The organism is Pseudomonas sp. Pmew2 (genome assembly GCF_058129885.1).
This window is the reverse complement of record NZ_CM176702.1, coordinates 6,091,138-6,180,822: the sequence shown is the minus strand read 5'-3', so window position 1 is coordinate 6,180,822 and position 89,685 is coordinate 6,091,138. Positions and strand designations below refer to the sequence as shown.

General features: G+C 59.0%; 84 protein-coding genes and 3 pseudogenes (1 of these 87 only partly in view). 46 read left to right on the top strand and 41 right to left on the bottom strand.

The annotated features are described in order from the left end of the window. Positions 1-583: 583 nt before the first annotated feature. From rpmH to glmS, 21 genes are all read left to right on the top strand, one after another. A complete protein-coding gene (rpmH, locus tag AC4ANK_RS28550; RefSeq protein ID WP_002551315.1) occupies positions 584-718 on the top strand; it encodes a 50S ribosomal protein L34 in 135 nt (44 codons plus the stop codon). Positions 719-734: 16 nt separating this feature from the next. Then, on the top strand, positions 735-1,136 hold the full coding sequence (gene rnpA, locus AC4ANK_RS28545) for a ribonuclease P protein component (protein WP_002551314.1): 402 nt from the start codon (positions 735-737) through the stop codon (positions 1,134-1,136). Then, positions 1,129-1,374 carry a membrane protein insertion efficiency factor YidD gene (gene yidD / locus AC4ANK_RS28540; RefSeq protein WP_002551313.1) on the top strand — a complete coding sequence of 82 codons (246 nt, stop codon included), beginning with the start codon at positions 1,129-1,131 and terminating at the stop codon, positions 1,372-1,374. The genes rnpA and yidD overlap by 8 nt, the downstream gene beginning before the upstream one ends. 2 nt (positions 1,375-1,376) lie before the next feature. After that, complete coding sequence (gene yidC / locus AC4ANK_RS28535; protein ID WP_031596756.1) at positions 1,377-3,068, top strand: membrane protein insertase YidC; 1,692 nt, start codon at positions 1,377-1,379, stop codon at positions 3,066-3,068. A 78-nt stretch (positions 3,069-3,146) separates the two neighbouring features. After that, positions 3,147-4,517 carry a tRNA uridine-5-carboxymethylaminomethyl(34) synthesis GTPase MnmE gene (gene mnmE / locus AC4ANK_RS28530; RefSeq protein ID WP_460383875.1) on the top strand — a complete coding sequence of 457 codons (1,371 nt, stop codon included), beginning with the start codon at positions 3,147-3,149 and terminating at the stop codon, positions 4,515-4,517. A gap of 587 nt (positions 4,518-5,104) precedes the next feature. After that, the gene (mnmG, locus tag AC4ANK_RS28525; protein ID WP_002555993.1) at positions 5,105-6,997 is read left to right on the top strand and encodes a tRNA uridine-5-carboxymethylaminomethyl(34) synthesis enzyme MnmG; all 1,893 of its coding nucleotides are present in this window, start codon (positions 5,105-5,107) and stop codon (positions 6,995-6,997) included. Continuing rightward, positions 6,994-7,638, top strand: a complete 645-nt coding sequence (gene rsmG / locus AC4ANK_RS28520) for a 16S rRNA (guanine(527)-N(7))-methyltransferase RsmG (protein WP_002555992.1) — start codon at positions 6,994-6,996, stop codon at positions 7,636-7,638. Before mnmG ends, rsmG begins: the two co-directional genes overlap by 4 nt. Positions 7,639-7,656: 18 nt before the next feature. Beyond that, on the top strand, positions 7,657-8,448 hold the full coding sequence (locus AC4ANK_RS28515; protein WP_002555991.1) for a ParA family protein: 792 nt from the start codon (positions 7,657-7,659) through the stop codon (positions 8,446-8,448). Positions 8,449-8,457: 9 nt separating this feature from the next. Continuing rightward, positions 8,458-9,330 carry a ParB/RepB/Spo0J family partition protein gene (locus AC4ANK_RS28510; RefSeq protein WP_002555990.1) on the top strand — a complete coding sequence of 291 codons (873 nt, stop codon included), beginning with the start codon at positions 8,458-8,460 and terminating at the stop codon, positions 9,328-9,330. Between the two features lie 146 nt (positions 9,331-9,476). Next, positions 9,477-9,884, top strand: a complete 408-nt coding sequence (locus tag AC4ANK_RS28505) for a F0F1 ATP synthase subunit I (RefSeq protein WP_002555989.1) — start codon at positions 9,477-9,479, stop codon at positions 9,882-9,884. 16 nt (positions 9,885-9,900) lie between these two features. After that, complete coding sequence (gene atpB, locus AC4ANK_RS28500) at positions 9,901-10,770, top strand: F0F1 ATP synthase subunit A (RefSeq protein WP_002555988.1); 870 nt, start codon at positions 9,901-9,903, stop codon at positions 10,768-10,770. A gap of 138 nt (positions 10,771-10,908) precedes the next feature. Next, positions 10,909-11,166 (top strand): F0F1 ATP synthase subunit C, encoded by a 258-nt coding sequence (gene atpE, locus AC4ANK_RS28495; RefSeq protein WP_002555987.1) that lies wholly within the window; start codon positions 10,909-10,911, stop codon positions 11,164-11,166. Between the two features lie 57 nt (positions 11,167-11,223). Beyond that, the gene (locus AC4ANK_RS28490) at positions 11,224-11,694 is read left to right on the top strand and encodes a F0F1 ATP synthase subunit B (protein ID WP_002555986.1); all 471 of its coding nucleotides are present in this window, start codon (positions 11,224-11,226) and stop codon (positions 11,692-11,694) included. Between the two features lie 12 nt (positions 11,695-11,706). Continuing rightward, positions 11,707-12,243 carry a F0F1 ATP synthase subunit delta gene (locus tag AC4ANK_RS28485; RefSeq protein ID WP_002555985.1) on the top strand — a complete coding sequence of 179 codons (537 nt, stop codon included), beginning with the start codon at positions 11,707-11,709 and terminating at the stop codon, positions 12,241-12,243. Between the two features lie 21 nt (positions 12,244-12,264). After that, positions 12,265-13,809 (top strand): F0F1 ATP synthase subunit alpha, encoded by a 1,545-nt coding sequence (gene atpA, locus AC4ANK_RS28480; RefSeq protein ID WP_002555984.1) that lies wholly within the window; start codon positions 12,265-12,267, stop codon positions 13,807-13,809. A gap of 50 nt (positions 13,810-13,859) precedes the next feature. Then, positions 13,860-14,720 carry a F0F1 ATP synthase subunit gamma gene (gene atpG, locus AC4ANK_RS28475; protein ID WP_002555983.1) on the top strand — a complete coding sequence of 287 codons (861 nt, stop codon included), beginning with the start codon at positions 13,860-13,862 and terminating at the stop codon, positions 14,718-14,720. A 27-nt stretch (positions 14,721-14,747) separates the two neighbouring features. Continuing rightward, positions 14,748-16,127 carry a F0F1 ATP synthase subunit beta gene (gene atpD, locus AC4ANK_RS28470; protein WP_002555982.1) on the top strand — a complete coding sequence of 460 codons (1,380 nt, stop codon included), beginning with the start codon at positions 14,748-14,750 and terminating at the stop codon, positions 16,125-16,127. 44 nt (positions 16,128-16,171) lie between these two features. Beyond that, complete coding sequence (locus tag AC4ANK_RS28465) at positions 16,172-16,597, top strand: F0F1 ATP synthase subunit epsilon (RefSeq protein WP_002555981.1); 426 nt, start codon at positions 16,172-16,174, stop codon at positions 16,595-16,597. 125 nt (positions 16,598-16,722) lie between these two features. Next, positions 16,723-18,090 carry a bifunctional UDP-N-acetylglucosamine diphosphorylase/glucosamine-1-phosphate N-acetyltransferase GlmU gene (gene glmU, locus AC4ANK_RS28460; RefSeq protein ID WP_002555980.1) on the top strand — a complete coding sequence of 456 codons (1,368 nt, stop codon included), beginning with the start codon at positions 16,723-16,725 and terminating at the stop codon, positions 18,088-18,090. 301 nt (positions 18,091-18,391) lie between these two features. Then, entirely contained in the window at positions 18,392-19,159 is a 768-nt protein-coding gene (locus AC4ANK_RS28455) for a DeoR/GlpR family DNA-binding transcription regulator (protein WP_002555979.1), read from the top strand. Between the two features lie 9 nt (positions 19,160-19,168). After that, entirely contained in the window at positions 19,169-21,004 is a 1,836-nt protein-coding gene (gene glmS / locus AC4ANK_RS28450; protein WP_002555978.1) for a glutamine--fructose-6-phosphate transaminase (isomerizing), read from the top strand. 471 nt (positions 21,005-21,475) lie between these two features. Here glmS and AC4ANK_RS28445 read toward each other — a convergent pair whose 3' ends face one another. The 8 genes from AC4ANK_RS28445 to def all read right to left on the bottom strand — a co-directional run bounded on the left by AC4ANK_RS28445 (position 21,476) and on the right by def (position 29,323). Beyond that, positions 21,476-22,705, bottom strand: coding sequence for an IS91 family transposase (locus AC4ANK_RS28445; RefSeq protein ID WP_460383867.1), 1,230 nt, complete (start codon positions 22,703-22,705; stop codon positions 21,476-21,478). A 49-nt stretch (positions 22,706-22,754) separates the two neighbouring features. After that, entirely contained in the window at positions 22,755-22,967 is a 213-nt protein-coding gene (locus AC4ANK_RS28440; protein WP_460382897.1) for a hypothetical protein, read from the bottom strand. Positions 22,968-23,240: 273 nt separating this feature from the next. Then, positions 23,241-24,470: an IS91 family transposase gene (locus AC4ANK_RS28435; RefSeq protein WP_460383865.1), complete on the bottom strand. Its 1,230-nt coding sequence runs from the start codon at positions 24,468-24,470 to the stop codon at positions 23,241-23,243. 87 nt (positions 24,471-24,557) lie between these two features. Next, positions 24,558-24,965, bottom strand: a complete 408-nt coding sequence (locus AC4ANK_RS28430) for a hypothetical protein (protein WP_237901246.1) — start codon at positions 24,963-24,965, stop codon at positions 24,558-24,560. Between the two features lie 152 nt (positions 24,966-25,117). Continuing rightward, on the bottom strand, positions 25,118-26,491 hold the full coding sequence (gene trkA / locus AC4ANK_RS28425) for a Trk system potassium transporter TrkA (protein ID WP_005732751.1): 1,374 nt from the start codon (positions 26,489-26,491) through the stop codon (positions 25,118-25,120). A gap of 4 nt (positions 26,492-26,495) precedes the next feature. Next, positions 26,496-27,821, bottom strand: coding sequence for a 16S rRNA (cytosine(967)-C(5))-methyltransferase RsmB (gene rsmB, locus AC4ANK_RS28420; RefSeq protein WP_002551331.1), 1,326 nt, complete (start codon positions 27,819-27,821; stop codon positions 26,496-26,498). Continuing rightward, positions 27,818-28,762, bottom strand: coding sequence for a methionyl-tRNA formyltransferase (gene fmt, locus AC4ANK_RS28415; protein ID WP_002551332.1), 945 nt, complete (start codon positions 28,760-28,762; stop codon positions 27,818-27,820). Before fmt ends, rsmB begins: the two co-directional genes overlap by 4 nt. 54 nt (positions 28,763-28,816) lie before the next feature. After that, positions 28,817-29,323: a peptide deformylase gene (gene def / locus AC4ANK_RS28410; protein WP_002551333.1), complete on the bottom strand. Its 507-nt coding sequence runs from the start codon at positions 29,321-29,323 to the stop codon at positions 28,817-28,819. A gap of 125 nt (positions 29,324-29,448) precedes the next feature. Here def and AC4ANK_RS28405 point away from each other — a divergent pair, with 125 nt between their 5' ends. From AC4ANK_RS28405 to tsaC, 3 genes are all read left to right on the top strand, one after another. Then, the gene (locus AC4ANK_RS28405) at positions 29,449-30,474 is read left to right on the top strand and encodes a LysM peptidoglycan-binding domain-containing protein (protein WP_002551334.1); all 1,026 of its coding nucleotides are present in this window, start codon (positions 29,449-29,451) and stop codon (positions 30,472-30,474) included. A gap of 123 nt (positions 30,475-30,597) precedes the next feature. Continuing rightward, positions 30,598-31,716, top strand: coding sequence for a DNA-processing protein DprA (gene dprA / locus AC4ANK_RS28400; RefSeq protein WP_002551335.1), 1,119 nt, complete (start codon positions 30,598-30,600; stop codon positions 31,714-31,716). A 38-nt stretch (positions 31,717-31,754) separates the two neighbouring features. Further along, positions 31,755-32,312 carry an L-threonylcarbamoyladenylate synthase type 1 TsaC gene (gene tsaC / locus AC4ANK_RS28395; protein ID WP_002551336.1) on the top strand — a complete coding sequence of 186 codons (558 nt, stop codon included), beginning with the start codon at positions 31,755-31,757 and terminating at the stop codon, positions 32,310-32,312. Between the two features lie 19 nt (positions 32,313-32,331). Here the strand turns inward: tsaC and AC4ANK_RS28390 are convergent, their stop codons facing one another. Continuing rightward, positions 32,332-33,309 (bottom strand): NADPH:quinone reductase, encoded by a 978-nt coding sequence (locus AC4ANK_RS28390; RefSeq protein WP_002551337.1) that lies wholly within the window; start codon positions 33,307-33,309, stop codon positions 32,332-32,334. Between the two features lie 93 nt (positions 33,310-33,402). Beyond that, positions 33,403-33,714 carry a DUF3630 family protein gene (locus AC4ANK_RS28385; protein ID WP_031597698.1) on the bottom strand — a complete coding sequence of 104 codons (312 nt, stop codon included), beginning with the start codon at positions 33,712-33,714 and terminating at the stop codon, positions 33,403-33,405. A 219-nt stretch (positions 33,715-33,933) separates the two neighbouring features. On the opposite strand from AC4ANK_RS28385, the gene hemF reads away from it, so the two are divergent. Both hemF and aroE read left to right on the top strand, forming a co-directional pair. Continuing rightward, the gene (hemF, locus tag AC4ANK_RS28380; RefSeq protein ID WP_002551339.1) at positions 33,934-34,848 is read left to right on the top strand and encodes an oxygen-dependent coproporphyrinogen oxidase; all 915 of its coding nucleotides are present in this window, start codon (positions 33,934-33,936) and stop codon (positions 34,846-34,848) included. After that, positions 34,848-35,672, top strand: coding sequence for a shikimate dehydrogenase (gene aroE, locus AC4ANK_RS28375; protein ID WP_002551340.1), 825 nt, complete (start codon positions 34,848-34,850; stop codon positions 35,670-35,672). Before hemF ends, aroE begins: the two co-directional genes overlap by 1 nt. 96 nt (positions 35,673-35,768) lie before the next feature. Here aroE and AC4ANK_RS28370 read toward each other — a convergent pair whose 3' ends face one another. The 3 genes from AC4ANK_RS28370 to betC form a co-directional block, all read right to left on the bottom strand. Beyond that, a complete protein-coding gene (locus tag AC4ANK_RS28370; protein WP_031597697.1) occupies positions 35,769-37,337 on the bottom strand; it encodes a SulP family inorganic anion transporter in 1,569 nt (522 codons plus the stop codon). Positions 37,338-37,513: 176 nt separating this feature from the next. Next, complete coding sequence (locus AC4ANK_RS28365) at positions 37,514-38,440, bottom strand: choline ABC transporter substrate-binding protein (RefSeq protein WP_031597696.1); 927 nt, start codon at positions 38,438-38,440, stop codon at positions 37,514-37,516. Positions 38,441-38,477: 37 nt separating this feature from the next. Then, positions 38,478-39,983: a choline-sulfatase gene (betC, locus tag AC4ANK_RS28360; protein ID WP_011167293.1), complete on the bottom strand. Its 1,506-nt coding sequence runs from the start codon at positions 39,981-39,983 to the stop codon at positions 38,478-38,480. A gap of 114 nt (positions 39,984-40,097) precedes the next feature. Between betC and AC4ANK_RS28355 the strand changes: the two genes are divergently transcribed. The 3 genes from AC4ANK_RS28355 (at position 40,098) to AC4ANK_RS28345 (ending at position 42,455) form a co-directional block, all read left to right on the top strand. Further along, entirely contained in the window at positions 40,098-41,048 is a 951-nt protein-coding gene (locus AC4ANK_RS28355) for a choline sulfate utilization transcriptional regulator (protein WP_002551343.1), read from the top strand. Between the two features lie 36 nt (positions 41,049-41,084). Further along, positions 41,085-41,417, top strand: a complete 333-nt coding sequence (locus tag AC4ANK_RS28350; RefSeq protein ID WP_002551344.1) for a DOPA 4,5-dioxygenase family protein — start codon at positions 41,085-41,087, stop codon at positions 41,415-41,417. Positions 41,418-41,630: 213 nt separating this feature from the next. After that, positions 41,631-42,455: an alpha/beta fold hydrolase gene (locus tag AC4ANK_RS28345; RefSeq protein ID WP_002551345.1), complete on the top strand. Its 825-nt coding sequence runs from the start codon at positions 41,631-41,633 to the stop codon at positions 42,453-42,455. Positions 42,456-42,640: 185 nt separating this feature from the next. On the opposite strand, the gene AC4ANK_RS28340 is transcribed toward AC4ANK_RS28345, so the two are convergent. The 3 genes from AC4ANK_RS28340 to trpB all read right to left on the bottom strand — a co-directional run bounded on the left by AC4ANK_RS28340 (position 42,641) and on the right by trpB (position 45,335). Further along, positions 42,641-43,171 (bottom strand): anti-virulence regulator CigR family protein, encoded by a 531-nt coding sequence (locus AC4ANK_RS28340; protein ID WP_002551346.1) that lies wholly within the window; start codon positions 43,169-43,171, stop codon positions 42,641-42,643. A 125-nt stretch (positions 43,172-43,296) separates the two neighbouring features. Next, positions 43,297-44,109: a tryptophan synthase subunit alpha gene (gene trpA, locus AC4ANK_RS28335; RefSeq protein ID WP_005732766.1), complete on the bottom strand. Its 813-nt coding sequence runs from the start codon at positions 44,107-44,109 to the stop codon at positions 43,297-43,299. Next, positions 44,106-45,335: a tryptophan synthase subunit beta gene (gene trpB / locus AC4ANK_RS28330; RefSeq protein ID WP_002551347.1), complete on the bottom strand. Its 1,230-nt coding sequence runs from the start codon at positions 45,333-45,335 to the stop codon at positions 44,106-44,108. The genes trpA and trpB overlap by 4 nt, the downstream gene beginning before the upstream one ends. 79 nt (positions 45,336-45,414) lie before the next feature. Here trpB and AC4ANK_RS28325 point away from each other — a divergent pair, with 79 nt between their 5' ends. Beyond that, positions 45,415-46,371: a LysR family transcriptional regulator gene (locus AC4ANK_RS28325; protein WP_031597695.1), complete on the top strand. Its 957-nt coding sequence runs from the start codon at positions 45,415-45,417 to the stop codon at positions 46,369-46,371. On the opposite strand, the gene AC4ANK_RS28320 is transcribed toward AC4ANK_RS28325, so the two are convergent. After that, positions 46,372-46,698 (bottom strand): ElaB/YgaM/YqjD family protein, encoded by a 327-nt coding sequence (locus AC4ANK_RS28320; RefSeq protein WP_002551349.1) that lies wholly within the window; start codon positions 46,696-46,698, stop codon positions 46,372-46,374. A 166-nt stretch (positions 46,699-46,864) separates the two neighbouring features. Between AC4ANK_RS28320 and AC4ANK_RS28315 the strand changes: the two genes are divergently transcribed. After that, entirely contained in the window at positions 46,865-47,080 is a 216-nt protein-coding gene (locus AC4ANK_RS28315; RefSeq protein ID WP_002551350.1) for a dodecin, read from the top strand. Between the two features lie 148 nt (positions 47,081-47,228). Continuing rightward, positions 47,229-47,453: a DUF1161 domain-containing protein gene (locus tag AC4ANK_RS28310; protein WP_002551351.1), complete on the top strand. Its 225-nt coding sequence runs from the start codon at positions 47,229-47,231 to the stop codon at positions 47,451-47,453. A 139-nt stretch (positions 47,454-47,592) separates the two neighbouring features. Here AC4ANK_RS28310 and AC4ANK_RS28305 read toward each other — a convergent pair whose 3' ends face one another. Further along, the gene (locus tag AC4ANK_RS28305; RefSeq protein ID WP_002551352.1) at positions 47,593-48,594 is read right to left on the bottom strand and encodes an LLM class flavin-dependent oxidoreductase; all 1,002 of its coding nucleotides are present in this window, start codon (positions 48,592-48,594) and stop codon (positions 47,593-47,595) included. Positions 48,595-48,806: 212 nt separating this feature from the next. Between AC4ANK_RS28305 and AC4ANK_RS28300 the strand changes: the two genes are divergently transcribed. Next, positions 48,807-49,238: an OsmC family protein gene (locus AC4ANK_RS28300; protein WP_002551353.1), complete on the top strand. Its 432-nt coding sequence runs from the start codon at positions 48,807-48,809 to the stop codon at positions 49,236-49,238. 118 nt (positions 49,239-49,356) lie between these two features. Beyond that, positions 49,357-49,590, top strand: a complete 234-nt coding sequence (locus AC4ANK_RS28295; RefSeq protein ID WP_011167298.1) for a DUF1161 domain-containing protein — start codon at positions 49,357-49,359, stop codon at positions 49,588-49,590. Here AC4ANK_RS28295 and AC4ANK_RS28290 read toward each other — a convergent pair whose 3' ends face one another. Next, positions 49,591-50,019, bottom strand: coding sequence for a PA0061/PA0062 family lipoprotein (locus AC4ANK_RS28290; RefSeq protein ID WP_002551354.1), 429 nt, complete (start codon positions 50,017-50,019; stop codon positions 49,591-49,593). It lies immediately after the preceding gene. A gap of 398 nt (positions 50,020-50,417) precedes the next feature. Here AC4ANK_RS28290 and AC4ANK_RS28285 point away from each other — a divergent pair, with 398 nt between their 5' ends. Together AC4ANK_RS28285 and AC4ANK_RS28280 are read left to right on the top strand one after the other, a co-directional pair. Continuing rightward, positions 50,418-51,896: a hypothetical protein gene (locus tag AC4ANK_RS28285; RefSeq protein WP_031597693.1), complete on the top strand. Its 1,479-nt coding sequence runs from the start codon at positions 50,418-50,420 to the stop codon at positions 51,894-51,896. A 281-nt stretch (positions 51,897-52,177) separates the two neighbouring features. Next, a complete protein-coding gene (locus tag AC4ANK_RS28280) occupies positions 52,178-53,233 on the top strand; it encodes an aminopeptidase (protein WP_057425004.1) in 1,056 nt (351 codons plus the stop codon). A gap of 140 nt (positions 53,234-53,373) precedes the next feature. On the opposite strand, the gene AC4ANK_RS28275 is transcribed toward AC4ANK_RS28280, so the two are convergent. Then, positions 53,374-53,919 (bottom strand): gamma carbonic anhydrase family protein, encoded by a 546-nt coding sequence (locus AC4ANK_RS28275; protein WP_002551357.1) that lies wholly within the window; start codon positions 53,917-53,919, stop codon positions 53,374-53,376. 111 nt (positions 53,920-54,030) lie between these two features. Here AC4ANK_RS28275 and prlC point away from each other — a divergent pair, with 111 nt between their 5' ends. Together prlC and AC4ANK_RS28265 are read left to right on the top strand one after the other, a co-directional pair. Next, complete coding sequence (gene prlC, locus AC4ANK_RS28270; protein WP_002551358.1) at positions 54,031-56,082, top strand: oligopeptidase A; 2,052 nt, start codon at positions 54,031-54,033, stop codon at positions 56,080-56,082. Then, positions 56,079-56,366 (top strand): YheV family putative zinc ribbon protein, encoded by a 288-nt coding sequence (locus AC4ANK_RS28265; RefSeq protein ID WP_005732774.1) that lies wholly within the window; start codon positions 56,079-56,081, stop codon positions 56,364-56,366. Before prlC ends, AC4ANK_RS28265 begins: the two co-directional genes overlap by 4 nt. 87 nt (positions 56,367-56,453) lie before the next feature. On the opposite strand, the gene AC4ANK_RS28260 is transcribed toward AC4ANK_RS28265, so the two are convergent. From AC4ANK_RS28260 to abc-f, 5 genes are all read right to left on the bottom strand, one after another. Beyond that, positions 56,454-56,681 carry a hypothetical protein gene (locus tag AC4ANK_RS28260; protein ID WP_002551360.1) on the bottom strand — a complete coding sequence of 76 codons (228 nt, stop codon included), beginning with the start codon at positions 56,679-56,681 and terminating at the stop codon, positions 56,454-56,456. 214 nt (positions 56,682-56,895) lie between these two features. Then, positions 56,896-58,785 carry an FTR1 family protein gene (locus tag AC4ANK_RS28255; RefSeq protein WP_460383851.1) on the bottom strand — a complete coding sequence of 630 codons (1,890 nt, stop codon included), beginning with the start codon at positions 58,783-58,785 and terminating at the stop codon, positions 56,896-56,898. Positions 58,786-58,946: 161 nt separating this feature from the next. Further along, positions 58,947-59,579 carry a LysE family transporter gene (locus tag AC4ANK_RS28250; RefSeq protein ID WP_002551362.1) on the bottom strand — a complete coding sequence of 211 codons (633 nt, stop codon included), beginning with the start codon at positions 59,577-59,579 and terminating at the stop codon, positions 58,947-58,949. A 67-nt stretch (positions 59,580-59,646) separates the two neighbouring features. Next, entirely contained in the window at positions 59,647-60,240 is a 594-nt protein-coding gene (locus AC4ANK_RS28245) for a mechanosensitive ion channel domain-containing protein (protein WP_460383849.1), read from the bottom strand. Positions 60,241-60,256: 16 nt separating this feature from the next. Beyond that, entirely contained in the window at positions 60,257-62,167 is a 1,911-nt protein-coding gene (gene abc-f, locus AC4ANK_RS28240) for a ribosomal protection-like ABC-F family protein (RefSeq protein ID WP_460383847.1), read from the bottom strand. A 46-nt stretch (positions 62,168-62,213) separates the two neighbouring features. Here abc-f and AC4ANK_RS28235 point away from each other — a divergent pair, with 46 nt between their 5' ends. Then, complete coding sequence (locus tag AC4ANK_RS28235) at positions 62,214-62,690, top strand: TIGR02444 family protein (protein ID WP_002551365.1); 477 nt, start codon at positions 62,214-62,216, stop codon at positions 62,688-62,690. Here AC4ANK_RS28235 and AC4ANK_RS28230 read toward each other — a convergent pair. Further along, complete coding sequence (locus tag AC4ANK_RS28230) at positions 62,687-63,712, bottom strand: AlgP family protein (protein ID WP_031597442.1); 1,026 nt, start codon at positions 63,710-63,712, stop codon at positions 62,687-62,689. The two genes, AC4ANK_RS28235 and AC4ANK_RS28230, sit on opposite strands and share 4 nt — an antisense overlap. A 216-nt stretch (positions 63,713-63,928) precedes the next feature. Here AC4ANK_RS28230 and AC4ANK_RS28225 point away from each other — a divergent pair, with 216 nt between their 5' ends. After that, positions 63,929-64,609, top strand: coding sequence for an FKBP-type peptidyl-prolyl cis-trans isomerase (locus AC4ANK_RS28225; RefSeq protein ID WP_002551367.1), 681 nt, complete (start codon positions 63,929-63,931; stop codon positions 64,607-64,609). 79 nt (positions 64,610-64,688) lie between these two features. On the opposite strand, the gene AC4ANK_RS28220 is transcribed toward AC4ANK_RS28225, so the two are convergent. The 8 genes from AC4ANK_RS28220 to AC4ANK_RS28185 form a co-directional block, all read right to left on the bottom strand. Next, a complete protein-coding gene (locus tag AC4ANK_RS28220; RefSeq protein WP_002551368.1) occupies positions 64,689-65,162 on the bottom strand; it encodes an Rsd/AlgQ family anti-sigma factor in 474 nt (157 codons plus the stop codon). Positions 65,163-65,336: 174 nt separating this feature from the next. Next, positions 65,337-65,864 carry a disulfide bond formation protein B gene (locus AC4ANK_RS28215; RefSeq protein ID WP_460383844.1) on the bottom strand — a complete coding sequence of 176 codons (528 nt, stop codon included), beginning with the start codon at positions 65,862-65,864 and terminating at the stop codon, positions 65,337-65,339. Positions 65,865-66,080: 216 nt separating this feature from the next. After that, positions 66,081-67,325, bottom strand: a complete 1,245-nt coding sequence (locus AC4ANK_RS28210; protein ID WP_002551370.1) for a heme biosynthesis protein HemY — start codon at positions 67,323-67,325, stop codon at positions 66,081-66,083. After that, entirely contained in the window at positions 67,322-68,443 is a 1,122-nt protein-coding gene (locus tag AC4ANK_RS28205; protein ID WP_002551371.1) for a uroporphyrinogen-III C-methyltransferase, read from the bottom strand. Before AC4ANK_RS28205 ends, AC4ANK_RS28210 begins: the two co-directional genes overlap by 4 nt. Before the next feature lie 53 nt (positions 68,444-68,496). Then, complete coding sequence (locus tag AC4ANK_RS28200; protein WP_002551372.1) at positions 68,497-69,270, bottom strand: uroporphyrinogen-III synthase; 774 nt, start codon at positions 69,268-69,270, stop codon at positions 68,497-68,499. Next, positions 69,267-70,208: a hydroxymethylbilane synthase gene (gene hemC, locus AC4ANK_RS28195; protein WP_460383841.1), complete on the bottom strand. Its 942-nt coding sequence runs from the start codon at positions 70,206-70,208 to the stop codon at positions 69,267-69,269. The genes AC4ANK_RS28200 and hemC overlap by 4 nt, the downstream gene beginning before the upstream one ends. A gap of 232 nt (positions 70,209-70,440) precedes the next feature. Beyond that, complete coding sequence (locus AC4ANK_RS28190) at positions 70,441-71,187, bottom strand: LytR/AlgR family response regulator transcription factor (RefSeq protein ID WP_002551374.1); 747 nt, start codon at positions 71,185-71,187, stop codon at positions 70,441-70,443. Beyond that, positions 71,184-72,266 carry a sensor histidine kinase gene (locus AC4ANK_RS28185; protein ID WP_002551375.1) on the bottom strand — a complete coding sequence of 361 codons (1,083 nt, stop codon included), beginning with the start codon at positions 72,264-72,266 and terminating at the stop codon, positions 71,184-71,186. The genes AC4ANK_RS28190 and AC4ANK_RS28185 overlap by 4 nt, the downstream gene beginning before the upstream one ends. 133 nt (positions 72,267-72,399) lie before the next feature. Between AC4ANK_RS28185 and argH the strand changes: the two genes are divergently transcribed. Both argH and AC4ANK_RS28175 read left to right on the top strand, forming a co-directional pair. Beyond that, complete coding sequence (gene argH / locus AC4ANK_RS28180; protein WP_002551376.1) at positions 72,400-73,794, top strand: argininosuccinate lyase; 1,395 nt, start codon at positions 72,400-72,402, stop codon at positions 73,792-73,794. 733 nt (positions 73,795-74,527) lie between these two features. After that, positions 74,528-75,769 (top strand): nucleoside recognition domain-containing protein, encoded by a 1,242-nt coding sequence (locus AC4ANK_RS28175; RefSeq protein ID WP_002551377.1) that lies wholly within the window; start codon positions 74,528-74,530, stop codon positions 75,767-75,769. 4 nt (positions 75,770-75,773) lie between these two features. On the opposite strand, the gene AC4ANK_RS28170 is transcribed toward AC4ANK_RS28175, so the two are convergent. From AC4ANK_RS28170 to AC4ANK_RS28155, 4 genes and pseudogenes are all read right to left on the bottom strand, one after another. After that, complete coding sequence (locus AC4ANK_RS28170) at positions 75,774-76,967, bottom strand: DUF5924 family protein (protein WP_002551378.1); 1,194 nt, start codon at positions 76,965-76,967, stop codon at positions 75,774-75,776. A gap of 96 nt (positions 76,968-77,063) precedes the next feature. Continuing rightward, a complete protein-coding gene (locus AC4ANK_RS28165) occupies positions 77,064-78,440 on the bottom strand; it encodes a M16 family metallopeptidase (RefSeq protein ID WP_002551379.1) in 1,377 nt (458 codons plus the stop codon). Positions 78,441-78,497: 57 nt separating this feature from the next. Next, positions 78,498-80,151 (bottom strand): annotated as a pseudogene (locus AC4ANK_RS28160) (Na/Pi cotransporter family protein). A gap of 441 nt (positions 80,152-80,592) precedes the next feature. After that, a pseudogene (locus AC4ANK_RS28155) lies at positions 80,593-81,198 on the bottom strand (methyl-accepting chemotaxis protein); the annotation flags it as partial. Positions 81,199-81,291: 93 nt separating this feature from the next. On the opposite strand from AC4ANK_RS28155, the gene AC4ANK_RS28150 reads away from it, so the two are divergent. Continuing rightward, on the top strand, positions 81,292-81,573 hold the full coding sequence (locus AC4ANK_RS28150; protein ID WP_104720438.1) for a hypothetical protein: 282 nt from the start codon (positions 81,292-81,294) through the stop codon (positions 81,571-81,573). Further along, a complete protein-coding gene (locus AC4ANK_RS28145) occupies positions 81,554-82,783 on the top strand; it encodes an IS91 family transposase (protein WP_460382827.1) in 1,230 nt (409 codons plus the stop codon). The genes AC4ANK_RS28150 and AC4ANK_RS28145 overlap by 20 nt, the downstream gene beginning before the upstream one ends. Before the next feature lie 180 nt (positions 82,784-82,963). Here AC4ANK_RS28145 and AC4ANK_RS28140 read toward each other — a convergent pair. Both AC4ANK_RS28140 and AC4ANK_RS28135 read right to left on the bottom strand, forming a co-directional pair. Then, positions 82,964-84,241 (bottom strand): annotated as a pseudogene (locus AC4ANK_RS28140) (Cache 3/Cache 2 fusion domain-containing protein); the annotation flags it as partial. A 184-nt stretch (positions 84,242-84,425) separates the two neighbouring features. Continuing rightward, on the bottom strand, positions 84,426-85,346 hold the full coding sequence (locus AC4ANK_RS28135; protein ID WP_002551384.1) for a LysR substrate-binding domain-containing protein: 921 nt from the start codon (positions 85,344-85,346) through the stop codon (positions 84,426-84,428). Between the two features lie 155 nt (positions 85,347-85,501). Here AC4ANK_RS28135 and AC4ANK_RS28130 point away from each other — a divergent pair, with 155 nt between their 5' ends. Then, the gene (locus tag AC4ANK_RS28130; protein WP_002551385.1) at positions 85,502-86,881 is read left to right on the top strand and encodes a NorM family multidrug efflux MATE transporter; all 1,380 of its coding nucleotides are present in this window, start codon (positions 85,502-85,504) and stop codon (positions 86,879-86,881) included. 12 nt (positions 86,882-86,893) lie between these two features. Here the strand turns inward: AC4ANK_RS28130 and AC4ANK_RS28125 are convergent, their stop codons facing one another. Continuing rightward, complete coding sequence (locus AC4ANK_RS28125) at positions 86,894-88,558, bottom strand: putative bifunctional diguanylate cyclase/phosphodiesterase (protein ID WP_460383836.1); 1,665 nt, start codon at positions 88,556-88,558, stop codon at positions 86,894-86,896. A 205-nt stretch (positions 88,559-88,763) separates the two neighbouring features. On the opposite strand from AC4ANK_RS28125, the gene rep reads away from it, so the two are divergent. Further along, on the top strand, positions 88,764-89,685 hold the start of the coding sequence (rep, locus tag AC4ANK_RS28120; protein WP_004660029.1) for a DNA helicase Rep. Its footprint extends 1,088 nt past the window's final position; 922 of the gene's 2,010 nt are visible here — the first part of the coding sequence; the start codon lies at positions 88,764-88,766; its stop codon lies off the right edge, out of view.

The following is an 89,685-nucleotide window of genomic DNA, read 5'->3' as shown; positions in this document are numbered from 1 at the left end:
GGATATCCCCTGAGTTGAAAGCCGGTGAGGCAAAAACAGCCGCCATTGTAACGATCCGCAGACGACTTATCCACATGTAGGTTGCTCACAGGCAGCTATAAATCAACGATTTATGCAGTGGTCACACGACAAACGGTCAAATCGTGAGCTCTGTGGATAACCCATCTTCAGCCCATTGCATAAGTCAGGGCTAAACTCTGTGCATAACTCGCCTGTGGATAAAATCGCATTCCATGCACAGCTTTTCCGAACGTGTGGCACAGGCAAAGCACCGCTTCTGGACAACCTTTCTTTTCGCTGTACACATTGAATTAAAAGGGCTATAGGATGTTATCCACAGAAAACGACTACGTAAGAGCTATAAACTTTATAAAGAAGCTTTAAATACTCTCTTCTTTTTATTTCTATAACTGATACGAGCCCGACTGCTCCAAATCGAGTGCCAGCGGGAAATTACCTATAAAAGACGCGTATGAAGAAAAGCTGGTTGGAAATTGACCTGCGGGCCTGCTTTCTCTAGAATCCCCGGTCTCTTAAAACGGGGGCCATTCCGGCCCGTAGTGGACGAACCAGGTAACACGCCATGAAACGTACTTTCCAACCCAGCACTATCAAGCGCGCCCGCACCCACGGTTTCCGTGCACGCATGGCCACCAAAAACGGCCGCGCAGTCCTTTCGCGTCGTCGTGCCAAAGGCCGTAAGCGTCTGGCAGTTTGATAAATCGGCACAGGAGGTGAGTCGAGACTTCAGTCGGGAAAAGCGTTTGCTGACTCCCCGGCATTTCAAGGCAGTCTTTGACTCCCCTACCGGCAAGGTTCCGGGGAAAAATCTCCTGCTCCTTGCGCGCAACAACGACCTTGATCATCCCCGCCTGGGGCTGGTGATAGGTAAAAAGAGCGTCAAGCTCTCCGTCGAGCGCAATCGCTTGAAACGCCTGATGCGCGAATCATTTCGCCAACACCAAGACAGTTTGGTCGGTTGGGATATCGTTATCGTCGCGCGTAAAGGTTTGGGTGACGTAGAAAACCCTGAACTGATTCAGCATTTCGGCAAGCTCTGGAAACGTCTGGCGCGTAGCCGACCCATTCCGGAAGAAAAATCCGAACCTGCAGGGGTAGACAGTCCAGATGCGTAAACTGGCACTCGTTCCGATCCAGTTTTATCGCTATGCCATTAGCCCGCTGATGGCCAGTCACTGTCGTTTCTACCCCAGTTGCTCCTGCTACGCGTATGAAGCCATCGAAAATCATGGCCTTTTGCGCGGTGGCTGGCTGTCAATTCGTCGCCTGGGTCGCTGTCACCCATGGAATCCCGGTGGTTATGACCCGGTTCCAGCTGTCCCCACCTCCCGTTCTTCTTCGATGGCCGAGTAATCATGGATATTAAACGCACGATCCTGATCGTCGCCCTGGCAATCGTGACCTACGTCGGGGTTCTGAAATGGAACCAAGACTATGGCCAGGCTGCCATGCCGACCCAGAATGTTGCAGCCAGCACCACCGCACCGGGTATTCCGGATACGGCTGCTGGTACTAATGGTTCTGCAAGTGCCGATGTTCCAAGCGCAAGCGCTACGGCCAATACGGCTGCAGCACCTCTTGAAACTCCGGCCGTAGCCAGCAAAGACCTTATCCACGTCAAGACCGATGTGCTCGATCTGGCGATCGATCCGGTGGGTGGCGACGTCGTTCAGCTTCGTTTGCCCCTGTACCCGCGTCGTCAGGATCGTCCTGACGTTCCGTTTCAGTTGTTCGACAACGGCGGCGAGCGTACTTTTCTGGCACAAAGCGGCCTGACCGGGACCAATGGTCCTGATGCACGCGCTGCCGGTCGTCCGGTTTACACCTCCACACAAAAGACTTATCAACTGGCTGACGGCCAGGACACGATGGTCGTGGATCTGAAGTTCTCGGAAAACGGCGTCAACTACATCAAGCGCTTCACCTTCAAGCGCGGTCTGTACGATCTGGTCATGACCTACGTTGTGGATAACCAGAGCGCACAACCCTGGGCCGGTAATCTGTTCGCGCAATTGAAGCGTGATGCCAGCTCCGATCCTTCTTCGACGACTGCTACCGGTACAGCCACCTATCTGGGTGCTGCCCTGTGGACTGCGGCCGAGCCATACAAGAAAGTGTCGATGAAAGATATCGACAAGGGTCAGGTCAAGGAAACTGTCCAGGGCGGTTGGGTGGCATGGCTGCAGCACTACTTCGTGACTGCGTGGATTCCGGATCACAACGCCACCAACGCTGTTCAGACCCGCAAAGACAGCCAGGGCAACTACATCATCGGCTTCACCAGCCCGACTCTGTCGGTTGCACCCGGTGCACAAGGTGAAACCAGCGCTACCCTGTACGCAGGTCCAAAAAGCCAGGCGGTACTCAAAGAGTTATCCCCAGGTCTGGAGCTGACCGTCGATTATGGTTTCCTGTGGTTCATTGCCCAGCCTATCTTCTGGCTGCTGCAACATATCCACGCCATTCTCGGTAACTGGGGCTGGTCGATCATTGTTCTGACCATGCTGATCAAAGGCCTGTTCTTCCCGTTGTCCGCAGCCAGCTACAAGTCGATGGCACGCATGCGCGCCGTGGCTCCCAAGCTTACACTGCTGAAGGAACAACATGGCGATGATCGCCAGAAGATGTCCCAGGCAATGATGGAGCTGTACAAGAAAGAAAAGATCAACCCGCTGGGTGGATGCTTGCCGATTCTTGTCCAGATGCCGGTTTTCCTTTCGCTGTACTGGGTACTCCTGGAAAGTGTGGAAATGCGTCAGGCTCCCTGGATCCTGTGGATAACCGACCTGTCGATCAAGGACCCGTTCTTCATCCTGCCGATCATCATGGGCGCGACGATGTTCATCCAGCAGCGTCTGAACCCGACTCCGCCGGACCCAATGCAGGCCAAGGTCATGAAAATGATGCCAATCATTTTCACGTTCTTCTTCCTGTGGTTCCCTGCCGGTCTGGTTCTGTACTGGGTTGTAAACAACACCCTGTCGATCGCTCAGCAGGCTTACATCACTCGCAAGATCGAAGCGGCTACCAAGAAAGCAGCTGCCTGATCTAACCTGTGAATAAGTTCTACAAGACGCCCCCTCGTGGGGCGTTTTGCTATCCGTCATTTGTCCGGGAGCCGGAGCATGAACGTTCCTCGTGAAACCATTGCCGCCATCGCCACAGCCCAAGGGCGTGGTGGTGTCGGTATCGTCCGGGTGTCAGGTCCTTTGGCCAGCAAGGCTGCTGAAGCCATTATTGGCCGGACGCCAAAGCCACGGTTTGCCCATTACGGGCCTTTTGTCGACGAAGCCGGACAGACCCTCGATGAAGGGATCGCGCTGTATTTTCCGGGGCCCAACTCATTCACCGGCGAAGACGTACTTGAGCTTCAGGGCCACGGCGGCCCCATCGTTCTGGACATGCTGCTGCAGCGCTGTCTGCAATTGGGTAGCCGCCTGGCACGGCCGGGAGAATTCAGTGAGCGTGCGTTCCTCAATGACAAACTCGATCTTGCCCAGGCAGAAGCCATCGCTGACTTGATTGAGGCAAGTTCTGCACAGGCAGCGCGCAATGCACTGCGCTCGTTGCAGGGCGCTTTTTCGCGGCGTGTGGATAACTTGACCGAGAAGTTGATCAGTTTGCGCATCTATGTGGAAGCTGCAATCGACTTCCCCGAGGAGGAAATCGACTTCCTTGCCGATGGCCATGTCCTGAAAATGCTCGATGACGTACGTGCCGAGTTATCCACAGTGCTGCGTGAAGCGGGGCAGGGTGCCTTGTTACGCGACGGGATGACCGTTGTGATTGCCGGGCGTCCCAATGCGGGCAAATCCAGCTTGCTGAATGCCTTGGCGGGCAGAGAAGCGGCCATCGTCACCGAGATTGCCGGCACTACGCGCGATGTGTTGCGTGAACATATCCACATCGATGGAATGCCGTTGCACGTCGTCGACACAGCAGGTCTGCGTGATACCCAGGATCAGGTGGAAATGATCGGCGTGCAGCGCGCACTCAAGGCCATCGGTGAAGCTGACCGGATTCTGCTGGTTGTGGATGCAACGGCACCCGAGGCTGCCGACCCGTTTGCTCTGTGGCCGGAGTTCCTTGAGCAACGTCCGGATCCGGCGAAAGTCACGCTGATCCGCAACAAGGCAGATTTGAGTGGAGACCCCATCGATCTGCAAACCAGCGTAGATGGCCACGTCACTATCAGCCTGAGCGCCAGGTCAGGGGGCGCGGGGCTTGAACTGCTGCGTGAGCACCTCAAGGCCTGCATGGGCTATGAGCAAACCTCGGAGAGCAGCTTTAGCGCACGTCGACGCCACCTTGAGGCACTGCGCCATGCCAGTGACTCGCTGGAGCACGGCAGGGCTCAACTCACCCTGGCAGGTGCTGGAGAGCTACTGGCCGAAGACCTCCGTCAGGCACAACAAGCGCTTGGCGAGATTACCGGCGCATTCAGCTCCGACGACTTGCTTGGCAGAATCTTCTCCAGCTTCTGCATTGGCAAGTGACTACCGCTGAATGAAGTCAGGCGTGACCCGCACCGGGGTCATGCCTTTTCAGGCATCACAAGACGCTTTTTAGCCGCGTCATTATCCACACGGTCTGCCATTTCCCCACTACCGTTCCCCACATGCTGAATTTGCCGAACAAAAATCCTCGGCGAAGCGATTTTCTGCGCCTGATTTTTGCTGACTGGGCGTTTTTATGCGGATTAAGCCCTGTGAATAACTGCCCTTCAGCTCGGTGGGTAAGCAGGGTGCAAACCTGAAGATAAACTGCCCTGTGGACAAGTGGCTATCTTATCAACAGGCTCAAGTCGGTTATCCAAACCCCTCATCCCTACATGAACACAGACTTTTGATTCTCTGTACACATTGAATATAAAGGCTTGTAGAGATCTATCCACAGAAATCATGCTCAGTAAGAATAAACATAAAAACAAGGCTTTATAAACTTTCTTTCCTTTTTATTTTCTTTATTCGTGAGTTTCCCACAGCTGGTTAAATTTTGTCCAACGGGTTTCATTCAGGTGGGGTAAGTCCCTATACTTGTCAGCTATCCCAATTTCTCATCGACAACAGGCACGAGGTGCGTGGTGGATTTCCCTTCCCGTTTTGAAGTGATCGTCATCGGTGGCGGTCATGCCGGTACCGAGGCCGCACTGGCGTCGGCGCGCATGGGTGTCAAAACCCTGCTGCTGACGCACAACGTGGAAACGCTCGGCCAGATGAGCTGCAACCCGGCCATCGGTGGCATTGGCAAAAGTCACCTGGTCAAGGAAATCGACGCCCTTGGCGGTGCGATGGCCATGGCTACTGACAAGGGTGGCATCCAGTTCCGTGTGCTGAACAGTCGCAAGGGCCCGGCTGTACGGGCTACTCGTGCTCAGGCAGATCGCGTGCTGTACAAGGCAGCCATCCGCGAAACGCTGGAAAATCAGCCGAACCTGTGGATATTTCAGCAAGCCTGTGATGACCTGATCGTCGAACAGGACCAGGTGCGCGGTGTAGTGACCCAAATGGGGATGCGCATATTTGCCGATTCGGTTGTATTGACCACCGGTACATTCCTGGGTGGACTTATCCACATCGGCATGCAGAACTACTCTGGCGGACGCGCAGGCGACCCTCCATCGATCGCACTGGCTCACCGCTTACGTGAACTGCCACTGCGGGTAGGTCGCTTGAAAACCGGGACGCCGCCACGCATTGATGGCCGCTCGGTCGATTTCTCGGTAATGACCGAGCAACCGGGTGATACGCCGATTCCGGTGATGTCGTTCCTGGGCTCCAAAGAACAACATCCGCCGCAGGTCAGTTGCTGGATTACCCACACCAACGCCCGGACTCACGAAATCATTGCGTCCAACCTTGATCGATCGCCAATGTATTCCGGCGTGATCGAGGGGATTGGCCCGCGCTACTGCCCTTCGATCGAGGACAAGATTCATCGGTTTGCCGACAAGGAAAGCCATCAGGTCTTCATCGAACCAGAAGGGTTGACCACGCGCGAGCTTTATCCGAACGGTATCTCCACGTCGTTGCCATTTGACGTGCAACTGCAGATCGTCCAGTCGATTCGCGGCATGGAGAATGCACACATCGTTCGTCCTGGTTACGCCATCGAATACGATTATTTCGACCCGCGTGATCTGAAATACAGCCTGGAAACCAAGGTCATCGGTGGTTTGTTCTTTGCCGGTCAGATCAACGGCACAACCGGTTACGAAGAGGCCGGTGCCCAGGGTTTGCTGGCCGGGACCAATGCTGCACTGCGCGCTCAAGGTCGCGACAGCTGGTGCCCGCGTCGGGATGAAGCGTATATCGGGGTTCTGGTCGATGACCTGATCACGCTCGGTACGCAAGAGCCTTACCGGATGTTCACGTCCAGGGCCGAATACCGGTTGATCCTGCGTGAAGACAACGCGGACCTGCGACTCACCGAAAAAGGCCGCGAACTGGGTCTGGTCGACGATGCCCGCTGGGCTGCGTTCTGCACCAAACGCGAAAGCATCGAGCTGGAAGAACAGCGCTTGAAAAGTACTTGGGTGCGCCCGGGTACCGCGCAGGGCGATGCGATTGCAGAGCACTTTGGCACGCCGCTGACCCACGAATACAATCTGCTCAACCTGCTGACCCGTCCGGAAATCGACTATGCCAGTCTGATTGCCCTTACCGGGCAGGGCTGCACTGACCCTCAGGTAGCCGAGCAGGTCGAGATCAAGACAAAATACGCCGGTTACATTGACCGCCAGCAGGACGAAATCGCCCGTCTGCGCGCCAGTGAAGACACGCGTCTGCCGGAAGACATCGATTACGCCGCGATATCCGGCCTGTCGAAAGAAATCCAGAGCAAGCTGGGGATAACTCGGCCAGAAACACTCGGACAGGCTTCGCGCATTCCTGGCGTTACGCCGGCGGCTATTTCGCTGTTGATGATTCATTTGAAAAAACGCGGCGCGGGCCGTCAGTTGGAGCAAAGCGCTTGAGTTCTATGGTCACCCCGCAACACGCCCAAGAGTTATCCACCGGTGCCCGGGAATTGGGAATCGACCTCAGTCCGGCGCAGCACGAGCAATTGCTGGCGTATCTGGCGTTGTTGATCAAGTGGAACAAGGCCTACAACCTGACTGCGGTCCGTAACCCGGACGAAATGGTATCGAGGCATCTGCTTGACAGTCTCAGTGTGGTGCCCTTCATCGAAGGTACACGCTGGATCGACGTCGGCAGCGGCGGTGGGATGCCTGGCATTCCCATGGCCATCCTGTTTCCGGAGCGCAAAGTGGCGCTGCTGGACAGCAACGGCAAGAAGACCCGGTTTCAGACACAGGTCAAACTGGAGCTGAAACTGGATAATCTTGAAGTTATCCACAGCCGTGCAGAAAACTATCAGCCTGATGCGCCGTTCGACGGGATCATTTCCCGGGCATTCAGCAGCCTTGAAGACTTCACGGGCTGGACTCGCCATATGGGCGACGTGAATACACGCTGGCTGGCAATGAAAGGGCTGCATCCTGACGATGAGCTGGTAGCATTGCCCTCGGATTTTCACCTCGATAGCGCACAAGCCTTGACCGTTCCGGGTTGCCAAGGCCAACGCCATCTGCTGATACTGCGCCGCACGGCATGACGGGGAACACAAGCAAGAATGGCTAAGGTATTCGCGATAGCGAACCAGAAAGGTGGGGTCGGCAAGACCACCACATGCATCAACCTCGCTGCGTCGCTGGTCGCGACCAAACGCCGTGTGCTGTTGATCGATCTCGATCCCCAGGGCAATGCGACCATGGGCAGCGGTGTGGATAAACATAATCTGGAAAATTCGGTCTATGACCTGTTGATCGGCGAATGCGATCTGGGCGAGGCCATGCAGTTTTCCGAACACGGCGGGTATCAACTGCTTCCGGCCAACCGTGACCTGACGGCGGGTGAAGTGGTTCTGCTGGAAATGCAGATGAAAGAGAGTCGTCTGCGCAATGCGCTGGCGCCGATCCGCGAAAATTACGATTACATTCTGATCGACTGCCCACCTTCGTTGTCGATGCTGACCCTGAACGCGCTGGTTGCGGCAGACGGGGTAATTATCCCCATGCAGTGCGAGTATTTCGCGCTCGAGGGTCTCAGCGACCTTGTGGATAACATCAAGCGCATCGCTGAACTGCTCAATCCGCAGCTGAAAATCGAAGGTTTGCTGCGCACCATGTATGACCCGCGTCTGAGCCTGATCAACGATGTTTCGGCACAGCTCAAGGAACACTTTGGCGAGCAGTTGTACGACACGGTGATCCCGAGGAATATCAGGCTGGCCGAGGCGCCGAGTTTCGGCATGCCGGTGCTGGCGTATGATAAATCGTCTCGCGGTGCGCTGGCCTATCTGGCCTTGGCAAGTGAACTGGTTCGTCGTCAACGTCGCGGCGCAAAAACCGCTCAGCCAACCTAAGGAATTCCCATGGCCGTCAAGAAACGAGGTCTCGGACGTGGGTTGGACGCGCTTCTGAGCAGTCCAACCGTCAGTTCGCTGGAAGAGCAGGCCGTCAAGGCTCCGCCAAGTGAGTTGCAGCATGTGCCGCTGGACCTTATCCAGCGCGGCAAGTATCAGCCGCGCCGCGACATGGATCCTCAGGCGCTCGAAGAACTTGCGCAGTCGATCAAGTCACAGGGTGTGATGCAGCCGATCGTGATTCGGCCTATCGGCGACAACCGCTTTGAAATCATCGCCGGTGAACGCCGTTGGCGTGCCAGCCAGCAGGCAGGTGTCGAGACAATCCCGGCGATGGTCCGTGATGTTCCGGACGAGACCGCGATTGCGATGGCGTTGATCGAGAACATTCAGCGCGAAGACCTCAACCCTATCGAGGAGGCCATGGCGCTACAGCGCCTGCAGCAGGAGTTTCAACTGACCCAGCAGCAGGTGGCGGATGCCGTCGGCAAGTCACGTGTCAGTGTGGCCAACCTGTTGCGCCTGATTGCCTTGCCTGAAGCCATCAAGACCATGCTGTCCCACGGCGACCTGGAAATGGGGCATGCACGCGCCTTGCTCGGTCTGAGCGAAGATCGGCAGGTTGAAGGTGCGCGACATGTTGTCGCACGCGGGCTTACCGTGCGCCAGACTGAAGCACTGGTCAGGCAGTGGCTGAGCGGTAAGCCGGAGGCTGCCGAACCAGTCAAGGCCGACCCTGATATCAGCCGCCTCGAACAGCGTCTGGCCGAGCGTTTAGGCTCTGCGGTGCAGATTCGCCACGGACAGAAGGGCAAAGGCCAATTGGTCATCCGATACAACTCGCTGGATGAGCTGCAAGGAGTGCTCGCTCACATCCGCTGAAACAATTGCTCTGTAGCGTATAGTCGGAAATCACTACCCGACTGTTGAATAGGGGCTTAACCGGCCCTATACTCTGCGCGCATTTTGTCGGCACAAATTATGCCAAGTTATTGATTATGGCGACCGACATCAAAGGAGCAGTTGCGATGGAATCCCGCATGCCAGACCGCTTGCCGTTCTATCGCCTGGCGGTTTTTCCGCTATTGCTGGCTCAATTGATAGTGCTGCTCATGGCCGCATTGGTGCTGTGGCAGTGGCAAGGAGTCGTTGCAGGATATTCGGGACTCTGTGGAGGCCTGATAGCCTGGCTACCCAATTTATACTTTGCTCACAAGGCATTCCGGTTTTCCGGGGCCAGAGCAGCGCAAGCCATCGTGCGGTCGTTCTACGCCGGCGAGGCAGGCAAACTGATTTTCACGGCAGTGCTTTTTGCATTGACGTTCGCAGGTGTGAAGCCACTGGCACCGCTGGCGGTATTCGGTGTGTTCATGTTGATCCAGGTGGTCAACTGGTTCGCTCCCCTGCTTACGAGAACAAGACTTTCGAGACCTTAGGGCGTTTGAGGCAACCATGGCAGAGCAAACAGCTTCGGGCTATATCCAGCACCACTTGCAGAACCTTACATTCGGGCACCTGCCCAATGGCGAATGGGGCTTTGCCCACACCGCAGCAGAAGCCAAGGAAATGGGGTTCTGGGCCTTCCACGTCGATACCCTCGGCTGGTCGGTTGCGTTGGGTCTGATTTTCGTTCTGATCTTCCGCATGGCGGCCAAGAAGGCAACTTCCGGTCAGCCTGGCGCACTGCAGAACTTCGTCGAAGTTCTGGTCGATTTCGTCGACGGCAGCGTGAAAGACAGCTTCCACGGCCGCAGCGCGGTTATCGCGCCACTGGCCCTGACCATTTTCGTCTGGGTTTTCCTGATGAACGCGGTCGACCTGGTACCGGTGGACTGGATTCCGCAGCTGGCTATGCTGATTTCGGGCGACGAGCACATTCCGTTCCGTGCCGTTCCGACTACTGACCCGAACGCCACGCTGGGCATGGCCCTGTCTGTGTTCGCACTGATCATTTTCTACAGCATCAAGGTCAAGGGCATCGGCGGTTTCATCGGCGAACTGACCCTTCACCCGTTCGGCAGCAAGAACCTGTTCGTTCAGGCGCTGTTGATCCCGGTCAACTTCCTGCTGGAATTCGTGACGCTGATCGCCAAGCCTATTTCTCTGGCTCTGCGTCTGTTCGGCAACATGTATGCTGGCGAGCTGGTCTTCATTCTGATCGCCGTGATGTTCGGCAGCGGTCTGTTGTGGCTCAGCGGTCTGGGTGTAGTGCTGCAGTGGGCGTGGGCTGTGTTCCACATCCTGATCATCACCCTGCAAGCGTTCATCTTCATGATGCTGACCATCGTCTACCTGTCGATGGCTCACGAAGATAACCATTGAGATTAGTCTCAGGACGTGTCTGATGACCGTCTCGCCATCGGCGGGGCGGTGCCCGCAAGGGCTGATGTAGAAACGATTTTGTTTTACCGCTTCAATTAAAAAAACCTAACCAATACGACGTAAAAGTCGGGAGGAAAGATGGAAACTGTAGTTGGTCTAACCGCTATCGCTGTTGCACTGTTGATCGGCCTGGGCGCACTGGGTACTGCAATCGGTTTCGGCCTGTTGGGCGGCAAATTCCTGGAAGGCGCTGCGCGTCAGCCGGAAATGGTTCCAATGCTGCAAGTTAAAATGTTCATCGTTGCGGGCCTGCTCGACGCCGTGACCATGATCGGTGTTGGTATCGCTCTGTTCTTCACCTTCGCGAACCCCTTCGTTGGTCAACTCGCTGGCTGATCACTCGAATTTTCGAGTTGATTGGTGTGATGGACAACGAACGAGCGAGGTGTTGGCGTGAACATTAATGCAACCCTGATTGGCCAGTCCGTTGCGTTCTTCATTTTTGTGATTTTCTGCATGAAGTTCGTGTGGCCTCCGGTCATCGCGGCTTTGCACGAACGTCAGAAGAAGATCGCGGATGGACTGGACGCTGCTTCCCGAGCAGCTCGCGACCTGGAGCTGGCCCAAGAGAAAGCGGGTCAACAACTGCGCGAAGCTAAGGCTCAAGCAGCTGAAATCATTGAGCAAGCCAAGAAACGCGGTACTCAGATCGTCGACGAAGCCCGTGAAACGGCACGCGTTGAAGCTGACCGTGTGAAGGCCCAGGCTCAGGCCGAGATCGAGCAGGAACTGAACGGTGTCAAAGACGCCTTGCGCGCCCAGTTGGGCAGCCTGGCAGTCAATGGCGCAGAGAAGATCCTGGGTGCCACAATCGATCAAAACGCGCACGCGGAGCTGGTTAACAAACTGGCTGCTGAAATTTAAGCGAGGGCGATCATGGCAGAACTGACCACGTTGGCCCGACCTTACGCGAAGGCGGCCTTCGAGCACGCGCAGGCCCACCAGCAGCTGGCCAATTGGTCAGCCATGCTCGGCCTGGCTGCTGCGGTGTCGCAAGACGGCACCATGCAGCGCATGCTCAAGGCCCCGCGACTGACGAGCGCACAAAAGGCCACCACTTTTATTGAAGTGTGTGGCGAAAAGTTCGATGCCAAGGCACAGAATTTCATTCACGTCGTTGCTGAAAACGACCGCCTCCCGCTTCTGCCGGAGATCGCCGAACTGTTCGACCTGTACAAGGCCGAGCAGGAAAAATCGGTCGATGTGGATGTCACCAGTGCTTTCGCATTGAACCAAGAACAGCAAGACAAACTCGCCAAGGTTCTCAGTGCACGGCTCGGCCGGGAAGTGCGCCTGCATGCTGCGGAGGATGCCTCTCTCATAGGGGGTGTCGTAATCCGCGCCGGCGACCTGGTTATCGATGGCTCAGTTCGTGGCAAGATCGCGAAACTAGCCGAAGCATTGAAATCTTGAGTTTGAAGGGGCAGCAGAGCAATGCAGCAACTCAATCCTTCCGAAATAAGTGAAATCATCAAGGGTCGCATCGACAAGCTCGATGTAACCTCCCAAGCCCGTAACGAAGGCACAGTCGTCAGCGTGTCTGACGGTATCGTGCGGATTCACGGTCTGGCCGACGTAATGTACGGCGAGATGATCGAGTTTCCGGGCGGCGTCTACGGTATGGCGCTGAACCTTGAGCAAGACTCCGTGGGTGCCGTTGTACTGGGCGCTTACACGACTCTGGCTGAAGGCATGAGCGCCAAGTGCACTGGCCGCATCCTCGAAGTTCCGGTTGGTAAGGAACTGCTGGGTCGCGTTGTCGATGCACTGGGTAACCCAGTTGACGGCAAAGGTCCGCTGAACAACACCGAGACCGATGCGGTCGAGAAAGTTGCTCCAGGCGTGATCTGGCGTAAGTCGGTAGACCAGCCTGTACAGACTGGCTACAAGGCTGTCGATGCCATGATTCCTGTCGGCCGTGGCCAGCGTGAGCTGATCATCGGTGACCGTCAGATCGGTAAAACCGCTCTGGCCATCGACGCAATCATCAACCAGAAGAACAGCGGCATCTTCTGCGTCTACGTAGCAATCGGTCAGAAGCAATCGACCATCGCCAACGTTGTTCGCAAGCTCGAAGAAAACGGCGCACTGGCTAACACCATCGTCGTGGCTGCAAGTGCTTCCGAATCCGCTGCGCTGCAATTCCTTGCACCGTACTCGGGTTGCACCATGGGCGAGTTTTTCCGCGACCGCGGTGAAGATGCGCTGATCGTTTATGACGATCTGTCCAAGCAAGCAGTGGCTTACCGCCAGATTTCCCTGCTGCTGCGCCGTCCACCAGGCCGTGAAGCTTACCCAGGCGACGTGTTCTATCTCCACTCCCGTCTGCTGGAGCGCGCATCGCGTGTTTCCGAAGAGTACGTAGAGAAGTTCACCAACGGCGCAGTGACCGGCAAAACCGGCTCGCTGACTGCACTGCCGATCATCGAAACCCAGGCTGGCGACGTTTCCGCGTTCGTTCCGACCAACGTGATTTCCATCACCGACGGTCAGATCTTCCTGGAATCGGCCATGTTCAACTCCGGCATCCGTCCGGCTGTGAACGCCGGTGTTTCGGTATCCCGTGTGGGTGGTGCCGCTCAGACCAAGATCATCAAGAAGCTTTCCGGTGGTATCCGTACCGCTCTGGCTCAGTACCGTGAACTGGCGGCATTCGCCCAGTTTGCTTCTGACCTGGACGAGGCGACCCGCAAGCAACTTGAGCATGGTCAGCGCGTTACCGAGCTGATGAAGCAGAAGCAATACGCACCAATGTCGATCGCTGACATGGCGCTGTCGCTGTATGCCGCTGAGCGTGGGTTCCTGACTGACGTCGAAATCGCCAAGATTGGCAGCTTTGAACAAGCGCTGATTGCTTACTTCAACCGCGATCACGCCGATTTGATGGCGAAGATCAACGTGAAGGGTGACTTCAATGACGAAATCGATTCTGGCATGAAAGCCGGCATCGAGAAGTTCAAGGCCACCCAAACCTGGTAAGCCGCAGCGGGGGCCGCAAGGCTCCCGCTTGCTAACCTGATAGGTGTTACATGGCAGGCGCAAAAGAGATTCGCAGCAAGATTGCGAGCATCAAAAGCACGCAAAAGATCACCAGCGCCATGGAAAAAGTGGCGGTCAGCAAAATGCGCAAGGCTCAAATGCGCATGGCTGCTAGCCGTCCTTACGCGGAGCGCATTCGTCAGGTGATTGGTCATCTGGCAAACGCCAACCCGGAGTACCGCCACCCGTTCATGATCGAGCGCCCTGTGAAGCGCGTCGGTTATGTTGTAGTGAGCAGTGACCGTGGTCTGTGTGGTGGATTGAATACCAACCTGTTCAAGACTCTGGTCAAGGACATGGCGGTGAACCGTGAAAACAGTGTAGAGATCGATCTGTGCGTGGTCGGCAGCAAAGGTGCGGCATTTTTCCGCAACTTCGGCGGTAACGTCGTCGCTGCGATCAGCCACCTGGGCGAAGAGCCGTCGATCAACGACTTGATCGGCAGCGTCAAGGTGATGCTGGATGCCTACCTGGATGGCCGTATTGATCGCCTGTCCGTGGTATCCAACAAGTTCATCAACACCATGACCCAGCAACCAACAGTGGAGCAATTGATTCCGCTGGTGGCAACCCCGGATCAAGGGCTCAAGCACCACTGGGACTATCTCTACGAACCCGATGCCAAAGAGCTGCTAGACGGCCTTATGGTTCGCTACGTGGAATCGCAGGTGTACCAGGCGGTGGTCGAGAACAACGCAGCTGAACAAGCAGCGCGGATGATCGCGATGAAGAACGCCACAGACAACGCCGGTGATTTGATCAGCGATTTGCAGTTGATCTACAACAAGGCGCGTCAGGCAGCGATCACCCAAGAGATCTCGGAAATCGTCGGCGGCGCTGCCGCGGTTTAACGGTTCAAATATTAGAGGAACCAGCTAATGAGTAGCGGACGTATCGTTCAAATCATCGGCGCCGTGATCGACGTGGAATTCCCACGCGATAGCGTACCGAGTATCTACAACGCGCTGGAAGTTCAAAGCGCGGCAGGAACCACCCTGGAAGTTCAGCAGCAGCTGGGCGACGGTGTGGTTCGTACCATTGCGATGGGCTCCACCGAGGGCTTGAAGCGTGGTCTGGAAGTAACAGACTCTGGCGCAGCCATCTCCGTACCGGTCGGTAAAGCGACTCTGGGCCGGATCATGGACGTGCTGGGCAACCCGATCGACGAAGCAGGCCCGATTGCCACCGAAGAGCGCTGGGGCATTCACCGTCCTGCACCGTCCTTCGCTGAGCAGGCTGGCGGCAACGACCTTCTGGAAACCGGCATCAAGGTTATCGACCTGGTTTGCCCGTTCGCCAAAGGCGGTAAAGTCGGTCTGTTCGGTGGTGCCGGTGTCGGCAAGACCGTAAACATGATGGAACTGATCCGTAACATCGCCATCGAGCACAGCGGTTATTCCGTGTTCGCCGGTGTGGGTGAGCGTACTCGTGAGGGTAACGACTTCTACCACGAGATGAAGGACTCCAACGTTCTGGACAAAGTGGCACTGGTTTACGGTCAGATGAACGAGCCGCCGGGTAACCGTCTGCGCGTAGCACTGACCGGCCTGACCATGGCCGAGAAGTTCCGTGACGAAGGTAACGACGTTCTGCTGTTCGTCGACAACATCTATCGTTACACCCTGGCCGGTACCGAAGTATCCGCACTGCTGGGCCGTATGCCTTCCGCAGTAGGTTACCAGCCGACTCTGGCTGAAGAGATGGGCACTCTGCAAGAGCGCATCACTTCCACCAAGAATGGTTCGATCACCTCGATCCAGGCCGTATACGTACCAGCGGACGACTTGACTGACCCGTCGCCTGCGACCACGTTTGCCCACTTGGACGCCACCGTCGTACTGTCCCGTGACATCGCTTCCCTGGGTATCTACCCTGCGGTAGACCCACTGGACTCGACTTCGCGTCAGCTGGACCCGAACGTCATTGGCCAGGAACACTACGACACCGCTCGCGGCGTTCAGTATGTGTTGCAGCGTTACAAAGAGCTGAAAGACATCATTGCGATTCTGGGTATGGACGAGCTGTCGGAGACCGACAAACAGTTGGTTAACCGTGCTCGTAAGATCCAGCGCTTCCTGTCCCAGCCTTTCTTCGTGGCAGAAGTCTTCACCGGTGCTTCGGGTAAATACGTTTCCCTGAAAGACACCATTGCTGGCTTCAAAGGCATCCTCAACGGTGACTACGACCACCTGCCAGAACAAGCGTTCTACATGGTCGGCGGCATCGAAGAAGCGATCGAGAAAGCCAAGAAACTGTAATCCCGGCGCCCGGAAACGGGCGCTAATTAGGTTGAGGCAAGCAAATGGCTATGACAGTCCATTGCGACATCGTCAGCGCGGAAGGGGAAATCTTCTCCGGTCTGGTCGAGATGGTGATTGCGCACGGCAACCTGGGTGATCTCGGTATCGCTCCAGGCCACGCGCCGCTGATCACTGATCTGAAGCCGGGCCCGATCCGCTTGATCAAGCAGGGTGGGGAAGCCGAGGTGTTTTACATCTCCGGTGGTTTCCTTGAGGTTCAGCCGAACATGGTCAAGGTGCTTGCCGATACTGTGCAACGTGCTGCCGACCTGGATGAAGCTTCTGCTCAGGCTGCCGTACTGGCTGCCGAGAAGGCCCTGAACGAGAAAGGCGCAGATTTCGACTACGGCTCTGCAACTGCTCGTCTGGCCGAGGCTGCAGCTCAGCTGCGCACCGTTCAGCAAATTCGCAAGAAGTTCGGCGGCTAACCCCGCTGCATTCGATGCGCGATTGAGAAAAAGGGTAGCCTCGGCTACCCTTTTTCTTTTTTCAGATTTCCTCTTTCAAGTCAGCCCGCCTTCGGCCCGGTTGCCGCTCAGTTGGTAGTCCTATCATGTCTCTCGATATCGTTATTCTCGCTGCTGGCCAAGGTACCCGTATGCGTTCCGCCTTGCCCAAGGTTCTGCATCCCGTGGCTGGCAACTCCATGCTTGGTCATGTTATCCACAGCGCACGTCAGCTATCCCCAAGTGGAATACACGTCGTGATCGGACACGGCGCTGATGCTGTTCGTGAACAGCTGGCAGCCGATGACTTGAATTTCGTGATGCAGGACAAGCAACTGGGCACAGGACACGCCGTTGCTCAGGCGCTGCCTGCACTTACAGCTGAGACCGTGTTGATTCTTTATGGCGATGTGCCGTTGATCGAAGTGGAGACGCTCACGCGCCTGCTCAAACTCGTCAATCCGCAGCAACTGGGCCTGTTGACTGTCACCCTGGACGATCCTACCGGCTACGGCCGCATCGTTCGCGACCAGCAGAATCGTGTCTGCGCGATTGTCGAGCACAAGGATGCGAACGATGTACAGAAGGCAATCACTGAAGGCAACACTGGCATTCTCGCGGTGCCTGCCAAGCGTCTCGCTGACTGGCTGGGGCGGCTGTCCAACAACAACGCCCAAGGCGAGTATTACCTCACAGACGTAATTGCCATGGCCGTCAATGACGGGCTGATTGTTGCTACAGAGCAGCCTTACGACGCAATGGAAGTGCAGGGTGCCAATGATCGCAAACAGCTCTCCGAGCTGGAGCGCCATTACCAGTTGCGCGAAGCCCGCCGGTTGATGGCGGGTGGTGTGACCCTGCGTGACCCTGCGCGATTCGATGTACGCGGTGAAGTCAGCGTCGGCCGCGACGTGCTGATCGACATCAACGTGATCCTCGAAGGGAAGGTAGTCATCGAGGACAACGTGGTCATCGGCCCTAACTGCGTGATCAAGGACAGCACCCTGCGCAAGGGTGTCATCGTCAAGGCCAACAGCCACATCGAAGGCGCAATTCTGGGCGAGGGCAGCGATGCCGGCCCGTTTGCACGCCTTCGCCCTGGCAGTGTGCTGGGCGCCAAAGCGCATGTGGGTAACTTTGTCGAACTCAAGAATGCGAACCTGGGCGAGGGTGCCAAGGTTGGCCACCTGACCTATATGGGCGATGCCGAGGTCGGCGCACGTACCAACATAGGTGCCGGGACGATTACCTGCAATTACGATGGGGCCAACAAGCACAAGACCACGTTGGGTGCAGACGTGTTCATTGGTTCTAACAACTCACTGGTTGCGCCTGTGGATATCTTTGATGGTGCGACGACCGCAGCCGGTTCGACCATCACGCAGAACGTGCCCGCTGAACAACTCGGCGTGGCTCGCGCCCGCCAACGCAACATCGAAGGCTGGAAGCGTCCGGTAAAAACCAGGAAAGACTGAGTTATCCACAGCCCGGAAAAATGATGTTCTGTGGGAGCGGACTCGTCCGCGAAAGCCATCCTCCGTCCTGGAATCTTTGTAACAGTTTTCGCGGACGAGTCCGCTCCCACGAAATGCATTCCGGGTTGGTCCAGCTGGCCTATGCATACTTCTGAGAGCGGAGCACTGGAGCGAGAGTTACAGGAATCTCGTTCCTCAAGCTCCATTGAAAATGCCCTGCCAAACCCTCTGGCCTTGACCAAGCCCAAAAAATAGGTTTTGATTGCCTTTGTTATCTTTCGAAACGAAACTTAAGGCTGTCATGTCGAAGCGCAATACACCACAACGTCGCCACAACATTCTTGCCCTGCTCAATGAGCTGGGTGAAGTTAGCGTCGACGATTTGGCCAAACGCTTTGAAACTTCTGAAGTTACGATTCGAAAGGATCTGGCAGCCCTCGAAACCAATGGTTTGCTGTTGCGCCGTTACGGGGGCGCAGTGCCGCTTCCTCACGAGCTGATCAGCGAAAGCAGCCAGCCGGTTTCCCGTTACAAACAGGCCATTGCCCGCGCTGCGGTTTCCCGAATTCGCGAGCACGCCAGAATTATTGTCGACAGTGGCAGCACCACGGCTGCGTTGATCCCTGAACTGGGCCAGCAACCTGGTCTGGTGGTCATGACCAACTCACTGCATGTGGCGCGAGCCCTTACTGAGCTGGAACACGAACCGGTCCTGTTGATGACTGGCGGAACATGGGATCCGCACTCGGAGTCTTTTCAGGGGCAGGTCGCTGAACAGGTACTGCGCTCCTACGATTTCGATCAGTTGTTCATCGGTGCCGACGGCATCGATCTGACTCGTGGCACCACCACGTTTAATGAGCTTCTGGGTTTGAGCCGGGTCATGGCGGAAGTCGCCCGGGAAGTCGTTGTCATGGTCGAGGCCGACAAGGTCGGTCGCAAGATCCCCAATCTGGAGCTGCCCTGGAGCAGTATCCACACCCTTATTACTGATGATCGCCTGCCCAGCGAGGCTCGCGATCAGATACAGGCCCGCGGCATCAATCTGATTTGTGCTGCTGTCAGCTAGGAGATAACCATGTGTGGAATCGTCGGCGCCGTTGCTGAACGTAATATCACGGCCATTTTGCTCGAAGGCCTCAAGCGTCTTGAGTACCGCGGTTACGACAGCGCGGGCGTGGCTGTTTTCACCAACGAAGGCACCCTTGAGCGCCGACGTCGCTCGGGCAAGGTCAGTGAGCTGGAACAGGCACTGGCAGGCGAGCCGCTGACCGGCCGTCTGGGTATCGCCCACACACGTTGGGCGACGCACGGCGCTCCGTGTGAACGTAACGCTCATCCACACTTCTCGGCCGATAAACTGGCAGTTGTCCACAACGGCATCATCGAGAACCACGAAGCTCTGCGTGAACAGCTGAGAAGCCTGGGGTACGTCTTCGCATCCGATACCGACACTGAAGTCATCGTCCATCTGCTGCACCACAAGCTCAAGGACACCGCCGATCTGGCGGTTGCCCTGAAGGCTGCGGTGAAAGAACTTCACGGTGCTTATGGGCTTGCGGTCATCAATGCCGCGCAGCCGGATCGCCTGCTGGCCGCCCGCAGTGGCAGCCCGCTGGTGATCGGCATGGGCCTGGGTGAAAACTTCCTGGCCTCTGACCAACTGGCGCTGCGTCAGGTGACCGACCGTTTCATGTACCTGGAAGAAGGCGATATTGCCGAGATCCGTCGTGACAGCGTGCAGATCTGGAATGTCGACGGTGTGTCGGTCGAGCGTGAAGTGGTGCAATACCATGAAGGCGCCGAAGCCGCTGACAAGGGCGAATACCGTCACTTCATGCTCAAGGAAATCCACGAGCAACCCAAGGTCGTGCAGCGCACCCTCGAAGGTCGCCTGGGGCAACAGCAAGTGCTGGTCCACGCATTTGGTCCACAGGCTGCCGAATTGTTCGCCAAAGTACGCAATGTTCAGATCGTGGCGTGTGGCACCAGCTACCACGCAGGCATGGTCGCGCGTTACTGGCTTGAAGGTCTGGCCGGCATCCCTTGCCAGGTCGAAGTGGCCAGCGAGTTCCGCTACCGCAAGGTCGTGGTTCAGCCGGACACCTTGTTCGTTTCGATCTCGCAATCCGGTGAAACCGCCGACACACTGGCAGCGCTGCGCAACGCCAAGGAACTGGGCTTTCTGGCCAGCCTGGCGATCTGCAACGTCGGCATCAGCTCGCTGGTACGTGAATCCGACCTGACCCTGCTAACCCAAGCCGGCCCGGAAATCGGCGTGGCATCGACCAAAGCCTTCACCACCCAACTGGTCGCCTTGCTACTGCTGACCCTGTCACTCGGCCAGGTCAAAGGCTCGTTGGAAGAGGGCGTTGAAGCACAGCTGGTCGAAGAACTGCGCCGTCTGCCAACCCGTTTGGGCGAAGCCCTGGCAATGGACGGCACCATCGAGAAAGTCGCCGAGCTGTTCGCCGAGAAGCACCACACCCTGTTCCTCGGCCGCGGTGCGCAATTCCCTGTAGCAATGGAAGGCGCACTCAAGCTCAAAGAAATTTCCTACATCCACGCCGAAGCCTATCCGGCTGGCGAGCTGAAACACGGCCCGCTGGCGCTGGTCGATGCCGACATGCCGGTCGTCACCGTCGCGCCGAACAACGAGCTGCTGGAGAAACTCAAATCCAACCTGCAGGAAGTACGCGCCCGCGGCGGCGAACTGATCGTGTTCGCGGATGAGCTGGCTGGGCTCAAGAACGGCGAAGGCACTCACGTCATCGCCATGCCGCACATCATCGACGCCTTGGCACCGATTCTGTACACCATTCCGTTGCAGCTGCTTTCGTATTATGTGGCTGTGTTGAAAGGGACGGATGTTGACCAGCCGAGGAACCTGGCGAAGTCGGTGACGGTGGAGTGAGTTATCCACAGGGGGGAAGCGGTGAAGCTACGAAATAAAGTCTGTCGGAAATAAATAAAGTCTGTCGCTGGCGCCTTCGAACCCCCCGATTGAGGAGCCGGTGACGATTTTCCGGGCCACCGTGCTCGGAACGCACTTCAAGGTTTTGACGAGCAAATGATCTTAGCTATTCAGCCTGAGGAGACGGTGCGTTCCTTTGTGGCGAGAACTCTTCTAATTAAAGGAAAAAATTCCTCCGAAGATGTATTTCGGAAGTTTCCCAGAAACAGCCTCTTTGGCGCGGATATCTTGATGCATAGGAATTTCAAAATGCCTATGCATGAACCTGACGCTGTGAAGGAGGCGTCATGCCTTCATAGCGATGCGTAGGAAGACGCTGATGCGTTACTTATGCAGTGAAAATCCCTATCAATCCGAATTTGTGCAGGTTATTTTACCGCTGAGCCTAGGTGCGGACGCACCTTCCCCCTGTCAGGGCTTCACGTACCTCATCTGCGCGATTGCCTGAGCGTTGAGGACCAGTCCCTGCACCGTCAGCCCGCTGATTGCCGCCGTGTAGACCATCCGCGCGCCACACAGCACGCAGCGGAACGGATCGACGTTTAGAAAGGCTTTGGCCATCTGCACAAAATACAGCTTCGGTGTCGGTCCTGGCGTCGCCATCTTCAATGCTTCATAGACCTTCGGCAGGTATTTCCCACACACCCGATTGGCCAGAAAACCAAAATACCGGATCATCCGGAAATGCTTTTCCGGGATGTGCTGGACCACCCGGCGCAGCATGTCGGCCTGGCTCAGCGTTTCCTGCTGATAGGTCTGCGTGCGGTGATCCAGGTAGGTAAAGCTCAACGTGGCCCCGCAGGTGTAATGCGCCAGACGACTGCCCGAGATCGGCGGTTTTTTCAGGTAGCGGCCCAGGTAATTGACGGTCTTTCGGCCGTTTTCCGTCTTCTTCGACAAGTGGATGTGCCAGTGCTGGCCACCAGCGGTCAGTATCAAACGGCGCCAGTCGCTTTCACAGTGGATGTGGGCCAGCTGCGGCGGCATCGTCAGTTGCGAAAGCGGCTGTCCCAGCAGGTAATCGCGCACCAGCCACATCCAGCGCCGCCGCAGGGCCTCTTTGTGGAACGACAGATTTTTCCAGACGCCCTGCTCATCCAGGCCGCCCGCGGTCACCGACAGGTGGACGTGGGGATGCCAGTTGAGCCGCCGGCCATAGGTGTGCAGCGCACCGAAAATCCCGACGCGCAAACCGCGCCGCTTGGCGGTGTAGATCAGGTTATCGGCCGCCAGACGAAACAGCGCATCGAGCAGCCAGCGGTTGTAGAAGAACAGGGACCACAGCGTGTCGGGCAGCGTGAACACCAGATGCTGCCAGGGGCAGTCGGGCAGACGGTTGTTTTGCACGGCGATCCACTGGTCGGTGGCCTTTTTGCCGCAGGAAGGACAGGCCCGGCAATGGCAGGTGTTGCACAGGTATTTGACGTGTGGGCAATGCTCATTGCCACAGGTGTAGTGTTTGACGCCCAGTATCGAGGTGCCGCAGGCGAGCATTTTGCTGATCGACTCCACTTCGATTTGGCGCAGACCGCCGGCTTCCAGCAAATCTGCCCAGCAGCCGTTGGCCGTGAAGAGGTTTTTGAGCGGTCGAGGTTTGTAAGCAGGCGGTGCAGAGGCCACGTCAGCAGGGCGGCTCCTCATCGTGGTGAATGACGGCGGTGATGGCGAATCCGCCTGGCCCTTCTCTCATCTAAACGCTTACGCAAGAAGCGTCGGGAAACATGTCGTTCAGATACGTTGTCTGGCAGCAACTACAAAGATCGACATCACCGAAAGGATCGATATCGAAGGAAAAGTCGGTATCGGGCACGAAGGTAGTATGCCCGGCGCGTTGGAGACGGGTCTGCTTTGCCTTGGCTTTTGCCCGGCTCGCCCGTTTACGTTTTTTGGTCTCTGACGCCATGTGTAAGCCTGTGCTGAGGAGGGATCGACTCGATTTCGGCTATGATAACCGATTTCAAAATCCCACAATTTGCAGCCGCAGGCTGCCCAGTTCATGCATAGGAATTTCAAAATGCCTATGCATCAAGCTGACGCTATGAAGGAGGCGTCATGCCTTCATAGCGATGCGTAGTAAGACGCAGATGCGTTACTTATGCAGTGAAAATCCCTATCAAAAAGCGTTAATACAGGTTATTTCACCGCGAAGCCTAGGTGCGGACGCACCTTCCCCCTGTCAGGGCTTCACGTACCTCATCTGCGCGATCGCCTGAGCGTTGAGGACCAGTCCCTGCACCGTCAGCCCGCTGATTGCCGCCGTGTATACCATCCGTGCGCCACACAGCACGCAACGGAACGGATCGACGTTTAGAAAGGCTTTGGCCATCTGCGCAAAATACAGCTTTGGTACCGGTCCTGGCGTCGCCATCTTCAGTGCTTCATAGACCTTCGGCAGGTATTTCCCACACACCCGATTGGCCAGAAAACCAAAATACCGGATCATCCGGAAATGCTTTTCCGGGATGTGCTGCACCACCCGGCGCAGCATGTCGGCCTGGCTCAGCGTTTCCTGCTGATAGGTCTGCGTGCGGTGATCCAGGTAGGTAAAGCTCAACGTGGCTCCGGAGGTGTAATGCGCCAGACGACTGCCCGAGATGGGCGGTTTTTTCAGGTAGCGGCCCAGGTAATTGACGGTCTTTCGGCCGTTTTCCGTCTTCTTCGACAAGTGGATGTGCCAGTGCTGGCCGCCAGCGGTCAGTATCAGACGGCGCCAGTCGCTTTCACAGAGGATGTGGGCCAGCGGCGGCGGCATCGTCAGTTGCGAAAGCGGCTGTCCCAGCAGGTAATCGCGCACCAGCCACATCCAGCGCCGCCGCAGGGCCTCTTTGTGGAACGACAGATTTTTCCAGACGTCCTGCTCATCCAGGCCGCCCGCGGTCACCGACAGGTGGACGTGGGGATGCCAGTTGAGCCGCCGGCCATAGGTGTGCAGCGCCCCGAAAATCCCGACGCGCAAACCGCGCCGTTTGGCGGTGTAGATCAGGTTATCGGCCGCCAGCCGAAACAGCGCATCGAGCAGCCAGCGGTTGTAGAAGAACAGGGGCCACAGCGTGTCGGGCAGCGTGAACACCAGATGCTGCCAGGGGCAGTCGGGCAGACGGTTGTTTTGCACGGCGATCCACTGGTCGGTGGCCTTTTTGCCGCAGGAGGGACAGGCCCGGCAATGGCAGGTGTTGCACAGGTATTTGACGTGCGGGCAATGCTCATTGGCACAGGTGTAGTGTTTGACGCCCAGTATCGAGGTGCCGCAGGCGAGCATTTTGCTGATCGACTCCACTTCGATGTGGCGCAGACCGCCGGCTTCCAGCAAATCTGCCCAGCAGCCGTTGGCCGTGAAGAGGTTTTTGAGCGGTCGAGGTTTGTAAGCAGGCGGTGCAGAGGCCACGTCAGCAGGATGGCTCCTCATCGTGGTGAATGACGGCGGTGATGGCCAATCCGCCTGGCCCTTCTCTCATCGAAACGTTTACGCAAGAAGCGTCGGGAAACCTGTCGTTCAGATACGTTGTCTGGCAGCAACTACAAAGATCGACATCACCGAAAGGATCGATATCGAAGGAAAAGTCGGTATCGGGCACGAAGGTAGTATGCCCGGCGCGTTGGAGACGGGTCTGCTTTGCCTTGGCTTTTGCCCGGCTCGCCCGTTTACGTTTTTTGGTCTCTGACGCCATGTGTAAGCCTGTGCTGAGGAGGGATCGACTCGATTTCGGCTATGATAACCGATTTCAAAATCCCACAATTTGCAGCCGCAGGCTGCCCAGTTCATGGACAGCAGCGTGCGGTTGCCCTTGATCAGCACATGCTGGTGCAACAGGTGCTTGTTGACCGCACTGAGCGCAGGCCAGCCGCCCGCAGGTGTGCCGTCGGTTTGTGAGCCTTGAAGGGGGACTTTGGATTCAGGCATTGCTTATGTTCTCTCTGGTAACGCCCGTCAAAGGCATAGCGCGCGTATGTGTGATACGCGCGCTTAGAGAGAATTCGTCCGAGTCGACGAGCGTTGCCGACCAGACAGGTCGGCAAGAGGTTCAGTCAGGGAGCAGGCTGTTCAGGGCCTGTTCAGAAAAAGCTCAACCCCACCTGAAACAGCCGCTCCACTTCACGGATGCACTTTTTATCCACAAGGAACATGATCACATGGTCACCGGATTCGATAACGGTGATGTCGTGGGCGATGAGCACTTGTTCGTCGCGGATGATCGCACCGATTGCCGTACCGGTCGGCAGGTTGATGTCCTTGATGGCGCGGCCCACCACCTTGCTGGATTTCGGGTCGCCGTGCGCCACGATCTCGATGGCTTCGGCTGCACCGCGCCGTAACGAGTGCACGCTGACGATATCGCCCCGTCGCACATGAGCCAGCAGCGTGCCGATGGTTGCCAGTTGCGGGCTGACCGCCACATCAATCTCACCGCCCTGGACCAGATCGACGTAGGCCGGGTTATTGATCAGGGTCATTACCTTGCGTGCGCCCAGCCGTTTGGCCAGCAGCGACGACATGATGTTGGCTTCATCGTCGTTGGTCAGCGCCAGGAACAGGTCGGTATTGTTGATGTTTTCTTCCATCAGCAAATCACGGTCCGATGAGCTGCCCTGTAGCACCACCGTACTGTCCAGATGCTCCGACAGATAGCGGCAGCGCGCCGGGTTCACTTCGATGATCTTTACCTGATAGCGGCTTTCAATGGCTTCAGCCAGACGCTCGCCGATGTTGCCACCGCCTGCGATGACGATGCGCTTGTAGTTCTCGTCCAGACGCCTCAGCTCACCCATCACCGCACGAATATCGGCCTTGGCGGCGATGAAGAACACCTCGTCGTCGGCTTCGATGACCGTATCGCCGTGGGGCAGGATCGCCCGGTCGCGCCGATAGATCGCCGCGATACGGGTGTCGACATTGGGCATGTGCGCACGTAACTGGCGCAGCTGCTGGCCCACCAAGGCACCGCCGTAATAGGCTTTGACCGCGACCAGTTGTGCCTTGCCTTCAGCGAAATCGATGACCTGTAGCGCGCCGGGGTACTCGATCAGACGCTTGATGTAATTGGTAACCACCTGTTCCGGGCTGATCAACACGTCGACCGGGATCGCGTTTTTATCGAACAGGCCCGCGCGTGTCAGGTACGCCGCTTCGCGGATGCGCGCGATCTTGGTCGGCGTGTGGAACAGCGTGTGGGCCACCTGGCAGGCGATCATATTGGCTTCGTCGCTGCTGGTCACCGCGACCAGCATGTCGGCGTCGTCTGCGCCCGCCTGGCGCAGGACTGCGGGATAGGAGCCCTTGCCCTGCACGGTACGGATGTCCAGGCGGTCGCCCAGATCGCGTAACCGGTCGCCATCGGTGTCGACCACGGTAATGTCGTTGGCTTCGCCCGCCAGATGCTCGGCCAGCGTACCGCCTACCTGACCTGCACCCAGAATGATGATTTTCACGCGCTTACTCCCGCGCCGCCGCGATCTTGATCAGTTTGGCGTAGTAGAAACCATCGTGGCCGCCTTGCTGGGCCAGCAGCTGGCGACCATGGGCTTGCTTGATACCTGCGGGCGGCTGTCCTGCCTGCCCGGCGATGTCCAGCTCTCTGGCCCCGGAGGTGCGGGCCAGAAACGCCTCGATGACTTCGGTATTTTCGGTCGGCAGTGTCGAGCAGGTCGCGTACACCAGCATGCCGCCTACCTGCAGCGTAGGCCACAACGCATCGAGCAGCTCGCCCTGCAAGGCCGCCAGCGCGACGATGTCGTCTGCCTGACGAGTCAGTTTGATGTCCGGATGACGACGAATCACGCCGGTCGCCGAGCACGGCGCGTCGAGCAGGATGCGCTGGAACGGCTTGCCGTCCCACCACTGCGCCGTTTCGCGGGCGTCGGCAGCGATCAGCTCGGCGTCCAGCCCCAGACGATCAAGGTTTTCACGCACGCGGACCAAGCGCTTGGCTTCGAGGTCCACCGCCACTACGCCGCTCAATTGCGGCTGCACTTCCAGCAAATGGCAGGTCTTGCCACCTGGCGCGCAGCACGCGTCGAGTACGCGTTGCCCGGGTGCGAGCTCCAGCAGATCGGCGGCCAGTTGCGCGGCTTCGTCCTGAACGCTGATCCAGCCTTCGGCAAAACCGGGCAGTGAGCGCACATCGCACGGCTCGGCGAGCACGATGCCGTCCTGACTGAATGTGCACGCACTGGCTTGCAGGCCGGCAGTGTTGAGCAGTTCGAGGTATTGATCGCGACGGTGATGGCGTCGGTTGACGCGCAAAATCATCGGCGGGTGCGCATTGTTGGCCGCGCAGATGGCTTCCCAATGTTCCGGCCAGGCGGCTTTCAGGGCTTTCTGCAGCCAGCGCGGGTGGGCTGTACGCACCACCGGGTCGTGTTCCAGCTCGATCAGCAGCGCTTCGCCATCGCGTTGCGCGTTGCGTAGTACGGCGTTGAGCAAGCCTTTGGCCCACGGTTTTTTCAGCTTTTCAGCGCAGCCAACGGTTTCACCAATGGCCGCATGCGCAGGAATTCGGCTGTAAAACAGCTGGTAAAGACCCACCAGCAGCAACGCCTCGACGTCGGCATCGGCGGCCTTGAAGGGTTTTTGCAACAGTTTGGCCGCCATTGCCGACAGGCGTGGCTGCCAGCGTGCGGTGCCGAACGCCAGATCCTGAGTCAGGCCGCGATCACGCACCTCGACCTTGTCCAGTTGCGTGGGCAGCGAACTATTCAGCGATGCCTTGCCGCTGAGCACGGCAGCCAGTGCCTTGGCGGCGGCCAGACGCGGGTTCATTGACCCAGTACCGTGCCGATGGCGAATTTCTCGCGACGGCTGTTGAACAGATCAGCAAAATTCAGCGGCTTGCCACCCGGCAGTTGCAGACGGGTCAGGCGCAGGGCGTTCTGGCCGCAGGCGACGATCAGGCCGTCCTTGCTTGCGCTGAGGACAGTTCCCGGTACACCCTGCCCTTCGGCCAGATCGGCAGCCAGCACTTTCAGGGTTTCTTCGTTCAACGTGCTGTGGCAGATCGGCCACGGGTTGAAGGCGCGGATCAGACGTTCCAGCTCATCGGCCGGACGTGTCCAGTCGAGACGCGCCTCATCCTTGTTCAATTTATGAGCGTAATTGGCCAGGCTGTCGTCCTGAACCTCGCCGACCAGCGAACCATCCGCCAGCCCTGCAATGGCCTGCAACACCGCTGGTGGGCCGAGTTCGGCAAGACGGTCATGCAGCGTGCCACCGGTGTCCTGTGCGGTGATCGGGGTGACAGCCTTGAGCAGCATCGGCCCGGTGTCCAGACCAGCTTCCATTTGCATCACGGTCACGCCGCTTTCGGCGTCGCCGGCCTGCACCGCGCGCTGAATCGGCGCAGCTCCGCGCCAGCGTGGCAGCAGTGAGGCATGGCTGTTGATGCAGCCCAGACGCGGAATATCCAGCACCACTTGCGGCAGGATCAAGCCGTAGGCGACCACCACCATCAAATCAGGCTTGAGCGCGGCCAGTTCGGCCTGCGCGTCAGGGGCGCGTAGCGTGGGCGGCTGCATGACCGGGATGTCATGCTGCAGTGCCAATTGCTTGACCGGGCTGGGCATCAGCTTTTGTCCACGACCGGCCGGGCGATCAGGCTGGGTGTACACGGCGACGATCTGGTAAGGGCTGTCTAGCAGGGCCTTGAGGTGTTCGGCGGCAAATTCCGGGGTGCCGGCGAAGACGATGCGCAGTGGCTCAGTCATGGAGTTCTCATTATAAAAAAAAAGCCTGTTCAGGCCTTTTGGGGTAACGACGGATCAGGCGTTGAGCTTGTGCTGCTTTTCGAGCTTCTTCTTGATCCGGTCACGCTTGAGGTTGGAAAGGTAATCGACGAACAGCTTGCCGTTCAGGTGATCGCATTCATGCTGGATACAGATGGCGAGCAGGCCCTCGGCAACCAGTTCGTAAGGCTTGCCGTCACGGTCCAGCGCCTTGACGCGAACCTTTTGCGGGCGGTCGACGTTTTCGTAGAAACCGGGAACCGACAGGCAGCCTTCCTGATACTGATCCATTTCGTCGGTCAGCTTTTCGATTTCAGGATTGATGAAGACCCTCGGTTCGCTGCGGTCTTCGCTCAGGTCCATGACGACCACGCGCTTGTGGACGTTGACCTGAGTCGCGGCCAGGCCAATACCTGGCGCTTCGTACATGGTTTCAAACATGTCGTCGACCAACTGGCGAATGCCTTCGTCTACCATCGCCACAGGTTTGGCGATAGTGCGCAGGCGCGAATCGGGAAATTCGAGGATGTTTAGAATGGCCATATACGTAAGAGCTGCACTGTTAAGGTAAAGTCAATGTTGGGTGCCGGGCCCGGGAGTTCAAGGCAGGCAGCCCAGGACAGGACTCTAGGGTTCGCGTGAGGCAACATGATAAAGGGATTCACCGCATGAGGAAATCACTACTCGCCCTGCTGCTGTTGACCGCCAGCGGTCTTGCTCAGGCGCAAGTGCAACTCAGGGAAGGCTATCCGCAGAGTTACACCGTTGTCGCCGGGGACACACTCTGGGACATTTCCGGCAAGTTTTTGCGTGAACCATGGAAATGGCGCGAGATATGGCGGGCCAATCCGCAAGTCCATGATCCTGACCTGATCTACCCCGGTGACACCCTTGCGCTGACCTGGGTCGATGGTCAGCCGCGCGTGACGCTCAATCGGGGCGAGTCGCGCGGGACCATCAAATTGTCACCGCGTGTGCGCAGTACGCCGATGGTCGAGGCCATTCCGAGCATTCCGCTGGGGGCGATCAACGCATTCCTGATCAGCAATCGCATCGTCGACAATGCCGAGCAGTTCGAAAAGGCCCCCTACATCGTTGCGGGCAATGCCGAGCGCGTGCTCAGCGGTAGCGGTGACCGGGCCTATGCACGGGGCACGCTGGACCCGGCGCACACCGTCTACGGCATTTTCCGACAGGGCAAGACCTACACCGACCCACAGACCAAGGAAGTGCTGGGGATCAACGCGGATGACATCGGCAGCGCTGAGGTGGTTGCCTCCGAGGGCGACGTCTCGACCCTGGTTTTGCAGCGCTCTACCCAGGAAGTGCGCCTGGGCGACCGATTGTTCAGCAGCGAGGAGCGAGCGATCAACTCGACTTTCCTGCCCAGCGCCCCGCAAACGCCGATAGAAGGTTTGATTCTGGATGTGCCACGCGGCGTAACCCAGGTCAGCGTGCTGGATGTGGTCACTCTCAACAAAGGCAAACGTGACGGCCTGGCCGAGGGCAACGTGCTGGCGATATACAAAACCAGCGAGACAGTGCGTGACCGAATCACCGGTGAACAGGTGAAAATCCCTGACGAACGGTCTGGCCTGCTCATGGTTTTCCGTACGTACGACAAGCTTAGTTACGCCTTGGTCCTGCAAGCCAACCGATCTTTGGCCATCATGGACAAGGTTCGAAATCCTTAAAGGTATGTTTCAGTTCTGCTACGGATTTGTGTGACGAGCCAGACACTTATCAAATTGTTGTCAACAGAGTTATCCACAGGTTTGTGCATCGTCTGAGATGCACAATGGATCAGGGACGATCTCATGCCACTGTTCGAAAATGCCCTCTCTTCGCCAGCAGAGCTGGAAGCCCGTCTGCGCATGCATCGCTTGCCCGAGATCGGACCGAAACGCTTTTCCAGGCTGATCGAAGCCTTCGGTTCTGCGTCGTCTGCGCTGAGCGCACCGGCCAGTGCATGGCGTGCGCTGGGTATTCCAGGTGCCTGCGCCGAGGCGCGTCGAGCCCCTTCCGTCAGGGACGGTGCCAGTGCTGCATTGACCTGGCTGGAGCGTCCGGCCCAGCATTTGCTGATGTGGGACGACCCTTGCTACCCCGCACTGCTGGCCGAAATCGCCGACCCTCCGCCGCTGATCTTCATTGCCGGCGACCCTTCAATCCTCGAGCGTCCGCAGTTGGGAATGGTCGGCAGTCGTCGCGCTTCCAGACCCGGGCTGGACACCGCCAGAGCTTTTGCGCGCAGCCTGGCGGGTGCCGGTTTTGTGATCACCAGCGGTCTGGCGCGTGGCATTGACGGAGCCGCGCATCAGGGCGCACTGGATGTCGGTGGGCATACAATCGGTGTGCTGGGCACCGGGCTTGAAAAACTTTATCCACAGCAGCATCGTGCGCTCGCCGCGCAGATGGCGGCGCAAGGTGGCGCGGTGATTTCCGAGTTCCCGCTGGACGCTGAACCACAGCCCAGCAACTTCCCGCGGCGCAACCGAATCATCAGCGGCCTGTCGCTCGGCGTGCTGGTGGTCGAGGCCAGTGTTGCCAGCGGCTCGTTGATTACCGCGCGACTGGCCGCCGAGCATGGGCGAGAGGTGTATGCGATACCGGGTTCGATTCACCACCCGGGTGCCAAGGGCTGCCACCAGTTGATACGCGACGGCGCAACGCTGGTCGAGACCGTTGAGCACATTCTTGAAGGCTTGCAGCACTGGAGGAGCGTTGCGCCCGGTGCCCCGCCCGAGACACCTGCCAAACCTGTGCCTTGCGACCATCCACTTCTGGCGCTGTTGCACGCTGCGCCGCATACCAGCGAGGGGTTATCGGTCTCCAGCGGCTGGCCGTTGCCCAAGGTACTGGCGGGCCTGACCGAGCTGGAACTGGACGGCAGAATAAGCTGTGAAGCGGGACGATGGTTCGCCAGAGCGCCCTGAGGTTAAACTGCCGTCAGGATTTAGCGGAGAGACAAACAATGGCCAGCAGTTGGCGTGTGCAACAAGCCGCTCAGGATATTCGAGCCGGTGCGGTGATTGCTTACCCGACCGAGGCAGTCTGGGGCCTGGGGTGTGATCCATGGGATGAAGAAGCGGTTTATCGTTTGCTGGCGATCAAGTCACGGCCAGTGGAAAAAGGCCTGATCCTGATCGCCGACAACATTCGCCAGTTCGACTTTCTGTTCGAAGACTTCCCCCAATTGTGGCTCGACCGAATGGCCAGCACCTGGCCGGGGCCCAATACCTGGCTGGTGCCGCATCAGAACCTGCTGCCCGAGTGGATCACCGGCATTCATGAAACCGTGGCGCTGCGCGTCACCGACCACCCTACGGTGCGCGAACTGTGCGCGTTGGTCGGCCCGTTGATTTCCACATCGGCCAACCCGGCAGGTCGCCCGGCTGCCCGTTCGCGGCTGCGCGTCGAGCAGTACTTCCGGGGTCAGATCGACGGTGTGCTGGGCGGCAGCCTGGGCGGCCGCCGAAACCCCAGCGTGATCCGTGATATCGCGACCGGCCAGGTCATGCGCGCTGGCTGACGCTGGCGGGAGTGCTGGCTCAGGGAATCAGAATGGTCGAGCCAGTGGTGCGCCGAGCGGACAGCTCGGTTTGCGCCTTGGCGGCGTCCTTCAAGGCGTACTGCTGAATGTTGTCGACCTTGAGTTTGCCGCTGGCGAGCATGTCGAACAGCTCGTCAGCCATGGCTTGCAGGTTCTGCGCATTGTTTGCGTAGGTGCCCAGCGTCGGGCGGGTGACATACACCGAGCCTTTTTGCGCCAGAATCCCCAGATTCACACCTGAGACCGGTCCGGACGCATTGCCGAAGCTCACCACCAGCCCACGCGGTGCCACGCTGTCGAGCGATGTCAGCCAAGTGTCCTGCCCCACGCCGTCGTAGACCACCGGGCACTTCTTGCCGTCGGTGAGTTCCAGCACACGTTTGGCGACGTCTTCGTGGCTGTAGTCGATGGTTTCCCAGGCACCCAGCGCCTTGGCGTGAGCGGCCTTCTCCGGTGAGCTGACCGTGCCGATCAGCTTCGCGCCCAATGCCTTGGCCCACTGACAGGCCAACGAGCCGACACCACCCGCCGCCGCATGAAACAGAATGATCTCGCCCGGCTTCACCTGATAGGTCTGGCGCAGCAGGTATTGCACGGTCAGGCCCTTGAGCATCAACGCAGCGGCCTGCTCGAAACTGACCGAGTCCGCCAGCTTCACCAGATTCGCCTCAGGCAGCACATGCACGTCGCTGTACGCACCCAGAGGCCCGGTGCCATAGGCGACACGATCACCGACCTTGAAGCGCGTCACCTCATCACCCACCGCCTCGACCACACCCGCCCCTTCAGCACCGAGCCCTGAAGGCAACTCAGGCGCTGGATACAGCCCGCTACGGTAATAGGTATCAATGAAATTCAGGCCAATGGCCTTGTTGCGCACAACCACCGCCTGCGGCCCCGGAGCCTCTGGCTCGAAATCGACATATTCAAGAACCTCGGGTCCTCCGACAGTGCTGAACTGGATACGCTTTGCCATGTGCTCTCTCCTTGATGGTGACTAATATCTTATGCATCAGGCAGACAAAGGTAGCACGCTGCGCAGTCGCAAAAATGAAGCCCTATCTGGTTTTCATCTCTGGGAAAGGACAAGCAGAAAGCCTTCGATCAGCGCATCACCGTTGGTGCTTTTTGATTCCAGGCTCACCATCGACGGAAAGTCCTCATAGGACAGGAAAAAGGCTTCGCCTTTTATCTGCACGTCCCAGACGCGTACATCCACAGCGTAGGACTTTGACGTAACGATGCCTCCCAGCAGGCCTAGAACGAAGTCAGCATAGCGAGGGAAATCCTCCCAATCGACTTCCGCTGAAAGATTGAGGCATGAATTGCCGGAGCGCATTTTTTCGATAGCCAGCTCTTCGACATTGCAGACGGCCTTCACGTCAGGTTCTCCTCGCGTAAGTAGGAGTTCGATTAATCAGGCAGTTTTCCAAGTAATACAAACTGCGAAAGCACCTATCGGACTCCTTCCCCCGGCCTTCGTCAACTGCCAGCCCGCGCTGCCGATGGTATGCTACGCGCCAATTTGCCTGCGCCTCTTTTGCTGCGCCTCTTTTGCTGCGGAGGCTCAGCCGTTTGACGTCAGCCGTAAGGGATCCTCATGAGTACCCGTACCGAGGCCGTAAAAGCCTACCTGCTCGACCTGCAAGACCGGATCTGCACCGCGCTCGAGCAGGAAGATGGCAACGCACACTTTGTGGAAGATGCCTGGACGCGTCCGGCGGGCGGCGGTGGTCGCACGCGGGTGATCGAGAATGGCGCGGTCATCGAGAAAGGTGGTGTCAATTTTTCCCACGTGTTCGGCAGCAACCTGCCTCCGTCGGCCAGTGCCCACCGGCCTGAGCTGGCCGGGCGTGGTTTCGAGGCGCTGGGCGTGTCGCTGGTGATTCACCCGCACAACCCGCATGTGCCGACGTCTCACGCCAATGTGCGGTTCTTCATTGCCGAGAAAGAAGGCGAGGAGCCGGTCTGGTGGTTTGGTGGTGGTTTCGATTTGACGCCCTACTATGGCGTCGAGGAAGACTGCGTACACTGGCACCGGGTGGCCGAACGCGCCTGTGCGCCGTTCGGCGACGATGTCTACCCGCGCTACAAGGCGTGGTGCGACAGTTACTTCCACCTCAAGCATCGTGATGAGCCACGCGGTATCGGTGGTCTGTTTTTCGATGACGTGAACCAGTGGGATTTCGATACCAGCTTTGCCTTCATCCGCGCCATCGGTGATGCGTTTATCAATGCCTACCTGCCGATCGTGCGTCGTCGTAAGGCTGCGGCCTACACGGTGCAGCAGCGCGAATTTCAGGAATTCCGTCGGGGGCGCTACGTCGAGTTCAACCTGGTGTACGACCGCGGCACGCTGTTCGGTCTTCAATCGGGTGGCCGTACCGAATCGATCCTCATGTCGCTGCCGCCGCAAGTGCGCTGGGGTTATGACTGGAAAGCCGCTCCGGGCAGTGAAGAGGCGCGTCTGACCGAATACTTCCTGACTGATCGCGACTGGCTGGCGGACAACTGATGGACCGTTACGTCGTCTTCGGTAACCCCATTGGCCACAGCAAGTCGCCGTTGATTCATCGCCTGTTCGCCGAGCAAACCGGGCAGACGCTGGATTACCAGACGTCGCTGGCACCTTTGGATGATTTCACCGCATTTGCCCAGGCGTTTTTCCAGACCGGACGTGGTGCCAACGTGACTGTGCCGTTCAAGGAAGAAGCCTATCGCCTCGCTGATAGCCTGACCGAGCGCGGGCAGCGTGCGGGAGCCGTGAACACCTTGAGCAAGCTCGATGACTGTACGCTGCTGGGTGACAACACCGACGGTGCCGGGCTGGTGCGCGACCTGACAGTCAATTGCGGGCGCAGCCTGCGTGGTCAGCGCATTCTGTTGCTGGGTGCGGGTGGTGCTGTTCGTGGCGCGCTGGAGCCGTTGCTGGCGGAGCAACCCGCAGTGCTGGTGATTGCCAATCGCACCGTTGAAAAAGCCGAACGACTGGCTCAGGAATTTGCGGATCTTGGCCCTGTGTTTGCCAGCAGCTTCGATTGGCTTGAAGAACCGGTGGATGTGATCATCAATGCCACCTCTGCCAGTCTGGCCGGAGAGCTGCCACCGATTTCCCCGAGCCTTATCCAGCCCGGTGCGACCTTCTGCTACGACATGATGTACAGCAAAGAGCCCACCGCCTTTTGCCGCTGGGCCACTGAACAGGGTGCGGCACAGTCGGTTGATGGCTTGGGTATGCTGGTGGAGCAGGCGGCAGAAGCTTTCCTGCTATGGCGCGGCGTGCGGCCGGACTCGGCTCCGGTACTGGCCGAGTTGCGCAGGCTGCTGGCGGCTGGTTGACTGAGAGACTATCGTGCCAATGCTCCGCGTTGGCATGCCGTTCTGGACGCTCCGCGTCCTCTTGCGACGCGGAGCGTCAGGACGATGAGTTATGGCTCAATCCTCAAACAGAATCGGGCAGTTCTGCGGCCCTTCCAGCTTGTTCAATTCCTCGATCACTTGCGACCTGGCATTGCGCAGGATCAGTAATCGCCCCTGACGGCCCAGACGTCTCGCTTCCTGATGAAGCATTTCCACGCCTGAGTAATCGATGAAGTTGATCTGCTGCGCATCGATTACCACACGCAGCCCTTCAGTGCGTTGCAGGCGGGTTTGCAGGTAGTGGCTGGCACCGAAAAAGATTGAGCCGCCGACCCGCAGCACATCCTCATCGCCTTCGCGCCATTGCTGCACGCGCGGTTGTGAGGTGCGTTTGAGGTAGAAGAACAGCGAGGCCAGCACACCGGCATAAATCGCGGTTTGCAGCTCCAGCAGCAGGGTGGCCAGACAGGTCAGCGCCATCACGAAAAACTCGGCGCGGCTGACACGGAACAGTGCGCGAATGCCACGACGATCCACCAGGCCCCAGCAGATCAGCAGGATCGAGGCGGCCATGGCCGGGATTGGAATGTGCGAGATCAACGAGGCTCCGGCGACCGCGAACAATGCCACCCATAATGCCGAAAAAACGCCCGCCAACGGCGAACGCGCACCCGCCTCGTAACTCAGCGCCGCACGGGTGAACGATCCCGCTGACAGGTAGCCGGAAAACAGCGAGCCGACCATATTCGACAGACCTTGCGCACGGACTTCCTGATTGGCGTTGAGCATCTGCTGCGAACGTGCCGACAGCGAGCGGGCAATCGACAGGCTGTTGACCAGCCCCAGCATGCCCACCGCCACTGCTGTCGGCAGCAGCTTGAGGATCAGCTCAAGGTCCAGCGGTAGCGGGCTGAAAGGCGGTAGATGGCCAACGAAGGCACTGACCACACGGACATGGCCGAACATCGCCGGCCACAGCCACACCAACAGGCTGCTCGATACCAATGCAATCAATAAGGTTGGCCAGCGGGGCACCAGGAGTTTGAGCCCGATGCCCAGCGCCAGGGTCAACAGACCCAGTGTCAGTGAAGGTAGATCGACCTCTCCACGATGTTCTAACACGGCGGTCAGACTTCTAAGGGCGGTGGTCTGACTCGGCAGGTCAATGCCCAGCAGATTGGGCATCTGCCCGAGTGCAATGACTATTGCAGCGCCCAGTGTGAAACCGAGCACCACCGAGTGCGAAACGAAATTCACCAGCGCACCGAAGCGCATCATCCCAAGCAATAGCTGGAATACACCGGCGATGAACGTCAGCAGCAGGATCAACATTATGTAGTCCTGACTGGCCGGAACGGCGAGCGGACTGACACTGGCATACAGCACGATGGAAATAGCCGCGGTCGGCCCACAGATGAGGTGCCAGGACGAGCCCCACAGACAGGCGATCAGAACGGGAACAATGGCGGCGTACAGACCGTACTCCGGAGGCAGCCCGGCGATCAGTGCGTAAGCGATGGACTGCGGCAGGGCCAGAATGGCACCGCTCAAGCCCACCAGCGCATCACGCCCGACGCTGGCGCGACTCTGCTGCGGCAGCCAGGCTAGAAACGGTAGAATTTTATGGCGATTGAGCCAGCGCATCGGTCCCTCGAGTGAATTGAACGTAGAGGACGCAGAGCGTCCAAAACGGCATACCCACGCGGAGCATGGGCACGATAGTTGGACACCTATCGTTCCTCACGCTCCAGCGTGGGGATGCCTTGGGTGACGCCCCGCGTCACAGATCTGCGCCACGCCGCGTGCTCAAGACCTTACGCCTACAACCTGGCTTTCACCGCCGCCAGCCCATCCTTGCCATCAATCGTCTTCACGCCCTCCAGCCACGTGTCCAGTACTGCGGGATTGGCCTTGATCCAGGCCCTTGCCGCTGCGCTGTTGCTGACCTTGTTGTTCGCCACTTCGGCCATGATGCTGTTTTCCATGTCCAGGGTGAAGCTCAGATTGGTCAGCAGCTTGCCGACGTTTGGACAGGCTTGCGCATAACCCTTGCGAGTCAGGGTGAAGACCGAACCGGTATCGCCAAAGTATTTCTCGCCGCCCTTGAGGTAATGCATACCTTTGATCTGCACGTTCATCGGATGCGGGGTCCAGCCGAGGAAGACCACAAACGCCTTGCGCTTCACGTTGCGATTGACCTCGGCGAGCATCGCCGTCTCGCTCGACTCGACCAGCTTCCATTTGCCCAGATCGAATTCGTTCTTCTTGATGATCTCCTGCAGCGACAGGTTGGCAGGTGCGCCAGAGCCAATGCCATAGATCTTCTGGTCGAACTTGTCAGCGAATTTATTCAGGTCGGCAAAATCATGCACGCCGGCGTCCCACACATAGTCCGGCACGGCCAGAGTGAACTCGGTGCCTTCAAGGTTCCTGGCCAATTGCGTTACATCGCCGGTCGCCACGAACTTGTCGTAAAAGCCCTGCTGCGCCGGCATCCAGTTACCCAGAAAAACATCCAGCTTGCCGTCTTTCAGGCCGCCATAGGCAATCGGCACGGCCAGGGTGTCGACCTTGGCCTTGTAGCCCAGACCTTCAAGCGCCACGCTGGCGATAGCATTGGTGGCCCCAATGTCACTCCAGCCCGGATCGGCCATTTTCACGGTGCTGCAACTTGCGTCCTCTGCCTGCGCCGCAAGGCTGCCGAACGTCATGACCGCGACCGCAACGGCTGTGGATAACTTCTTCATTGATGTACCCCTTTTGATTTTTTTGGTGTGGGCAGGGTCAAGGTTGCGGAAAACGTGCCTTACGCTCCAGATCGTCCAGATCAATGTGGTTGCGCATGTACTGCTGACTGGCGTCGACCAGTGGCTGGTGATCCCAACTCTTCAGCTTGCCGGTTGCCAGCGATTTGGCGACGAAGCGCCTTCTGCGCTGGCTGGCGAGCACCTGTTGGTGTATCGCCGGGATATCCCACTTGGCTCGAGCTTCAGCCAGGAAGTCATTGAACAGCTTTTCATGGGCGGGTGACTGGCTCAGATCCTTCTGCTCTTTCGGGTCCTTCTTCACATCGAAGAGCAGGCACGGGTCCTGCTCCGAATAGATGAATTTGTAAGCGCCGCGACGGATCATCATCAACGGGCTGGTCGTGCCTTCGGCCATGTACTCGCCGAACACCTCATCGTGCCCGCCCTTGCGTTTCAGGTGCGGCATCAGCGAGCGTCCATCCAGTGGCAACCCGGCGTCCAGTTTGCCGTTGGCCATTTCGACGAAGGTCGGCAGCAAGTCGGCAGTCGACACCGACGCACTGACCCGCCCTGGCTTGAACTGGCCCGGCGAATACACCACCAACGGCACGCGGGCGGCCATTTCGAACCAGTGCATTTTGTACCAGAGGCCCTTCTCGCCCAGCATGTCGCCGTGATCGCCGGAGAACACCACGATGGTGTCTTCCGCCAGCCCGACTTCATCCAGCGTCTGCATCAGCTTGCCGACGTTGAGGTCGATGTAGCTGCACGCGCCAAAGTAGGCGCGGCGCGCATCACGAATCTTGTCGGTCGGCATGGGCTTGTCCCACAGGTCATAGACCTTGAGCAGCCGTTGCGAATGCGGGTCCAGCGCGGCCTGATTGGCGTGCGGCGGCGGCATCGGGATCTCTTCGTCGGCGTACAGGTCCCAGAACGGCTTGGGAATGGTGTACGGATCATGAGGATGAGTCATGGAAACGGTCAGGCAGAAAGGCGCATCACCGTCCTGGCGTACGTAGTCGTACAGATACTGCTGGGACTTGAACAGCACTTCTTCATCGAAATCCAGCTGGTTGGTACGAATGCACGGGCCGGCCTGCAACACTGAGGACATGTTGTGATACCAGCTCGGACGCACGTCCGGCTCGTCCCAGTTGACCGACCAGCCATAGTCGGCCGGGTAAATGTCACTGGTCAGGCGCTCTTCGTAACCATGCAGTTGATCCGGCCCACAGAAATGCATCTTGCCTGCCAGAGCGGTCTTGTAGCCCAGCGCACGCAGATAGTGAGCGTAGGTTGGAATATCAGCGGGGAAATCGGCTGCGTTGTCGTACGCGCCGATCTTGCTTGGCAGCTGACCGCTGACCAGTGTGAAACGCGATGGTGCGCACAGAGGGCTGTTGCAATACGCTGAATCGAACACCACGCCGTCGGCAGCAAGGCGGCTCAGATTCGGCATCAGGATTGGAGACCGGGAGTAAAACGGCAACATTGGCGCGGCCATTTGATCGGCCATGATGAACAGAATATTTTTGCGCTTCATGTAATCGCTGCATCTCATTGTGAAAATTTATGCGAAAGTGCCGGGTACGAGGATGAAGTCGTCGTGTTTGATGGTAAAGCCCATGCGCAGCAATGCCTAGGATAAGCACCGCTTATGTTTGAAGCTTTTGGCGACATGTCCCTTGATCTGCTGCGTGCCTTTGAAGTCGCGGCTCGCTTGCGCAGCTTCACTGCGGCGGCTATCGAACTGGGCACTACTCAGCCTGCCGTCAGCCAGCAGATCAAGCGCCTTGAAGAACAGCTGGCCACCCGTCTGTTTGACCGGATCTATCGCGGCATCGAGCTTACTGAAGCCGGCGAAATATTGTTCAGCCATGTGCAGGCTGGCCTGCAATCCATCGACAGCGGACTGATAGCGATCACCGAACAGCACCAGCACGAAGTGCTTCAAGTGGCGACCGACTTTGCCTTCGCCGCCTACTGGCTGATGCCGCGTCTGCACCGTTTCCACAAGGTCAACCCGGACGTGGATGTCAGCCTGGTCACCAGCGAGCGTACCCACAGCATGTTACGCGCAGATATCGACGTTGCCGTACTGTTCGGCGACGGACGCTTCAAGCAAGGCGAAAGCCATTGGCTGTTCAGCGAAGAAGTCTTTCCAGTGTGCAGCCCGCAACTGATCACGGGTCGCCAGACGCCGCTGCCCAACGAGGCACTGCGCGACTTTCCGCTCTTGCACCTGCGCGGCGAAAGCAGCAACAACTGGTTCGACTGGGCAGGCGTATTCCGCGCCCTCGACATCCCCCAGGCCCCTACCCCCGGCCAGCTGCGTTTCGACAACTACACCCTGCTCATCCAGGCTGCGATTGGCGGACAAGGCATCGCCATCGGTTGGAAACACCTGGTCGACGACCTCCTCGATCAAGGCCTGCTCTGCCGCCCCATCGCCGGAGCCGCCATTTCCGGCCAAGGCTATTACGTGGTTTTGCCCCAGCGCAAACGGCGCGTGCAGATCGTCCAGCAGTTCATGGACTGGCTGGCGAGTGAGCAGGCGTTGAGCGGGGTTTCGCTGGCGGGCAGGCCGTTGCCGTCGATTGCGGTGTAAGCAGGCGTTCATTTTTTGGTCAGGAAGGACTCATACATGCAAGACACCCACGGCTACCACGCCCATATCTATTTCAACGCCCAAACCCTGAACCAGGCCCGAGCCCTGTGCGAAGCCGCGACCGAGAAATTTGCGCTGCAGATGGGCCGCGTTCACCAAAAGCTGGTTGGGCCGCATCCGGACTGGAGTTGCCAGTTGGCGTTCGGGCATGAGCAGTTGGCTGACGTCACTTTATGGCTCGCGTTGAATCGCGATGGGCTGGTCGTGTTTCTGCATCCGTTGACGGGCGATGAGCTGCGCGACCATACCGACCATGCCATCTGGATGGGCGCGGTTCGGCCTTTGAATCTGGGCGCTCTGGGTGGCTGATAGCCGGCTTCTCGGCCGTTTTCCTTCAGTGGTTACAAGCGCATTCCTCGTCGAAAAGATCGGTGTAAGATAGCTCCGCTGAAAAATGACCAATCGGTCCGTTGCAGCGCAAATTTCAACAAAATGGTCATGCATACGCGTCAACATCGATAAGCCGCCTTTCACGGGCTGCCTGAAATGAATGCTGAAAGACCAGACAGAGGATCATCAGAAATGCCGGATCTACTCATCGACGGTAAGACCCTTCACTACGCTGACCAAGGCACCGGGCCGGTTGTCTTGCTCGGTCACAGTTACCTTTGGGACAAGGCGATGTGGAGTGCGCAGATCGACACGCTGGCCAGCCGGTATCGGGTGATTGTGCCGGACCTTTGGGGGCATGGGGATTCCAGCGGTTTTCCGGAAGGCACCCGCAATCTCGATGATCTCGCCCGCCATGCGCTGGCGCTGCTGGATCATTTGAATATCGAGCGTTGCAGCATCGTCGGGCTGTCGGTGGGCGGCATGTGGGGTGCGATTGCTGCGCTGCTCGCGCCAGAGCGCATTACCGGGCTGGTGCTGATGGACACTTATCTGGGCAAAGAGTCGGAAGCCAAGAAAGCCTACTATTTCTCGTTGCTCGACAAGCTGGAAGAGGCCGGTGCCTTTCCTGAGCCGCTGTTGGACATTGTGGTGCCGATCTTCTTCCGGCCTGGCATTGACCCGCAGTCGCCGGTGTATCAGGCGTTCCGCTCCGCATTGGCGGGTATGAATGCAGAGCAGTTGCGCCAGACTGTAGTGCCTCTGGGGCGAATGATCTTTGGTCGTGACGATCGGCTTGGGTTGATAGAGCAACTGAATGCAGACACCACGCTGGTGATGTGTGGCGATGCTGACATCCCGCGTCCGCCTGAAGAAACCCGTGAGATGGCCAGCCTGATTGGCTGCTCTTACGTGCTGGTGCCTGAAGCGGGTCATATCGCCAATCTGGAAAACCCGGATTTTGTGTCAGGGGCGCTGATGACGTTTTTGGCGCGGGTTAATCAGCAGCAGGGTTGAGGCGGGCTGGTTTCTTTGCTGGGACCTCAAGATCGGACGCGGAGCGTCCAGAACGGCATGCGACGCGGAGCGTCGCACGATAGTTGAGATTATCGTTCCGCACGCTCCAGCGTGGGAATGCCGTTCGTGACGCTCCGCGTCACAAGTCTGTGTGTCACCGCGTATTCAAGGGCGTCAGCAGACCATCAATTCAACACACCATCCAGAATCGCATACACAATCCCCGAACCCACGGCGATCAGTACGACGTCGGTGCCCAGGCGTCGCCATTCGTAGCCGTCATAATGTGGCAGGTATTGCAGCGAGCGGCTGTCCAGGCGTTTACCGTAACCAGGTGGCAACGGACGGCCTTTGGCGATGTGTACACCAGGTGGCAGCGGCTGGCCTCGGCCGATGACGTCGCGGTGCTGCTGGAAGGTCTCGCGTACCGGGCCGAAATCCTGCGGTGGGCGGTTGCCGCCACGGTTGTCCTGATGGGCCTGTCTGCCTGGCTGAGTGGACGGGCCCTTGTCTGGACCCCGGCCGTTATCGTTGCCCGGACCACGGTCATTAGCGCGCTCGTTATGGCCGCCGTTGTTCTGCGGTCCCTGCTGCTGGCCGCCGCGGTTGTCGTCCGGGCCATCACCGCGCTGGTCAGGCGGCGCCGCTTGCAGTAGCGGGCTGGCGCTGATCATCAAGATACCCAGCCCGGTGATAAAACGGTTTGGCAGTTTCATGGTGCTTCCTCAGCTTCACTCAATGCAGCAAAAAGGGGTTCATGACATTGGTCATGAACCCCTTGTGTCGTGCTACATAGAACCGCTGATAGCGCTTTGATTCCTTTGTATCAGAAACTTTACCCTCAGCCGATGCGTGCGTTACGTACACCTTCGGCCAATGCGGCGCACAGAGTCAACACGCCATCGATTGCCTTTTCAGGCGACTCGGCAGTGGCGATCTTATCGACGAACGCCGAGCCCACTACAACGCCGTCTGCCAGGCGAGCAATGGCCGCTGCCTGCTCGGGTGTGCGGATACCGAAACCGACGCTGATCGGCAGGCTGGTGTGGCGACGCAGGCGTGCGATGGCTTCAGTAACGTGCTCGGTGGTCGCCGAGCCAGCACCAGTTACACCGGCAACCGACACGTAGTAGACAAACCCGGAGCTGCGCTCCAACACACGCGGCAAGCGCGCATCGTCGGTGGTTGGCGTGGTCAGGCGGATGAAGTCGATACCGGATGCCTGTGCAGGCGTTGCCAGTTCGGCGTCGTGCTCAGGAGGCAGGTCAACGATGATCAGACCGTCGACGCCCGCTTCTTTTGCCTGCGCCACGAAGGCTTCGACGCCAAAGCGGTGGATCGGGTTGTAGTAACCCATCAGCACAATCGGCGTGGTCTGATCGTTCACACGGAATTCGCTGACCATCTGCAGGGTTTTCTGCAGGGTCTGGCCCGCGTCCAGAGCGCGTAGCGTAGCGAGCTGAATCGCCACACCGTCTGCCATCGGATCAGTGAACGGCATGCCCAACTCGATCACGTCAGCACCCGCAGCAGGCAGGCCCTTCAGGACTTGCAGCGAGGTGTCGTAGCCTGGGTCGCCGGCGGTGATGAAAGTGACCAGCGCCGCACGACCTTCGGTTTTCAGCTGGGCGAAACGTTGTTCGAGACGGCTCATACCAGCTTCTCCTGAGTTTTTTCGGCGGCTGCCATATGGTTCATGACGGTTTGCATGTCTTTGTCACCGCGCCCGGAAAGGCACACGACCATCAGGTGGTCGTCGCGCAGGTTGGTTGCCCGCTTCATGGCTTCGGCCAGTGCGTGAGCGGTTTCCAGTGCCGGGATGATGCCTTCGAGCAGGCAGCATTGATGGAAGGCATCCAGCGCTTCGTCATCGGTGATGCTGACGTACTCGACGCGTTTCACTTCGTGCAGGAAGGCGTGCTCAGGGCCGATACCCGGATAGTCCAGGCCAGCAGAGATCGAATGCGCGTCAGTGATCTGCCCGTCGCCATCCTGGAGCAGGTAGGTACGGTTGCCGTGCAGCACGCCCGGTACGCCGCCATTGAGGCTGGCCGCGTGCTTGTCGGTATCCACGCCGTGACCGCCCGCTTCAACGCCGATGATTTCTACGCTGGCGTCATCGAGGAACGGATGGAACAGGCCCATGGCGTTGGAGCCGCCGCCCACGCAGGCGATCAGGCTGTCCGGCAGACGACCTTCCTTCTCCTGCATCTGCTCTTTGGTTTCCTTGCCGATGATGGCCTGGAAATCACGCACCATTGCCGGATACGGATGCGGACCTGCCACAGTGCCGATCAGGTAGAAGGTGTCATCGACGTTGGTCACCCAGTCACGCAGGGCTTCGTTCATCGCATCTTTCAGGGTGCCGGTGCCGGAAGTGACTGGTACGATTTCAGCGCCCAGCAGCTTCATGCGGAACACGTTGGCCTGCTGACGCTCGATGTCGGTCGCGCCCATGTAGATCACGCAAGGCAAGCCAAAGCGCGCCGCGACGGTAGCGGTAGCAACGCCGTGCATGCCCGCGCCGGTTTCCGCAATCAGGCGTTTTTTGCCCATGCGCTTGGCCAGCAATACCTGGCCGATGCAGTTGTTGATCTTGTGCGCGCCGGTGTGGTTCAGCTCTTCGCGCTTGAAGTAGATCTTCGCGCCGCCACAGAATTCGGTCAGGCGCTCGGCGAAGTACAGCGGGTTTGGACGGCCCACGTAATCGCGCTGGAAGTAGGCCATTTCCTTGGCGAACTCCGGGTCGGCCTTGGCGGCTTCGTACTCGCGGTTGAGGTCTAGCACCAGCGGCATCAGGGTTTCAGCCACGTAGCGGCCGCCGAATGAGCCGAACAGGCCGTTGGCGTCGGGGCCGCTGCGGAAGTTGGTCTGGGTCATGAAGTGCTCCAGTTGCAGTATTGGGCGAATGAATTGAGCCGGATCGGCAATGGGTCCACTTTAACCAGCGCACGGCTCGATGAAAACCGATAAGATCGCTGCAACCTGTCAGGAAAACTCACAGATCATGAGCCGCGACCTTCCTCCCCTCAACGCCCTGCGTGCCTTCGAAAGCACCGCCCGACTTGGCAGCGTCAGTCAGGCCGCCGAACAGCTGAACGTGACGCACGGTGCTGTCAGTCGCCAATTGAAAGTGCTTGAAGAGCACTTGGGTGTAAGCCTGTTCAGCAAGGACGGACGAGCCTTGAAACTCACAGATGCAGGCATTCGGTTACGCGATGTGAGTGGCGAAGCATTCGATCGATTGCGCGGCGTATGTGTCGAACTGAGCAAGGGCAGCGCAGACGCGCCATTCGTGTTGGGATGTTCCGGCAGCCTGCTGGCGCGCTGGTTCATACCGCGTTTGAGCCGTCTTAATGCCGAGTTGCCAGACCTGCGCCTGCACCTGTCGGCAGGTGAAGGCGACCTTGATCCGCGCCGGCCCGGCCTGGATGCATTGCTGGTATTCGCCGAGCCGCCGTGGCCTGCAGACATGCAGGTATTCGAACTGGCGAGCGAACGAATAGGGCCGGTCTTGAGCCCACGCTTCGCGCGATTCGAAAGTCTGCGCGATGCACCCGCCGCAGCGCTGCTCAAAGAATCACTGTTGCAAACCACCTCACGTCCGCAAGCCTGGCCGAGCTGGGCGCAGCAGAACGGCATCGATCCGCAGTCATTGCGTTACGGGCAGGGTTTCGAGCATTTGTATTATTTGCTGGAGGCGGCTGTGGCGGGCCTGGGCATTGCGATTGCGCCGGAGCCTTTGGTCATCGATGACCTTAAAGCCGGTCGCCTGGCTGCGCCATGGGGTTTCAGCGAAACCCCGGCGCAGCTGGCGCTTTGGGTACCCAGACGTGCGGCCGATGGACGGGCGCGACAGCTTGCTCAGTGGTTGAAAAATGAGCTGAAGCGGTCTGAGGACCCGATCAGAATCTGATCAGTTACCGCGCTTGAACAGCATGTAGGCAGTGATCAGGCCAATGGCACCTACCGCAACACCAGCGGTGGTCCAAGGGTGCTCCTGAGCATAGTCACGAGTTGCCAGTGCATTTTCGCGGGTTTTCTCTTTAACGTCTTCGTAGACATCGCTGAGCAGGCTGCGCGAATGGCTCAGTGCGCTTTCAGCGTTGGCTTTCAGATTTTTCAGTGTCTTGCGCGACTCGTCGGTAGCGTCGGCTTTCAGGCCCTCGAGGGACTTCAGGAGGCTCTCGATCTCAGCTTCCATACTCTGCAACGAGGCTTTGCGAAGTGACGTAGTAGCCATGGTGTTTCTCCTGCAATGATGAGTGGGCGTGTTGTTTCCGACTCCGGGCTTTTTGGAAAGTGCGATGGGATTTTTGCAAAGCGCTGAACTTTTGCGCGCGTTCTCCTGACAGAAGCAGGGAGCGCGGTCTATATCGCGTCTTTTCCAGACCTTCAGGAGAACTGCCATGACCGATCATCACACGTACAAAAAAGTTGAAATCGTAGGCTCTTCCACTACCACTATCGAAGACGCCATCAACAACGCCCTGGCCGAAGCCAGCAAAAGCCTCGACCTGATGGAATGGTTTGAAGTGACCGAAACCCGCGGCCATATCGAAAACGGCAAAGTCGCGCATTTCCAGGTCACCTTGAAAGTCGGCTTCCGCATTACCAATAGCTGATGCCCTTCTGAACCTTTCGGCTGGCCGATTGCCATAACCTGCGCTACACACTCAGATATGGCCACACGGTTGATGTGTGGGCGTGGGGGTTTTCAATGGGCGCCTGTTCCGATGGCGTCTTCATTTGGCCGGACGAGAGGGATTACCCATGAAGAAGTTTTTGTTGGCTGTAGGCTTGCTGAGCATTGCAGGCACTGCCCTCGCGGCAGGCAAGCCATGTGAAGAGTTGAAAAGTGAAATCGACGCCAGACTCCAGGCGAAGGGCGTAACGTCCTACACGCTGGAAGTGGTCGAGAAAGGCAGCGCGTCCGACAAGCAAGTCGTCGGCACCTGCGAAGGCGGCACCAAGGAAGTCGTTTACCAGCGCGGTTGATTGCCAGCCGGGCCTGACTCAGGTCGGTTCGCCCGGCTAATCCCGTTTGCAGGTTTCACGAACAGCATCGCCCCGGGCTGTCATCCAGTCCGGGGCGATGCTGTTTTTGAAGCCCGCGTTGTGACCCGAAAGGTTGCTATCAGCCTTGTGCGACCTGCGCCAGAATCTCGTAGGACCGCAGCCTGTCCTCGTGCTCATACATGTCGCACGTGAAGATCAGTTCATCGGCATCGGTCTGTTCAAGCAGCACATCCAGTTTGGCGCGGATCTTGTCCGGGCCACCCACCATCGCCAGCCCCAGGAAGCTTGCCACCGCTTCACGCTCGTGCGGCAGCCACAGGCCGTCCATGGACTCGACTGGCGGGCGCTGCATCAGACTGTGCCCGCGCATCAGCGCCAGGATGCGCTGGTAAACAGATGTCGCGAGGTATTCGGCCTGTTCGTCGGTATCGGCTGCCGACAGCGGAACGCCGAGCATCACGTAGGGTTTGTCGAGCACGGCCGATGGCTGGAAGTGATTGCGGTACACGCGAATCGCCTCATGCATGTAACGCGGCGCAAAATGCGACGCGAAGGCATATGGCAAACCGCGCATGCCTGCCAGTTGAGCACTGAACAGGCTCGAGCCCAGTAGCCAGATCGGCACGTTGGTGTCTGAGCCAGGAACAGCGATCACTTTTTGATCAGGCGTACGCGGCCCCAGATATTCCATCAGCTCGGTGACGTCATCCGGAAAATCTTCGGCGCTGCCGGAGCGTTCGCGGCGCAAGGCGCGAGCGGTCATCTGATCGGAACCCGGCGCGCGACCCAGCCCCAGATCAATCCGACCGGGATACAGGCTGGCCAGCGTGCCGAACTGCTCGGCAACCACCAGTGGTGCATGGTTGGGCAGCATGATCCCACCAGCCCCGACACGAATGGTCGACGTGCCGCCTGCCAGGTAGGCGAGCAGCACCGAGGTCGCTGAACTGGCGATGCCGTCCATGTTGTGGTGCTCGGCCACCCAGAAGCGGTTGTAACCCAGCTTTTCAACATGCTGGGCAAGGTTGAGCGAGTTGCGCAGGGAATCGGCGGGCCCTTTGTCGTGGCGCACCGGCACCAGATCAAGGGTGGAAATTTTTACATCTGCCAGACGTTTCATAGGCCGGGGTGGCTCCTCGAATTGTGATGGGCTGGCTGCTAGAGCTGCCCACGATGAAACAGCAGTGCGGGCGCAAGTCTGGCTTTTCAATGGCAGGCGGATAAAAACCTACTTAAACGCTTGGTCTTTCCGACGGTTGAACTTTCCAGAGCCGTCTATCCTCAGAACCTTGTAACAGCATTGATCCAAATTCATCCCAAGAAGGAGCCACCATGAGCATCGTCAAGAAAGCATCCGCCCACTGGGAAGGTGATCTGAAAAACGGTATCGGCAGCATTTCCACGGAAACCGGCGTGTTGAAAGAAGCGCCTTACGGCTTCAAGGCTCGTTTTGAAGGCGGTAAAGGCACCAACCCTGAAGAATTGATCGGCGCGGCCCACGCAGGCTGCTTCTCGATGGCATTGTCCATGATTCTGGGCGGTGCAGGCCTTACTGCTGAGAGCATCGACACTCAGGCTGACGTGACGCTTAACCAGATTGAAGGCGGTTTTGAAATCAGCGCTGTGCATTTGACCCTAAAGGCCAAAGTGCCAGGCGCAACGCAGGAGAAGTTCGACGAACTGACCAAGCAAGCCAAAGAAGGCTGCCCGGTTTCCAAGGTGCTGAACGCCAAGATCACTCTGGATGCTACGTTGTTGAGCTGATCCACAGCGAGCTTTGCGGGAGCGCCTTGTGCGCTCCTTCATCTCCTGTATAAAGCTGACTTGCTTCATCGGTCATGCGTTCATTGGCGCATGGTTTGATTTTGATCAGGAGTCGAGCATGAAACGTTTTATTCTGGCAGTAACCTGCACCCTGCTGGCAACCAGCGCCCTGGCGGCGCCGAAATCCTGTGAAGAACTCAAGGATGAAATCGAAGCCAAGATCCAGGCCAACAACGTCACGTCCTACACGCTGGAAATTGTTAGCAACGAAGAGGCTTCCGATCCCAGCATGATCGTCGGCAGCTGCGACAACGGTACGAAAAAAATCATCTACCAGCTCAACGGTCGCTGATCAGATGCAGTGCACCCCGCCCTCTTCTTCCTCCTCGGCCACCACCTTGCGCTCTGCATCGTAAAGCCAGGCGTCGACACTGTTCGCCAGTGAGCGTACCTCCAGCACATAACGCTGCCCGGCAGCGAAGTGGTCGTAACGAACACTGACGTAACACGTGATCTCGGTGTACTCGTCGCCGATCATCCCCATGCCGCCCGACCGGTACTCATAGTCATAACGCACCTGTAACTCATGGCTGCCCGGCGTCACCTGAAAATAGCGCCCGTCGTAGGTGTTCTCGCCATCCAGCTTGTCGCCCATGATCAACTGGCCGGTGATGGTGCGCATGTCGACCCACGCCATGTCCGGGCTGACCGCAGGCAAGGGACCTGCACATCCGGAGAGAGCTGTCAGGGCTAATGCGGTTATCGGGGCTGTGATGCGCATTTTGGCGGTTCCGGGATGTGTGAGTTGATTTAAGGCGGCAGGCCTGCCCTGCCATAAGCGTGACAGGCATCTTAAGATACTTCGACTGAAAATCAGCGTTCGCGAGCAAGCTCGCACACAAAGATGGCATTTCAAAGTGCGTGTGAATCAGCTTCATGCGTTGGCACCTTTGCGTGCAGCTATATAAGCCCGCTTGAATAGTCAGTCGCGAATTTTGATTTCTACAATCAATTGATAGAATAATTTTATTGAGGCCCTATAAAATTTTCTTGATTCCTGATTGTCGATTGTGCATTTTTATTAAGTGCCTTGTTACCTCAAAGCATGTGTCAAGGAATAGACAGCTTTTGTTGATGGCAGAAACTGTCTCAATCAAAAAAACATTAGGGATGTGAAAAATGTGGAGTAAACGGGGTGAAAAAAGCGAGTCGCTAGTTACCAATCTGGCGGGAACTTTGAATGATCAGCCATGGAATGACTATTCTTTCGGCTTGGGAATCAATGCCGAAAGCGGTGCGTTTGCTGTACAAGCAGTTAGCCCCATTACACCAGAACCTGGTAGGGCTAAAAATACCGTTCAGAAGTACGAAGTGATTGCGACCGCTGACGACTATAGCCGACTTTTCAAAGCGGAAGCTCAGGGCGAATACAATGTAGGTGCTGCCAGTGCATCGGCATCCGCGTCATATTTGTCCAATGTCACGTACTCTGAAACCTCGTTGACGATATTGGCTTTCTATGACGTGACGGACGCGGATTATGCCTCGCTGAGTCCAGCGCCAGCCTTCACCCCTCAGGCCAGTGAGTTGGCAAGCTCGAACCCGGCTGGCTTTCGGGACACGTATGGCGATTACTTCGTTGCCACCGCGAAATTCGGCTCGCGCTTCGTGGCTACTTATACGTGCAGCACAACGACGACTACTGAACTGCAGACTTTCAAAGCAGCCGTTGCCGGTAAGAAAGACATATTAAGCGCGTCCGGGGCTGCGGAATTCGAGTCGCTGGCAAGCTCAAGCGATGTCCATGTGAAGGTGGCGGTCACCATGAACGGGACGTCAGGAAAAGCGCCTCCTGTCGGGGCTGACGCTAACAGCATTCCCACTCTATTGACGTGGTTTACAGAAAACCTGCAGCCTGTTCCGCGTCGTGCCAGGCTGATTCATTATTCCCAGATCGATAACCGCATTCCCAATACGTTACCGCTAAACCCCGATAACTTTGCCAAGGTCAAGACCATCGCGTTTCAGTTGCAGGAACTGGAGTCACTCACGTCGGCCATTCCGGGCTATTACTCCACCCAGCCCTACAGCCTCACCCCGCCCGTTCAAGGCATCAATACTGTAGCGGACACGCAGCAATACTTAACGAATCAGTACAGCGCACGTATCGGAACGTTGCTTTACGAGCCTGACGCGGCAAGTCAGTTAAGTCAGCAAGTCTCTGAGCTGACCAGAAGCCTTCAACCTTCGCTCGCGTTGTTCTCTTTCTATCAGAGCCTGACGCTCTCACCGCCGAATGAGCCAGCGAGCGGTGTCTATTCGACGTCGGCCGGGATCAAATCCACCGAACTTACCAATGTTTCAATTCAGGAGGACAGTCAGCATTACAGCGCTGACTGGACAATCGGCCACCAAAGCCACACCTTCTCGTTCCCGTTCGACCCGTCTGAAGGGGGGGCTATTATTACCGGCTGGTACATTCAAAACGGCTGGAACAGTGAAACCAACGGCGACTGGAAGTCCAGCGGTGCGATGATTGGGAAAACATCAGGGTCCTTCTACGTTGAAAGCAACTATGATCGAGGCTGCAACTGGAGTCTCCACGTTTATTACCTGCCCCGGTCCACATTCCCGTGGCTGGCGAGAACAACGTCCTGATCCGACCATTCACGGATAGCACTCCCCTAACCTGGCAGCCCGGGCGCACTCTCCTGGTGAGCGTGCACCCGGGCTGACGTACTTTCTTCAGGCTCTGCTGTGCCCTCCGGTTCCAGCGTTCGCCGTAAGCGCTTCATAAGCCACACGTGCGACGCCCGGCTATCGGCGCAAGGTTCGATTTTGTCGAATCACTTTTTAATCGGCGAATCTCGACAGTTGCACATCTCCCTGCCCGTCCGGCATAACATCCCCCTGTCCAAATCACCAAAGCCCTCCCGCTCATGTCCACGCTGACCGCCCCACGCCTTTGTCGCGTCCTTTCACTGATGGCCGTTACGCTGCTCGCCGGCTGCTCCAGCGTTTCCTATTACGGCCAGTTGGCTCAAGGGCAGTGGCAATTGCTGCAGGCTCGCGAACCGGTGGCGAAGATCGTCGCAGACCCGAAGCGGGATGCCGGGTTGCGTGAGCGTCTGGCTCGTTCACAGTTGGCACGGACGTTTGCCAGTGAGCATTTGCATCTGCCGGATAACCAGAGCTATCGCCTGTATGCGGATCTGGGACGTCCTTATGTGGTGTGGAATGTGTTCGCCACCGACGAGTTTTCGCTGGAGCCTGTTACGCATTGTTTTCCGATTGCCGGCTGTGTCGCGTATCGCGGTTATTACAGCCCTGGCGGGGCGCGTGGTGAGGCGGCGTTGCAGCGTCAGGCGGGCAAGGATGTGTATTTGAGCGGTGTGGAAGCCTATTCGACACTGGGCTGGTTCAATGACCCGATTCTCAGTTCGATGATGGGCTGGGGAGATGAGCGTTTGGCGACGCTGATTTTTCATGAGTTGGCGCATCAGCGGTTTTATGTGAAAGACGACACCGAGTTCAACGAGTCCTACGCCAGCTTCGTCGAACAGGAAGGTACGCGGCAGTGGCGTGCGGCGCGGGGTTTGCCGCCGGAGAGTGTTTCGCAGTCCGCACGGCGTGACCAGTTTATCCGGTTGGTGCTCGACACTCGGGAGCGGCTCAAGGCGTTGTATCGTCAGCCGTTGTCGGCTGAGGTGATGCGCGCACACAAGGCTGAAGAGTTCGAGCGGTTGCGCAGTGACTACCGCAAGTTACGCGATGAACAATGGGCAGGCGACAAGCGTTTTGATGCCTGGATCAACAGCCCTATGAACAACGCCAAGCTGCTGCCATTTGGTCTTTATGATCAGTGGGTGCCAGCGTTTGCAGCGTTGTTCAGGCAGGTGAATGGCGATTGGGTGGCGTTTTTCAATGCCGTGGAAAAGCTGGGAGGGCTGCCGGTCGAGGCGCGCAAGGCGGCGTTGCAGCGGTTGATGCCCTGAGTACGATCATCGTTACTACGCTCCGCGTGGTAATGCCTTTCTGGACGCTCTGCGTCCGGCCTCGAGTGAGCGGCGCTGTGCAGATTTGTGACGCAGAGCGTCACGGGATGCATTCCTACGCTGGAGCGCAGGAACGATAGTCAGGCCTTATCAAACCCCTCAGCCAGATGCTGATCCTTGAGCTTCACGTAGTTAGTGGCGCTGTACGGAAAAAAGGCGATTTCCTTGTCGGTTAATGCACGTACCTGTTTGACCGGACGACCAACGTACAGAAACCCGCTTTCCAGCACTTTGCCCGGTGGCACCAGGCTGCCTGCGCCGATGATGACCTCGTCTTCGACAACCGCGCCGTCCATGATGGTGGTGCCCATGCCGACCAGGATGCGGTTGCCGATTGTGCAGCCATGCAGCATGGCCTTGTGGCCGATGGTCACTTCGTCGCCGATCAGCAGCGGGAAACCGTCCGGGTTGAAGGGGCCTGCGTGGGTGATGTGCAGCACGCTGCCGTCCTGCACACTGGTGCGGGCACCGATGCGGATGCGGTGCATGTCGCCGCGTATCACCGTCAGCGGCCAGACGGAGCTGTCGGCTCCGATTTCAACATCGCCGATAACCACCGCTGAATGGTCGACAAAGGCCCGTTCGCCGAGGGCTGGGGTGTGGTCCTGAAACTTGCGAATGGCCACGTAGGCTCCTTCTTTGGCAGTGATAGGCGTGCAGAGCGGGTTTGGTTGCTGCGGTCGGCGTCGATTGTAATTAAGATGGCTGGGTGTTTCTTCCAGCCAAGGTGCAAAACCGTGAGCGCGAACAACCCTCTTCTGCAATCGTACGACCTGCCACCCTTTTCGGCGATTCGTGCCGAACATGTCAAACCTGCTATTGAAAAAATCCTGGCGGACAACCGTGCCGCGATTGCCGACATCCTCGCCAAACAGGGGTCGACACCGACCTGGGCCGGGCTGGTCCTGACGATGGACGAATTGAATGACCGCCTGGGCGCTGCCTGGAGCCCGGTCAGCCACCTGAACGCCGTGTGCAACAGCGCCGAGCTGCGCGAAGCGTATGAGTCGTGCCTGCCGGCGTTGAGCGCCTACTCCACCGAGATGGGCCAGAATCGCGCACTGTTTCAGGCCTATGAAGCGCTGGCCAACGGTCCTGAAGCCGCCACCTTCGACGTCGGTCAGAAGACCATTCTGGAGCAATCGCTGCGCGATTTCCGCCTGTCCGGCATCGATCTGCCGCCTGAACAGCAGAAGCGTTACGCTGAAGTGCAGAGCAAACTGTCGGAGCTGGGCAGCCAGTTTTCCAACCAGTTGCTCGATGCCACTCAGGCCTGGACCAAGCTGGTCGCCGATGAGTCCGCCCTCGCCGGCCTGACCGATTCTGCCAAACAGCAGATGGCTGCCGCCGCCAAGGCCAAGGATCTGGAAGGCTACCTGATCACGCTGGAATTCCCGAGCTACTACGCGGTGATGACCTACGCCGAAGACCGCGCACTGCGTGAAGAAGTCTATGCGGCTTACTGCACTCGCGCGTCGGATCAAGGCCCGAATGCGGGCAAGAACGACAATACCCCTGTCATGGAGCAGATCCTCGACCTGCGTCAGGAACTGGCGCAACTGCTTGGCTACGCGAACTTTGCCGAGCTGAGCCTGGCAACCAAGATGGCCGAGTCCAGCGATCAGGTGCTGAGCTTCCTGCGTGACCTGGCCAAGCGCAGCAAGCCGTTCGCGGCCCAGGACCTGGAGCAGCTCAAGGCCTACGCCGCCGAACAGGGTTGCCCGGATCTGCAAAGCTGGGACAGCGGTTTCTACGGCGAGAAGCTGCGCGAACAGCGCTATAGCGTTTCCCAGGAAATCCTGCGTGCCTACTTCCCCATCGATAAAGTGCTCGGCGGTCTGTTCGCTATCGTCCAGCGTCTGTACGGCATCGAGATTGCCGAGCAAAAAGGCTTCGACACCTGGCACCCGGATGTTCGTCTGTTCGAGATCAAGGAAAACGGCCAGCACGTCGGGCGTTTCTTCTTCGATCTGTATGCGCGCGCCAACAAGCGTGGCGGTGCCTGGATGGACGGCGCTCGTGATCGCCGTCGCACGGCTGAAGGCACACTGCAAAGCCCGGTGGCCAATCTGGTGTGCAACTTCACGCCTGCGGTCGCGGGCAAGCCTGCGCTGCTGACCCACGATGAAGTCACCACGCTGTTCCACGAATTCGGTCATGGCCTGCATCATCTGCTGACCCGTATCGATCATGCCGGCGTATCCGGTATCAACGGCGTGGCCTGGGACGCAGTCGAGTTGCCGAGCCAGTTCATGGAAAACTGGTGCTGGGAGCCCGAAGGCCTGGCGCTGATCTCCGGTCATTACGAAACCGGCGAGCCATTGCCGCAGGACCTGCTGGAGAAAATGCTCGCCGCCAAGAACTTCCAGTCCGGCCTGATGATGGTGCGTCAGCTGGAGTTCTCGCTGTTCGACTTTGAATTGCACGCCACCCACGGCGACGGCCGCAGCGTGCTGGAGGTGCTGGAAGGCATTCGTGACGAGGTGTCGGTGATGCGTCCGCCTGCTTACAACCGTTTCCCGAACAGCTTCGCGCACATCTTCGCAGGTGGTTATGCCGCCGGTTATTACAGCTACAAGTGGGCCGAAGTGCTGTCTGCCGATGCGTTCTCGAAATTCGAGGAAGACGGTGTGCTCAACGCCGAAACCGGCCGCGCCTTCCGCGAAGCCATTCTGGCCCGTGGCGGTTCACAGGCACCGATGGTGCTGTTCGTCGACTTCCGCGGACGCGAGCCGTCGATTGACGCACTCTTGCGTCACAGTGGCTTGAGTGAGGACGCGGCAGCATGACCGATACACCGGTAATCATTACCAAGAAACGCTTCATCGCCGGGGCTGTTTGCCCGGCGTGCAGCGAGCCTGACAAGCTCATGATGTGGAGCGAAAACGACGTGCCGCACCGCGAATGCGTGGGTTGCGGCTACAGCGATACGCTCAACGAACAAGGTATTTCGATACCGAAGGAGCTGGGTACACGGGTCAACAAGGTGGTGGTCAAACCGGCAGACCCGAAGGTGCAGGGTGTGCAGTTTTTTCCGAATCCGAAGTTGAAGAAGCCGGTGGATCCTGAGTGACGTGATCGGTCGGGTCAAAATGAAAGGTTCGTTCGTCTGAACGAACCTTTTTTATAGCTCGCCGCCTCAGGTTATCAGCGACAGAAATTACCAATCGGCCAATTCAGCCACCTTCTTCCTGAAGGCTAGCGCCAGAACCGTCAGCACTTCCTCATCCCTGCCCAGCTCGCCGAAAATCTTGTGATTTCCGTGCGGGTGCAGCCTGACCCAGGCTTGTTCTTGCAGGTCGTCGTCCTCATAAAACTGGATGGCTATTACAGGATGGTTATGTTGCTCGATATCTTCAGCCCACAACCGTATCTCATACTTTGCCATCACCCACCTCGTTCTCAGGTAAATGCGCCATTACCCGGCAGCCGAGTTGGTGTTTCCCTACAGTAGGGCGCGACTAAAAATGCGTCTACTGACAGAAATGGCAGGTGGTTGTTTGTACAGGAAGTTAAAACACGCGAGTAACAGGCTGGAACGGTATCGACTCGTTCATGCAGGCAAGCGGCGCGCACCGCTTGCCCATGAAGAAGCCGATGTCTCAGCCTGCTGCCTGAAGCCTGCGTTTCTCTGCCAGACGGCTTCTGCCGTACAGCACCGCAATGGCGATCAGGGCAATGGCCTGTGCGCTCAGCGAGTACAGGTCGGCGTGGATACCCAGCCAGTCGAACTCGAAGAACGGCACGGGCCTGGTACCGAATATGCCCGCTTCCTGTAGCGCCTTGACGCCGTGACCGGCAAACACCACTGACAGCGCGCACAGCAGCGCAGCGTTGATACCGAAGAACAGCGACAGCGGCAGCTTCGCCGAACCGCGCAGGATGACCCATGCCAGGCCCACGAGCAGCACCAGCGCCGTGGCACCACCCGCCAGCACGGCATCGTGCCCGGCGGGTCCTGCCTGCAACCACAGGGTTTCATAGAACAGGATGACTTCGAACAGCTCGCGATACACCGAGAAGAACGCCAGCACCGCGAAGCCGAAACGACCACCGCCGCCGACCAGACTGCTTTTGACATAGTCCTGCCATGCGGCGGCATGACGACGGTCGTGCATCCACACACCAAGCCAGAGCACCATTACGCTGGCAAACAGCGCGGTGGCACCTTCCAGCAATTCACGCTGTGCGCCGCTGACGTCGATGACATACGCCGCCAGCGCCCAGGTGCCCAGCCCGGCCAGCAAAGCCAGACCCCAGCCGATGTTGACGCTGCGCACCGCAGACTGCTGGCCGGTATTGCGCAGAAACGCCAGAATCGCCGCCAGTACCAGAATCGCTTCCAGTCCTTCACGCAGCAGAATCAACAGGCCCGAAACGTAGCTCAGCGACAGGCTCAGACCATCGCTGCCCAACAGCCCCGCCGATTCCTTGAGCTTGCCTTTGGCCGCTTCCAGCTTTTGGGCAACCTGCGCCAGCGGCAGGCTGTCCTGCAAGGACTGTCGGTAAGCCATCAGGCTTTTTTCAGTGTCCTTGCGCACATTGGCGTCTACGTTATCCAGCGAGCTTTCGACCAGTTCGAAACCTTCCAGATACGCTGCCACCGACAAGTCATAGGCCTGCTCGCGATCACCGGCCTTGTAGGCAGCCAGGCTTTTGTCCAGCGTTACACTGGTGTAATCCAGCAGTTGCGCCGGGCCGCGCTGCACCTGTGGCGGCTGCGCGCGCTGGACACGGAAGGTTGCGCTGGCATCCGCACCCTCGGCTGCCTGAACTTCGGCAGGTGTCTGACGAGCCAGGTCAGCGATGTTGAAGGTCTTGGCTGGGTTGGCAACCGGTTGTGCACTGAAACTGGCGATATAGGTCGCGATGTCCCAGCGCTGGCGGTCGTCCAGCTGGTCGGCAAATGCGGGCATATCGGTACCGGCGATGCCCAGCCCGGTCGCGTTGTAGAGATCATAAAGACTCAGGCGATCCAGCCGTGCCGTGTCACGCAGGTTCGAGGGAGGCGGTTCCAGGCCGATGCCTGCCGGGCCATCACCTGCGCCGCTATCGCCATGACAGACCGAGCAATGCTGAGCGTAAAGGGGCGCACCACGGGCCGGGTCCGGAGTAATGGCCGGGGCCTGGCTGACTTCGTAGGCAAGTGCGAGCTTCGCACTTAACTGCCGCGCCTGATGCGCAACCTGTACACCGTCCTGTCGACCCGCTACGGCGCTTTTCAGCTGCGTCACGGCCCGTTCCAGGTCAGCGCGTTGCGGCAGGGCCACGACGAGGCTTTGCAGCGCCGCCAGGTTGTCGACCTGCTGCTGATACTCGGCGCTATTCACGACCTTGCCATCCGCCACAGTGGCCGGATAGTCGGCACCCAGATAATCCAGCAGATGCAACGCCTGGGCTGCGCCCTCGACAGGATCAGCCAGCGTGACGCCGCTGCACAGCGCCAGTAGCGGTATCAGCAGCCAGGCAAGGAAACGAGAACGGAGGGGCATTGCAGAATCTCTACAGGAGTGCGATGCGGTGCATTGTTAACGCCGCAAGAGCACTACTCAAGAGTCGAGGTCTATTTTTGTTACTGAATCTTACATTCGGCTTTCAGATAACCTTTGAACAGGACGTTTGCCCGTTCAAAGGCTTGAAGAGGTTGGCAGATTTACGCCGTACCGCGATGCAGCGTGGCCAGAAACCCCGCGGCCCCTACGAACAGACTGGCAAACGTACGATTCAGGCGACGCTGCTGGCGAGGTGTCTTCAACATGCGCAGCACCTTCGACGCCAGCCCGGTGTAGCCGGCCATCACGATCAGATCGACCACGACCATGGTCGCCGCGATAATGGCGTACTGGATGAGCAGTGGAGCAGCCGGTTCGATGAATTGCGGCAAAATCGCCAGCATGAAGATCAGAGCCTTGGGGTTGCTGATATTGACCAGAAAACCGCGGATCACCAGCGTCATCGGTTTGCCGACAGGGCGCACGGCAGACTCGTCGCCAAGGTCAGCAGGCAATGCGCGCCATTGCTTGATGCCCAGATAGACCAGGTACGCCACGCCGAACCACTTGATCAACGTGAAGGCCATCTCGGAAGCTGCCAATACCGCGCCGAGCCCGGCAGCAACAATCGCGATCTGCGCCACCAACGCAATTTGCAGCCCCAGGGCATTCCAGTAGCCGCGCAGGAAACCGTATTGCAGGCCGCAGGACATGGAGGCGATAGCGCCTGCGCCAGGGGAAAGGCTGATAATCCAGCAGGCTGCAAAGAAGCCCAGCCACGTTTCAAGCGCCATCACACACCTCAAGCAAAGTCGAATGCCCGATAAATTAGTGGTTAACGCTTTGGAAGGCTAACTATTTTTAATCCTGCTCGTCAGGCTGCTTCGCAACCACCATCTGTGGAAACAGATCACTGCCGCGCCAGCGCCGGACCGACTTCTGGAAGAACTGGCTGTTGGGCACCTGAACCAACGCGCCACCGGCTTCCGGGGTCTTGATCAGGGTGGTGAACATCAGATTGATAGCGACCACGCGACCTTTTACCCCGGGCTTGTCCAGCGTATCGACCAGCTCGACCATGTCACCGATGCGGAACGGGCCGATGGTGAAGATCAAAATGGCGCAGAGCAGGTTCGACAGCACGCTCCACATGGCGAAGAACGCCACCGCCGCGACGGCTACAAAGCCGGACAGTGCCGTCCACAGCACCGTGGCCGAAACTCCGAGGCGGCCGAGGACGAGAACAAACGCGCTGCCCATGATCAACCAGCGCAAGCCGCCACGCACCGGCACCAGCAGCTCTGGCGGCAACGGATAACGCTCGCCCAGACCGGTCAGAAAACCGCCCACGATGCGTTGCAATACGTAACCGGCCAACAGGATCAGCAGAATCTGCGCACCCACCAGCAGCGGTTCAAGCCAGTACGCGGATACCGGCAGGCCCAACATGTCCATCACTTCCCTGCCTCGCTCACGACAATGCTTCCAGTTCGGCCTGCATGGACTCCAGCAGTTCCAGCGCTTGCATCCAGGCGTCTTCCAGCTCGGACTCACGCACTTTCAGCTTGGCCTGCTCGGCCAGCAGGTCGCGCAGTTTGTCCTTGTTGGCCGCCTCGTAGTTGGTGCTGTCCGCCAGCGCTTCCTCGACCTTGGCGAGTTTTTCATTCACCAGCCCAAGGTCACGCTCCAGCTTGTCGGCTTCACGCTTGTGTGGCGCCAGTTGCTGACGCAAGGCCGCTGCCTGCTGACGTTGGGCTTTCTTGTCAGTCTTGTCGGCGTTGACTGGCGTGGTGCTGACCGGCGCGTTGCGCAGGCGGTAATCGGCCAGCCAGCGCGTGTAGTCATCCAGATCGCCGTCGAACTCCTGTACGCGGCCGTCAGCCACCAGCAGGAAGTCATCGGTGGTGCTCTTGAGCAAGTGCCGATCGTGAGACACCACCAGTACCGCGCCACCGAACTCCTGCAAGGCCATGGTCAGCGCCAGACGCATCTCCAGATCGAGGTGGTTGGTCGGTTCATCGAGCAGCAACAGGTTGGGCTTTTCCCAGGCGATCAGTGCCAGCGCCAAGCGGGCTTTCTCGCCACCGGAGAAATTCAGCACGGGCTCATCCAGGCGCGCGCCACGGAAATCGAAGCCGCCGAGGAAGTCGCGCAGTGTCTGTTCACGTTCAGTAGGTGCCAGACGCTGCAAGTGCAGCAATGGCGTGGCCTTCGCATCCAGTGAGTCAAGCTGATGCTGGGCGAAGTAGCCGACGGTGAGGTTTTCACCTCGAACCAGTCGACCGCTCTGCGGCTCAAGCTCGCCAGCCAGATTTTTGATCAACGTCGACTTGCCCGCGCCGTTGGGGCCCAGCAGGCCGATGCGCGCGCCCGGCGTGAGTTGCAGCTTGACCTTCTCGAGGATGGTCTTGTCGCCGTAACCCAGACGCGCGTCTGACAGATCCAGCAACGGGCTGGAGATCTTGTCGGACTCGCGGAAAACGAAGTTGAACGGTGAGTCGACGTGCGCGGCCGACAGCTCTTCCATGCGCTCCAGCGCCTTGATCCGGCTTTGTGCCTGACGGGCCTTGGTAGCCTGGGCCTTGAAGCGCGCGATGTACTTTTCCATGCGCGCGCGTTGCGCCTGCTGCTTCTCGTAGGCCTGTTGCTGCTGGGCCAGACGTTCGGCACGAGCGCGCTCGAACGCGCTGTAGCCGCCACGATAGAGGGTGATCTTGCGTTGCTCGACGTGAGCGATGTGATCGACCACAGCGTCCAGAAAATCCCGGTCGTGAGAAATCAGCAGCAAGGTGCCGGGGTAGCTTTTGAGCCAGTCTTCAAGCCATAGAATGGCGTCGAGGTCCAAGTGGTTGGTCGGTTCGTCGAGCAGCAACAGGTCCGACGGGCACATCAGCGCCTGCGCGAGGTTCAGGCGCATACGCCAGCCGCCGGAGAAACTGCCGACCTGACGTTCCATCTGTTCGTTGGTGAAACCCAGCCCGGCCAGCAGCTTGCGCGCCCGCGCGTCTGCGGTATAACCGTCGGCGCTGTCGAGCTCCGAATGCAGACGCGCCTGAGCAGCGCCGTCCTGCGCGGCTTCCGCTTCGGCCAGCAGATGCTGAACCTCGCGCAGGCGCTCGTCGCCGTCGAGCACGTAGTCCACGCCCAGGCGCTCAAGGGTGTCGACCTCCTGACGCATATGCGCGATACGCCAGTCGGCGGGCAGCAGGCAGTCACCGGCGTCGGGCGTCAGCTCGCCACGCAGCAAGGCGAACAGGCTGGATTTACCGGCGCCATTGGCACCGATCAGGCCGGCTTTATGGCCGGCGTGCAGGGTCAGCTCGGCGTCTTCTAGCAGACGTTGCGGACCACGCTGTAAGGTAAGGCTTTGAAGTCGAATCATAATGGCGGCGGAGTCTACCAGCTTCGTCCTGAACAGGTGGATCACTATGCCTTCAGCGCTCTGGAGTTTCACCCTCGATTTCTACGCCCGTCCGGGTGTAGAGCAGGCTTGTCTGACGCTGCAAGCCAACGGGGCCAACGTGTGCATGGTGCTTTGCGGGGTCTGGCTCGGCACGCGCGAAGTGGCGTGCAATGCGCAGCGATTAACGCAAATAAGGCAATTGGCGACCCCCTGGCACGATGAAGTGGTGCGTCCGCTGCGGGATTTGCGTAACCAATGGCGCAATGCAGCGCTTGAGGACGCGGTGCTGATGACGTTGCGAATGAAGGTCAAGACGCTGGAGCTGGAGGCCGAACAGAGTCTGATGCTGAAGCTTGAGGCACTGACGGGAGACTGGCCAGCGGGTGAGGCGAGAAATGCAGAGGAATGGCTGATAGAGCTCGCTGACGGAGAGGCAGAAAAAAACCGCGATGCGCTGCAGGTGCTGCGCATCGCGGTTGATCTTGCCGTCGACCAGACTTAGGAAGCGCTGGTTGGCGTTGCGCCGTTGGCAGGTGTTGCCGGTGCGGCGGCTGGCGCAGCAGGTGCAGGCGTCGTCGGCTTTGCAGCGGCAGCAGGCGCTTGCGTAGCCGGTTTGGCGGCGGTCGGCTTCGCTGCTGGCTTGGCCGCAGGTTTTGCGACAGGCTTGGCTGCTGCTTTCACAGGTGCCTTGACTGGTGCTTTGGTCGCGGCCTTCGCGGGCGCTTTTACCGGGGCTTTGGCCGCTGGTTTGGCTACCGGAGTTTTTGCTGCTGCTGGTTTGGCAGCGCTGCTTGCCGTCGTTTTGGCGACAGGTGCCTTGGCCGCAGCCGCTTTGGCAGCCGGCCGGGTGGCGGCAGGTTTAGCCGTAACTGGCTTGGCGGCGGCTGTTTTTGCCGCGGCGGGCTTGGCTGCTGCCGCTGCCCGGGTGGCAGGTTTGGCGGCAGCTTTGACCGGGGCCTTGGTTGCCGCAGGTTTGGCTGCAGGCTTGGCGACCGACGAAGGTTTGGCTGCAGTTTTGGCGACTGGCTTGGCAGCGGCCGCTTTTACTGCGGTTTTTGCGGGTGCTTTTGCTGTAGCGGCAGTCGCTGCTTTGGCGGCGGCTTTAGGGGCAGCAGGCTTGGCATTGCGAGTGGTGAGGATCTTGCCGACCGCCTCTTTCACGCGACCGATACCCTGGGCCAGCTTCAGGCTCTCTTGGGCATCGCGCTTGAGGTGCAGAATGTAGGTGCGGGTTTCGGTCTGGCGATCCTTGAGAGCATCGAGCAACTCTTCCAGCTCGGAAACGGCGTCTTTGGCCTTGGCCTGTGCCTTGGATTTTCCGGCGGTGGCAGCGTCCTGCAGTTTGATGCGGGAGTTGTGCAGTTTTTCCTGCGCCTTGCCGCGTTGTTTCTCAAGCTTGGCGAGCAGTTTCTCGGCATCAGCCAAGGCTTGGGAACAGGCGTCTTCCAGATGTTCAAGCAAGCTGCCCGATAATTGTTGAAGCAAATGCAACGGAGTATTTACTGGCTTCTTTTTGGCCGACATGACTTACCTCCTGGGTGACGAAATTGCGGCTCATACTAGGCTTCTGCGCGCATCGCCGCTAGCGCATCTTGACAGCATCCAGGGGGCGCTGTTGCATACTGCAAAAAATGATTGCCTGACACGATGCACAGGCATTGTGAAATTCACTTGGCAAGACTCGTCACTACACGCGCTGGCGCTGGCATAATCGCTGCCTTCCCAGGCCGGAGAGCATTAATGTCGCGCTACCTGTTAACGTCGTTGTTCCTCTTGCTACCCCTGGCTCAAGCTGCCGAAGCACCACCTGCGGCGGCCGATGATGGTCATGATCTTGCCTACAGCCTGGGTGCAAGCCTGGGTGAACGCTTGCATCAGGAAGTGCCTGACCTTGATCTCAAGGCACTTGTCGACGGTCTGAAACAGGCTTATCAGGGCAAGCCGCTGGCGCTCAAGCAGGAGCGTATCGACCAGGTCCTGCGTGAGCATGACGCCGCAATCGCGCAGGCCGAGACCGCAGGCACAGACGCGCCTACCGAAGCAGCCCTGAAGGCAGAGCGCACGTTCATGGACAGCGAGAAGGCCAAGCCGGGTGTGAAGGTATTGGCGGACGGGATTCTCATGACCGAGCTGACACCTGGCACGGGCCCCAAACCTGATGCCAATGGCAGGGTTGAAGTGCGCTATGTGGGTCGTTTGCCGGACGGCACGATCTTCGATCAGAGCACCCAGCCGCAATGGTTCCGGCTCGACAGCGTGATCAGCGGCTGGACCAGCGCATTGCAGACGATGCCGACCGGCGCGAAATGGCGACTGGTGATTCCTTCGGATCAAGCCTACGGCGCTGAGGGTGCTGGCGACCTGATCGATCCGTTCACTCCGCTGGTATTTGAAATCGAGCTGATTGCCGTTTCACAGTAAGCGGATGTAAATCCGGAATCCAGAAACGCGAAAGGGTGCAAAAGCACCCTTGCGGTTTGTAGCCTATGCACGCGAGCGGTCACACCTGCGCGGCGATCTCTTCCTTGTGGGAGTTGTGCAGCACTTCAATCAGGCAGTCTTCCAGCTCGAAGCGCTCGTGCAGCAGTTGCCCCAGCTGGTTGAATTCCTTGGCCACCACCGTAGCGTCCGAGCAGTCGCCCTTGTCGCAACGATCATTGAACGTCAACGCAAACTTGGTAATGACGTCCAGGCGCGGGTAGATCGTGTCAGCCAGCTCGAGCCCACGCTCGTCGTTGAACGCACGGGCTTCATCACCCAGCTGTTCATAGACCTCAAAGTGGCCGGCCGAGACGTAATCGACAAGAACTCCACAGAAGTTCTGCAAGCCTTCACGGTCGGCTGCCAGAGCCTGGGGCGTGTCGCCCAGCGCATCGTAGGCTTCGACCAGTTCGAGGCGGCTTTGAAGCCAGCGATCAATCAGCTTATTGACTCCGCCCCAGCGTTCCTGAGCATTCTGACAACTTTCCAGCATGGTCTTCTCTCTTCCCTTCAGGGGCATGCAGTCCTGGGCCGGTCCTGGCGGTTAGCCTGTACCCGGCCTGATAGATGCGCCAGGACAGCATATTTCCAGTGACGCGTGCGGGCCAGATTATGCCCGCTCGACAAGGCCTTCAAGGTACGCAGGAGATAAAGTTCATACAAGCGTTTAATACCTGGCCCGATCTTTGGTCGCCAGCCAGTGGCTGAATTCGCTGAAAAGAGGATACAGGGGTAACAGCGCAAGGCCGGTAAATGCCAGCAGACTCCACTCTGGCAGGCTTATATCGAACAGGGTCCAGGTGATTTCTGCGCAAAACATTGCATCGCTTCGCAGCCGGTCAATGCACATGTCCAGTGAGAGCAGGCTTAACAGATGCTCCAGTCTGGTAATGAAAGGTATCAATTGATCTGCCGAGGCGGTTTGCAGCCATACCTGAGCGCCTGCCGTAACAAGCCCTGTCAGCGCGATCAGCAGAAAGCCCAGGCTGTAGCGCCGCATGCCTGTCGGGCCGGGAGCGTGGCAGGCAGCGCACAATGCCAACACACCACAGGCGATGATTGCCGCGCGTTGTATCAGGCAAAGGACGCAAGGGTCGAGGCCGAAGGTTTGCTGCAGATAAAAGGCGGTGCCAATGATTGATGCACAGGCCAGCGATGCCAGGAAAAACAGGAAGCGTGTGCGAGCCAGATACATGGCAAATCCGTAACAAAGGACGAGGCGATTACGGTAGAGGAAAGGGTGCGGCGCATTCAAGGTGGCGGCGTGCGGATACGTCGCTGTTTACCTGCGAAAACAAACACACTACTACGTGGTTCTTTTACACATCGGCGTAGGAAGATTCTCACGCACTATTTTCTGATGGTCTTCGAGACAGCATGGAGAGCCCTCGCGCGGGGCTCTCCGGCAGCTTTATGCTTTGGTCAACACAGGCACAGGGCGCGACAGGAAGCGTTCGTCAAGCAGGCCCAGGCCTTCCTGAAACAGCGTATTGCTGCGATCCGTCTCACCCAGCTGGGCCAGCAGACGAGCCAGCTCTGCGCAGGTCTCGGGATTGCGTTCCAGACGCAGGCTGCTCTCCAGATAATCCCGCGCCTTGCCCCACAATCGGCCTTGCAGGCAGATACGCCCCAGGCTCAGCAACAGGCTTGGATCGGCAGGATGATGCTTGAGCCAGCCTTCTGCCGTTTGCAGTTGCTTCAGCGGATCGCCGCCGCGCACCAAGCCATACAGACGCGCCAGATGGCTGTTGTATTCGCGCTTGAGGGCGCTACGCAGCACCTCTTCAGCCTGAGCTTCGGCGCCCAGACGACGCAATTGATCGGCATACGCCAGCACCAGTTGCGGCTCCTGACGCTGTGCGGAGCCGAGTCCTTGCCAGGCGCTTTCCAGCGAAGGCAACCCGGTGGGTGAGCCTTCGATACCATCGCGGTAGGCCGCCAGGGTCAGGTTCTCGCCCCAGGCGCGGCGCTCCAGCTCGGCAAGCTCCTTGGCTGGCAGGACCTTGTCCTTGCGCAGTTCCGGCATCAGACGGACAACATCGGACCAGTCGCCACGTTGCTGATAGAGCCGCTGCAACTGGCGAAGCACTTGAGGGTTATGTGGATGACGCTCTTTCATTGCCAGCAGCGTGGTGAGCGCACCTTCGGTGTCGCCACGATCCTGTTGCAGTTGAGCGTGATTCAGGGCAATTGCCAGCTCGGCTTGCGGCTGACGCTCCAGCGCACGCTCCAGCAAGGCATCGCAGTCTTCGTAACGCCCCTGCTCATTGGCCGCGCGGGCGGCGCCAATGTAGTAAAGCAATGGATGGGCATCGGCTTCGGCCGCCCGTTGCAGATGACGTTGTGCACTGGCCCAGCGTCCTTCGGCAAGGTCCATCTGGCCATGCTCGATAGCCAGTTGCACACGGCGACGGCGGTTACGACGCGACCATGGGTTGACCACGCGGCCTGACGTCGTCAGCAGCGTGATGACCAGCCTGAGAAGGGCGATTACCAGCAGAACTGCGACCAGCAATGCCAGCGTTGCCCATAGACTCGATTCATAGCGGAAGTTCTGATAGGCGATCAGCACGTAGCCGGAATGCTCGGCGATGGCGACACCAATCAGCGCCGCAGCGGCGATAGCGATGAACAACAGCACATAAAAGCGCTTCATCGGCTGGTCCCCTGTTGCGCCTCGGCTGGCTGGCCCGCGGCATGACGGCGTTCAAGGTAGGCCTGCACCGAGCTCAGGCTCTGCGCCAGATCAGGGGTCTTGACCGATACGGGCTGTTTGGCCAGCGCCTCAAGCCCTTGGCCGAGCACTTTGCTTTGAGGGTCGTCCTGATCGAAGTTGGCCTTCAGAACGCTCTGCGCTTCGGTAATGGCCTTGGTGTAGACCTGCGGTTCGCCGTTGAGCGCCGCCCATTGCGCTTGCTCCAGCGCCAGGCTCAGGGCAAGGCGCACTTGGGAAAGGCTCTGGCCTGCCAATACCGGGCGTATATCCTTGTCGGCGTTGAAATCGATACGGAAATAGTGGGAAATTTCGTCCCACCACTGCGTCCACCGGCTTTGTTCAGTCTTGTCGGCGGTCAGGCCCAGAAGAGACTCGCCCTTGTCTTCGTATTCAGGTGCCAGCTTGTTGAGTTGCTCAGCCTGTTCGCGTAGGGCGGCCAGTTGCAGGAACAGTCCGGTGCGGTCTGGCTGCTCAACGCTGCGCAAGGCGGCAAGGCTCCTGGCCAGTTGCTCGCGGGCGGCAAAGGAGCCGGGATCGTCCTGCTCACGTAGAATTTCGTCGGCACCCTGAACCAGCGCCTGAGCACTGTTGATGTCCTGCAGCGCTGAAAGACGCAGGCTGGCCAGACGCAGCAAATGCTCGGCCTCGGCCAGGCGCCAGTCCTTGCGGCTCGCGCCCAGCACGGTTTCGAGTCGCTGGCTGAGACGCTGCTGATCGCCTTGCAATTGCGCGACCAGACGTCTGCTGTCTGCCAACTGATCGGCAGGCGGGAATTGCGCAAGGCGTGCGCTCAGCTGCTGATCATTCTGAGCCAGTACCAGCGTCTGCTCGGCGATGTCTTCAACCTGGCCGCGCTGCTGTTGGTGGCCGGCTTGCAGCATGCGCAGTTGCCAGACTCCCCAGCCTGCGACCGCGACACCAGCGATACCGAGCAGCAAGGCCAGGAATACCAAGCCACTGCTGCGGCTGCCGGTGCGCTCGGCACGTACTGGGTCAGGCTTGGGTGCAGGCGTTTTCAACACCGATTCTTCGTCTTTAGGCAAGGCTGTTTCGCTCACGTATCCCATCCTTTGCATTTTGGCGTAATAGCGTAAACGACAAGTGTCGATCATTACGCCTTGACGGCAGGCTGAGGTTGATCCCGCAACGCTGCCAGCAATGCCGTGGCGCTGGCACCACGACAATCAATAACGGTCCGGGCTCCAGCTGCCTGCGCAATGCTGGCCACCCGGGGGCTTGGTACGAACAGTGGCAAATCGGCCAGGTCTGGCCAAGAATCACCCGCCAGCTGAAGCAAATGTTCAAAACCCTGCCCACTGCTGACCACCAGCCCGTTCAAGCGTTCCACCGCAACACGTTGCGGCACGGCGTCGGGGGCATGCTGCGGCAGGTAGCGACGATACAACGGCAGGTAGTCAACTCCCACCCCCAATGCGCGCAATTGCTCGGCCAACAGTTCGCGTCCTTCGTCGCCGCGCATGATCAGCACACGGCTTCCCGGTACGGCAATCGCTTGTTTCAAGCGCGGCAACTCGAGCAAGGCTTCGCTATCATCGCCCTGCTCCGGCCAGCTCGCATCGAGCCCGTAATCAAGCAGTATCTGCCCGGTTGCTGAACCCACACTGAACCAGGGTTGCATGGGTGGCTGTGGCCACACTTCGTCGATCAGCTCGATAGCCAGCCGCGCCGCAGGTTTGCTGACCACGATCACTGCACAATAATTGAGCAGCTCGAAAATGATCGAACGCTGTGCAGGCGTCAAGGGCAATGGCTCGGTCTCGAGCAAAGGCAGGCTGCTGCTGAAGATACCGGCCTCGGCCAGCACTTTTGCCAGCGCTGCCGATTCTTCGGCCGGGCGGGTCAGCAACAGGCGCCAGGTGCTCATTCGTTGTTGGCCTCGCCATACACCGCTTTCAGAATGTCGGCGGCACCCTGCGCCAGCAGTGCTTCGGCCACCTGCACACCCAGCGCCTGGGCGGATGTCTGTGGCGCGCGGGCTTCGGCGTGCAGCAATACACTCCCGGCCGGGTCGCCCACCAGCCCGCGCAACCAGACGTCATCGCCCTCCAGCACGGCGTAACAGGCGATAGGCACCTGGCAGCCGCCGTTGAGGTGCTTGTTCAGCGAGCGTTCGGCAATCACGCGCACGGCGGTGTCTTCGTGATGCAGAGGTGCAAGCAAGGCATGAATTTCGGCATCGACGCTGCGGCATTCGATACCCACCGCGCCCTGCCCGCCCGCAGGCAGGCTGTCGTCGACGCTGATTGCCGAGGTGATACGATTTTCAAAGCCCAGGCGGATCAGGCCCGCAGCGGCAAGAATGATGGCGTCGTACTCGCCGACATCGAGCTTGGCCAGGCGTGTATTGACGTTGCCACGCAGGAAGCGGATCTGCAGATCGGGGCGGCGTGCCAGCAATTGCGCCTGACGGCGCAGGCTGGAGGTGCCGACGATGCTGCCAGCTGGCAGTTCGTCCAGGCTGGCAAAGGTGTTGGACACGAACGCATCGCGTGGGTCTTCGCGCTCGCAGATGCAGAACAGGCCCAGGCCTTGTGGAAAGTCCATCGGCACGTCTTTCATCGAATGCACGGCGATATCGGCGTTGTCTTCCAGAAGCGCTGTTTCCAGCTCCTTGACGAACAGACCTTTGCCGCCGATTTTCGACAGTGGGGAGTCGAGCAGCTTGTCACCACGACTGACCATGGGCACCAGCGTCACGAGCAGGCCGGGATGAGCCTGTTCGAGACGGGCCTTTACGTATTCTGCCTGCCAGAGTGCCAGCGCACTTTTGCGCGTGGCGATGCGGATTTCGCGAGAGGACATTGAACAATCCGTACTGAGTGAATGCGACGGATAATAACAGCTCAATCCCGGTCAGGGCGGCTTCGGCGCTGATTGAAACTTGCGTCAGACACTGAGCCGATCAATCAATCGGCAGTGGCTGAGGGGCGCATGGGAAAGGCTGCGCGTAGGCCAGCCGAAAAGCACATGGAGCCGGAATTCTCTCCCGTTCCATGACTCGGTCTGGGCCCAGAGGCTCCAGAGCGGCGAGGCGCTAGAGCTGCTGCATCATCTTGCGTACACCGGCTACATGGCGGCGACTGACGATCAACGCATCGCCATTAAGCCCTCTGAGAAACAGCTGGAAATGCCCCAGCGGCGTGCGCTGCAACCGTTCTATTCGCTCGCGGGCCACCAGTGCATTGCGGTGAATACGCACGAAACGGTCGCCGAATTCGTCTTCCAGCGCCTTGAGCGGCTCGTCCAGCAGCACTTCGCCACCCTCATGACGCAAGGTCACGTATTTATGATCGGCGATGAAGTAGATCACCTGATCGAGTGGAATCAGTTCGATACCCTTGCGAGTCCGCGCGCTGATATGGCTGCGTGGGCCCGATCCGCTTTCAGCAGCCGGACGCGTCAACGCCGCCAGTTGCACGCGGTTTGGCCGCTCGGCTTTCCTCAATGCTTCGACGAGGTGCTCGGAACGCACAGGCTTGACCAGATAGCCGACTGCACTGACCTGAAAAGCTTCCAGGGCGAATTCATCGTGGGCAGTGCAAAACACCACCGCAGGCGGCGCTTCCCGCTCGCACAGTCGCGCTGCAACCTGCAGGCCATCGAGACCCGGCATGCGGATATCGAGCAGCACCACGTCCGGTTTGTGAGTTTCAATCAGCGCCAAGGCTTCTTCACCATTGGAGGCGCTGGGTTCCAGTACTCGATAACCCTCAATCTCATTGACCATGCGGCTCAATCGCTCGCGGGCCAGGGGTTCGTCATCAACGATCAGGACATTCATATAGCTCTGGCTTCCTGCGTGAGTCTCGCACAAGGATAGCGTAGACAGGTGTAGTGACGACCGTCACGGCGCTCCACGCTCAGACTGGCGTGCGGGCCAAAAAGTGCCGCAATACGTGCGCCTATATTCGTCAGAGCCTGCTGAGTACCGTTGGAAGTCTGCCGATTGGCAACTTCTTCATAGGGATTACTGACGCTCAATATGAACTCTCCCCCTTCATAGTTCGCTTCGACCGTTACAACGCCCCCCTCGACTCGCGGAGCAATGCCATAAATCAAAGCGTTTTCAAGTAATGGCTGCAAGGTTAGCTGGGGAATCGGCAAGTCATCGGGAATTGCACTCACCCTCCAGTCCAACTGTAGACGCTCGCCAAGACGATATTGCTCAATCGATAAATATCGTTTTGCCAATGCCAGCTCTTCGCCCCACGTTACCAGGCTGCCGGGCTTGGCCAGACTGGCGCGAAACAGGTCTGAAAGGTCGAGTACCGCCTGCTCTGCCTTGACCGGGTTGCTGGCAACCAGGCTGGCAATGCTGTTGAGGGTATTGAACAGAAAGTGCGGACGGATTCGCGCCTGCAGCGATTCGATCCTCGCGCGCAGCTCGCCTTGTTGCTGCTTGCGCCACTGACTCTGCAAATAGAAATAGCGCAGCATCAGTGCGGACATGATCAACGCAATTGTCGAGTAGCGCAGGTAGCGCTCGACCATCCCGCCGATTGAAATCCGTCCGGTGAGCTGACAGACATCGGTGACGGCTGTGCACAGCAACGTCAGGCCGACCACCAGCAGGCAACTGAGCATGCCTGCCAGCCCAGGCGTCAGGCGCGCCAGCCATGGCCGCAAACCACACAGCAGCGCTGCAGACAGCAGCACGATCCATTGCACGAACAGCGACATCAGCGCCAGACGTACCCAGTCGAAGCCGGTACGCATCGGTTCTACCAGCACCAGAACCAGCACCAGCAGCTCCGCCAGAACGACAAGCACCAGCAATGCCTGCGGCAGGCACAGTTCCGGGAGGAAAAAGTCTTTGCCGGGCACAGGCCGGGCTTCGTGTTTCACAGGTTCGATTCGCATGCCTCCAGTCTCTGCCCTGGCCTCGTCAGCGGCAAGCTGTCCGGGGATAAAAATGCATCAACCCTGTTATCATCGCAATCGCCCTTGTGCCAGGTAACGGGCACGCCACTTTCTGTTAGCAACGAGCGAATCCATGAGCACCGACAAGACCAATCAGTCCTGGGGCGGCCGCTTCAGTGAACCCGTCGACGCGTTTGTCGCGCGTTTCACTGCCTCCGTCACCTTCGATCAACGTCTGTATCGCCACGACATCATGGGCTCCATCGCCCACGCCACGATGCTGGCCAAGGTGGGCGTTCTGACCGACGCCGAGCGTGACACCATCGTTGACGGCCTGAACACCATCCAGGCCGAGATCGAGGCCGGCAATTTCGAGTGGCGCGTCGATCTGGAAGACGTGCACATGAACATTGAAGCACGCCTGACCGATCGCATTGGTATCACCGGCAAGAAGCTGCACACCGGTCGCAGCCGCAACGATCAGGTCGCCACCGATATCCGTCTGTGGCTGCGCGACGAAATCGACCTGATCCTGAGCGAAATCACGCGTCTGCAGCAAGGCCTGCTGGGCCAGGCCGAGCGCGAAGCTGAAACCATCATGCCCGGTTTCACCCATTTGCAGACTGCCCAGCCCGTTACATTCGGTCATCATATGCTGGCCTGGTTCGAAATGCTCAGCCGCGACTACGAGCGTCTGGTCGACTGCCGCAAGCGTCTCAACCGCATGCCTCTGGGCAGCGCTGCGCTGGCAGGCACCACCTACCCGATCGACCGCGAACTGACCTGCAAACTGCTGGGCTTCGATGTCGTGGGCGGTAATTCGCTGGACGGCGTATCGGATCGCGACTTCGCCATCGAATTCTGCTCGGCCGCGTCCATCGCGATGATGCACTTGTCGCGCTTCTCCGAAGAGCTGGTGCTCTGGACCAGTGCGCAGTTCCAGTTCATTGATCTGCCGGATCGCTTCTGTACTGGCAGCTCGATCATGCCGCAGAAGAAAAACCCTGATGTGCCTGAACTGGTACGCGGCAAGAGCGGCCGTGTGTTCGGTGCCCTGATGGGCCTGCTGACCCTGATGAAAGGCCAGCCTCTGGCCTACAACAAGGACAATCAGGAAGACAAGGAACCGCTGTTCGATGCTGCCGACACTCTGCGCGATTCGCTGCGTGCGTTTGCCGACATGATCCCGGCAATCAAACCCAGGCACGCGATCATGCGTGAAGCCGCGCTGCGCGGGTTCTCGACCGCGACCGATCTGGCCGACTATCTGGTGCGCCGTGGTCTGCCGTTCCGTGACTGCCACGAGATCGTTGGTCATGCCGTGAAATATGGCGTGGAAACCGGCAAGGACCTGGCAGAAATGAGCCTGGAAGAACTGCGTCAGTTCAGTAACCAGATTGAGCAGGACGTGTTTGCCGTGCTGACCCTGGAAGGCTCGGTCAACGCCCGTAACCACATCGGCGGCACCGCACCCGAACAGGTCCGCGCCGCCGTGGTCCGCGGTCAGGAACTGCTGGCCGGGCGCTGAATACAACCAAGGCATTCCTTTAGCCTGAGGAACGACCATTCAACTATCGTGCGACGCTCCGCGTCGAATGTCGTTCTGAACGCTCTGCGTCCGCTCTTGATTGCGCGGCGCAGCGCAGATTTGTGACGCAGAGCGTCACCCACGGCATTCCCACGCTGGAGCGTGAGGAACGACCATTCAACTATCGTGCGACGCTCCGCGTCGCATGCCGTTCTGGACGCTCTGCGTCCGCTCTTGAGTGTGCGGCGCAGCGCAGATTTGTGACGCAGAGCGTCACCCACGGCATTCCCACGCTGGAGCGTGAGGAGCGACCATTCAACTATCGTGCGACGCTCCGCGTCGCATGCCGTTCTGAACGCTCTGCGTCCGCTCTTGAGTGTGCGGCGCAGCGCAGATTTGTGACGCAGAGCGTCACCCACGGCATTCCCACGCTGGAGCGTGAGGAACGACCATTCAACTATCGTGCGACGCTCCGCGTCGCATGCCGTTCTGGACGCTTTGCGTCCGCTCTTGAGTGTGCGGCGCAGCGCAGATTTGTGACGCAGAGCGTCACCCACGGCATTCCCACGCTGGAGCGTGAGGAACGATGACGCCTACTATCGTGCGACGCTCTGCGTCGCATGCCGTTCTGGACGCTCTGCGTCCGCTCTTGATTGCGCCGTACGGCCTCCGCCGATTTCCCTCCAGCGCACCCCGCCGCTATCATCGCCGCATCTTGTGAGGGACTTATCCGATGCTTAATGGCCTGTGGCTTGGTTTTTTTGTCGTGGCGACGATTTCCGCGCTAGTGCAGTGGCTGGTGGGCGGCAACGCCGGCATTTTTGCGGCGATGGTCGAAAGTATATTCGCCATGGCCAAATTGTCGGTCGAGGTCATGGTGCTGCTGTTCGGCACACTGACGCTGTGGCTGGGCTTTTTGCGCATCGCCGAGAAGGCGGGCATCGTCGACTGGCTGGCCAAGGTTCTCGGCCCGCTGTTTCTGCGCCTGATGCCGGAAGTGCCGCCCGGCCACCCGGCACTGGGGCTGATTACCCTCAACTTCGCCGCCAATGCGCTGGGTCTCGACAACGCCGCCACGCCGATTGGCCTGAAAGCCATGCGCTCGCTACAGGAACTCAACCCGAGCAAGACCGCCGCCAGTAATGCGCAGATCCTTTTTCTGGTGCTCAACGCTTCCTCGCTGACACTGCTGCCGGTAACGATCTTCATGTACCGCGCCCAGCAGGGTGCTCCCGACCCCACCCTGGTATTTCTGCCGATTCTGCTGGCCACCAGCGTCTCGACCATCGTTGGCCTGTTGTCGGTGGCGTTCATGCAGCGCCTGCGGCTTTGGGACCCGGTGGTACTCGCTTACCTGATCCCCGGCGCCCTGCTGCTGGGTACTTTCATGGCCTTTCTCGGCACACTGTCGGCAGCTGCGCTGGCGGGACTGTCGTCCATTCTGGGCAACCTCACGCTGTTCGGCCTGATCATGATGTTTCTGATCATCGGCACGCTACGCAAGGTACTGGTCTACGAGGCCTTCGTCGAAGGTGCTAAGGAAGGCTTCGACGTCGCCAAGAGCCTGCTGCCTTATCTGGTCGCCATGCTCTGCGCAGTGGGCGTACTGCGCGCATCCGGCGCGCTGGACTTTGGCCTGGAAGGCATTCGCCATGTGGTGCAGTGGCTGGGGCTGGATACACGCTTCGTCGATGCGTTGCCGACCGCGATGGTCAAACCCTTCTCCGGTAGCGCCGCCCGTGCCCTGTTGATCGAAACCATGCAGACCCAAGGCGTCGACAGCTTCGCGGCATTGGCCGCCGCAACGATTCAGGGCAGCACCGAAACCACGTTCTACGTGCTCGCGGTGTACTTCGGCGCCGTGGGCATTCAGCGCGCTCGCCATGCGGTGGGTTGCGCACTGCTGGCCGAGTTTGCCGGTGTGGTGGCCGCGATCTTCGTCTGCTACTGGTTCTTCGGCACGACCGCTTCCTGATAGCTCACTGCGCCGGAGCCTGAGGTGCAGATTCCGCAGGTGCCGACTCGGCAGGCGCTGCCTCCTGCTTTTCCTGCTTCGGCTGATCGGCGGGTGCAGATTCAGGTGTGGCTTCCTCAGCCGAGTCGCCGCCCGGCTTGAGTTTGATTATCCGGCCTGTAGGTCGTTTCACGGCCGGTTGATCGTTGTCAGTGACCACAAAGCGCAGCACGCCGATCATCTGGCCGTCCTCGGTCAGCACCCTCACCTGCCAGCGCCCTGTCACGTCCTCCGGGAAGTTCTGTTTGCGTGTCCAGGCGCGATAGCCTTCCTTGCGTCCGCCGTGAATGTCCAGCGCGATCCGGTCCATCTCTTCGCCTTCATGCCACCACACATGGTAGATACGCTCGTCCAGACCGCGCGGCGCATTGATAGCGGTATACGCATACAGGCCGCCGTTGCGCAGCTGTTTGGCGCTGATCAGCGAAATACTGTCGCCTGGTGTGCGGTTCTTGTTATCGAAGTCCGGGCTGACCGCCACTTCGGTCAACCAGAGCGTCGCAGGCGGCACCCAGGAGCGCAGCAACCAGCCCGCCGCGCCGATGGCCAGGATGATGCTGATCACGGCCAGTGCGCTGCGCCAGGTGTTGAGCGGGAAGTTCGACATCAGGCTGGGTGCCGACAGCAGCATCGCCACGCCCAGCGCCAGTTTGTAACTCTCGGCGGTGGTCAGGTGCAGGATGATCGGCAGCGCGGTCAGCAGTGCCGCGAACAGTGTCAGAGTGTGCAACGTCATGAACAGCCAGCGTCTGGGCGCCAGCCACTTGTAGTAGAGAGGGTCGATGATCGAGATCAGCCCGGCGGCGCCAAGCACCGTAGTGAATACCGCCTGACCACTGTTCCAGGTGGTGGTGATGAAAAAGAACGGCAACACGAAAAACAGGCTTTCCTGATGGATCATCTGCGTGCCGTAGCGCAGCAAACCCTGCGGAATCTCGCGGCCCAGCGCCTTGTTGAGCAGCCCGACCATGGTGTTTTCGACCATCAGCCACAGCCAGCTGATCAGCATCACCACGGCGATCCAGGTGGCCAGCCCTGCCTGGCGGTCAACCAGGATAAAACTGGCGATACCTGAAACGAAACCAAACGCCGCAATGAGCCCCGGATAGCGCTGCATCAAGTTGAGCACGGGCGTCACATAGCGGTTCACGTCAAACATTCGGGGGTTCACTCGGTTCTGTTCATACAAAAAACCGCGCAGCGTAACAAGCGCGGCGCGCAGCCAACACCACCAATGCAGTTCGGCGTCAGCATTCTATTTATTGCGTACACGCCAGCGCCACACGGCCAACAAGGCTATCAGGCCCAGCACCCCACCAATCAGCCAATACAGGCCGTCATAACTGAACAGAGGCTTTTCAATTCGCATGTAGCCCGGCTGGGCGAGCAGCTGGCGCATGGCCTGACTGGCTGTCTCCAGTTTCACCGCCTTGATGCGTTTGGCCGGGTCTTCGAAGCGCCCGTTTTCGTAATCATTGAGCGCGCTCCAATAATAGTCGGCCAGCGCACTATTGCCTTGTGTGGCCCACGATTGCCGGTCGATGGCGAGCTGTTGCAACCGCGCAAATGTAGCGGGCTGCATGCCGTCTTTTTGCAGGCGCTCGACCAAACTGCGGATGTCCCGCTCGGCTTCATCGGCATCGTCACGTTCGACATCGGCATTCAGGCTCAAAAACCCGACATCGCCGAACACTTCCCGCTCGGCAGAAGGACCGTACGACAAGCTGTGTTTCAGACGCAGCTCAGTGTAGAGCGTCCAGTCAAGATAGGCTTTGACCAGCTCCCAGGTTTCGTCGTGCTGGTCGTCAAGTTGTGGCTCGGGGTAGATCAGGTGCAGCTTGGCACTCTCGCCCAGCCCGCCGCGCTCAAGCTCGCGTCGCGGCTCGGCTGAACCCGTGCTTTGCGCCAGCGGCGGGTGATCGATGGGGTCGGTGGGTGCCAGTTTGCCGTAGGTGCGCTCCAGATAGGCTGGCAGCAGCTTGTCCAGATCACCCACCACAATCAGCGTCATGTTGTTGGGGGCGTACCAGTTGGCGAAGACGTCTTCGATGTGCTCCAGCTGGATGCCGTCCACCTCGGGACGTTCAGCGCATTTGAGGCCCAGCTCCACCGCCAGCTGGCTGCTGGCGCTGCGCCCGGAATCACGCTGGTCAAGCAGGCGCTGCAAGTGCGAAAAATGCCCGCCGTCTTCTCGTTCTACGACTCGTTTGACGCCGTCCAGTCGTGCCTGGCTGAGTTCGGTTCTGGTCATGATCTCCAGCAGCAGGTCGAGCACCTTGCGCTGGTTGCGCGCAGGCGCTTCAATCACGAAGGTGGTATCGGCGTTGCTGGTGAAGGCGTTCCACTCGCCGCCCAGTGCCTGCATGCGCTCCTCCAGCCCCCCCTCACCGCTGTCATCCACGCCGCTGAACAGCAAGTGTTCCAGCAGGTGCGGCAGCTCCTTGTCCTGACAGGGGAAGTCATCGAAACCGATGCCTACCACCAGCCGGATGGCGACGTGACCCTTTTCGGAACCGGGCTTGAGAAGGACTTGCAAACCATTGGGCAGCAGATAGCCCTCGACCTGAAGGCGGTCAAGGGCAAACGAAGGGAGTGAACCGAGGAGCAGACAAGCGAACAGCAGGCAACGCATAAAACAGCTTTCCTGGCGGGCCGGTATGTTTAACAGACTTCACCTCGGCCCTTACGTTCATAGTGATCGTTCGGGCTCGCTCTCGCTCGACAAGGCCCCGGTGTCGGCCGTTTCCAGTACCACATAAGCGCTGCTGCAAAACAGCGAGTTCAGGCGTTTCATGTCGGCAATCAGTTCCAGGTGCAGCGAACTGGTCTCGATACTCTGCACAACCTTCTGCCGCAGGCGGCTGACGTGAGCATGCGCCAGACGGCGTTCCTGGGCTCGAAAACGGCGTTTTTCACGCAGTAATTGACGCGCGCTTTCCTCGTCACCGCTGAGGAACACCGAGAGCCCCAGACGCAGGTTCGACTGCAACTGGATCTGCAGATCGGCGAGTTCTTCCAGGCCGACTTCCGAGAATGAGCGGCGGTGCGAGGTCTTCTGCTGCTGGATCTTGCGCAGCATGCGTTCGATCAGGCCACTGGCCAGTTCCAGATTGATGGTCAGCTCGATGATCTCGGCCCAGCGCCGGTTATCGTGCTCGCCGAGGTCCTCACGCGGCATCTGCGCCAGGTATAGCTTGATCGCGCTGTAGAGCGCTTCCACGTCATCGTTGAGGCGGCGCACTTCCTGAGTGACCGCCGTCTGCGTGCCGCGCAGCACCGCCAGCATCGAGCCCAGCATGCTCTCGATCAAGTCGCCCATGCGCAGGGTTTCGCGCACCGCGTTGGCCAGGGCCAGGCTGGGCGTCGACAATGCGGTCAGGTCCAGATGGCGAGGTTTGGCCAGGCCACCGACCTCGTTCTGCTGCGGCAGCCAAGGCCGCGCACAACCGCGCCATCGGGCCAACGGTAGGCAGCATGATCAGGCAGCGCAACGTGTTGTAGATCAGGTGAAAGCCAATCACCAACTCCTGCGGACGAAAGCCCAGCGTGTCGATCCAGGCAACCAGCGGGTCGAGCACCGGAAAGATCAGCAACAGGCCGAACAGCTTGTACAACAGACTGCCCAGCGCCACCTGCCGACCGGCGACGTTCTGCATGCTGGTACTGAGAAAGGCCAGCAGGCCGCTGCCGATGTTGGCCCCGATCACCAGGCCGATCGCCACCGGCAAGCCAATGACTTCCGTGCCCGCCAAGGTGGCCGTCAGCAGAACTGCCGCGAGGCTGGAATAGGAGATCAGCGCAAACATGGCACCGACCAGCGCATCCAGCAGAAGGTCGCCGGTCAACGAGGCAAACAGCACCTTGACCCCGGCCGCCTGGGTGATCGGTGCAGCCGCTGCGACGATCAATTGCAGCGCCAGCACGATCAGGCCCAGGCCGATACCGACCCGTCCCAGTTGACCGGCACGGGTCTGCTTGCGCGACAGGAAAAACACTACGCCAAGGAAGATCAGCAACGGCGACAGCCATGACAGATCGAACGTCAGCACGCGGGACATCAATGCGGTGCCGACATCGGCGCCAAGCATGATCACCAGCGCAGGCGTCAGCGTCATCAGCCCCTGGCCGACAAACGACGTCACCAGCATGGCGGTGGCGTTGCTGCTCTGCACCATGGCTGTCACCAGAATGCCGGCGATGAACGCCAGTGGTCGCTTGGACATGTTCTGGCTGAGTAAACGACGAAGTTGTGCACCGTAAACACGAAGGATGCCAGTGCGCACGATATGCGTGCCCCAGATCAGCAGGGCGACGGCAGATAGCAAATCGAGCAGGGTCAGCATGCTGAAAGCCCCCTGAGGTTTGCCCGTTCAGGCGATGAATTGAAAGATGTGCATGTAGCGAGCGGGGAAAGGGTGTAACGCTCTACTAAGCTTTTAGTCGGCTATTGGCCTTGGCGCCAGCATCGCACAGGGTGGGATTCATTGAAATAAAAGTGTCATAAATCCGCACCGCAAATGCAAGACCGGACGCGGGAGCGTCGCACGATGGCTGAAGAGCTTCGGCACGACAGTTGGATTATCGTTCCGCACGCTCCAGCATGGGAATGCCTTGGGTGACGCTCTGCGTCACAAGTCTGCGCCGCACCACAAACGCAAGACCGGACGCGGAGCGTCCAGAACGGCATACCCACGCGGAGCATGGATACGATGGTGTTCTTGAGAGCACTTATCGCTCTCCGACGCGGAGCATCGGCACGATAGTCGTGAGGCTTCCAGCAGCCATCAACGGAACCGGTCAACCTCGTTACGAAGTTCTGTCGCCAACCCATTCAGCTCCTGAGCGGTGACCGCCAGGTTGGACATCACCTGGCGCTGTTCGCTGTTGGCCATGGCGATGCTTTGCAGGTTGCTGCTGAGCATGGTGGCGGTGCTGCTTTGTTCCTGGGTGGCGGTGGTGATGGCGGCGAACTGGTGACCGGCCGAGCGGCTTTGTTCGTCGATCTGGGCCAGTGCCGAGGCCACTTTGGCGTTAAGCGACAGGCCTTCCTGCATCAGGGTGTTGCCCTGTTGCATGGTGCTGATGGCGTTGCCGGTTTCCTGCTGAATGCTGGCGATCATGCCGGAGATTTCGTCCGTCGCTTCACGGGTACGAGAAGCCAGGCTGCGCACTTCATCGGCCACCACGGCAAAGCCGCGGCCTTGTTCACCGGCACGTGCGGCCTCGATGGCGGCGTTGAGTGCCAGCAGGTTGGTCTGGTCGGCAATCGAGGTAATCACCCCGACAATGCTGCCGATCTCCTGCGAACGCTGGCCCAGTGTGTCGATGACCGTTGCTGTACTGCTCAGCGAGGTTGCGATCTGTTGCAGCGATGAAGACGCCTCGTCCATGAACTGGGCAGCCTGCGGCTGCAAATTGTGGGATTTTGAAATCGGTTATCATAGCCAAAATTGAGTCGATCCCTCCTCAGCACAGGCTTACACATGGCGTCAGAGACAAAAAAACGTAAACGGGCAAGCCGGGCAAAAGCCAAGGCAAAGCAGACCCGTCTCCAACGCGCCGGGCATACCACCTTCGTTCCCGATACCGAATTTTTCTTCGATGTCGATCCTTTGGGTGATGTCGATCTTTGTAGTGGCTGCCAGACAGCGTATCTGAACGACAGGTTTCCCGACGCTTCTTGCGTAAGCGTTTCGATGAGAGAAGGGCCAGGCGGATTCGCCATCACCGCCGTCATTCACCACGATGAGGAGCCATCCTGCTGACGTGGCCTCTGCACCGCCTGCTTACAAACCTCGACCGCTCAAAAACCTCTTCACGGCCAACGGCTGCTGGGCAGATTTGCTGGAAGCCGGCGGTCTGCGCCAAATCGAAGTGGAGTCGATCAGCAAAATGCTCGCCTGCGGCACCTCGATACTGGGCGTCAAACACTACACCTGTGGCAATGAGCATTGCCCACACGTCAAATACCTGTGCAACACCTGCCATTGCCGGGCCTGTCCTTCCTGCGGCAAAAAGGCCACCGACCAGTGGATCGCCGTGCAAAACAACCGTCTGCCCGACTGCCCCTGGCAGCATCTGGTGTTCACGCTGCCCGACACGCTGTGGTCCCTGTTCTTCTACAACCGCTGGCTGCTCGATGCGCTGTTTCGTCTGGCGGCCGATAACCTGATCTACACCGCCAAGCGGCGCGGTTTGCGCGTCGGGATTTTCGGTGCGCTGCACACCTATGGCCGGCGGCTCAACTGGCATCCCCACGTCCACCTGTCGGTGACCGCGGGCGGCCTGGATGAGCAGGGCGTCTGGAAAAATCTGTCGTTCCACAAAGAGGCCCTGCGGCGGCGCTGGATGTGGCTGGTGCGCGATTACCTGCTGGGACAGCCGCTTTCGCAACTGACGATGCCGCCGCAGCTGGCCCACATCCACTGTGAAAGCGACTGGCGCCGTTTGATACTGACCGCTGGTGGCCAGCACTGGCACATCCACTTGTCGAAGAAGACGGAAAACGGCCGAAAGACCGTCAATTACCTGGGCCGCTACCTGAAAAAACCGCCGATCTCGGGCAGTCGTCTGGCGCATTACACCTGCGGGGCCACGTTGAGCTTTACCTACCTGGATCACCGCACGCAGACCTATCAGCAGGAAACGCTGAGCCAGGCCGACATGCTGCGCCGGGTGGTCCAGCACATCCCGGAAAAGCATTTCCGGATGATCCGGTATTTTGGTTTTCTGGCCAATCGGGTGTGTGGGAAATACCTGCCGAAGGTGTATGAAGCACTGAAGATGGCGACGCCAGGACCGGTACCAAAGCTGTATTTTGCGCCGATGGCCAAAGCCTTTCTAAACGTCGATCCGTTCCGCTGCGTGCTGTGTGGCGCGCGGATGGTATACACGGCAGCGATCAGCGGGCTGACGGTGCAGGGACTGGTCCTCAACGCTCAGGCGATCGCGCAGATGAGGTACGTGAAGCCCTGACAGGGGGAAGGTGCGTCCGCACCTAGGCTCAGCGGTAAAATAACCTGCACAAATTCGGATTGATAGGGATTTTCACTGCATAAGTAACGCATCAGCGTCTTCCTACGCATCGCTATGAAGGCATGACGCCTCCTTCACAGCGTCAGGTTCATGCATAGGCATTTTGAAATTCCTATGCATGAACTCCTCGACGGCACCGGCCATGCTGGTGATCTCGCCGGACTGTTGCTCCATGCCCTCGAACGCGCCGCCGGACAGGCCGGACAATGCGTGGGCGCGCGTGCTGACTTCCTGCGCCGCGGTGCGGATATGCGACACCATTGATGACAGCGCTTCGCTCATCTTGTTGAAGCTGCCCGACAGTTGCCCGATCTCGTCGTTGCTGGTCACATTGAGGCGTACGCTCAGGTCGCCCGCACCCAATGCATCGGCCTGGCGTACCAGTTCGGACAGTGGACGCAGCTTGCTGCGCAGTAGCCAGATCGCGCTGATCACTGCGATCAGCATGGCCAGCACACTGCCGATGGCCAGCTGGGTGCCGACGTTCCAGGTCACTTCACTGATTTCGTCACGCGGCATGCTGGCGATGACGGTCCAGGGGCCGCCGGCGAACGGCTGGCCAACGCTGTAGTAGTCGTCATCGCCGTCATCCCAGAACTGCGCCTTGCCCGGTTTGCTGGCGAGGTCGGCAACGGACTTCGCTGCACCGTCCAGAGATTTGACGCCCGCCGGCGGAACCAGCCAGGCACCTTTTTCGTCCAGCAGTGCCAGCGAGCCGGTAGAGCCAATGCGAAAGCTCTTGAGGTTATCGAACTGGGTTTTCTGTGCGTCGGTGTAATCGAAGCCCACAAACAGCGCCGCAATGATCTTGCCGCTGCTGTCGCGAACCGGGCTGTACTGAGTCATGTAATAGCGATCAAACAACACCGCTTTGCCCACATAGCTCTGACCGGCGATCAAACGCTCGTAGGCTGCGCCCTTGCGATCCAGCACGGTACCGATGGCGCGCGTGCCATCCTGTTTGCTCAGAGAGGTGCTGATACGGACGAAGTCGTCGCCGCTGCGCACGAAAATCGTCGCCACGCCCGCGGTCATCGAGCGGAATTCATCAACCTCGGCAAAATCGTTGTTCAGTGCGGTATCACGCAGAAACAGGCCTGGCGTGGAAGTGCCCGCTACCGTGACCGGTTTGTCGGGTTGCAGGTTCAGGCCACCGGCAAAGCGCTTTTCGAACAGACCACTGAGGCGCTGAGTGCTATCGCGCAGGGTGCTGTGGAACGTGCTCAACTGGTCGGCGAGCAATCTGGCTTCGCTCGACATGTGCTCTTCGCGAATGACCAGGTTGGACGCGTCCAGAGACCTTAACGCGAACAGGGTGCTGCCGCTGATAACCACAGCCAGGATCACGGCCAGAGCAATACCGAGTTGCGAGGCAATTCGGGTACGGGGCTTGGACATAGAGACTCCATGCCGAATGATTGGAGTTGCCTGATCCGTGGCTTACCATTCAGCGAACAAATTAATGAGTGTTTTAAGCTGCCTGAACAGGCATTCGTTAAGCAGTGCTTCGGCCACCAGAGTCGTTACTTGAGTAACGGTCGCGACATTAACCAATGATGGCAGTTCAATACTAAACTAATTTTTAATGCAGTACTTCAACTAACGGCAACTCCATAGCGTTGACTTCCGTCTGCAGAAAATCGCTGAGGCGACGCAACCTCTCTGCGCCGGGCCTTGTGCGCGGCCAGACCAGATAATAATTTTCTCCGCTGAATACCGCGGTGCGCCACGGCAGGCTCAGACGGGCCTGCGCCACGTCTTCGGCGACCATAAGTAAGTCGCCCATCGATACGCCGTAACCGCGTGCTGCTGCAATCATTCCCAGCTCAAGCGTATCGAACACCTGCCCGCCTTTGAGCGACACCTGATCGGCCAGCCCCATGCGGTTCAGCCAGGTGCGCCAGTCACGCCGGTCAGGGGTGGGATGCAGCAACTCGGCCTTGGCCAGCCGCTTCACGTCCCATGGCGGGTCCTTCAACAACGTAGGTGCCCCCACCGGAATCAACAGCTCCGGGAACAGCAAAGTGGCTTCCCAGTCCGAGGGGAAATGCCCGTGACTGAGTAAAATCGCGCAGTCGAAAGGCTCCAGAGTAAAGTCCACGGCATCGATATCCATCCAGGCGCTGGTCAGCTGCACCTCGTTGCCTACTTGCAGATGACGGAAGCGACTGAGCCGCGCCAGCAACCAGCGCATGGTCAGCGTCGATGGCGCTTTCATGCGCAGAATGCCTTCGTCGGTCTGCAAGGTGCTGCAGGCTCGCTCAAGCGCCAGAAACCCATCACGCACGCCGGGCAACAGCGCACGCGCTGATTCAGTCAGTTGCAAGTTGCGCCCGTTGCGCTGAAACAAACGACAGGCAAAGTGCTCTTCCAGCGTGCGGATGTGACGGCTTACTGCACTTTGAGTGATCGAAAGCTCCTCGGCCGCTCGCGTGAACGACGTATGCCGCGCCGCAGCTTCAAACGCCCTTAGTGCATAAAGAGGGGGGAGACTGCGAGGCATATGGCGCTTCCTGCTGGCGATGAGTGGCTACTTTACTGCAAATCGTCTCAGATGAGTTTTACTCATGCAGCGCATCAGGTTTATCGTTTTGTGCTTGCGCGTCCAACCGCCCAGAATAGGCGCTCATCCGAACTCCGCCGTAGAGCACCGCCCACATGCAGCCCGCACTTAAAGAACTCTGGATCATCCTGCGCCTTGCCGGGCCGCTGATTGCATCGCAGATGGCGCACATGCTGATGGTGTTCACCGACACGGTGATGATGGGCAAGATCGGCCCGGAGGCGCTGGCAGGCGGTGGCCTGGGTGCGGCCACGTACAGCTTTGTTTCATTCTTTTGCGTGGGCGTGATGGCTGCGGTCGGCACGCTGGTCGCGATTCGCCATGGTGCAGGTGATACCGAAGGTGCGACGCGCCTGACCCAGGCCGGTCTGTGGCTGGCGTGGGGCATGGCGCTGGTTGCTGCGCTGCTGCTGTGGAACCTCGAGCCCATCCTGTTGCAGTTCGGTCAGGCCGAAGCCAACGTGCATATGGCTGCCCAGTTTCTGATCACCCTGCCCTTTGCCCTGCCTGGCTTGCTCAGCTTCATGGCACTGCGCGGCTTCACCAGTGCACTCGGGCGTGCGGGGCCGGTGATGACCATCAGTCTGGCCGGTGCGGGCGCAAACTTCGTGCTCAATTACGCGATGATTCATCAATGGCTCGGGCTGCCGAATCTGGGGCTGATGGGCATCGGGCTGGTGACCGCGATCGTGACCAACTGCATGGCCTTGGCGCTGGCACTGCATATCAAGCGCCATCCGGCCTACGCGGCGTACCCGATCAGCAAGGGGCTTTCGAAGCTGTCGCGCACCCACCTGAAAGAACTCTGGCGTCTCGGCCTGCCGATTGGCGGGACCTATGCGGTGGAAGTCGGCCTGTTTACCTTCGCAGCGTTCTGCATGGGGGCAATGGGCAGTACGCAAATGGCCGCGCACCAGATCGCCCTGCAGACAGTGTCCATGGCGTTCATGGTTCCGGTGGGAATGTCCTATGCGGTAACCATGCGTATCGGCCAGCATTATGGCGCGGGCAACCTGTTGATGGTGCGCGTGGCGGGCCGTCTGGGCATCGGTTTTGGCGGCTGCGTGATGCTGATGTTCGGGTTGCTGTTCTGGCTGGCGCCTAATGTGGTCATCGGCCTGTTTCTGGATATCAATGACCCGGCCTTTGCCGAGATTGTCGTGCTGGCCGCAAAACTGCTGGCCATTGCGGCCCTGTTCGAGTTCTTCGACGGTACTCAGACGATTGCGATGGGGGCGATTCGCGGGCTCAAGGATGCGCGCACCACGTTCCTGATCGGTCTGGGCTGTTACTGGCTGATTGCCGCGCCTGCCGCATGGTTGCTCGGCTTTTCTACCGATGCCGGTGCTTCAGGCGTCTGGTGGGGGCTGGCGCTGGGTCTGTTCTGCTCGGCCGTGGCGCTGACCTATGCGTTTGAATGGAAGACGGCTCGCCTGTTGCGTCGGGAGGCAGCCGGGTTGGCGGTGCCGGCCTGATCCGGCGCGCCGTCATCCGGAGTTTGATGCACCCGTATTGGCGGCTTCCGAGCGCAGGTAAGCCACCAGATCCGCTATCGGCAGCGGCCTGCTGATCAGATAACCCTGCACCTGGTCGCAGCCGAAATCGCACAGCAACTCCAGTTGCCCGGCGGTTTCGACGCCCTCGGCGACTACTTCCAGGTTCAGGTTGTGGGCCAGCTTGATCATGGCGTTGACCAGCTTGCGGTTCTCTTCGCGTAGCTCCATCTGCCCGACAAAGCCCATGTCGATCTTGAGCAGCGCGATGGGCAGGCTGTTGAGGTGCATGAACGATGAATAGCCCGTACCGAAATCATCCAGCGAGAAGCGCACACCCAGCCGCCGCATTGCGTCCATGGTCTGCAGGACCTGATCGCTGCGGCGCATGACGGCAGTTTCGGTCAGTTCGAACTCCAGCCAGTGCGCGTCGACGCTGAGCTCCTCAATCAGGCGACTCAGTGTCGGCAACAACTGGCTGTCCTGAAATTGCCGGAACGACAGGTTGATCGCCATATGCAATGGCGCAAATCCTTGCTCGCGCAGGGCCTGCATGTCACGCAGGGCGCGGAAAATGACCCAGTAGCCGAGCGGCACGATCAGGCCGCTTTGCTCGGCCAATGGCACGAATTCACTGGGCGGCAGCAGCCCGCGCGCCTGGTGGCGCCAGCGTACCAGCGCTTCCAGGCCGACAACGCGCCCGGTCTCCAGGCACAGCCGTGGCTGATAATGCAGCTCCAGTTCATCGCGGCGCAGGGCTCGTCGCAGCTCGCCTTCCAGATCGGCCAGGCTGCGGGCGTTGCGGTTGATGCGCTCGTCGAACAGATGAAAGGTGCAGCCCTGCGTGCTCTTGGCCTGGCGCATGGCGATGTGGGCATGCCACATCAGCGGGTCTGCTTCGGGCCGGGCTTGTGAATGGGCAATGCCCAGGCTGCAACCCAGCAGCAGGCTTTCGCCATCGACCCAGTAGGGTTCGGACAGCACGTCAGTAATTCGCTCGGCCAGTTGCATGGCGCGTGCAGGTGTTGTGCGGGTGTCAATCAACAGGGCGAATTCGTCGCCGCCCAGGCGTGCAAGCTGATCGTCCGCAGCGAGCTGGTTTTTCAGGCGTGCCACGACTTGCAGAATCAGTCGGTCACCCGCCTGATGCCCCAGCGAGTCATTGGCGCGGCGGAAATTGTCCAGATCCAGATGCCCCAGCGCCAGGCTGCCACCCTCGGCCAGACGCTCCGTCAACAGTGCCTGAAAACCCTGACGATTGGCGATGCTGGTCAACGGGTCCTGACCGACCAGACGCCGCAGGCTGTCTTCCAGGCGACTGCGCTCGTGGACATAACGCAGGCAGCGCCGCAGCGCATCGCCGGTCAATGCATCGCGCACCAGCCAGTCACTGACGCCACTCGGTCCGACCAGCGGTTCCTTTTCGAGCAGAACCACGGTGGGTAGCAGGCAGGTTCCGGTTCTGGGCTGCAGGTCGGGCGTTGTCAGCAGCACGGTGCTGCGCTCGTTAGCGTACCCGGCGCTGAAAGCGTCCCAGTTCTCGCCATGCAGAAGTATTACGTTGCTGCCCGGCGCAGTGAGGCAATCGCGCAGCAGCGCGTACCAGAAAGGCTCGTGCGCCAATAACAGCAATCGCAAGGGTTCGACAGGTGTAGGCAATCTAACTTCCTAAGTGCAAAGGAAAAACCGGTGGCCGCACTCCCGCTGGAGCGTGACAAATACACGTATCGTTGCGTCGCGGCGCAAATGTAACAAAAACAGAAGAATTAGATAGCGATCACTGTCTGGCTACGATGACCGCTGCACAAACCCGTGGGCCTGTTAAAATGCCCGACCTTTTTTACAGACGACTCTTCATACCGCCATGTCCCGACTCAATCCCCGGCAGCAGGAAGCCGTGAACTACGTCGGCGGCCCTCTTTTGGTGCTCGCCGGTGCCGGTTCCGGCAAGACCAGTGTGATCACCCGCAAGATTGCGCACCTGATCCAGAACTGCGGCATCCGCGCCCAGTACATTGTCGCCATGACCTTTACCAACAAGGCCGCGCGCGAGATGAAGGAGCGCGTCGGTACGCTGCTCCGAGGCGGCGAAGGACGCGGCCTGACGGTCTCGACCTTCCACAACCTGGGTCTGAACATCATCCGCAAGGAACACACGCGGCTAGGCTACAAACCGGGCTTCTCGATCTTCGACGAGACCGACGTCAAGGCCCTGATGACCGACATCATGCAGAAAGAGTATTCGGGCGACGACGGTGTCGACGAAATCAAGAACATGATCGGTTCGTGGAAAAACGACCTCATCCTGCCTGCCGACGCGCTGGAAAACGCCCGCAACCCCAAGGAACAGACCGCCGCCATCGTCTACACCCACTACCAGCGCACGCTCAAGGCGTATAACGCAGTGGACTTCGATGATCTCATTCTGCTGCCGGTCAAGCTGTTCCAGGAACACGCCGACATTCTGGAGAAATGGCAGAACAAGGTGCGCTACCTGCTGGTGGACGAATATCAGGACACCAACGCCAGCCAGTACCTGCTGGTTAAACTGCTGATCGGTTCGCGCCATCAGTTCACCGTGGTGGGCGACGACGACCAGTCGATCTACGCCTGGCGTGGTGCGCGACCGGAAAACCTGATGCTGCTCAAGGACGACTACCCGTCGTTGAAAGTGGTCATGCTGGAGCAGAACTACCGTTCCACCAGCCGTATTCTGCGTTGCGCCAACGTGCTGATCTCCAACAACCCGCACGCCTTCGAAAAACAACTGTGGTCCGAGATGGGCC

What these genes read in the sequence shown, in the direction of transcription:
- AC4ANK_RS28340 (WP_002551346.1), bottom strand. Translation starts at nt 43,171, where the DNA reads ATGAAACTGCCAAACCGTTTTATCACCGGGCTGGGTATCTTGATGATC.
- AC4ANK_RS28285 (WP_031597693.1), top strand. Translation starts at nt 50,418, where the DNA reads ATGTGGAGTAAACGGGGTGAAAAAAGCGAGTCGCTAGTTACCAATCTG.
- AC4ANK_RS28150 (WP_104720438.1), top strand. Translation starts at nt 81,292, where the DNA reads ATGGCGTCAGAGACAAAAAAACGTAAACGGGCAAGCCGGGCAAAAGCC.
- AC4ANK_RS28505 (WP_002555989.1), top strand. Translation starts at nt 9,477, where the DNA reads ATGGAATCCCGCATGCCAGACCGCTTGCCGTTCTATCGCCTGGCGGTT.
- AC4ANK_RS28370 (WP_031597697.1), bottom strand. Translation starts at nt 37,337, where the DNA reads ATGCGCTGGCTCAATCGCCATAAAATTCTACCGTTTCTAGCCTGGCTG.
- AC4ANK_RS28230 (WP_031597442.1), bottom strand. Translation starts at nt 63,712, where the DNA reads ATGTCGGCCAAAAAGAAGCCAGTAAATACTCCGTTGCATTTGCTTCAA.
- AC4ANK_RS28355 (WP_002551343.1), top strand. Translation starts at nt 40,098, where the DNA reads ATGTTTGAAGCTTTTGGCGACATGTCCCTTGATCTGCTGCGTGCCTTT.
- AC4ANK_RS28245 (WP_460383849.1), bottom strand. Translation starts at nt 60,240, where the DNA reads ATGGACATGTTGGGCCTGCCGGTATCCGCGTACTGGCTTGAACCGCTG.
- AC4ANK_RS28130 (WP_002551385.1), top strand. Translation starts at nt 85,502, where the DNA reads ATGCAGCCCGCACTTAAAGAACTCTGGATCATCCTGCGCCTTGCCGGG.
- atpE (WP_002555987.1), top strand. Translation starts at nt 10,909, where the DNA reads ATGGAAACTGTAGTTGGTCTAACCGCTATCGCTGTTGCACTGTTGATC.
- AC4ANK_RS28485 (WP_002555985.1), top strand. Translation starts at nt 11,707, where the DNA reads ATGGCAGAACTGACCACGTTGGCCCGACCTTACGCGAAGGCGGCCTTC.
- atpD (WP_002555982.1), top strand. Translation starts at nt 14,748, where the DNA reads ATGAGTAGCGGACGTATCGTTCAAATCATCGGCGCCGTGATCGACGTG.
- AC4ANK_RS28170 (WP_002551378.1), bottom strand. Translation starts at nt 76,967, where the DNA reads ATGTTTGACGTGAACCGCTATGTGACGCCCGTGCTCAACTTGATGCAG.
- AC4ANK_RS28365 (WP_031597696.1), bottom strand. Translation starts at nt 38,440, where the DNA reads ATGAAGAAGTTATCCACAGCCGTTGCGGTCGCGGTCATGACGTTCGGC.
- mnmE (WP_460383875.1), top strand. Translation starts at nt 3,147, where the DNA reads ATGAACGTTCCTCGTGAAACCATTGCCGCCATCGCCACAGCCCAAGGG.
- AC4ANK_RS28430 (WP_237901246.1), bottom strand. Translation starts at nt 24,965, where the DNA reads ATGCCTGAATCCAAAGTCCCCCTTCAAGGCTCACAAACCGACGGCACA.
- AC4ANK_RS28435 (WP_460383865.1), bottom strand. Translation starts at nt 24,470, where the DNA reads ATGAGGAGCCATCCTGCTGACGTGGCCTCTGCACCGCCTGCTTACAAA.
- AC4ANK_RS28225 (WP_002551367.1), top strand. Translation starts at nt 63,929, where the DNA reads ATGTCGCGCTACCTGTTAACGTCGTTGTTCCTCTTGCTACCCCTGGCT.
- AC4ANK_RS28515 (WP_002555991.1), top strand. Translation starts at nt 7,657, where the DNA reads ATGGCTAAGGTATTCGCGATAGCGAACCAGAAAGGTGGGGTCGGCAAG.
- fmt (WP_002551332.1), bottom strand. Translation starts at nt 28,762, where the DNA reads ATGACTGAGCCACTGCGCATCGTCTTCGCCGGCACCCCGGAATTTGCC.
- atpB (WP_002555988.1), top strand. Translation starts at nt 9,901, where the DNA reads ATGGCAGAGCAAACAGCTTCGGGCTATATCCAGCACCACTTGCAGAAC.
- AC4ANK_RS28465 (WP_002555981.1), top strand. Translation starts at nt 16,172, where the DNA reads ATGGCTATGACAGTCCATTGCGACATCGTCAGCGCGGAAGGGGAAATC.
- AC4ANK_RS28190 (WP_002551374.1), bottom strand. Translation starts at nt 71,187, where the DNA reads ATGAATGTCCTGATCGTTGATGACGAACCCCTGGCCCGCGAGCGATTG.
- AC4ANK_RS28280 (WP_057425004.1), top strand. Translation starts at nt 52,178, where the DNA reads ATGTCCACGCTGACCGCCCCACGCCTTTGTCGCGTCCTTTCACTGATG.
- AC4ANK_RS28250 (WP_002551362.1), bottom strand. Translation starts at nt 59,579, where the DNA reads ATGGCGCTTGAAACGTGGCTGGGCTTCTTTGCAGCCTGCTGGATTATC.
- aroE (WP_002551340.1), top strand. Translation starts at nt 34,848, where the DNA reads ATGGACCGTTACGTCGTCTTCGGTAACCCCATTGGCCACAGCAAGTCG.
- AC4ANK_RS28175 (WP_002551377.1), top strand. Translation starts at nt 74,528, where the DNA reads ATGCTTAATGGCCTGTGGCTTGGTTTTTTTGTCGTGGCGACGATTTCC.
- AC4ANK_RS28260 (WP_002551360.1), bottom strand. Translation starts at nt 56,681, where the DNA reads ATGGCAAAGTATGAGATACGGTTGTGGGCTGAAGATATCGAGCAACAT.
- AC4ANK_RS28295 (WP_011167298.1), top strand. Translation starts at nt 49,357, where the DNA reads ATGAAACGTTTTATTCTGGCAGTAACCTGCACCCTGCTGGCAACCAGC.
- atpG (WP_002555983.1), top strand. Translation starts at nt 13,860, where the DNA reads ATGGCAGGCGCAAAAGAGATTCGCAGCAAGATTGCGAGCATCAAAAGC.
- yidC (WP_031596756.1), top strand. Translation starts at nt 1,377, where the DNA reads ATGGATATTAAACGCACGATCCTGATCGTCGCCCTGGCAATCGTGACC.
- tsaC (WP_002551336.1), top strand. Translation starts at nt 31,755, where the DNA reads ATGGCCAGCAGTTGGCGTGTGCAACAAGCCGCTCAGGATATTCGAGCC.
- betC (WP_011167293.1), bottom strand. Translation starts at nt 39,983, where the DNA reads ATGAAGCGCAAAAATATTCTGTTCATCATGGCCGATCAAATGGCCGCG.
- AC4ANK_RS28290 (WP_002551354.1), bottom strand. Translation starts at nt 50,019, where the DNA reads ATGCGCATCACAGCCCCGATAACCGCATTAGCCCTGACAGCTCTCTCC.
- glmS (WP_002555978.1), top strand. Translation starts at nt 19,169, where the DNA reads ATGTGTGGAATCGTCGGCGCCGTTGCTGAACGTAATATCACGGCCATT.
- AC4ANK_RS28405 (WP_002551334.1), top strand. Translation starts at nt 29,449, where the DNA reads ATGAGGAAATCACTACTCGCCCTGCTGCTGTTGACCGCCAGCGGTCTT.
- rsmB (WP_002551331.1), bottom strand. Translation starts at nt 27,821, where the DNA reads ATGAACCCGCGTCTGGCCGCCGCCAAGGCACTGGCTGCCGTGCTCAGC.
- hemF (WP_002551339.1), top strand. Translation starts at nt 33,934, where the DNA reads ATGAGTACCCGTACCGAGGCCGTAAAAGCCTACCTGCTCGACCTGCAA.
- AC4ANK_RS28265 (WP_005732774.1), top strand. Translation starts at nt 56,079, where the DNA reads ATGACCGATACACCGGTAATCATTACCAAGAAACGCTTCATCGCCGGG.
- abc-f (WP_460383847.1), bottom strand. Translation starts at nt 62,167, where the DNA reads ATGATTCGACTTCAAAGCCTTACCTTACAGCGTGGTCCGCAACGTCTG.
- rpmH (WP_002551315.1), top strand. Translation starts at nt 584, where the DNA reads ATGAAACGTACTTTCCAACCCAGCACTATCAAGCGCGCCCGCACCCAC.
- dprA (WP_002551335.1), top strand. Translation starts at nt 30,598, where the DNA reads ATGCCACTGTTCGAAAATGCCCTCTCTTCGCCAGCAGAGCTGGAAGCC.
- argH (WP_002551376.1), top strand. Translation starts at nt 72,400, where the DNA reads ATGAGCACCGACAAGACCAATCAGTCCTGGGGCGGCCGCTTCAGTGAA.
- AC4ANK_RS28185 (WP_002551375.1), bottom strand. Translation starts at nt 72,266, where the DNA reads ATGCGAATCGAACCTGTGAAACACGAAGCCCGGCCTGTGCCCGGCAAA.
- AC4ANK_RS28310 (WP_002551351.1), top strand. Translation starts at nt 47,229, where the DNA reads ATGAAGAAGTTTTTGTTGGCTGTAGGCTTGCTGAGCATTGCAGGCACT.
- AC4ANK_RS28325 (WP_031597695.1), top strand. Translation starts at nt 45,415, where the DNA reads ATGAAAACCGATAAGATCGCTGCAACCTGTCAGGAAAACTCACAGATC.
- AC4ANK_RS28350 (WP_002551344.1), top strand. Translation starts at nt 41,085, where the DNA reads ATGCAAGACACCCACGGCTACCACGCCCATATCTATTTCAACGCCCAA.
- AC4ANK_RS28165 (WP_002551379.1), bottom strand. Translation starts at nt 78,440, where the DNA reads ATGCGTTGCCTGCTGTTCGCTTGTCTGCTCCTCGGTTCACTCCCTTCG.
- AC4ANK_RS28215 (WP_460383844.1), bottom strand. Translation starts at nt 65,864, where the DNA reads ATGTATCTGGCTCGCACACGCTTCCTGTTTTTCCTGGCATCGCTGGCC.
- AC4ANK_RS28345 (WP_002551345.1), top strand. Translation starts at nt 41,631, where the DNA reads ATGCCGGATCTACTCATCGACGGTAAGACCCTTCACTACGCTGACCAA.
- trpA (WP_005732766.1), bottom strand. Translation starts at nt 44,109, where the DNA reads ATGAGCCGTCTCGAACAACGTTTCGCCCAGCTGAAAACCGAAGGTCGT.
- trpB (WP_002551347.1), bottom strand. Translation starts at nt 45,335, where the DNA reads ATGACCCAGACCAACTTCCGCAGCGGCCCCGACGCCAACGGCCTGTTC.
- AC4ANK_RS28510 (WP_002555990.1), top strand. Translation starts at nt 8,458, where the DNA reads ATGGCCGTCAAGAAACGAGGTCTCGGACGTGGGTTGGACGCGCTTCTG.
- AC4ANK_RS28135 (WP_002551384.1), bottom strand. Translation starts at nt 85,346, where the DNA reads ATGCCTCGCAGTCTCCCCCCTCTTTATGCACTAAGGGCGTTTGAAGCT.
- AC4ANK_RS28320 (WP_002551349.1), bottom strand. Translation starts at nt 46,698, where the DNA reads ATGGCTACTACGTCACTTCGCAAAGCCTCGTTGCAGAGTATGGAAGCT.
- AC4ANK_RS28305 (WP_002551352.1), bottom strand. Translation starts at nt 48,594, where the DNA reads ATGAAACGTCTGGCAGATGTAAAAATTTCCACCCTTGATCTGGTGCCG.
- atpA (WP_002555984.1), top strand. Translation starts at nt 12,265, where the DNA reads ATGCAGCAACTCAATCCTTCCGAAATAAGTGAAATCATCAAGGGTCGC.
- hemC (WP_460383841.1), bottom strand. Translation starts at nt 70,208, where the DNA reads ATGTCCTCTCGCGAAATCCGCATCGCCACGCGCAAAAGTGCGCTGGCA.
- AC4ANK_RS28455 (WP_002555979.1), top strand. Translation starts at nt 18,392, where the DNA reads ATGTCGAAGCGCAATACACCACAACGTCGCCACAACATTCTTGCCCTG.
- def (WP_002551333.1), bottom strand. Translation starts at nt 29,323, where the DNA reads ATGGCCATTCTAAACATCCTCGAATTTCCCGATTCGCGCCTGCGCACT.
- AC4ANK_RS28235 (WP_002551365.1), top strand. Translation starts at nt 62,214, where the DNA reads ATGCCTTCAGCGCTCTGGAGTTTCACCCTCGATTTCTACGCCCGTCCG.
- glmU (WP_002555980.1), top strand. Translation starts at nt 16,723, where the DNA reads ATGTCTCTCGATATCGTTATTCTCGCTGCTGGCCAAGGTACCCGTATG.
- AC4ANK_RS28445 (WP_460383867.1), bottom strand. Translation starts at nt 22,705, where the DNA reads ATGAGGAGCCGCCCTGCTGACGTGGCCTCTGCACCGCCTGCTTACAAA.
- AC4ANK_RS28220 (WP_002551368.1), bottom strand. Translation starts at nt 65,162, where the DNA reads ATGCTGGAAAGTTGTCAGAATGCTCAGGAACGCTGGGGCGGAGTCAAT.
- AC4ANK_RS28200 (WP_002551372.1), bottom strand. Translation starts at nt 69,270, where the DNA reads ATGAGCACCTGGCGCCTGTTGCTGACCCGCCCGGCCGAAGAATCGGCA.
- AC4ANK_RS28145 (WP_460382827.1), top strand. Translation starts at nt 81,554, where the DNA reads ATGAGGAGCCATCCTGCTGACGTGGCCTCTGCACCGCCTGCTTACAAA.
- AC4ANK_RS28255 (WP_460383851.1), bottom strand. Translation starts at nt 58,785, where the DNA reads ATGCCCCTCCGTTCTCGTTTCCTTGCCTGGCTGCTGATACCGCTACTG.
- AC4ANK_RS28440 (WP_460382897.1), bottom strand. Translation starts at nt 22,967, where the DNA reads ATGGCGTCAGAGACCAAAAAACGTAAACGGGCGAGCCGGGCAAAAGCC.
- yidD (WP_002551313.1), top strand. Translation starts at nt 1,129, where the DNA reads ATGCGTAAACTGGCACTCGTTCCGATCCAGTTTTATCGCTATGCCATT.
- AC4ANK_RS28300 (WP_002551353.1), top strand. Translation starts at nt 48,807, where the DNA reads ATGAGCATCGTCAAGAAAGCATCCGCCCACTGGGAAGGTGATCTGAAA.
- AC4ANK_RS28315 (WP_002551350.1), top strand. Translation starts at nt 46,865, where the DNA reads ATGACCGATCATCACACGTACAAAAAAGTTGAAATCGTAGGCTCTTCC.
- AC4ANK_RS28210 (WP_002551370.1), bottom strand. Translation starts at nt 67,325, where the DNA reads ATGAAGCGCTTTTATGTGCTGTTGTTCATCGCTATCGCCGCTGCGGCG.
- AC4ANK_RS28390 (WP_002551337.1), bottom strand. Translation starts at nt 33,309, where the DNA reads ATGGCAAAGCGTATCCAGTTCAGCACTGTCGGAGGACCCGAGGTTCTT.